80 protein-coding genes, 2 tRNA genes and 7 pseudogenes (1 of these 89 running past the window's edge) are annotated in these 81,096 nt (G+C 62.0%); 49 read left to right on the forward strand and 40 right to left on the reverse strand.

All coding sequences use genetic code 11. From position 1 onward, the window contains the following. On the reverse strand, window positions 1-776 hold the 5' portion of the coding sequence (locus X771_RS138285) for a VOC family protein (RefSeq protein WP_023690187.1). It extends 40 nt beyond the left edge of the window; the window shows 776 of its 816 coding nt (coding positions 1-776); its start codon is at window positions 774-776; its stop codon lies off the left edge, out of view. A gap of 194 nt (window positions 777-970) precedes the next feature. Here X771_RS138285 and X771_RS138280 point away from each other — a divergent pair, with 194 nt between their 5' ends. After that, the gene (locus tag X771_RS138280) at window positions 971-1,525 is read left to right on the forward strand and encodes an alpha/beta hydrolase (RefSeq protein WP_023690188.1); all 555 of its coding nucleotides are present in this window, start codon (window positions 971-973) and stop codon (window positions 1,523-1,525) included. Between the two features lie 19 nt (window positions 1,526-1,544). On the opposite strand, the gene X771_RS138275 is transcribed toward X771_RS138280, so the two are convergent. Then, on the reverse strand, window positions 1,545-2,318 hold the full coding sequence (locus X771_RS138275; RefSeq protein ID WP_023690189.1) for an HpcH/HpaI aldolase/citrate lyase family protein: 774 nt from the start codon (window positions 2,316-2,318) through the stop codon (window positions 1,545-1,547). Window positions 2,319-2,445: 127 nt separating this feature from the next. Beyond that, on the reverse strand, window positions 2,446-2,766 hold the full coding sequence (locus X771_RS138270; RefSeq protein ID WP_023669091.1) for a DUF1476 domain-containing protein: 321 nt from the start codon (window positions 2,764-2,766) through the stop codon (window positions 2,446-2,448). Between the two features lie 47 nt (window positions 2,767-2,813). Between X771_RS138270 and X771_RS1000000169825 the strand changes: the two genes are divergently transcribed. From X771_RS1000000169825 to X771_RS138245, 6 genes are all read left to right on the forward strand, one after another. Next, window positions 2,814-2,936 carry a hypothetical protein gene (locus X771_RS1000000169825; protein ID WP_280790911.1) on the forward strand — a complete coding sequence of 41 codons (123 nt, stop codon included), beginning with the start codon at window positions 2,814-2,816 and terminating at the stop codon, window positions 2,934-2,936. Window positions 2,937-3,041: 105 nt separating this feature from the next. Then, entirely contained in the window at window positions 3,042-3,836 is a 795-nt protein-coding gene (gene purC / locus X771_RS138265) for a phosphoribosylaminoimidazolesuccinocarboxamide synthase (RefSeq protein WP_013532127.1), read from the forward strand. An 88-nt stretch (window positions 3,837-3,924) separates the two neighbouring features. Further along, window positions 3,925-4,167 (forward strand): phosphoribosylformylglycinamidine synthase subunit PurS, encoded by a 243-nt coding sequence (gene purS / locus X771_RS138260; protein WP_023669092.1) that lies wholly within the window; start codon window positions 3,925-3,927, stop codon window positions 4,165-4,167. Window position 4,168: 1 nt separating this feature from the next. After that, window positions 4,169-4,837, forward strand: a complete 669-nt coding sequence (purQ, locus tag X771_RS138255) for a phosphoribosylformylglycinamidine synthase subunit PurQ (protein ID WP_023690190.1) — start codon at window positions 4,169-4,171, stop codon at window positions 4,835-4,837. 41 nt (window positions 4,838-4,878) lie between these two features. Next, on the forward strand, window positions 4,879-5,289 hold the full coding sequence (locus tag X771_RS138250; RefSeq protein WP_023690191.1) for a hypothetical protein: 411 nt from the start codon (window positions 4,879-4,881) through the stop codon (window positions 5,287-5,289). Window positions 5,290-5,293: 4 nt separating this feature from the next. Further along, window positions 5,294-5,938: a Pr6Pr family membrane protein gene (locus X771_RS138245; protein WP_023690192.1), complete on the forward strand. Its 645-nt coding sequence runs from the start codon at window positions 5,294-5,296 to the stop codon at window positions 5,936-5,938. 12 nt (window positions 5,939-5,950) lie between these two features. On the opposite strand, the gene X771_RS138240 is transcribed toward X771_RS138245, so the two are convergent. Beyond that, window positions 5,951-6,196, reverse strand: coding sequence for a DUF1127 domain-containing protein (locus X771_RS138240; protein WP_023690193.1), 246 nt, complete (start codon window positions 6,194-6,196; stop codon window positions 5,951-5,953). A gap of 93 nt (window positions 6,197-6,289) precedes the next feature. On the opposite strand from X771_RS138240, the gene X771_RS138235 reads away from it, so the two are divergent. Further along, window positions 6,290-7,699 carry a PLP-dependent aminotransferase family protein gene (locus X771_RS138235; RefSeq protein ID WP_023690194.1) on the forward strand — a complete coding sequence of 470 codons (1,410 nt, stop codon included), beginning with the start codon at window positions 6,290-6,292 and terminating at the stop codon, window positions 7,697-7,699. Window positions 7,700-7,728: 29 nt separating this feature from the next. Here X771_RS138235 and X771_RS1000000168935 read toward each other — a convergent pair whose 3' ends face one another. Continuing rightward, complete coding sequence (locus X771_RS1000000168935; protein WP_023669098.1) at window positions 7,729-7,893, reverse strand: hypothetical protein; 165 nt, start codon at window positions 7,891-7,893, stop codon at window positions 7,729-7,731. A 189-nt stretch (window positions 7,894-8,082) separates the two neighbouring features. Between X771_RS1000000168935 and purL the strand changes: the two genes are divergently transcribed. The 3 genes from purL to X771_RS138220 all read left to right on the forward strand — a co-directional run bounded on the left by purL (window position 8,083) and on the right by X771_RS138220 (window position 11,165). Continuing rightward, window positions 8,083-10,311: a phosphoribosylformylglycinamidine synthase subunit PurL gene (gene purL / locus X771_RS138230; protein ID WP_023690195.1), complete on the forward strand. Its 2,229-nt coding sequence runs from the start codon at window positions 8,083-8,085 to the stop codon at window positions 10,309-10,311. After that, window positions 10,308-10,832, forward strand: a complete 525-nt coding sequence (locus X771_RS138225; RefSeq protein WP_023690196.1) for a hypothetical protein — start codon at window positions 10,308-10,310, stop codon at window positions 10,830-10,832. Before purL ends, X771_RS138225 begins: the two co-directional genes overlap by 4 nt. Window positions 10,833-10,931: 99 nt before the next feature. After that, window positions 10,932-11,165, forward strand: coding sequence for a BolA family transcriptional regulator (locus tag X771_RS138220; RefSeq protein ID WP_010909092.1), 234 nt, complete (start codon window positions 10,932-10,934; stop codon window positions 11,163-11,165). Window positions 11,166-11,177: 12 nt separating this feature from the next. Here X771_RS138220 and X771_RS138215 read toward each other — a convergent pair whose 3' ends face one another. Continuing rightward, a complete protein-coding gene (locus X771_RS138215; protein ID WP_023690197.1) occupies window positions 11,178-12,011 on the reverse strand; it encodes a phosphodiester glycosidase family protein in 834 nt (277 codons plus the stop codon). A gap of 160 nt (window positions 12,012-12,171) precedes the next feature. Here X771_RS138215 and grxD point away from each other — a divergent pair, with 160 nt between their 5' ends. Continuing rightward, the gene (grxD, locus tag X771_RS138210) at window positions 12,172-12,507 is read left to right on the forward strand and encodes a Grx4 family monothiol glutaredoxin (protein WP_023669102.1); all 336 of its coding nucleotides are present in this window, start codon (window positions 12,172-12,174) and stop codon (window positions 12,505-12,507) included. 118 nt (window positions 12,508-12,625) lie between these two features. After that, entirely contained in the window at window positions 12,626-13,894 is a 1,269-nt protein-coding gene (locus tag X771_RS138205) for a multidrug effflux MFS transporter (RefSeq protein WP_023684881.1), read from the forward strand. A 63-nt stretch (window positions 13,895-13,957) separates the two neighbouring features. On the opposite strand, the gene X771_RS1000000169480 is transcribed toward X771_RS138205, so the two are convergent. From X771_RS1000000169480 to rpsD, 4 genes are all read right to left on the reverse strand, one after another. After that, window positions 13,958-14,191, reverse strand: a complete 234-nt coding sequence (locus X771_RS1000000169480; RefSeq protein ID WP_245259853.1) for a hypothetical protein — start codon at window positions 14,189-14,191, stop codon at window positions 13,958-13,960. Between the two features lie 261 nt (window positions 14,192-14,452). Next, window positions 14,453-15,280, reverse strand: coding sequence for an inositol monophosphatase family protein (locus X771_RS138195; RefSeq protein ID WP_023690198.1), 828 nt, complete (start codon window positions 15,278-15,280; stop codon window positions 14,453-14,455). Further along, window positions 15,270-16,157: a tRNA 2-thiocytidine(32) synthetase TtcA gene (ttcA, locus tag X771_RS138190; protein ID WP_023690199.1), complete on the reverse strand. Its 888-nt coding sequence runs from the start codon at window positions 16,155-16,157 to the stop codon at window positions 15,270-15,272. Before ttcA ends, X771_RS138195 begins: the two co-directional genes overlap by 11 nt. A 107-nt stretch (window positions 16,158-16,264) precedes the next feature. Then, entirely contained in the window at window positions 16,265-16,882 is a 618-nt protein-coding gene (gene rpsD / locus X771_RS138185; RefSeq protein ID WP_023669107.1) for a 30S ribosomal protein S4, read from the reverse strand. A gap of 386 nt (window positions 16,883-17,268) precedes the next feature. Between rpsD and X771_RS138180 the strand changes: the two genes are divergently transcribed. After that, a complete protein-coding gene (locus X771_RS138180) occupies window positions 17,269-17,469 on the forward strand; it encodes a hypothetical protein (protein WP_023690200.1) in 201 nt (66 codons plus the stop codon). An 83-nt stretch (window positions 17,470-17,552) separates the two neighbouring features. Here X771_RS138180 and X771_RS138175 read toward each other — a convergent pair whose 3' ends face one another. After that, the gene (locus X771_RS138175; RefSeq protein ID WP_023684876.1) at window positions 17,553-17,741 is read right to left on the reverse strand and encodes a DUF3008 family protein; all 189 of its coding nucleotides are present in this window, start codon (window positions 17,739-17,741) and stop codon (window positions 17,553-17,555) included. Window positions 17,742-17,901: 160 nt separating this feature from the next. On the opposite strand from X771_RS138175, the gene X771_RS01000000165475 reads away from it, so the two are divergent. Beyond that, the gene (locus X771_RS01000000165475) at window positions 17,902-19,200 is read left to right on the forward strand and encodes an RNB domain-containing ribonuclease (protein ID WP_245262779.1); all 1,299 of its coding nucleotides are present in this window, start codon (window positions 17,902-17,904) and stop codon (window positions 19,198-19,200) included. A 1,029-nt stretch (window positions 19,201-20,229) separates the two neighbouring features. On the opposite strand, the gene X771_RS138170 is transcribed toward X771_RS01000000165475, so the two are convergent. Both X771_RS138170 and X771_RS138165 read right to left on the reverse strand, forming a co-directional pair. Then, window positions 20,230-20,838: a DUF805 domain-containing protein gene (locus X771_RS138170; protein WP_023690201.1), complete on the reverse strand. Its 609-nt coding sequence runs from the start codon at window positions 20,836-20,838 to the stop codon at window positions 20,230-20,232. A gap of 81 nt (window positions 20,839-20,919) precedes the next feature. Further along, on the reverse strand, window positions 20,920-21,768 hold the full coding sequence (locus X771_RS138165) for an RNA methyltransferase (protein ID WP_023690202.1): 849 nt from the start codon (window positions 21,766-21,768) through the stop codon (window positions 20,920-20,922). Here X771_RS138165 and X771_RS1000000168380 point away from each other — a divergent pair. From X771_RS1000000168380 to X771_RS0135100, 4 genes are all read left to right on the forward strand, one after another. Further along, window positions 21,751-21,903 carry a hypothetical protein gene (locus tag X771_RS1000000168380; RefSeq protein WP_023756448.1) on the forward strand — a complete coding sequence of 51 codons (153 nt, stop codon included), beginning with the start codon at window positions 21,751-21,753 and terminating at the stop codon, window positions 21,901-21,903. The two genes, X771_RS138165 and X771_RS1000000168380, sit on opposite strands and share 18 nt — an antisense overlap. Window positions 21,904-21,984: 81 nt before the next feature. Next, window positions 21,985-23,196: an NADP-dependent isocitrate dehydrogenase gene (locus X771_RS138160; RefSeq protein ID WP_023669114.1), complete on the forward strand. Its 1,212-nt coding sequence runs from the start codon at window positions 21,985-21,987 to the stop codon at window positions 23,194-23,196. Between the two features lie 10 nt (window positions 23,197-23,206). Continuing rightward, the gene (locus X771_RS138155) at window positions 23,207-23,821 is read left to right on the forward strand and encodes a glutathione S-transferase family protein (protein ID WP_023690203.1); all 615 of its coding nucleotides are present in this window, start codon (window positions 23,207-23,209) and stop codon (window positions 23,819-23,821) included. 18 nt (window positions 23,822-23,839) lie between these two features. Next, window positions 23,840-24,418 (forward strand): demethoxyubiquinone hydroxylase family protein, encoded by a 579-nt coding sequence (locus X771_RS0135100; protein WP_050587497.1) that lies wholly within the window; start codon window positions 23,840-23,842, stop codon window positions 24,416-24,418. A gap of 115 nt (window positions 24,419-24,533) precedes the next feature. Here X771_RS0135100 and alaS read toward each other — a convergent pair. Beyond that, window positions 24,534-27,055: pseudogene (gene alaS / locus X771_RS01000000165485) on the reverse strand (alanine--tRNA ligase). A 271-nt stretch (window positions 27,056-27,326) separates the two neighbouring features. Next, window positions 27,327-28,430 carry a recombinase RecA gene (recA, locus tag X771_RS138150; RefSeq protein WP_023669117.1) on the reverse strand — a complete coding sequence of 368 codons (1,104 nt, stop codon included), beginning with the start codon at window positions 28,428-28,430 and terminating at the stop codon, window positions 27,327-27,329. A 282-nt stretch (window positions 28,431-28,712) separates the two neighbouring features. Here recA and X771_RS138145 point away from each other — a divergent pair, with 282 nt between their 5' ends. Both X771_RS138145 and X771_RS138140 read left to right on the forward strand, forming a co-directional pair. Further along, window positions 28,713-29,657: a carbohydrate kinase family protein gene (locus X771_RS138145; RefSeq protein ID WP_023690205.1), complete on the forward strand. Its 945-nt coding sequence runs from the start codon at window positions 28,713-28,715 to the stop codon at window positions 29,655-29,657. A gap of 70 nt (window positions 29,658-29,727) precedes the next feature. After that, the gene (locus X771_RS138140) at window positions 29,728-30,645 is read left to right on the forward strand and encodes a pseudouridine-5'-phosphate glycosidase (RefSeq protein WP_023690206.1); all 918 of its coding nucleotides are present in this window, start codon (window positions 29,728-29,730) and stop codon (window positions 30,643-30,645) included. A gap of 203 nt (window positions 30,646-30,848) precedes the next feature. Here X771_RS138140 and X771_RS138135 read toward each other — a convergent pair whose 3' ends face one another. Continuing rightward, a complete protein-coding gene (locus tag X771_RS138135) occupies window positions 30,849-31,172 on the reverse strand; it encodes a TfoX/Sxy family protein (RefSeq protein ID WP_023690207.1) in 324 nt (107 codons plus the stop codon). Between the two features lie 83 nt (window positions 31,173-31,255). On the opposite strand from X771_RS138135, the gene X771_RS138130 reads away from it, so the two are divergent. After that, window positions 31,256-31,753: a GFA family protein gene (locus X771_RS138130; RefSeq protein WP_023690208.1), complete on the forward strand. Its 498-nt coding sequence runs from the start codon at window positions 31,256-31,258 to the stop codon at window positions 31,751-31,753. A gap of 149 nt (window positions 31,754-31,902) precedes the next feature. On the opposite strand, the gene sufA is transcribed toward X771_RS138130, so the two are convergent. The 8 genes from sufA to X771_RS138090 form a co-directional block, all read right to left on the reverse strand. After that, entirely contained in the window at window positions 31,903-32,283 is a 381-nt protein-coding gene (sufA, locus tag X771_RS138125; RefSeq protein ID WP_013532156.1) for a Fe-S cluster assembly scaffold SufA, read from the reverse strand. Between the two features lie 105 nt (window positions 32,284-32,388). Then, window positions 32,389-32,784, reverse strand: coding sequence for an SUF system Fe-S cluster assembly protein (locus tag X771_RS138120; protein WP_023690209.1), 396 nt, complete (start codon window positions 32,782-32,784; stop codon window positions 32,389-32,391). A gap of 21 nt (window positions 32,785-32,805) precedes the next feature. Further along, on the reverse strand, window positions 32,806-34,047 hold the full coding sequence (locus tag X771_RS138115; RefSeq protein ID WP_023690210.1) for a cysteine desulfurase: 1,242 nt from the start codon (window positions 34,045-34,047) through the stop codon (window positions 32,806-32,808). A gap of 132 nt (window positions 34,048-34,179) precedes the next feature. Then, window positions 34,180-35,448 carry a Fe-S cluster assembly protein SufD gene (gene sufD / locus X771_RS138110; protein ID WP_023690211.1) on the reverse strand — a complete coding sequence of 423 codons (1,269 nt, stop codon included), beginning with the start codon at window positions 35,446-35,448 and terminating at the stop codon, window positions 34,180-34,182. Window positions 35,449-35,491: 43 nt separating this feature from the next. Continuing rightward, entirely contained in the window at window positions 35,492-36,247 is a 756-nt protein-coding gene (gene sufC / locus X771_RS138105; RefSeq protein WP_023684862.1) for a Fe-S cluster assembly ATPase SufC, read from the reverse strand. Continuing rightward, window positions 36,240-36,527 carry a hypothetical protein gene (locus X771_RS138100; RefSeq protein ID WP_155929798.1) on the reverse strand — a complete coding sequence of 96 codons (288 nt, stop codon included), beginning with the start codon at window positions 36,525-36,527 and terminating at the stop codon, window positions 36,240-36,242. The genes sufC and X771_RS138100 overlap by 8 nt, the downstream gene beginning before the upstream one ends. A 481-nt stretch (window positions 36,528-37,008) precedes the next feature. After that, window positions 37,009-38,526, reverse strand: coding sequence for a Fe-S cluster assembly protein SufB (gene sufB, locus X771_RS138095; RefSeq protein ID WP_023684859.1), 1,518 nt, complete (start codon window positions 38,524-38,526; stop codon window positions 37,009-37,011). A 187-nt stretch (window positions 38,527-38,713) separates the two neighbouring features. Further along, complete coding sequence (locus tag X771_RS138090; RefSeq protein WP_023690212.1) at window positions 38,714-39,877, reverse strand: cysteine desulfurase family protein; 1,164 nt, start codon at window positions 39,875-39,877, stop codon at window positions 38,714-38,716. Between the two features lie 255 nt (window positions 39,878-40,132). Here X771_RS138090 and X771_RS138085 point away from each other — a divergent pair, with 255 nt between their 5' ends. Both X771_RS138085 and X771_RS138080 read left to right on the forward strand, forming a co-directional pair. After that, complete coding sequence (locus X771_RS138085) at window positions 40,133-40,807, forward strand: alpha/beta hydrolase (protein WP_023690213.1); 675 nt, start codon at window positions 40,133-40,135, stop codon at window positions 40,805-40,807. 183 nt (window positions 40,808-40,990) lie between these two features. Next, window positions 40,991-41,638, forward strand: a complete 648-nt coding sequence (locus tag X771_RS138080; RefSeq protein ID WP_023690215.1) for an FMN-binding negative transcriptional regulator — start codon at window positions 40,991-40,993, stop codon at window positions 41,636-41,638. Window positions 41,639-41,668: 30 nt separating this feature from the next. Here X771_RS138080 and X771_RS138075 read toward each other — a convergent pair whose 3' ends face one another. The 4 genes from X771_RS138075 to X771_RS138065 all read right to left on the reverse strand — a co-directional run bounded on the left by X771_RS138075 (window position 41,669) and on the right by X771_RS138065 (window position 45,366). Further along, the gene (locus tag X771_RS138075; protein ID WP_245262790.1) at window positions 41,669-42,421 is read right to left on the reverse strand and encodes a phosphatase PAP2 family protein; all 753 of its coding nucleotides are present in this window, start codon (window positions 42,419-42,421) and stop codon (window positions 41,669-41,671) included. 400 nt (window positions 42,422-42,821) lie between these two features. Next, the gene (locus tag X771_RS1000000166030; protein ID WP_245262792.1) at window positions 42,822-44,267 is read right to left on the reverse strand and encodes a glycosyltransferase family 39 protein; all 1,446 of its coding nucleotides are present in this window, start codon (window positions 44,265-44,267) and stop codon (window positions 42,822-42,824) included. A 39-nt stretch (window positions 44,268-44,306) separates the two neighbouring features. Then, on the reverse strand, window positions 44,307-44,639 hold the full coding sequence (locus tag X771_RS138070; RefSeq protein ID WP_023669132.1) for a lipid-A-disaccharide synthase N-terminal domain-containing protein: 333 nt from the start codon (window positions 44,637-44,639) through the stop codon (window positions 44,307-44,309). Then, window positions 44,632-45,366, reverse strand: a complete 735-nt coding sequence (locus tag X771_RS138065) for a glycosyltransferase family 2 protein (protein ID WP_023690217.1) — start codon at window positions 45,364-45,366, stop codon at window positions 44,632-44,634. The genes X771_RS138070 and X771_RS138065 overlap by 8 nt, the downstream gene beginning before the upstream one ends. 254 nt (window positions 45,367-45,620) lie before the next feature. Here X771_RS138065 and tyrS point away from each other — a divergent pair, with 254 nt between their 5' ends. Beyond that, window positions 45,621-46,874 carry a tyrosine--tRNA ligase gene (gene tyrS / locus X771_RS138060; protein WP_023690219.1) on the forward strand — a complete coding sequence of 418 codons (1,254 nt, stop codon included), beginning with the start codon at window positions 45,621-45,623 and terminating at the stop codon, window positions 46,872-46,874. Between the two features lie 17 nt (window positions 46,875-46,891). Here the strand turns inward: tyrS and X771_RS138055 are convergent, their stop codons facing one another. Continuing rightward, window positions 46,892-50,278, reverse strand: coding sequence for a DUF3971 domain-containing protein (locus X771_RS138055; RefSeq protein ID WP_023690220.1), 3,387 nt, complete (start codon window positions 50,276-50,278; stop codon window positions 46,892-46,894). Between the two features lie 184 nt (window positions 50,279-50,462). Here X771_RS138055 and X771_RS138050 point away from each other — a divergent pair, with 184 nt between their 5' ends. The 3 genes and pseudogenes from X771_RS138050 to X771_RS138040 form a co-directional block, all read left to right on the forward strand. After that, a complete protein-coding gene (locus X771_RS138050) occupies window positions 50,463-50,930 on the forward strand; it encodes a peroxiredoxin (protein ID WP_023669136.1) in 468 nt (155 codons plus the stop codon). A 156-nt stretch (window positions 50,931-51,086) separates the two neighbouring features. After that, complete coding sequence (locus X771_RS138045) at window positions 51,087-52,370, forward strand: M23 family metallopeptidase (protein WP_023690221.1); 1,284 nt, start codon at window positions 51,087-51,089, stop codon at window positions 52,368-52,370. Window positions 52,371-52,532: 162 nt separating this feature from the next. Next, window positions 52,533-52,793: pseudogene (locus tag X771_RS138040) on the forward strand (ABC transporter permease subunit); the annotation flags it as partial. Window positions 52,794-52,840: 47 nt separating this feature from the next. On the opposite strand, the gene X771_RS138035 reads toward X771_RS138040, so the two are convergent. After that, on the reverse strand, window positions 52,841-54,022 hold the full coding sequence (locus X771_RS138035) for a M24 family metallopeptidase (protein ID WP_023690222.1): 1,182 nt from the start codon (window positions 54,020-54,022) through the stop codon (window positions 52,841-52,843). A gap of 212 nt (window positions 54,023-54,234) precedes the next feature. Here X771_RS138035 and X771_RS138030 point away from each other — a divergent pair, with 212 nt between their 5' ends. The 5 genes from X771_RS138030 (at window position 54,235) to X771_RS138010 (ending at window position 59,184) form a co-directional block, all read left to right on the forward strand. Further along, a complete protein-coding gene (locus X771_RS138030) occupies window positions 54,235-55,401 on the forward strand; it encodes an ROK family transcriptional regulator (RefSeq protein WP_023690224.1) in 1,167 nt (388 codons plus the stop codon). Next, on the forward strand, window positions 55,398-56,162 hold the full coding sequence (locus X771_RS138025; protein WP_023690225.1) for an ATP-binding cassette domain-containing protein: 765 nt from the start codon (window positions 55,398-55,400) through the stop codon (window positions 56,160-56,162). The genes X771_RS138030 and X771_RS138025 overlap by 4 nt, the downstream gene beginning before the upstream one ends. Window positions 56,163-56,203: 41 nt before the next feature. Beyond that, complete coding sequence (locus X771_RS138020; RefSeq protein WP_023684845.1) at window positions 56,204-57,244, forward strand: sugar ABC transporter substrate-binding protein; 1,041 nt, start codon at window positions 56,204-56,206, stop codon at window positions 57,242-57,244. 160 nt (window positions 57,245-57,404) lie between these two features. Then, window positions 57,405-58,400, forward strand: a complete 996-nt coding sequence (locus X771_RS138015; RefSeq protein ID WP_023690226.1) for an ABC transporter permease — start codon at window positions 57,405-57,407, stop codon at window positions 58,398-58,400. 13 nt (window positions 58,401-58,413) lie between these two features. After that, window positions 58,414-59,184 carry an SDR family oxidoreductase gene (locus X771_RS138010; protein ID WP_023690227.1) on the forward strand — a complete coding sequence of 257 codons (771 nt, stop codon included), beginning with the start codon at window positions 58,414-58,416 and terminating at the stop codon, window positions 59,182-59,184. On the opposite strand, the gene X771_RS138005 is transcribed toward X771_RS138010, so the two are convergent. Continuing rightward, window positions 59,185-60,006 carry a M15 family metallopeptidase gene (locus X771_RS138005; protein WP_198025862.1) on the reverse strand — a complete coding sequence of 274 codons (822 nt, stop codon included), beginning with the start codon at window positions 60,004-60,006 and terminating at the stop codon, window positions 59,185-59,187. Window positions 60,007-60,093: 87 nt separating this feature from the next. Between X771_RS138005 and X771_RS138000 the strand changes: the two genes are divergently transcribed. Together X771_RS138000 and X771_RS1000000166035 are read left to right on the forward strand one after the other, a co-directional pair. After that, window positions 60,094-60,657, forward strand: coding sequence for a hypothetical protein (locus tag X771_RS138000; protein WP_031203220.1), 564 nt, complete (start codon window positions 60,094-60,096; stop codon window positions 60,655-60,657). A 530-nt stretch (window positions 60,658-61,187) separates the two neighbouring features. Further along, window positions 61,188-62,054 carry a toll/interleukin-1 receptor domain-containing protein gene (locus tag X771_RS1000000166035; RefSeq protein WP_023690230.1) on the forward strand — a complete coding sequence of 289 codons (867 nt, stop codon included), beginning with the start codon at window positions 61,188-61,190 and terminating at the stop codon, window positions 62,052-62,054. Between the two features lie 42 nt (window positions 62,055-62,096). On the opposite strand, the gene X771_RS137995 is transcribed toward X771_RS1000000166035, so the two are convergent. Then, window positions 62,097-62,172 (reverse strand) — tRNA-Val (locus X771_RS137995). A 218-nt stretch (window positions 62,173-62,390) separates the two neighbouring features. On the opposite strand from X771_RS137995, the gene X771_RS137990 reads away from it, so the two are divergent. Then, a tRNA-Asp gene (locus tag X771_RS137990) sits at window positions 62,391-62,467 on the forward strand. A 45-nt stretch (window positions 62,468-62,512) separates the two neighbouring features. On the opposite strand, the gene X771_RS137985 is transcribed toward X771_RS137990, so the two are convergent. The 3 genes and pseudogenes from X771_RS137985 to X771_RS137980 all read right to left on the reverse strand — a co-directional run. Continuing rightward, entirely contained in the window at window positions 62,513-63,700 is a 1,188-nt protein-coding gene (locus X771_RS137985; RefSeq protein WP_050587499.1) for a hypothetical protein, read from the reverse strand. Then, window positions 63,693-63,983: a hypothetical protein gene (locus X771_RS0135140; protein ID WP_023690232.1), complete on the reverse strand. Its 291-nt coding sequence runs from the start codon at window positions 63,981-63,983 to the stop codon at window positions 63,693-63,695. The genes X771_RS137985 and X771_RS0135140 overlap by 8 nt, the downstream gene beginning before the upstream one ends. 276 nt (window positions 63,984-64,259) lie before the next feature. Continuing rightward, window positions 64,260-64,466 (reverse strand): annotated as a pseudogene (locus tag X771_RS137980) (adenylate/guanylate cyclase domain-containing protein); the annotation flags it as partial. A 608-nt stretch (window positions 64,467-65,074) separates the two neighbouring features. Between X771_RS137980 and X771_RS1000000169490 the strand changes: the two are divergent. The 4 genes and pseudogenes from X771_RS1000000169490 to X771_RS1000000167480 form a co-directional block, all read left to right on the forward strand. Then, window positions 65,075-65,311, forward strand: a pseudogene (locus tag X771_RS1000000169490) (hypothetical protein); the annotation flags it as partial. 378 nt (window positions 65,312-65,689) lie between these two features. Further along, the gene (locus tag X771_RS1000000169830) at window positions 65,690-65,815 is read left to right on the forward strand and encodes a hypothetical protein (protein WP_023690236.1); all 126 of its coding nucleotides are present in this window, start codon (window positions 65,690-65,692) and stop codon (window positions 65,813-65,815) included. 1,301 nt (window positions 65,816-67,116) lie between these two features. Next, a complete protein-coding gene (locus tag X771_RS137965) occupies window positions 67,117-67,416 on the forward strand; it encodes a DUF1236 domain-containing protein (protein ID WP_023669226.1) in 300 nt (99 codons plus the stop codon). Window positions 67,417-67,739: 323 nt separating this feature from the next. Next, window positions 67,740-68,033: a helix-turn-helix transcriptional regulator gene (locus X771_RS1000000167480; RefSeq protein ID WP_084566836.1), complete on the forward strand. Its 294-nt coding sequence runs from the start codon at window positions 67,740-67,742 to the stop codon at window positions 68,031-68,033. Between the two features lie 1,499 nt (window positions 68,034-69,532). Here the strand turns inward: X771_RS1000000167480 and X771_RS01000000165495 are convergent. The 5 genes and pseudogenes from X771_RS01000000165495 to X771_RS137945 all read right to left on the reverse strand — a co-directional run bounded on the left by X771_RS01000000165495 (window position 69,533) and on the right by X771_RS137945 (window position 73,809). Next, a complete protein-coding gene (locus X771_RS01000000165495; RefSeq protein WP_023699951.1) occupies window positions 69,533-69,721 on the reverse strand; it encodes a hypothetical protein in 189 nt (62 codons plus the stop codon). Between the two features lie 134 nt (window positions 69,722-69,855). After that, on the reverse strand, window positions 69,856-70,569 hold the full coding sequence (locus X771_RS137960; protein ID WP_023690239.1) for an ABC transporter permease: 714 nt from the start codon (window positions 70,567-70,569) through the stop codon (window positions 69,856-69,858). A 105-nt stretch (window positions 70,570-70,674) separates the two neighbouring features. Then, window positions 70,675-71,631, reverse strand: a pseudogene (locus tag X771_RS137955) (cation diffusion facilitator family transporter); the annotation flags it as partial. 5 nt (window positions 71,632-71,636) lie between these two features. Further along, window positions 71,637-71,897, reverse strand: coding sequence for a metal-sensing transcriptional repressor (locus tag X771_RS137950; RefSeq protein WP_023684828.1), 261 nt, complete (start codon window positions 71,895-71,897; stop codon window positions 71,637-71,639). A 973-nt stretch (window positions 71,898-72,870) separates the two neighbouring features. Then, entirely contained in the window at window positions 72,871-73,809 is a 939-nt protein-coding gene (locus X771_RS137945) for a LysR family transcriptional regulator (protein ID WP_023690241.1), read from the reverse strand. 269 nt (window positions 73,810-74,078) lie between these two features. Here X771_RS137945 and X771_RS137940 point away from each other — a divergent pair, with 269 nt between their 5' ends. The 9 genes and pseudogenes from X771_RS137940 to X771_RS1000000168385 form a co-directional block, all read left to right on the forward strand. Then, window positions 74,079-74,738 carry an ABC transporter permease subunit gene (locus X771_RS137940; RefSeq protein ID WP_023683618.1) on the forward strand — a complete coding sequence of 220 codons (660 nt, stop codon included), beginning with the start codon at window positions 74,079-74,081 and terminating at the stop codon, window positions 74,736-74,738. Window positions 74,739-74,750: 12 nt separating this feature from the next. Beyond that, window positions 74,751-75,503 carry an ABC transporter permease subunit gene (locus X771_RS137935; RefSeq protein ID WP_023690242.1) on the forward strand — a complete coding sequence of 251 codons (753 nt, stop codon included), beginning with the start codon at window positions 74,751-74,753 and terminating at the stop codon, window positions 75,501-75,503. A 50-nt stretch (window positions 75,504-75,553) separates the two neighbouring features. After that, window positions 75,554-76,402, forward strand: coding sequence for a transporter substrate-binding domain-containing protein (locus tag X771_RS137930; RefSeq protein ID WP_023690243.1), 849 nt, complete (start codon window positions 75,554-75,556; stop codon window positions 76,400-76,402). 73 nt (window positions 76,403-76,475) lie between these two features. Next, entirely contained in the window at window positions 76,476-77,729 is a 1,254-nt protein-coding gene (locus X771_RS137925; protein ID WP_023690244.1) for a CapA family protein, read from the forward strand. A 586-nt stretch (window positions 77,730-78,315) separates the two neighbouring features. Then, a complete protein-coding gene (locus tag X771_RS137915; protein WP_348524314.1) occupies window positions 78,316-78,588 on the forward strand; it encodes a helix-turn-helix domain-containing protein in 273 nt (90 codons plus the stop codon). Window positions 78,589-78,863: 275 nt separating this feature from the next. Continuing rightward, the gene (locus X771_RS1000000169500; RefSeq protein WP_023804518.1) at window positions 78,864-79,109 is read left to right on the forward strand and encodes a hypothetical protein; all 246 of its coding nucleotides are present in this window, start codon (window positions 78,864-78,866) and stop codon (window positions 79,107-79,109) included. 262 nt (window positions 79,110-79,371) lie between these two features. Further along, window positions 79,372-79,545 (forward strand): annotated as a pseudogene (locus X771_RS1000000167495) (IS110 family transposase); the annotation flags it as partial. 77 nt (window positions 79,546-79,622) lie between these two features. After that, window positions 79,623-80,486, forward strand: coding sequence for an alpha/beta hydrolase (locus tag X771_RS137905; RefSeq protein WP_348524315.1), 864 nt, complete (start codon window positions 79,623-79,625; stop codon window positions 80,484-80,486). A 461-nt stretch (window positions 80,487-80,947) separates the two neighbouring features. Further along, a pseudogene (locus X771_RS1000000168385) lies at window positions 80,948-81,096 on the forward strand (IS256 family transposase); the annotation flags it as partial.

Genomic DNA, 81,096 nt, shown 5'->3' on the forward strand with positions numbered 1-81,096 from the left:
CACGGATCTTCACGGCTCGTTTCCTCGGTTGCCTTGTCCGAGCGCATCTCGACCCAGGCCAGCCCTGAGCGGGACGGATCGCGGCGCCCGGCGCCGGCGCTGTGCCACGAATTGCCACCGATATGATGGTGGTAGCCTCCCGACGACAGGAACACCGCCTGCCCTCCATACTTAGCGACCGTGTCGAAGCCAAATTCGTCGTGCCACCAGGCCTCGGCATCTTCCGGCCGGCCGACGCGCAGATGGACATGGCCGACAATGCTGTTTTGCGGCGCGCCCTGCCAGCCGGCGTCACCGGCCGGCACGCTGCCAACCACGGCAGCCAGGTTCAGCCGCTCGGTCGCCATGGCGATCTTGTCGCCGTTCCACTTCCACTCCTGCGGCAGACGGTCCCTATAGATTTCAATGCCGTTGCCTTCGGGGTCGGTCAGGTAGAGAGCCTCGCTGACCAGATGGTCGGAGGCGCCCTCGATGCGGATCTTGTTGGCGGCGGCGTGGTTTATCCAGCGGCCGAGATCGGCGCGGCTGGGCAGCAGGAAAGCGGTGTGGAACAGGCCGGCGCTGCGCGGATCGTCGGGCTTGGCCGCTGCGTCAGGCTCGATCACCAGCAGCGGGCGCTCGGCAGCGCCCAGCGTGATGGCGCCCTCGGCGCGGCTCAATTCCTGCAGGCCGACAACAGCCCGGTAGTAATCGGCAAGTCCTTCGGCGTCGCGCGCCTTCAGGCCCACGCGTGACACGCTGACGGGGGTCGTCGCCGCAAAAGGCAGTTCGCTCATAAAACTCTCCGTTCAGCGCGTTATCCCAGGCCGCGCCACCAGTCTATTCTGTCGTCCATCTCTTCCTGCCTCAAATCGTCGATCCTGATCGTTCACACAAGATGGAAAGAATCGAACAGGTTGTTCACAATTGTGATGCACCGCATGCGTCAGCGCGGGTTGCAGGAGACACGGCCGCTCGCTATCTCAGCGCCATGAAAGTCAAAGACGCAGATATTCTGATCGTGCCGGGCTACACCAATTCCGGCCCTGAACACTGGCAGACACGCTGGCAGTCGAAACTGTCGACAGCGCGTCGGGTCGAACAGGCGGAGTGGTCGAAGCCGGTGCGCGAGGACTGGACGACGAGCGTGGCGAACGCTGTCAACGAGGCCGAGCGGCCGGTGGTGATCGTTGCCCATTCGCTCGGTGTGGCGGCCGCGGTGCAGGCAATTCCGCAGTTCAGGAAGCCGGTCGCCGGCGCGTTTTTTGTCGCGCCGCCCGACGTCGCCAACCCGGAGATAAGGCCGCGTCACCTGATGACCTTTGGTCCCTATGCGCGCGAACCGCTGCCCTTCCCGTCCATCGTCATCGCCAGCCGCAACGATCCGTTCTGCGCCTTCGAGGTTGCCGAGGACATTGCCGCTGCCTGGGGTTCGCTGTTCATCGATGCCGGCGAAACCGGTCACCTCAATGAGGATGCCGGCTTCGGCCCGTGGCCGGAAGGGTCGATGACCTTCGCCAAGTTCCTGACCGACCTCAAGGCCTGACCGGGCAAGGCACCACGCCTCAGCCCTTGATCGAATCGTTCATGCTTTTGATGAGTGTCTTTGCGCCGAGCGAAATCAGCGCATGGTCCGAGCCCATCGCCAGCAGCCGGTAGCCCATCGCCACGACGCGGCCGGCAATCGCCGGCTCAACGACGTAGATTGCCGCATGCTTGCCCGCCTTGCGCGTCCGCTCGGCGATGGAGGTGACGGTTTCCATCATGCTTTCCAGCGTCGAATTGACGGTGGCGCCATTCGACCAGGCGATGGAGAAATCCGATGGGCCGAGGAAGATGCCGTCAATGCCCGGCGTGTCGAGGATGCCGTCCAGCGCATCGAGTGCGGCGCGCGTTTCGACCATAGCAAAGGCCATGGTGCGTTGATTGGTGTCGCGCAGCCATTCGGCGTGGTCGCCTTTGCCATGGCGCGGAAAAGCATAGGTCGGGCCCCAGGAGCGCTCGCCCATCGGCGGATATTTCATCGCCGCGGCAAAGAGTTTTGCATCGGCCACCGAATTCACCATCGGTGCAATCACCGCCTCGGCACCGAAATCGAGGGCGCGGCTGGCCATGTCGAAGCGGCCGACCGGAATGCGCACCAGCGCCGGCTTGTTGGCGGCCAGCACCGGCACCAGGCCGCGCAAGACCGAGTCTTCGTGGTGTCCGCCATGCTGCATATCGAGGGTGACGGCGTCAAAACCCTGCTTGGCGATGATTTCGACCGTCAAAGCGTCCGGAACGCCGGACCAGGCGGTGAACAGCGTTTCATCCGCCGCCAGGCGTGACTTCAGGGACATGGGTGCTTTCCTCGTTGGGTAGAGCCTTGTAACAGGCCTACGCACAGTTTCAGCCGGAAAAGGCTGAAAAGGCAAAGAAAAACCGCCCGGCTGGACCGGGCGGTCGATTGGTCCAGCGCTACTCGCTCTAGGTGTTCTTGATCTGCTCGATCGCCTGCGCCATCAGTTCGTCCATGGTGCGGCGGATCTGGTGATCCGACTGGTCGACGCCGGCGGCGTCGAAATCCTTGCGGATCTTGCGGAATACGTCGTGATCGCCGGCTTCCTCGATATCGGAAACCACAACTTCCTTGGCATAGGCGTCGGCGTCAGTGCCGGATTTGCCCAGCTTTTCGGCGGCCCACAGACCGAGCGCCTTGTTGCGGCGTGCGGAAGCCTTGAAGCGAAGTTCTTCGTCGAAGGCGAATTTGCGCTCAAAACCCTCTTCGCGGTCTTTCATGCTGCTCATGGCTTCCCTCCGATGAAATCGATTCGCGTTGGCGATGGATATGTGTGTTGCCGCAGCACAAACCAAAAGGGCGCGGGCCGGTCAATATGCTACATCACTTGCTGCGCTGCGGCATTTCATTCCTGAAAGCGGTCGATGGAAAGGATTTGCCGATTGAGCAAACGCTGTGATTGGGATAGACCCGGCATTGAACCCCACCCGTCGCCGCACCAATTTAGGCAGACGGACAGGAACTGGTCGCTTGCCGCCTGCCCGCAAATCCAGAGAAAAATCAGATGAAAAATCGCCGCCGCATTTATGAAGGCAAGGCCAAGATCCTCTATGAAGGACCGGAACCGGGCACACTTATCCAGTTCTTCAAGGATGATGCGACCGCATTCAACAAGAAGAAACATGAGGTCATCGACGGCAAGGGTGTGCTCAACAACCGCATTTCCGAGTACATCTTCAACCATCTGAACCGCATGGGCATTCCGACCCACTTCATCCGCCGGCTCAACATGCGCGAGCAGCTGATCAAGGAAGTCGAGATCATTCCGCTCGAAGTGGTGGTGCGCAATGTCGCCGCCGGCTCGCTGTCCAAGCGCCTCGGCATCGAGGAAGGCACGGTTTTGCCGCGCTCGATCATCGAATTCTATTACAAGGCCGACGCGCTCGACGATCCGATGGTGTCGGAAGAGCATATCACCGCTTTCGGCTGGGCCTCCCCGCAGGAGATCGACGACGTCATGGCGCTGGCCATCCGCGTCAACGACTTCCTCTCCGGCCTGTTCATGGGTGTCGGCATCCAGCTCGTCGATTTCAAGATCGAATGCGGCCGCCTGTTCGAGGGCGACATGATGCGCATCGTCGTTGCCGACGAGATCTCGCCGGATTCGTGCCGGCTGTGGGATGTGGCGACGCAGGACAAGCTCGACAAGGACCGTTTCCGCCGCGACATGGGCGGCCTCGTCGAAGCCTATCAGGAAGTTGCCCGCCGCCTCGGCATCATGAACGAGAACGAGCCGCCGCGCCCGACCGGCCCGGTGCTCGTCGCCTCGACCGATGGCCTCAAAGGCAAGCCGCACTAAGTCTTCATTTCTTGACGCAATTCCGGACGGAAAGCCGCTTCACACATTTCCTGGAATTGCTAAGTCTTCGAACAGGAACCTGTCCAGCATGATCAAGGCCCGCATCACCGTCACCCTCAAGAACGGCGTGCTCGACCCGCAGGGAAAAGCCATAGAGCACGCTCTGTCCGGACTGGGGTTCGGCGGCGTCGGCCAGGTGCGGCAGGGCAAGGTCTTCGACCTCGAGCTCTCAGAGACCGACAAGGCCAAGGCTGAAGCCGATCTGAAAGCCATGTGCGACAAGCTGCTGGCGAATACGGTGATCGAGAATTACGCGGTGGAGATCGCTTGATATGAAATCAGCTGTCGTTCTTCTCCCCGGCCTCAACCGCGACCGCGACATGATTGCGGCGCTGACCAAGATTTCCGGGCAGGCGCCGGCGACCGTCTGGCAGACCGACACCGAAATCCCCGATGTCGACCTGATCGCCATTCCCGGCGGCTTCTCCTTCGGCGATTATCTGCGCTGCGGCGCGATTGCCGCGCGGATGCCGGTGATGCGGGCAGTCGCTGAAAAGGCCGCCAAGGGCGTCATGGTCATTGGCGTCTGCAACGGGTTCCAGATTCTGGTCGAGGCCGGCCTGCTGCCCGGCGCGCTGATGCGCAATGCTTCGCTGAAATTCGTTTGCCGTGAGGTGAAGCTGCAGATCGCCAACGCCAACACCATGTTCACCCGCCGCTATCAGCCGGGCCAAATCATCCGCACGCCGGTTGCGCATCATGACGGCAATTATTTCGCCGACACCGACACGCTTGCCCGTCTCGAAGGCGAAGGACAGGTGGTGTTTCGCTATGCCGAGGGCACCAATCCTAATGGCTCGATGAACGACATTGCCGGTATCGTCAGCGAGAAGGGCAATGTGCTCGGCCTGATGCCGCATCCGGAAAACCTGATCGAGGCCGCGCATGGCGGCAGTGACGGCCGGGCGCTGTTCGAAGGCGCACTCGGCATCGCCGCCTGATATCTCTTCGAATTCCTTTAAAAACGCGGGGGCGGTTGACCATGAGACTGACGACTGTTCGCCTAGGTCCCCTGGCTGCTGCCGGCTTGGCGTTGGCGTCCTGCCAGTCCAGCCCGAAGAGCGCGCCGGTCCCCACGGGCAAGAGCGCTTCGCTGCTGGCCATGGAGCAGGTGGCGATATCGGCCCACAAATGCTGGATCGCCAGCAAGGATCCCGCCTTCAAATCCTATCAGATGGCCAATGAGCTGAATTCGTTCAGCGGCACGCCCCGCTTCCTGCTGGTGCCGGCCAAGCATTATGGCGGCAAGCCGCTGCTGGTCGTCCAGGCGCAAGGCAATTCCAGCCGCGTCGACGTGTTCGGTCCGCTGATGGACGATCCGCTCGGCGCGCGCATCGGATCCGACATTGCGCGCTGGCAAACGGGCAACCCCTCCTGCAACGCGGCCGCCTGACGCCATGGGCCGCTTCCTGCAGTTTGCGGGATTGGTCATAGGTCTGGCCGGGCTTGTCCTGCAAGCGTGCATCACCATCCCGGCATCGATGGAGGCCGGCCGCAGTTTTCTCGGCTCCATCGTCTTTCTGTTCAGCTTCTTCACCATCCTGACCAACATCGGTGCGGTGCTGGTCCATGTCTCGCTGCTGTCGCCTTCGGGCTACGCCTGGCTGCCCGCCTTTGCCGGACCGCGGATGCGGGCCGGCGTCGCCGTGTCCATCGCGCTTGTCTTCATCGTCTATGCGACGGTTCTGGCGCAGCTCTGGCAGCCGCAGGGGCTGTTCCTGCTCTGCAACGTGCTGCTGCACTATGTGACGCCGGTTCTGTTCGTGCTGTGGTGGCTGATAGCAGGTGCCGACGGCAGAGCGAGATGGAGCGACATTTCCTGGTGGATGGCCTATCCGATCGCCTATCTCGCCTATGCGCTTGTACGCGCACCAATCGCAGACGAAGTGCCCTACCCGTTCCTCGACGTTGCGAAAAACGGCACGACCAACGTCGCGCTTGCGGCGCTGGCCGTCACCGGGGTTTTCCTGGTGCTGTGCATCCTCGCTGTGCTTGCCGACAAGGGCGTCTCACGCATAAGAACATCCGGCGCGCGCCGCTGACCGGGCTCCGGGTCAGTCCCAGAATCGCCTGATGCCTTCGCGGTGGGCGTCGTCACGCGACACACCGATGTCCCTGAGTTGCTCGTCGGTCATTTCGAGCAAAGCCAGGCGGCCGCGACGGCGCTCGATCAGCACGTCGATCCATCGCGCCAGCGATCTGACCACATTCACGATCCGGCCGACAAAGCCTCGCCGGCTGGACGGGCGCGGCCCGACCAATTCAATGCCCGCGCAGCGGATTGTCTCGATTGTATCCATTGTCTTTCTGCCAACCTTGCAAATTGTACCCATCTTGGTACGGTTCTGATATGCATTGACACACGATCTGGTGCAATATACAGAATTGTCACCATGACAAATTGGCTCCCTGACCTCACCATCGGTTCCGGCCCGCTTTACCAGCGCCTTGCCGACAGCATCGAGTCGGACATCGACAAGGGCGTCATCGATGCCGGGGCAAAATTGCCGCCGCAGCGCGATCTCGCCTATGATATCGGCACGACGGTCGGCACGATCGGCCGAGCCTATCAGCTGCTGCGCGAGCGCGGCCTGGTGAGCGGCGAAGTCGGACGCGGGACCTATGTGCTGGCGCAGCAATCGGAAGCGTCACCCGAATTCGCCGAGCCTGCCGTGCAAGGCACGCGCTATGTCGATGCGCCGCCCGGCAAGCTGCGTTTCGACAGCACTGCCGCGCCCGACATCGGCCAGGGCGCCATTGTCGCCGACATGCTCTCGCGCACGGTGCAGGATCACCCGCACGAAATATCGAGCTACACCAGGGATTTTCCGGAGCGCTGGTTCGAGGCCGGCGCCCGCTGGCTGTCGCGCAATTCGTTCCGTCCGGCTGCTGAAACCATCGTTCCCACGCTTGGCACACATGCCGCGGTGATGGCGGCGATCGCGGCGCTGACCACGCCGGGCGACTATGTCGCCTTCGAGCACCTCACCTATTCGCAGATCGCCCGCAGCGCCGGGCTGATCGGGCGGCGCATTGCACTTGTCGCATCGGACGAGGAAGGTCTCGATCCCGAGGATTTCGAACGCGTCTGCGCGCAAAAGCACCCGAAGATGATTTTCCTGATGCCGACGGTGCAGAACCCGACGCTGGCGATCCTGTCGGTTTCGCGCCGCGAGGCGATCGCTCGCGTCGCGCGCGCGTACAATGTCATCGTCATCGAGGACGATCTCTATGGCGGCCTGACCGAAGATCCGACGCCGCTCATCGCCGAATATGCACCCGAGCGCACCATTGTCGCCGGCGGTCTGTCGAAATCGGTCGCGGCAGGTGTTCGCGGCGGCTGGCTCTCCTGCCCGCCCGCCTATCGCCATCGCATCCGCGTCGCCCACAAGATGATGACCGGCGGGATGCCGTTCCTGCTGGCGGAGGTGAACGCGCGGCTGGTGCTGTCTGGGCAGGCTGGCGATATCCGCAAACGCAGCATTGCCGAAATTGCCGCCCGCATCGCCATCGTGCGCGAGACACTGGCGGGTTTCGCCTTCAAGTCACACGGCAGCGTGCCCTTCGTCTGGCTGACGCTGCCCGATCCCTGGCTGTCCGGCACGTTCAGGAGCGCATGCCTCGAAAATGGCGTGCTCCTCGACGACGAGGACGAGTTCAAGGCGGGGCGTTCCGAGCAGGTTTTTCACGGCGTGCGTTTCGGCGTCTCGCAGCCAAGGCGGCGCGAGGACATCACCGGCGGCGTCGCGGTGATCCGGCGGCTGCTGGAGGAAGGCCGCGCCGGCTACGACAGTTCGTCCTGACTCGGTCCTCCTGTATCCCGATCTCAGGTTCAGCCCTCTGCCTTGAAGTTTTTGGCTTCCTTTGCGCCCTTGTCCTTGCCGTGCTTCTCGGCCAGGTCCTTGGCCTGCTTGGGCGAAACGTCGGTGGTCTCGGCAATATGCATGGCCTCCTTGTCGGAGAGGCGATTGTCTTTCTTGCCTTGCTTGGTGGCCATGTCGAAATCTCCTGATTGGTTTGAGGCCTAACGGCCGGGATGCCATAGCGTTCCCCAGCGGCTCCCCGCTACCATCGTCGCCCTGTGGTTTTCCGGCGTTTTTCGTCATCCAATGGGGTGTATCACGCCAAAGCTTGCGATATGAGGGGGACTCAAATTCCCCTCTCCCATGGACATCAATCGCCGCCCATGACCATTTCCAATTCCGTGCCGATCACCCCGGAACTCATCGCCGCGCATGGGCTGAAGCCCGACGAATACCAGCGCATCCTCGACCTGGTCGGGCGCGAACCGAGCTTTACCGAACTCGGCATCTTCTCGGCGATGTGGAATGAGCACTGCTCCTACAAATCCTCGAAGAAATGGCTGCGCACGCTACCGACCACCGGGCCTCAGGTCATCCAGGGTCCGGGCGAGAATGCCGGTGTGGTCGATATCGGCGATGGCGACTGCGTCGTCTTCAAGATGGAGAGCCACAACCATCCCTCCTACATCGAGCCCTACCAGGGTGCGGCGACCGGCGTCGGCGGCATATTGCGCGATGTCTTCACCATGGGCGCGCGGCCGATTGCGGCGATGAACGCTTTGCGCTTCGGCGCACCGGACCATCCCAAGACCAGGCACCTGGTCAGCGGCGTGGTTTCCGGCGTCGGCGGCTACGGCAATGCGTTCGGCGTGCCGACGGTCGGCGGCGAGGTCAATTTCGACGCCCGCTACAACGGCAATATCCTGGTCAACGCCTTTGCCGCGGGCCTCGCCAAGACCGATGCGATCTTCCTGTCGGAAGCCAAGGGCGTCGGCCTGCCGGTCGTCTATCTCGGCGCCAAGACCGGGCGCGACGGCGTCGGCGGCGCCACGATGGCCTCGGCCGAGTTCGACGACAAGATCGACGAGAAGCGCCCGACCGTGCAGGTCGGCGATCCCTTCACCGAAAAATGCCTGCTCGAAGCCTGTCTTGAGCTGATGGCGTCTGGCGCCGTTATCGCCATCCAGGACATGGGGGCGGCCGGCCTCACCTGTTCGGCGGTCGAGATGGGCGCCAAGGGCGACCTCGGCATCGAGCTTCACCTCGACCAGGTGCCGGTGCGCGAAGAGCGCATGAGCGCCTATGAGATGATGCTGTCGGAGAGTCAGGAGCGCATGCTGATGGTGCTGCGCCCCGAGAAGGAAAAGGAAGCCGAGGCGATCTTCCACAAATGGGGCCTCGACTTCGCTATCGTCGGCAAGACCACCGACGATCTGCGTTTCCGCGTCATCCATCAGGGCGACGAGGTCGCCAATTTGCCGATCAAGGACCTTGGCGACAAGGCGCCGGAATATGAACGCCCCTGGGTCGAGCCGAAGAAGCCGGCGGCGCTCGCAGCCGGCGATGCGCCGAAGGCCGACGTTGCCGATGCGCTGTTGAAACTGCTCGGCGGGCCGAACCTGTCGTCGCGCCGCTGGGTGTGGGAGCAGTACGACACGCTGATCCAGGGCAATTCGCTGCAGCTTCCCGGCGGCGACGCCGGCGTGGTGCGCGTCGAAGGCCATCCGACCAAGGCGCTCGCCTTCTCCTCCGACGTCACGCCGCGCTATTGCGAGGCCGACCCGTACGAAGGCGGCAAGCAGGCGGTGGCCGAATGCTGGCGCAACCTCACCGCCACCGGCGCGCTGCCGCTGGCGGCCACCGACAACCTCAATTTCGGCAATCCGGAACGGCCTGAGATCATGGGCCAACTGGTCGGCGCGGTGAAAGGCATTGGCGATGCCTGCCGGGCGCTCGGCTTCCCGATCGTGTCGGGCAATGTCTCGCTCTACAACGAAACCAATGGCCAAGGCATCCTGCCGACGCCGACCATCGGCGGCGTCGGGCTGATTGCCGACTGGTCGAAGATGACCCGTATCGGCTTTGCCGCCGAGGGCCAGATGATCCTGCTGGTCGGCGCGCCCGCAAGCTGGGGCAGCCATCTCGGCCAGTCCGCCTATTTCAGGGACATCCATGGCCGCGCCGACGGGCCGCCGCCATCCGTTGACCTCGCGCATGAAAAGCGCGTCGGCGACCACGTGCGCGCGCTGATCGCGTCGGGCGTCGTGACCGCGGCGCATGACCTTTCCGATGGCGGCTTGGCGATAGCCCTGGCCGAAATGGCGATGGCGTCCGGCATCGGCGCCACCATTCCGGGGCTCGCCGGCGACCCGATCCCGGTCTGGTTCGGCGAAGACCAGGGCCGTTACGTCCTGACGCTGTCCGTCGATCCGCAGAGCAAGGAATGGGACGCCATCCGCGAGGAACAGAGCAAGCTCGGCATCTTTGCGCCATGGATCGGCTCGACCGGTGGAAACGAACTGAAGCTCGGCGATGCCAGGGCGATCCCGGTCAGCGAATTGACCGCCGCCCACGAAGGCTGGTTCCCGAACTTCATGGACAAGTCCAGTTGACCAGCCTGGCAGCCCGGACGCTGATCGCAGTCGTCTTCTGGCCGTCGCTGTTCTTCTTCTGGTTCCTCGGGCCGTTCGTCTTTTTCCTGCTGTCGACGACCTCGAGCGAGGTCTGTCCGCTGCTGGAAAGGCGTGACCAGTTCCTTGAGGCGGCCAATGGCACACTGCAGATGCTGGCCTTGCAAAGTCTGATCTATGCGATCCCCATCGTCTGCCTGGTGGTGTGGAGCCGCCTTTTGCCGAACCCGGCGCGCGCAAGGCATGTCGCCACCTGCATCAAGCTCTTTGCCATTGCGGTCATTACCGGCGCGCTGTGGGAATACGGGTCATCGCTGATCTGCGACGGCTATGGCCAACCATTCTTTTCGCCCTTGTGGCAGATGACCAGCTATCTCCCGATTATCAACCTGGCGCTCAACATCCCGCTCTATGTCCTGGTGTTCAGCCTTGGCCGGGGGTTCTCGACCCGCGACGACATTACCGAAGATGGTGTGGTTCACCCGCGGCAGGATGGCCCTTAGACACTGCGTCGCCGACAGAACGGCTTCAACCCGGACCAGAAAGGCTTTAGGCTGCCGTGCGAGTCACTCGTGCCTAGCCGCCCAGAACAGGATTTTGCCATGGCAATGGATGCCCACGACATCGAAAAACTGATCAAGGACGGCATTCCGGACGCCAAGGTGACGATCCGCGACCTCGCCGGCGACGGCGATCACTATGCAGCCGAAGTGGTGGCCGAGAGCTTCCGCGGAAAGAGCCGCGTCCAGCAGCACCAAATGGTCTATGATGCGCTGAAGGGCAATATGGGCGGCGTGCTGCACGCGCTGGCCCTGCAGACCAGCGTGCCGGACTGAAGCCAGACTGGCCTACTGTTTCTGCGGCTGCTTCGCCGACACTGACGTGATCGGCTTCGCCGACACTGAGATGATCGGGCCCGCCGGGTATTTTCCGCCGACGATCATTCTTTTCCCATCCGACAGCGCGGAGACCGCGCCGTCGAGGAACAGCGCGTTGCGGCATTGTAGCGCGTCGCGAAACAGCCGCGCAAAGCTGCCGAAACTGACCTCAGACCGCGAGATCGCCAGCAAAACGGTGTTTTCATCGCGCACGCCGACGCCGTTGCGGATGTAGCGCGAGGTTCCGTTCGGCTCGAAGCGTGGGTGAATCTTGCCATCGATCACCAGCATCGGGCCGGACTGCGTGGCGAAGGCAACATCGCGTTTGGTAACCGCATAGGCGTTGCTTTCCATGACAGCCGCCTTGCCGTCATTGCCCACCAGAAAGACGCCGTTCGGTTTCAGGAAGAAATTGCCTTCGCCGTCGGCAAGGTTGAGCGGCGACTTCTCGCTGCCGTTCTCGACCAGCAGGCCGACCGGCGACAAATCCTCGTGATACATGCCGCCATTCATGGCGAGCAGCACCGGCCTCCCCTCGCCCGCAACCGCCTTGCCGAAGGCCTCCAGCGAGCCGAAGGGCTTGCCGTCGGCACCGACGTGAAAGACAGCGAGGTTGTAGGTCCGCAGGTCGACCGTGCAGACGACATAGGTCACCGCCTCGAAGGCGACATTCCGGCAAGGCGCGGGCAGGTCACCGCCAATGACCAGCGGCGGCGGCTCCGGGCGTCTCGGCCACCAGACAACGGCAATCGCCGCCAGCAGGATGGCGATCGGAAGGGCGGCGCCATATCGTCTTTTCATCATGTTCCGAAGGCTGCAATCGGCTCGGATGCTTGGCCCAAGACAGGCGATCCTTTGCGCCATTTCCGCGACGGCGGCGCAAACATCTTGTTTCGGCCCATCTATGGGTTTATTTGATGGCTATGCTTCGAGCCTGACTCCCACAGGCGTGAAAGGATATCTCATGAGCGGCATCAACGACTACATCGACAGCGAAGTGAAGGGCAACGACGTCGTCCTTTTCATGAAGGGCACGCCCGGTTTTCCGCAGTGCGGCTTTTCCGGCCAGGTCGTCCAGATCCTCGATTACATCGGAGCCGACTATAAGGGCGTCGACGTGCTGACCTCGGCCGAACTGCGCCAAGGCATCAAGGAATATTCGAACTGGCCGACGATCCCGCAGCTTTACGTCAAGGGCGAATTCGTCGGCGGCTGCGACATCATCCGCGAAATGTTCCAGGCAGGCGAGTTGCAGACGTTGCTCGTCGACAAGGGCGTCAGCGTCAAAGCGACAGCCTGATTCTGAGTTGAGACGGGGCAGCCCCGCCCCGGCAAAATGTTACCTCCCCCTATCGGAGTGAGGACGAACTTATGCGCCGGCATGCCGGCGCATATTCGTTTTGAAGATCGGACCCGCCGTGGACCAGCCAGCAAAAGCGCCGCAACAGGCACGCAAATTGCCTATTCCGCGCTGGGAATTCATCGCGCTGTGCGCGGCACTGATGGCGTTGAACTCGCTGGCCATCGACATCATGCTGCCGGCGCTACAGCAGATCGGCGCCACGCTCGGCGTCGAAAATGAAAACCACCGCCAATATGTGATCACCGCCTATATATTGGGCTTCGGTGGCGGACAGCTTTTCTTCGGACCGATCTCGGACCGGTTCGGGCGCCGCGCGCCGCTCGTTGCCGGGCTGGCGATTTATGTCGTGGCGGCGGCAGCTGCCGCCATCGCCCCGTCATTCGCCGTCCTGCTGCTGTGCCGGCTGGTGCAAGGCATCGGTGCGGCGGCGACCCGCGTCATCGCCGTCTCGATCGTGCGCGACACGTTCGACGGTCGGCGCATGGCCGAGGTGATGTCTCTGATCTTCATGGTGTTCATGGCCATCCCGGTGATCGCGCCTGGGATCGGCCAGTTCATCATGCTGTTCGCAACATGGCACTGGATCTTCGTCACCATGGCCGTCGGAGCGCTGATCGTGTCGGCGTGGTCGCTGCTGCGGCTGCCGGAGACGCTGCATCCGGAGTACCGCCGGCCGCTGACAGTCTCATCCGTCGTCGGTGGCTTCCGCATCGTGCTCACCAACCGAATGGCGCTTTGCTACGCCTTTGCCAGCACCTTCATTTTCGCCGCCATGTTCGGCTTCATCGCCTCCGCACAGCAGATCTATGTCGACATTTTTCATGTCGGCGAATTGTTTCCTGTCATCTTCGCGGGTGTCGCCGGCGTTCTCGCTTTTTCGAACTACCTCAACTCGCGCCTGGTCGGCCGCATCGGCATGCGCCGCCTGTCGCAGAGCGCACTGCTGTTGTTCCTGGTGATCAGCCTTGCCTGGCTCACCGTTTCGCTTCAAATGAAGATGCCACTCTGGCTGTTCATCACCTTCTTCGCCAGTGCGATGCTCCCGTTCGGCGCGCTCGGCGCCAATTTCAACGCGCTCGCGATGGAGCCGCTCGGCCAACTGGCGGGCACCGCGTCGTCCATCCTGGGCTTCATGCAGACTTTTCTCGGCGGCATCCTCGGCACGCTGATCGGCCAGGCCTTCAACGGCACGGTGACGCCGCTTGCCGCCGGCTTCTGCAGCGTCTCGGTCGCGGCCCTGCTGATGATCCTGATCGCCGAGCGCGGCAAGATGTTCCAGCCGCACAACCCACCCATTTCAGGGCACGTCACCGACCTGCATTGAGCAACTGTTCTGCGCTACGAGTTTTATTTGTCTCAGACCGCAGCCACCTTCAAGCGACGCGTTTCAGGATGCGCCGCCAATCACTGCCGTGAAACGAGGGAACAGCGGGCGCCCTGCGATGGCGCCACCCATGCTGTCCGAAAGAGGCATCGGCAGAGCCTTGTCGAGAGCTTCGAGCACGGATGACACAAAGACCCGGTTGAGCGAGGCATCATCTCCCATATGGGAGAAAGTGGCGCGCGGTTTGCCCATCAGCGTGCCGTTTTTGCGAATTGAGAAACTCAGCGTCAGGGTCATGCCAGCACTTCCAGGCGGCGGCTGCCAACAGGCAAAGATCGCGGAAAACATCTCGTCTATGGTATCGACGGGATCGCGACTGCCGCACGCGCGTTCCTGCGATCTTGCCTCAGTGGCGCCAGCGGCGGCCAAGGCAAGTGCAAGCGCCGTTGCAACAATTGCGGACCGATGTTTCATTTCGCAGCTTCCGACTTCGCGAGAGATTGGACACTATAACAGAGCCAATATACTTGACGAAAGCCTCACCAGCAGTTGGACCGATTATTGCGCCCAGAGTTCCCTGCGCAACTCCTGCCAGCTTTCCTTGTCCGGGGCGACAAGAATGCCGCCGTCGATATGCGAGGGCAGATAGGCGCTGCCGTCGATCCGCGCGGTGTAGCCGCCGGCCTCGGCGTGGATCAGCACACCGACCAGATGGTCCCACGGCATCAGTTTGTTGTAGACGACGAAATGGGCATGGCCGCTGGCCAGAAGACGGTATTCATGTGCCGCGCAGCGATAGCCGAACTGCGACAGGGTCTTGGTCTGGTTGCGCGCCAGGAGCGAGCGTTGCGGTTCCGCCAGATATTGCCAGGAGACGGAGCCGGTCATCTGCGAGATCGGCACGGCATCGGCGACATGCACCGTCTCCAGCGCGCCATGCGCATGGCGGATATGGCTGCCGGCGCCCTTGGCGCCGATCAGCCAGTCCCGGCCTACGGGGTCATGGATGATACCGGCGACGGTTTCGCCCTTGACGACGACGCTCAGCATGACGCCGAAGAGCGGCACGCCGGAGGCGAAGTTGAAGGTGCCGTCGACCGGGTCGACGACGAAGGCGAGGTCGGCATCGCCGAGCCCCTGAAGCAGCGCCGGACTGTCGGAACAGGCTTCCTCGCCGACGATCATCGCCGTGGGATAGCGCTCGCGCAGCCTGGCCGTGATCAGCCGCTCAGCGTTGATGTCGGCCTCGGTCACCAGGTCGGCGGCCGAGGTTTTCTGCCTGATGTCACCCTCGCCCAGCCGGCGGAAGCGCGGCATGATTTCGGCCCTGGCTGCATCGGCGAGAAGCTCGGCCAGCCAGTCGATCGCTTGGTCGTCAAATATCATCGGAAACGTCTTGTCCTGTGCTGAGGCTGCCATTGAGGGCGGCAAAGTCGAACAGCTTTCTGTCAAGCAGATGCGACGGCCTGGTGTTGGACAGCGCGCGCAGCATCGTGTCCTTGCGGCCCGGCATGCGCTTTTCCATGTCGTCCAGCATCGCCTTCATGGCGTTGCGCTGCAGGCCTTCCTGGCTGCCGCAGAGATCGCAGGGAATGATCGGGAATTTCATAGCGGCCGCGAATTTTTCCAGATCGACCTCGGCGCAGTAGCTCAGCGGCCGCAGCACCATGACGTCGCCGTCGTCATTGAGCAGCTTTGGCGGCATGGCGGCAAGGCGGCCGCCATGGATTAGATTCATGAAGAAGGTTTCGAGAATGTCCTCGCGGTGGTGGCCGAGCACCAGCGCCGAACAGCCCTCCTCGCGCGCGATGCGATAGAGATGGCCGCGCCGCAGCCGCGAGCACAGCGAACAATAGGTGCTGCCCTGAGGCAGCTTGTCGGTGACCACCGAATAGGTGTCCTGATACTCGATGCGATGGGGAATGCGATGCGCATCGAGGTAATCGGGCAAAATGTGCTTCGGGAAATTCGGCTGGCCCTGGTCGAGATTGCAGGCCAGCAGCTCGACCGGCAGCAGCCCGCGCCATTTGAGATCGAGCAGCACGGCCAGCAGCCCGTAGGAATCCTTGCCGCCGGACAAGGCCACCAGCCAGCGGTCGCCGGGCCTCGCCATGGCGAAATCATCGACCGCCTGACGGGTCAACCGCAACAGCCGCTTGCGCAGTTTGTTGAACTCGACGGAAGACGGCACGTCGGCAAACAGCGGATGGAAGCCGCCTTCAGCAATCGGTTCAACTGTTTCGATGTCTGCCAGCATGTTCATGGCTTGTCGCTTTCCATAGCCGAGAGTGCCGGATTAGCGGACATGGCCGACAAAGAAAAGGCCGCCTCGACGGGCGGCCCTTTCCAGTATCGCAGAAAAGCGATCGCTTAGCGCGAATAGAATTCGACGACCAGGTTCGGCTCCATCTGCACGGCGAACGGAACATCGGCCAGGCCGGGGATGCGCGAGAAGGTCGCGACCATCTTGTTGTGATCGACTTCGATATAGTCCGGCACGTCGCGCTCGGCGAGGCCGACCGCTTCCAGCACGATGACCAGCTGCTTCGACTTTTCGCGCACTTCGACGACATCGCCCGGCTTGCAACGGTACGAGCCGATGTTGACGCGCTTGCCGTTGACGTTGACGTGGCCGTGGTTGACGAACTGGCGAGCCGCGAAAATGGTGGGCACGAACTTGGAGCGGTAGACGACCGCGTCGAGACGCGACTCGAGCAGGCCGATCAGGTTCTCGGAGGTGTCGCCCTTGCGGCGATCAGCCTCTTCATAGACTTTGCGGAACTGCTTTTCGGAGACATCACCATAGTGACCCTTCAGCTTCTGCTTGGCGCGCAGCTGCAGGCCGAAATCGGAAAGCTTGCCCTTGCGGCGCTGGCCGTGCTGGCCGGGGCCGTATTCACGCTTGTTGACCGGGGACTTCGGGCGGCCCCAGATGTTTTCGCCGAGACGGCGGTCGATCTTGTACTTCGCGGATTCGCGCTTGCTCATCGCATTCCCTTTCAAAACAAACCACCCGGAGCCTCATGGTCCGGGTGAAGGAAACGCGCCCTCCTCTGGCCTCCGTTTTCGAGGCCTGACAGGGTTTTCCCACGCAACGCGGCGGAAAACCCACGGGACACGTCAGTCTAGACAAAACCCAGGAAACGATAAACCTGCTTTCCCGGGCTTGCCATGCAAAAGAAACAACCGGGCATTGCGGCCCGGTGTTGGTGCGCTCGTTAAACGGAGATTTGAGCAGAGTCAAGCGCGTCGCTGGCGCTGGGCCCGGCAACCATATCACGTCTTTGGCGTTGAGTGCCGTGCCGGATGCGGCGGGAGGTTGTTGCGCCGACGGCATTTAGGAAGGGACTGGAGCCAAAGGAGCCCGAAGTCGCATGAAGAAGTTTTTCCTCTCGTTGGTCGGTGCGGCCGTCCTGGCCGGGACGATGTCGATCGCCGTGCCCGAGCCAGCGATGGCCAAGCATTGGCAGGGCCACAAGCATCGTCAGACCTGCCATGTCGTGGTGAAGAAGAAGGTCATCTGGCGGCATGGCCACAAGAAGGTCATCCGCTACAAGGTGAAGCGCTGCTGGTGACGTCAGGGGTTTCGGGCTTGGCCTGAACCGAAGAAGCCCGTGGTTTCGGCCACGGGCTTTGTTTATCGACTCGGTTCAAGGTTTCAGTCTGCCGATTTCTTCTCCGGCAGGCCTTTGCGCTTGGTCTCTGCGAATTCCTCGAGCTGTTTTTCGCTCATCGAATTGTACATCGACTTCGACGCGCCTTGAAGTTCGCTCTTCCTGGTCTCGCCGCGCTTGGCCGACAGGGCTGCGCCAGCGGCCTTTTGCTGTGCTTTTGAGGTTGCAGGCATATCGGCACCTCCTTTGCTGACAGAGGAAGAAACGTTGCGCTCCGGCGACGGTTCCAGCGCTGGCGGTCAACTTCCGTTCCGCGCTCATGTCTGCCCATGGTCGGCCAACTGCCGGCAAAACCACCTTCCCGTGCCCGCAACGCCGGTGTAGGACGGCGCCATGAAATCGTTGAACGATCCCTCGCAGGCACTCGCTACCGGCCTCGCGAAAATCCGCACCGAGTTCCATGTGCCGGAGGGATTTCCCCCTGATGTAATGGCCATGGCACAGACGGCGGCCAGGCGCGTGCCCGACCAGCATGCCGACCGCACGGCGATGCCCTTCGTGACGCTCGATCCCGCGGCTTCCACCGATCTTGACCAAGCGTTTTCGATCGAAGCGAGCGGTAGCGACCTTCTGTTGCACTATGCGATTGCCGACGTAGCCTGGTTCGTCGCGGACGGCGACGCGGTGGATCGCGAAGCCTGGGCGCGAGGCGAAACCCTGTATTTGCCGGACGGCAAGGCCGGGCTCTATCCCCGGGTGCTTGCCGAGGGCGCCGCGAGCTTGCTGCCCAGCGGTCCGCGTCCGGCTGTCATCTTCACGGTCCGGATCGTCGACGACGGAGCGGTAAGGCTGGATGGCGCGGAGCGGGCAATCATTCAAAGCCGCGCCAAGCTCGCCTATGACAGCGTGCAGGCCGCCGACGTCCCAGTCGGCTTCGCCGAAATCGCGCGGCGCATGGCGGCGGCCGAAGACCGTCGCGGCGCTTCGCGCGTCGACCCGCCCGAGCAGGAGGTGGAACAGCTTGCCGATGGCACGTTCCAGCTTGCGTTCAGACCGCTGCTGCAATCCGAGCAAGACAACGCAGCACTTTCGCTGGCCGCCAACATGGCGATTGCCGACGCCATGCTGGCACACCGGACCGGCTTGTTCCGGGTGATGGCGCCGCCCGATGCTTCCAAAGTGCAAAGACTGCGCAGCGCGGCACGGGCCTTAGGCCTGTCCTGGCCTCCTTCGACCAGCCTGCCCGACTATCAGCGAACCCTCGATCCTGCCAACATGCAACAGGCAGCGCTGATGCTGGAAATCCGCCGCGCCGGCTCCGGTGCGTCCTACCAGCCCTATGAGGAAGGCGTTGTCCCCTGGCACGAGGCGATGGCCGCGACCTATGCCCACGCCACCGCACCCCTGAGGCGGCTGGCCGATCGCTATGTCGTGCGCTGCGTGCTGGCCATCGTCAACGGCCAGCCGGTGCCGCAAGTCGTTAACGAGGCGTTTTCCAGACTGCCGAAGGTGATGGGCCGCGCAGGCGCCCGCGCCTCGCAGATCAACCACGCGGCCATCGACCTTGCCGAGGCGGTGATGCTGAGGGGGCGTGTGGGTGAAACATTCAAGGCCGTCGTCACCGACGTCGGTGATCAGCGTGCGCGCGTTCAGCTCTCGGACATGCCTGTCGTTGCGAATGTGAAGGCCTGAGGGTTCAGGCAGGGCGATGGCCTGACGCTAAGGCTTGTTTCGGCCGATCCGGATCGGCGCGTCATTGTCTTCGAACCTGTCTAAAGCGCGTCGGCGACGCGCTTTAGTTTTTTTGTTTTTATGCATGTCCTTGTCCCAAAACCGCTGCGCACTTTTGGGCGACATGCATTAGCGTGCGCTCAATCCAAAACCCTGCATCAGCCGGCTGATGGCGAAGTCCGCCTTTCCCGAGGTAAAGACGGCGATGTCGGGCTCGCTTTGCGGCAATGGCCCGTCGACAGCCGGAAGCAGCGACAGAGCGCGCCGCGCAATCGCCTCGGCCGGGTCGATCCAGTCGACCGGCCAGGGCGCGGTCTTGCGCATGCGATTGGCCAGGAACGGAAGATCGGAAGAGCGTCGTGTAGGGAANCCTCGCGCATGTAGGCCTCGGCCAGTCCGGCGAGATTGTTGCTGCCGACCAGCCGGACATGGCATTTCTGCGCCCATTTGCCGATCAGGTCGCGCGTGTACTGGCGCTTCACCGTGCCCGGCGTCGCCAGCACCGAGACCAGCCCGGACCGGGTGCGCTCGGCAGCCGGCTTGATTGCCGGCACCGTGCCGACAAAGGGATGGCCAGGGAATTTTTCCCGCAAGGCATCGATCACCAGCGTCGAAGCGGTATTGCAGGCGACGACCGAAATTTCCGGATCAAAACGGTCGAGCAGCTTGGCGAAGAGCTCGACTATATGGGCCTGCAGCGCCGGCTCTTCCCACGCGCCGTAGGGAAAGGCCTTGTCATCGGCGACGTAGACGAAGCGCCGGTCGGGCATCAGCACGCGCGCTTCGCGCAGCACGGTCAATCCGCCAACGCCGGAATCGAACATCAGGATCGGACGGTGGCTCATTGATATCGGACCATGAAAGAGGCTGGATCAGAAGGCTTGGCGGTCATTGGCCAATGCCGTTCTTCTATCTGCAACCATCATGGTCTTGAAGTGGCGAATGTCAGCAAGTTCTATGCAAAGCCGGCGAAGACGACCTTGCCTCGGTCTAGAGCCCGCGCTTGCCGAAGCCGGCGGGCCTCGGGCGGCCCATAGGCTGGGCGGACGGCACCGAGCGCGTGGCCGGTGTGGCGTTGCGCATGGAAGACTGTGCCGTGCTGCTGGCCATCCGACCGGATCCCGCAGGCATGGGCGTATCGCCATCGAAATCGAAAACCGATGTCAGTTCGTCGATATTGATGCCCGCCACCGGCTTAGCCACCAGGATCGTGCACCAAAGGCCAAAGATCGACAGCGCCAGCAGGTTCAAACCGCTGGACGTGCTTTCCGGGTTCTTGAAATCGATGACCAGCAGCGTGCCTGCCTGCAGAAAGGCGTAGATGGCGCAGAACACGATGTAGGACCACAGGATCCAGGCTTTGCCGTTGGCGTCGCGGCTGCGTCGCCAGGCGATGTTGGCACGCATGACCACGGCCAGGAGGGAAACGACCAGAACCGCGCCTGCCATGCCTTGCCGCGATGGACCGGGCGCCGAGTTGACCAGCCCCTCAAAGCCGATCGTGCCAACGATGCACAGCACAGCAAGAACGGCCTCGAGCAGGGCTACGCCGAGCGAATAGAAGAAGAAGCGCATACGGCCGATTTTGGACGTGAACATTTGCCACCCCACCGTTTTGACAACAATGGACGAGAGGCAAATAAAATTCGGTTACTTCAGCCGTTCGAAGCTTAGCGATTTCTAATCTTCTTTGTCTGCCTGGCGTTTTCGCGCAGCGGCCGGCAAACGCCTTGGATCGTCTCCCGGCGAGCCGTCACCGCGCGGCATGGCCGGCGAAAACCGGTCGAGCGACGAGATGATGCCACGCAGCACTTTCAGTTCCGGCTCGGCGAAACCGGCGCGCGTCAAGACGGCGCGCAGATTGTCGACCATCTTGGGTTTCTTGGGCGCCGGGCGGAAATAGCCGCGCGCTTCGAGCGCGCCTTCGAGATAGGCAAACAGCCCGTGCAACTCTTCCTTGCTTGCCGGCTTCATTTCAGGGCTGGAGAAATTGGTCGCCGTCTCGTCTTCCAGGCCCGACTTCATCCATTCATAGGACATCAACAGCACGGCCTGGGCGATGTTGAGCGACGAAAAGCCGGGATCCACCGGGAAGGTGACGATCTCGTCGGCCAGCCCGACCTCGTCATTGTAGAGCCCAAAACGCTCGCGGCCGAACAAGATGCCGGTGCGCAGGCCGGCCATCTGACGCGCCCTCAGCGCCCTGCCCGCTTCGACCGGACCACGCACGGGTTTGAAGCCGTCGCGCTCCCGCGCCGTGGTGGCGAAGACGAAGTTGAGGTCGGCGACGGCGGACGCCAGGTCGCCGAACACTGTTACGGCATCGATGACATGGTCGGCGCGGCTGGCGGCGGCGCGCGCCTTCTCGCTCGGCCAGCCGTCACGCGGGTTGACCAGTCTCAGTTCGGCAAGGCCGAAATTAGCCATGGCGCGCGCAACCATACCGATATTCTCGCCGAGCTGCGGCTCGACCAGGATGATCGCCGGCCCGGCGGCGGATGCGTTTTCAGGATGATCGACGGCGGACATGATCTCAATGAACTGCTGTTTGCGGCATTTCAGCGTTCCCTGCCACATCCGCTCGGCAAAATGAAGCTTTTGCAAACACCGGTCGCGGCACAGACGACCCATTCTGCACGGATGGTCGTTTGCGCGGCCAAATAGGCTTTGATATACGCTCCGCATACCCGGCCGAAGCCATGCGGGCGAGGCCGTTTTGTTCCCCAAAAGCGAGGCATTCTTTTCATGGCGAAGATCAAGGTGGCGAACCCGGTCGTCGAGCTCGACGGCGACGAGATGACCCGCATCATCTGGCAGTTCATCAAGGACAAGCTGATCCACCCTTATCTCGACCTGAAGCTCGAATATTACGACCTCGGCGTCGAGCACCGCGACGCCACCAACGACCAGGTGACCATCGATTCGGCCAATGCCATCAAGAAATGGGGCGTCGGCGTGAAATGCGCGACGATCACGCCCGACGAGCAGCGCGTCGAGGAATTCAAGCTGAAGAAGATGTGGAAGTCGCCGAACGGCACCATCCGTAACATTCTCGGCGGCACCATTTTCCGCGAACCCATCATCATGAAGAACGTGCCGCGTCTGGTGCCGGGATGGACCAAGCCGATCATCGTCGGCCGTCATGCTTTCGGCGACCAGTATCGCGCCACCGACTTCCGCTTCCCCGGCAAGGGCAAGCTGACCATCAAGTTCGTCGGCGAGGACGGCAAGGTGATCGAGCACGACGTATACGACGCACCCGGCGCCGGTGTTGCCATGGCGATGTACAATCTCGACGACTCCATCCGCGAATTCGCCCGCGCCTCGCTGAATTACGGCCTGCTGCGCAATTATCCGGTTTATCTCTCGACCAAGAACACCATCCTCAAAGCCTATGACGGCCGCTTCAAGGACATTTTCCAGGAGGTCTACGAGGCTGAATTCGAGGCCGAGTTCAAGGCGAAGAAGCTGTGGTACGAGCACCGGCTGATCGACGACATGGTGGCCTCCGCCCTGAAATGGTCTGGCGGCTATGTCTGGGCCTGCAAGAATTATGACGGCGACGTCCAGTCCGACACGGTGGCGCAAGGTTTTGGCTCGCTCGGCCTGATGACCTCCGTGCTGATGACGCCGGACGGCAAGACGGTGGAGGCGGAGGCCGCGCACGGCACAGTGACGCGCCACTATCGCCAGCACCAGAAGGGCGAGGAAACCTCGACCAATTCGATCGCCTCGATCTTCGCCTGGACGCGCGGCCTCGCCCACCGCGCCAAGCTCGACGATAATGCCGAGTTGAAGCGATTTGCCGACACGCTGGAGAAGGTCTGCATCCAGACGGTTGAGAGCGGCTTCATGACCAAGGACCTGTCGCTCTTGATCGGTCCCGACCAACCATGGCTGTCGACCACCGGCTTCCTCGACAAGATCGACGAGAATTTGCAGAAGGCGATGGCGTAAGCCGGCAGCCATGGCCAAGCCGGTCGTCTACGGGGCGGACTACAGCGTCTATGTGCGCATCGTCCGCCTCGTGCTGGCGGAAAAAGGCATCGACTACGACCTTGTGCCGGTCGATGTCTTTGCCGCCGAGGGCACTCCCGCCTGGTACTTCGAGCATCACCCTTTCGGCCGCATTCCGGCCGTCGAGCATGACGGGTTTCGCCTGTTCGAAACCAGCGCAATCGCCCGCTATGTCGACGAGGCGTTCGACGGCCCGGCACTGCAGCCAAAAGACGCCCGCACCCGCGCAACGATGAACCAGATCATCGGCATGCTCGACGCCTATGCCTACAGATCGATGGTCTGGGACGTCGCCGTCGAGCGGCTTGAGAAGGAAGCGCCAGACGAGGCACTGGTCGCCAACGGGCTGCGCCAGGCGGAAACGGTGCTGCGGGTGCTCACCGCACTCAAGCCTCCCGGGCCGTGGCTGCTCGGCGACCAGCTGACGCTGGTCGACCTGCATGCGGCATCCATCATCGCCTATTTCGTCAAGGTCGCCGACGGGCAAAAGCTGCTTGCGGCGTTCGCCGACATCCAGGCCTGGTGGGACGGCATCGCAAAACGTCCGAGCCTGGCGGCGGGCTGATATGGGTTCGGGCCATGGCTGACCCATCTCGCCAGGACGCGCTCACCATCGCCAAGAATTGTCAGGGTCAACCACGCCGGTGAGTTCGGTGCGATCAGGATCTATTCGGCGCAGATTCTTGTCGCCAGGCGCTTCTGGCCGGATTGCGTGCCATCCTTGTCGGAGATGCTCGGGCACGAGCGCACTCATTGCGCCGCCTTCCGTGCCGCCATGCCGGCGCGGAAGGCGCGACCGTGCCGGGTGATGCAATTCTGGAGCTGGGGTGGCTGGCTGCTGGGTTTTGTGACCGCCCTGATTGGTCCGCAAGGCATCTGGGCCTGCACGGCGGCGGTTGAAGCGGCGGTGCATCGCCATCTGGACGATCAGCTGTTTTTCCTCGCCAATCGCGACCACGACTTGCACGGCATCATCCTGGCGATCCGCGAGGAAGAGCTCGCCCATCTCCATCACGCCGAAGAGCAGCTGAAATCGTCCGGCCCGGCGCTGAACTTTTTACGGTCGCTGATTTCGATCGCCACGGACGTGCTGATCTGGCTGTCCACCTGGGGCGATTCCAGCAGAATGACGCGCGCCCTGAAGGCGGCGAAAAAGAACTAGCTAGACGGACCGTCTAAGAGCTGATGCCGGCTTGCCACTATCAGCCACAGAATGGCTAGCACGGCGGCGAAGGCCGGAAAGCCGCACACAAACCAGATACGGCATAGGGTGGCTTTCAGGCTGCCTCCAGCGCCGCCCTCACCGCGGCGATCGCATCATTGGCCTTCGAGGCGTCCGGGCCGCCGGCTTGCGCCATGTCGGGCCGTCCGCCGCCGCCCTGCCCGCCCAATGCGGCCGAGGCAACGCGCACCAGATCGACAGCGCTGAAGCGGCCGACGAGATCGTCCGTCACGGCGACCACGACNACCGGCGACGGTTTCGGTGGTGGCCGGAGCATCGGCCGCGGCACCACCGCCCAGCGCCAGTTTCTTGCGCGCTTCGCTCAGCTCCTTCTCGAGCTTCTTGCGCTCCTCGAGCAGCGTCTCGACACGCGCCGGCACGTCGGCCGGCGAGATCTTCAGCACAGCGGCCGTCGCCTTCAGGCGTCTGTCCTGCTCGTCGAGATATTTTCGTGCGGCTTCGCCGGTCAGCGCCTCGATGCGGCGCACGCCGGCGGCGACTGCGCTGTCGGAGACGACACGGACCAGGCCGATATCGCCGGTCGCCCGGACATGGGTGCCGCCACAAAGTTCGACGGAATAGGGTCTATTGGCCTTGGCGCCATGCACGCCGGTGCCCATCGAGACGACACGCACCTCGTCGCCGTATTTTTCGCCGAACAGCGCCATGGCGCCTTCGGCGATGGCGTCGTCGACCGACATCAGCCGCGTCGTCACCGGGCTGTTCTGGACGACGATTTCGTTGGCCATGCGCTCGACCTCTTCGAGATCTTCGGCCGAGATCGGCTTGTTGTGCGAGATGTCGAAGCGCAGGCGCTCGGGCGCGACCAGCGAACCTTTCTGCGCGACATGGGTGCCCAGCACCTCGCGCAGCGCCTCATGGATCAGATGCGTTGCCGAATGATTGGCGCGCAGCCGGGTGCGGCGCGCATGGTCAACCTTCAGCTCGACGGCTGCACCTGGCTTGACCGTGCCGTTCGTCACCTTGCCCAGGTGCACGAACAGGCCGTCGGCCTTTTTCTGCGTGTCGGAAACCTCGATCGAGAAACCTTCGCCGGAGATGATACCGGTGTCGCCCATCTGGCCGCCGGACTCGCCATAGAACGGCGTCTGGTTGACGACCACCGCCACCGCGTCGCCCTTGATCGCGCTGTCGACGGTCTTGCCGTCCTTGACCAGCGCCTGGATGAGGCCTTCCGCCTGTTCGGTCTCGTAGCCNGCCGGCCTTCTCGCGTACAGAAAACCAGATGGTCTCGGTGGCCGCGTCGCCGGAGCCAGCCCAATGCTTGCGCGCTTCGGCCTTCTGCTGCTCCATCGCATGGGTGAATCCGGCAAGGTCGACCGAGATGTTGCGCTGGCGCAGTGCGTCCTGCGTCAGATCGAGCGGGAAGCCGTACGTGTCATAGAGCTTGAACGCGGTCTCGCCATCCAGCATATCGCCGGCGTGCAGCGTATCCGTCGCCTCCGAGAGCAGGCCGAGGCCGCGCACCAGCGTCTTGCGGAACCTGGTCTCCTCGAGCTTCAGCGTCTCGGTGATCAGCTGTTCGCCGCGCAGCAGTTCGGGATAGGCCTGGCCCATCTCGCGCACCAGCGCCGGCACCAGTTTCCACATCAACGGCTCCTTGGCGCCGAGCAACTGCGCATGGCGCATGGCGCGGCGCATGATGCGGCGCAGCACATAGCCGCGGCCTTCGTTCGACGGCAGCACGCCATCGGCCACCAGGAAAGAGGACGAGCGCAGATGGTCGGCAATGACGCGGAAGGAGGCGACTGTCTCCTTGTCGGGGCCCTGCCCGAGCGCTGACGACGCCGCATCGATCAGGTGGCGGAACAGGTCGGTCTCGAAGACGCTCTCCACCCCTTGCAGGATGGAGGCCATGCGCTCCAGGCCCATGCCGGTGTCGATCGACGGCCGCGGCAGGTCGATGCGCTCATCCTTGGTGACCTGCTCATATTGCATGAACACCAGGTTCCAGAATTCAAGGAAGCGGTCGCCGTCCTCCTCCGGGCTGCCGGGAGGGCCGCCCCAGATGTGCTCGCCACGGTCGATGAAGATTTCCGAGCACGGCCCGCACGGTCCGGTGTCGCCCATCGCCCAGAAATTGTCGGAACTCGGGATGCGGATGATGCGGTCATCGGAGAAACCGGCGATCTTCTTCCAGAAGCCGGCCGCCTCGTCATCGGTGTGATAGACGGTGACCAGCAGCTTGTCCTTGTTCAGCCCGAACTCCTTGGTAATCAGGTTCCAGGCCAGTTCGATGGCGCGCTCCTTGAAATAGTCGCCGAAGGAGAAATTGCCGAGCATTTCGAAAAAAGTCAGGTGGCGCGCGGTGTAGCCGACATTGTCGAGGTCGTTGTGCTTGCCGCCGGCGCGCACGCTCTTCTGAGCGGTCGTGGCGCGCGAATAGGACCGCTTCTCCAGGCCGGTGAAGACGTTCTTGAACTGCACCATGCCGGCATTGGTGAACATCAGCGTCGGGTCGTTGCGCGGCACCAGCGGGCTCGAAGCCACGACCTCGTGACCCTCCTTGCGGAAATAGTCGAGGAATGTCGACCGGATCTCGTTCACGCCACTCATGACTGCTGCCTTTTCGCGAAAACCGCCGGCGCGGCCGGCGGACACTGGTCTCTGCTTTTTAGAAGATCGACTTGGCCTTTTAGCGGGCACGCCCCACCCTGTCCAGAAACACGGAATTGGGCCAATCCGGCAACTGCCAAGCCGGCTTCACGCTGCCCAAAAACGAAAACCGCCAGCGCGAAGGCCAGCGGTTTGAAACGCAATACTAAAGAACTCGGTTACTTAAGCATCGGATAATAGACTGGATTTATGGCCGAACTCTGGCCCTGCCCTACATGGCGCCGGATTCTTCCTCGAAGCCGTCGTCGCTTTCGCCGCGCTCGGGGCCGCCATTTTCGAGAAACTTCTCGGCAATCAGCCCGGCATTCTGCCGCAGTGCCAGTTCGATCTCGCGCGCCGTGTCGGGATTGTCGCGCAGGAACAGTTTGGCGTTTTCGCGACCCTGGCCGAGACGCTGCGAATTGTAGGAGAACCAGGCGCCCGACTTCTCGACCACGCCGGCCTTGACGCCGAGATCGACCAGTTCGCCGGTCTTGGAGACGCCCTCGCCATACATGATGTCGAACTCGACCACCTTGAAGGGCGGCGCCAGCTTGTTCTTGACCACCTTGACGCGGGTCTGGTTGCCGACGACCTCGTCGCGGTCCTTGACCGAGCCGATGCGGCGGATGTCGAGGCGCACCGAAGCGTAGAATTTCAGCGCGTTGCCGCCGGTCGTGGTTTCCGGCGAACCGAACATGACGCCGATCTTCATGCGGATCTGGTTGATGAAGATGACCATGGTGTTGGAGCGCGAGATCGAGGCGGTCAGCTTGCGCAGCGCCTGGCTCATCAGACGAGCCTGGAGACCGGGCAGCGAATCGCCCATCTCGCCCTCGATTTCGGCGCGCGGCGTCAGGGCGGCCACCGAATCGACGACCAGCACGTCGATGGCGCCTGAACGCACCAGCGTGTCGCAGATTTCCAGCGCCTGCTCGCCGGTGTCCGGCTGCGAGATCAAGAGGTTTTCCAGATCGACGCCGAGCTTGCGGGCATAGACCGGATCGAGTGCGTGCTCGGCATCGACGAAGGCGCAGATACCGCCTTTCTTCTGGGCTTCCGCCACCGTGTGCAGCGCCAGTGTCGTCTTGCCCGAGCTTTCCGGCCCGTAGATCTCGACGATGCGGCCGCGCGGCAGGCCGCCGACGCCAAGCGCGATATCGAGGCCCAGCGATCCGGTCGGCACGGTTTCGATCTCGACGACCTGCTCGTTGGCGCCAAGCCGCATGATCGAGCCCTTGCCGAAGGCGCGCTCGATTTGCGACAGCGCCGCGTCCAGAGCCTTTGATTTGTCCACCGCTTTGTCCTCTACAAGCCGCAAAGAATTCTGAGCCATGATACATCACCCCTTGGTCGTCAATGAAGGCCGGACAATCCGTAATCCCTGCCCATTTTGTACTACTTTTGTTCTCGTTTGGCAAGAGGGGTCAAATATCTGAAAAGCACTCTTTATCCGGATTTGTTCTTTTTTTGTCTCATGGTTTCGTTTCCGGATGTATCCACCATTGGGCCAGACGCTCCGGCTGTTTCGATCGGCCGAATCGCCGGCTCGCCTGCGAAGCTCCGTCGCACAGCCTAGCGCTTGTCCGGTTCGAAAAACAAAGGTCATATCGCCGGCATGGTGAAATCAGCAAAGATACTGGCGGTGGGCGGCGCCCATATCGACCGGCGCGGTCAGGTGTCCGGTGCTTACGTGCCGGCGGCGTCCAACCCCGGCACGATGCGCGAGGATGTCGGCGGCGGCGTCTTCAACGCGCTGCGCAGCCTGGTGCGGCGCGGCGTCTCGGCCTCGCTTTTGTCGGTGCGCGGCGGCGATGCCTCGGCCGAGACGGTTGCGCGCGCCATCGCCGAGGCCGGCATTGCCGATCTGTCGGCGGTTTTCCTCGACCGTACGACGCCGAGCTACACCGCGCTGATCGACAGGGATGGCGAGCTGATCACCGGCTTTGCCGACATGGCGCTCTACGATTTGGCGTTCCCCAAGCAGATCCGCCGCTCCAAGGTGCGCGAGGTGGTCGCCGAGGCCGATGCGGTGCTCTGCGACGCCAATCTGCCATCAACGGCGCTGGAGCGGCTGGTGGGGGTCGCCGCCGGCAAGCCGGTGTTCGCCATTGCCATTTCGCCGGCCAAGGTGGTGCGGCTGATACCGGTGCTGAAGGAACTCGCGCAGGTCTTCATGAACCGGCGCGAGGCCATGGTGCTCGCCGGCGTCGATGCCAATGCCACCGAGCGCGAGACCGTCGACGGACTGCGCTGCAGCGGCCTCACCAGTGGCGTGGTGACGGCGGGCGACGGCCCGGTGCTGGGATTCGACGAAGCCGGCGCCTTCTCTATCCTGCCGCCGGCGCCGAGAAAAGTCGCCGACGTCACCGGCGCCGGCGACGCGCTGGCCGGCGCCACCATCGCTGCCCTGCTGCGCGGCCTGGCATTGCGCCAGGCCCTCCGCGAAGGCGTTGCCGCGGCGACGCTCGCCATCGAAAGTTCGGATGCCGTGCCGGCCTTCACCGCCACGACCTTCACCGAGGCACTGGCTCTTGTGCCCGACGCGCAGGAAATGGCATGAGGGCGGCCAATTGCCATTGCCGGAGCGCGGCGTCCAAGCGGACGCGCGGATCTCCGGATCGGAGACCATCATGACACCGCAAAGCGCCCGCCCCTTCATCGACCTCCACGCGCCCGTGGCCGAGGCGCTCGCCGCTGGCCGCCCCGTCGTGGCGCTGGAAAGCACCATCATCACCCATGGCATGCCTTACCCCGACAATGGCGCCATGGCCGCCAATGTCGAAAAGATAATCCTGGACAATGGCGCGGTGCCAGCGACGATCGCCGTGGTCGCCGGCCGCATCAAGATCGGACTGTCCGACGGCGAGCGCGAGTCGCTGGCCATGACCGGCGATGCCATGAAGCTGTCGCGCGCCGACCTCGGCTTTGCGGTCTCGCAAGGCCGCACCGGCGGCACCACGGTCGCCGCCACCATGATCGCCGCTGACATGGTCGGGATAAAGGTGTTCGCCACCGGCGGCATTGGCGGCGTCCACAAGGGCGCGGAAAAGAGCTTCGACATCTCGGCCGATCTCGACGAGTTGGCGCGCACGCCGGTCATCGTCGTCTCGGCCGGCGCCAAGGCGATCCTCGACATCGAAAAGACGCTTGAAGTGCTGGAGACGCGCGGCGTGCCGGTGATTGGCCATGGCTGCGAGACGATGCCGGCCTTCTGGTCGCGGCATTCGCCGTTCCGCGCGCCGCTGACCCTGCACAGACCGGAAGAGATCGCGCATTTCTACAAGACCAGGGCGGCACTTGGCCTGGTCGGCGGCATGCTGATCGCCAACCCGGTGCCGCAGGACGATGAAATTCCGGCCGACGAGATGGCCGGCTATATCGAGGCCGCGCAGAAGGCGGCGGAAGTGCAGAATGTGACCGGAAAGGCGGTGACGCCGTTCCTGTTGGGCAAAATCCTCGAACTGACCGGCGGCCGGAGCTTGAAGACCAACATCGCGCTGGTCGAGAACAATGCGCGTTTGGCGGCGAGGATTGCGACGGCGCTGTAGGATCGCCTACGTCGGCGGGACAGCACCCCCCTCTGGCCTGCCGGCCATCTCCCCCGCAAGGAGGGAGATTAACAGCTTAGCCGCAGGCTCCCATTTTCAACGTTGGTGATTGGCGAAGGCCAATGTGACAACTGATCTCCCCCCTTGCGGGGGAGATGTCCGGCAGGACAGAGGGGGGTGGGAAGAAACGCGGCGGTCCCGGTTCACTTCCCCGCCCTTCGTCCCGCCTCATACGCCCGGCGCGCCCACACCCTCATCTCGTCAGGATCATCAAACGGGTCGTCGGGAATGCTCCAGTACGGCATCGCGACCAGCTTGCCGTGGCGGGTGCCGGTATAGGTCCATTGCTTGCAGCCGGCGGCTTCGAAGTCGGGCGCGCTTTGCTCGTCAGCCTTGAGCAGCAATTCGCCGCGCAGCACGATAGCGACGATGACGCCGTCGAAATAGATACCCTTGCCGCCGAACAGTTTTCGGATACTGACCGGGCCGAGGCCTTCGAACAGCTCTTCGATGCGTTCATTGTCCATGCCGCAATCATGTCACCGGGCTTGCCATGGCTGCAACCAAAAACCATGCTGGCAAGTTGAGAGCCATCCGTCGGAGTTCTGTCATGCCGCTGCTGCTCAAGGGATCCTGCCGCTGCGATGCCGTCCATTTCGAGGTGGAGAGCAACACGCCGGTGCCGTTCATGCTGTGCTACTGCTCGATCTGCCGCAAGCAGCAGGGCGGCGGCGGCTTCGCCATCAATCTCGGCGCCGATTACAAGACGCTGAAAATCAAGGGCAAGCGCAATCTCGGCGTCTACCAGGCCGAGATCGCGGACGACGAGCATCCAAAGTGTGAGATTTCGACGGGCGAGCGCAATTTCTGCAAGAAGTGCGGTTCGGCGCTCTGGCTCTACGATCCGACATGGCCGGACCTGGTCCACCCCTTCGCCTCGGCAATCGACAGCGAGTTGCCGAAGCCGTCGGAGAAGGTGCATCTGATGTTGAAATACAAGGCGAGTTGGGTCGAGCCGGTGATCGGCAAGAAGGACAAGGTCTTCGACGTCTATCCCGAGGAATCGATCGCCGACTGGCACAAGCGGACGAAGATGTGGGTGAAGTAAGCAGGGAGGCGCGGAGCGCGACTTCCGATGGTCAGCGCTGCCCCTCATCCGGCCCTTCGGGCCGTTCGTCATTCGAAAAGCCAAGCAATTGGCTTTTCGCCCGCTGCGTGGACCATTCCTCACCTCCCCGTGAACGGGGAGAAGGAAGATCAGGCCGAAGCGCGCGCCTCAGCCAGCGCCTTCAGGTCGGCGGGCTTCAGTTCGACGGATTCGCCGCAGCCGCAGGCCGAACTCTGGTTCGGGTTGTGGAAGGTGAAGCCGGTGCGCAGCGTCGTCTGCTCGAAATCCATCTCGGTGCCGAACAGGAAAAGGGCAGCCTCGGGCGCGACATAGACATGCGCGCCGTCGCGTTCGATATGGTCGTCCTTGGTATTGGGCTCGGTCACCAGGTCGACCGTGTATTCCATGCCGGCGCAGCCGCCCTTCTTGATGCCGAGGCGAATGCCATGCGCATTGTCGCGCGTGGCGACGATCTCGCGCACCCGGTCGGCGGCCTTTTCGGTCATCGTGATGACGGCGAAGCGTCCCATTCTTTTTCCTCTTCCATTCCATGCAGGTTCAAGGCCTGCCGAATGATTCCTCACCTAAAATGGTGAAGTTTTACCACTGGTGCAAGTGCACCAACCTCAGTCAACCTAGTACCAGCCCACCGCCACCTGCGCCTCTTCCGACATGCGGTCGGGCGACCAGGGCGGGTCGAAGGTCATGTTGACCTCGACGCCGGAGACGCCTTCGACGGCGCCGACGGCGTTTTCCACCCAGCCGGGCATTTCGCCGGCCACCGGACAGCCGGGCGCGGTCAGCGTCATGTCGATCTTGACCGCGCGGTTGTCCTCGATGTCGATCTTGTAGATGAGGCCGAGCTCATAGATGTCGGCCGGTATTTCCGGGTCATAGACCGTCTTCAGCGCCGAGACGANCGAGACGATGTCGTCGGTCAGCCGCGCCAGCTCGTCGGCGGGAATTGCCGAGGCGGAAACCACCGGATTGACGGCCGCTTCCGGCGCGGTGGTGTGGCTCGCATCATCCATGGTCGTCATCCAAAGAACCTGTCACCCGAAGAACTTGCGCGCTTTTTCCAGCGCATCGGCCAAAGCGTCGACTTCGGCCCTGGTATTATACATGCCGAACGATGCCCTGCATGTGGAGGTTACGCCAAAGCGTTTCAACAGCGGCTGGGCGCAATGGGTGCCCGCGCGGACGGCAACACCTTGCCTGTCTATCACCATCGACACGTCATGGGCATGAATGCCCTGCAATTCGAAGGAAATGATGGCGCCCTTGTCCGGCGCGTCGCCGAAGATGCGCAGCGAGTTGATGGCGCGCAGCCGCTCGTGCGCGTAGGTCTTGAGGTCGGCCTCGTGCGCGGCGATGCGCTCGCGGCCGATCTTTTCCATGTATTCCAATGCTGTACCCAGCCCGATCGCCTGGACGATCGGCGGCGTGCCGGCCTCGAAGCGGTGCGGCGGCTCGTTGTAGGTGACGATGTCTTCAGTCACCTCCTCGATCATTTCGCCGCCGCCCATGAAGGGGCGCATGCCCTGCAGAATGTCCTTCTTGCCGTAGAGCACGCCGATGCCGGAGGGCCCGTAGACCTTGTGGCCGGTGAAGACGAAGAAATCGCAATCGAGGTCCTGGACGTCGATCGGCATGTGCACGGCGCTCTGGCTGCCGTCGACAAGTACGGGAATTCCACGCGAATGCGCGATGCGCACGATCTCCTTGATCGGCGTCACCGTGCCCAGCGCGTTCGACATATGCGTGATGGCGACGAGCTTGGTCTTGTCGGTCAGCCGCTTTTCGAATTCCTCGATGTGGAAGATGCCGAGATCGTCGACCGGCACCCAGACCAGCTTGGCGCCCTGCCGCTCCCGGATGAAATGCCACGGCACGATGTTGGAGTGGTGCTCCATGATCGACAGCACGATCTCGTCGCCCGCGCCGATATTGGGCATGCCATAGCCGTAAGCCACGGTGTTGATCGCCGCGGTCGTGTTCGAGGTGAAGACGATGTTGTCGGTGCTTGGCGCATTGAGGAAACGGCGCACCGTCTCGCGTGCCTTCTCATAAGCGTCGGTTGCGGCATTCGACAGGAAATGCAGGCCGCGATGCACGTTGGCGTATTCCTGGGAATAGGCGTGCTGGATCGTATCCAGCACCACCTGCGGCTTCTGCGCCGAGGCGCCATTGTCGAGATAGACCAGCGGTTTGCCGTAGACTTCGCGCGACAGGATCGGGAAGTCGCGGCGGATCGCCTCGACGTCGTATGGGGTTGTTTCGATCTTCTGGTCCATTACAAGCTCTCTTGAGGCACCGCCTCACTTCGTCACGCACCCCTCACCCGACCGAGCTTCGCTCGGCCACCGCCCGGGGCGTGTCACTTGCCTCGCCCGTCCTTCGGACCCACAAGGGGAGAAGGGGAGGCGCTACCCATGCGCCACGAACCAGTCGTCCAGCCTTGTTTCCAGGGCCTCGACGATGGTTTCGTCGTCCAGTTCCTCGATCACTTCGGCGACGAACGCCTTGACCAGCAGGCCACGGGCGCTCTTCTCGTCGATGCCGCGAGCCATCAGGTAGAACAGATGGTTGTGGTCGATCTCGGTAACGGTCGCGCCGTGGCCGCAGATGACGTCGTCGGCGAAGATTTCCAGCTCCGGCTTGGTCGAGAACTCGCCATCATCCGACAAAAGCAGCGTGTTGCAGGCCATCTTGGCGTTGGTCTTCTGCGCGTATTGGTGGACGTTGATGCGGCCCTGGAAGACGCCGCGCGCCTTGCCGGTCACGACATTGCGGATCACTTCCGTCGATGTCGTATGCGGCACGGCATGGTCGAGCACCATGGTCACGTCGGTGTGGGTGTCGCCGGCGAGCAGGTTGATGCCGCGCAGTTTGAAGTCGGCGCCTTCGCCCGTGGTCTTCACCACGATCTCCTGGCGCACAAGCTTGCCGCCGGCATTCATGAAGAACAGCGTCAGCTTCGAATTCTTGCCGAGATGCGCCTTGAACTGCGCCAGATGGGTGGCCGTTTCCGGCTGTTCCTGGATGATCAGCCAGGTCACCTCGGCGCCCTCGCCCAACACCAGCTGGCTGACGGAGCTGGCCAGAGCCGCGCCCTCGCCCGCCTGACGCTCGACGATCGCAGCCTTGGCGCCGGCGCCGACACGCACGGGAAAGCGCACATGGGTCTGTCCGCCGGCTTGCAGGTTCTGCAATTCGATCGGCTTCTCCAGTGCTGCGCCATCGGCGATGTCGACGAAATAGCCGTCGGCGACGAAAGCAGTGTTCAGCGCGCCGATGGCGTCATCGCTGCCATAGGGGTCGAGGCCGGGCACAATCGAGCCGTCGGTCAGCTTTTCCGACAGGCGCTGGACGGTCACGCCTTCGATGGCAGGGAATTTCGCACTCGAGACGCCGTTTAGAACTGCCAGCACGGCGGAACCTTCGACGATGGGCGCCAGCCCCTTAGCGGCGGCCGTCGGATCGAACGCCGGCACCGCAGTCAACAGCCGGCGCAGGTCAGTGTAATGCCAGGATTCGATGCGCCGCGTCGGCAGCCCGTGCTTGATTGCCTCAATGGCGTCGTCGCGCTTCAGCATCACCGCGCCGTCACCCGGCAGCAACGACAGACGCTCGCCAAAGGCGTCGATCAGCGCCGTTTCGGCCTGCGTGCGCTGGGGTTGTGTATGCATATTCATCAGTTTTGCCCCGCCTTTCAGCATAAAATGGCCTTCTGGCGTCTCACGCGGCTTCGCCGATCACGCCGGCATAGCCATTGGCTTCGAGATCGAGCGCCAGCGACTTGTCGCCGGACTTGATCACCTGGCCCTTGTATAGGACGTGCACGCTATCGGGCACGATGTGCTCGAGCAGGCGCTGGTAGTGGGTGATGACGATGATGGCACGGTCGGGCGAACGCAGCGCGTTGACGCCGTCCGAGACGATCTTCAGCGCATCGATGTCTAGGCCTGAATCGGTCTCGTCGAGCACGCAGAGCTTTGGCTCCAGCAGCTTCATCTGCAGGATCTCGGCCCGCTTCTTCTCGCCGCCGGAAAAGCCGACATTGAGCGGCCGCTTCAGCATCGCCATGTCCATCGAGAGCGAGGCTGCCGCCTCTTTCACCCGCTTCAAAAATTCCGGAATTTTTAGCGGCTCCTCGCCGCGCGCCTTGCGCTGCTCGTTCATCGCCACCTTCAGGAACTCCATGGTCGCGACACCAGGTATCTCCATCGGATACTGGAAGGCGAGGAAGATGCCCGCGGTGGCGCGCTCGGCCGGATCCATTTCGAGGATCGACTGGCCATTATAGAGGATATCGCCTTCGGTGACCTCATAGTCCTCGCGGCCGGCGAGGATATAGGACAGCGTCGATTTGCCCGAGCCGTTCGGGCCCATGATGGCGGCGACCTCGCCGTTTTTCACCGTCAGGTTCAGGCCGCGGATGATCTCGGTGCCGTCATCGACGATGCGGGCATGCAGGTTCTTGATCTCAAGCATTGTTCTTTTCTCTGAAATAATCGTCGTAGGTGACTGTGTAATCGGTGTGCCGGCGCTGCAGGGTTTTGAACCGCCAGAAGGACAGGCCGAACCCCACCGCGAAAACCGCAAGGCCGACCATCGGATGGACGAACGCCGCCAAAACGGCGCCTACCAGGGCCGAGGCTACTGCGGCCGCGGCGTATTTCATCGTGGCGATGTTGCCCTCGCGACGAACCGCCCACAGCCGCCGCCAGCGAACCGCAAACCAGATCTCGTCGCGAGACAGCGTCATGGTCATCTCTTCAGCCATCAACCAAGTGGCGCAGAAACGGCAGTATAATTGCCGAGACNCGAGACCAGCCCGGTCACGGCGCCCGCCGCCATCCGGCGCGGCGTCGACTGGATAGAGGGCGCGACAGCGCAGAGCGCGCCGCACACCAAAGCGTAAAAAACGATCGGAACCGTATCCATCATTTCAACTTCCTTTCAAACGTCAGTTTCAATCCCATGCCTTGTGCACGGTCCTGAACGCTTGGCGGGTCGCTATCCTTCCAGTGTCCATCGCATTGCCTATCCGAGCGCCTACGCCCGGTTATTCTACATCTGCGTCAGGGCTTGCCAAAGTCCTCGCCAAAAGCCATCCGGCGAGTAGGCCGCGCCGAGCAGCACTATCCCCATCGCGCAAAACCAGAACGCAAGGCCCAGGCCCGCTTCCCAGTTATCCACTCGATCCCGCAGATAGACATGTTTTTCCACGGATTCGCGTTTGCGCGCCCTTGTCACCCCACGCTACCCTCAAGGCTGATGCCGATAAGCTTCTGCGCTTCGACCGCGAACTCCATCGGCAGCTGCTGGATAACATCCTTGACGAAGCCGTTGACGATCAGCGCGATCGCCTCTTCCTCGGGAATGCCGCGCTGCATGACGTAGAATTTCTGGTCCTCGGAAATCTTCGACGTCGTCGCTTCGTGCTCGAACTGCGCCGTCGAATTCTTGGCTTCCATGTAGGGCACGGTGTGGGCGCCGCACTGGTCGCCGATCAGGAGACTATCGCAATTGGTGAAGTTGCGGGCGTTGGTCGCCTTGCGGTGCGCCGAAACCTGGCCGCGATAGGTGTTCTGCGAGAAGCCGGCGGCGATGCCCTTGGAGATGATGCGGCTCGACGTGTTCTTGCCGAGATGGATCATCTTGGTGCCGCTGTCGACCTGCTGGTAGCCGTTCGACACGGCGATCGAATAGAACTCGCCGGAGGAATCGTCGCCGCGCAGGATGCAGCTGGGATATTTCCAGGTGATCGCTGAACCGGTCTCGACCTGCGTCCACGAGATCTTCGAACGGTCGCCGCGGCAGTCGCCGCGCTTGGTGACGAAATTGTAGATGCCGCCCTTGCCCTCGGCATCGCCGGGGTACCAGTTCTGCACCGTCGAATATTTGATCTCGGCATCGTCGAGCGCCACCAGTTCGACGACGGCGGCATGCAGCTGGTTCTCGTCGCGCTGCGGCGCCGTGCAGCCTTCGAGATAGGAGACGTAAGCCCCCTCCTCGGCGATGATCAGCGTGCGCTCGAACTGGCCGGTGTTCTTCTCGTTCATGCGGAAATAGGTCGACAGCTCCATCGGGCAGCGCACGCCCTTGGGCACGAAGACGAACGAGCCGTCGGTGAAGACAGCCGAATTCAGCGTGGCGTAGAAATTGTCGGAGGTCGGCACGACCGAGCCGAGATATTTCTGCACCAGCTCCGGATGCTCGCGGATGGCTTCCGAGATCGAGCAGAAGATGACGCCGGCCTGCGCCAGCTCCTTCTTGAACGTGGTGACGACGGAAACGGAATCGAACACCGCGTCGACCGCGACACGGCCCGATTTGTAGACATTGTCGCTGGGCTCCTCGAGATCGGAGACGTCGGTCTTCTGCACGCCAGCGAGGATTTCTTGTTCCCGCAGCGGAATGCCGAGCTTCTCGTAGACCTTCAACAACTCGGGATCGACGTCGCTCAGCGAGGTCGGGCCGGGCGTGCTCTTGGGCGCCGCGTAGTAATAGAGGTCCTGAAAGTCGATCTTCGGATAATGGACGCGCGCCCAGGTCGGCTCTTCCAGCGTCAGCCAGCGCCGATAGGCTTCCAGACGCCATTCCAGCATCCAGGACGGTTCATCCTTCTTGGCCGAGATAAAGCGAATAATGTCTTCGCTCAGGCCCTTGGGGGCCTTGTCCATCGCGATCTCTGTCTGGAATCCGTATTTGTACTGGTCGACGTCGATCTTTCGGACCCGATCGATCGTGTCCTGCACAGCAGGCATAAGCGTTCTCCATCCACGCCGGGGTCAAGGCCCGACAGTTTTCAAACTATGGCATCGCCGAGGGCTGCCCATGAGGCGCCGAAGGCGGCGTAAGTTTCATATAGTGCGTCTCGGCCGGGAATTCACCCGGCCACTTGCAAACGCACGGCTCTACCAGGCCGCGAGGCCTGAATTCTTTGTCGCCGCCTCAGGCGGCTTGTTCCCTGCCCGCCCGGCGCTGGGCAATACCGGCCAGCGCAGCACGGAACAGTTCGATATCCCCGGCACTCGTTGCGTGGCCGATGGACACGCGCAAAGCGCCCAGGCTGTCGCCGTAACCCATGGCTTTCAGCACATGGCTCGGCCCGACCTTGCCCGACGAACAGGCCGATCCCGCCGACAGCGCAACGCCAGCCAGATCGAACGCGATCTGCGCCGTCTCGGCCTTGATGCCGGGAATAGCGAAGAATGTCGTATTGGCAAGCCTTGGCGCGCCGGTTCCGAAGATTTCTGCGTCCGGCACCAGCGTTTTGAGTGTTTTCTCGACCTCGCCGCGGCGTTGCGCGATCGCTTCGACGTCTTTCAGTCCAGCCAAAGCCTGCCGCGCCGCGGCGCCAAAGCCGGCGATGGCCGCCAGGTTTTCGGTGCCGCCGCGATGGCCCTTTTCCTGGCCGCCGCCATTGATCAGCGGCTTCGGCATCATCAGATCGGCTGCCGCAACGACGGCGCCGACACCCTTGGGGCCGCCTATCTTGTGCGAAGACAGAATCAAATAGTCGGCGTAAGCCGCTGACATATCGATGGGAACACGGCCCGCAGCCTGCACCGCGTCGACCACCAGAATGCCGCCCGCCGCCTTGACGATCGCGGCGATGGCTTCAATGGGCTGGATGACGCCGGTCTCGTTGTTGGCCGCATGGATCGCGACCAACGGCAGGCCTTCGGCCTTGTCATGCGCGGCCAGAGCGGCTGTCAGATGAGCGAGCACAGCGATACCATCGGCGTCGACGCCGATCCGCGAAACCTGTGTTGCCGGGAAGCGGCCGCCGTTCAACAGGCAAGGGTGGTCGGCCTCGCAGACATAGAGCTGGCTCATGCGCACCGTGCCACGGCCCATCCGCCAATCCGGCGTCAGCAGCGTCGATGCGGCTTCCGTCGCGCCCGAGGTGAAGACGACATGCTCGGCCTTGGCGCCGACAAGTGCTGCCACATCGCGCCGGGCAGTGTCGATCAGGCGCCGCGCCGCGCGCCCCTCGGCATGCACCGACGACGGATTGGCGACGAGATCGAGCGCGGCAATCATCGCCTCGCGCGCCTCGGCAATGAGCGGCGCGCTGGCATTGTAGTCGAGATAGGCGCGTGCTGCGGCCATTTTCACCCAATCGATCCCGTCAAGACCCTTTCCGCAAGGATAGCGCGTTATTTCCTTGAAATTGCAAGGCAAGACGTCCTATTTACGCGGCTTGCGGCGAGGATGGCCGGGCCGTCACGGCTGGCTATCCAGTTTTGAACAATTCTAAACTAGCTTCTAAGAAGACGCTTGCCCTGCGTCAAGGCCAGGAAGGGCTGGGGCTGGAGTAAGAATTGTTCCGGGCGCCGCGCATTCGTATGCCATTTGGAGTATTTCATGCCTGAGGTCATTTTCACCGGTCCGGCCGGCCGCCTGGAGGGCCGCTACCAGCCTTCCAAGGAGAAGAGCGCGCCGATTGCCATCGTGTTGCATCCGCATCCGCAATTCGGCGGCACGATGAACAACAAGATCGTCTATGACCTCTTCTACATGTTCCAGAAGCGCGATTTCACCACGCTTCGCTTCAACTTCCGCGGCATCGGCCGCAGCCAGGGCGAATTCGACCACGGCACCGGCGAATTGTCGGATGCCGCCGCAGCGCTCGACTGGGTGCAGTCGCTGCATCCGGATTCCAAGAGCTGCTGGGTGGCCGGTTATTCCTTCGGCTCCTGGATCGGCATGCAGCTTCTGATGCGCCGGCCCGAGATCGAGGGCTTCATCTCGATCGCGCCGCAGCCCAACACCTATGATTTCTCGTTCCTGGCGCCCTGCCCGTCATCGGGTCTGATCATCCATGGCGATGCCGACAAGGTGGCGCCGCCCAAGGATGTGCAGGGCCTGGTCGACAAGCTGCACACGCAAAAGGGCATCACCATCACGCAGAAGACCTTGCCAGGCGCCAACCACTTCTTCGCCAACGGCGCCGATCTGCTGCTCGAGGAATGCGCCGACTATCTCGACCGACGGCTGGCCGGCGAATTGTCCGATCCGCGGCCGAAGCGGCTGCGCTAAGAGCAATTCCAGGAAAAGTGTAAACGGGTTTTCCGTCCGGAATTGCGTCAAAACAAAAACTCCCGGTCCGATGCCGTCACAGTCGTGCCCATCATGGGCGCGACAATGCCATTTCGGCTGATCCAAACGGTGAAGCCCGCCTGACATGTGGCGCGGCTCGGCTGAACGGTGCACAATNCGATCATGTACCAGCCTCCCCATTTCCAGGAAACGCGGCCGGACGTCCTGCACGGGCTGATCCGGACGCATCCGCTGGGGTTGCTGATCTCCAACGGCACCGATGGCCCGGTCGCCAATGCCATTCCCTTCCTGCTTGATGCAGAGGTTGGGCCGAATGGCCGGCTGCGCGCCCATCTGGCCAGGGCCAACCCGCAATGGCGTCAGCTGGCCGACAATCCGACATCGCCGGTGCTGGTCGTCTTCCAGGGCGCCGACGCCTATGTGACGCCGTCCTGGTACGAGACCAAGCGCGAGACGGGCAAGGTCGTGCCGACCTGGAACTACGCCATTGTCCAGGTGCGAGGAACCGTCAGAGTGATCGAGGATTCCGCCTGGATCGCACAGCAGATCACCGAGCTGACGCTGTCGCAGGAAGGCGCCCGCGAGGCACCCTGGGCGGTGACCGATGCGCCGCCGACCTTCATCCAGTCGCAAATCAAGGGCATTGTCGGACTTGAGATCGAGATCGCCGAAATCAGCGGCAAGTGGAAAGTCAGCCAGAACCGGCCTGTCGCCGACCGCGTCGGTGTCGCCGAAGGGCTGGAGAAGGAAGCCGCCAGCGCGCCTGACATGGCTCGGCTGGTGCGGAGCTGGGGTGGCATCGACAGCTAGCTGGGGTGGTCTTAGATGGTTCCAAAGGCGTCAGCAATTCAGTTGCTTGCCGGCGCTGCTCCAATGCGGAAATTCGTCTTGTCTCGGCGCATCGTTTTGGTTTGGTTTGCGAGCCCGACGGAATAGGCGGAACGTAGTTTTTGCCACCGGCAACCCCGACGCCGTGTAGCGGAAGATACATCCCAGCCGGCCAAGCACCATCGCGCAGACGATGGCAACAGCACAGCCAAGGCCGAATCCGGCGACAGTGTCGCTCGGATAGTGCGCGCCGATAAAGATTCGGGTCGATGCGACCGACAAGGTTGCAGCCAGCAGCACCCATCTGCGCTGGGGCAACAACAGCAGCGCAATGCCGAAAATGACACCCATGGTCGTGGCATGGCCGGATGGGAAGCTGGCAAAGCGCGCCTCCATGGAAAAAGGATGCAGCGACAGATCGCCGAGCTTGTCGAAATTCATTGGCCTGGCTCTGCCCACGCCATATTTCAGCACGTTGACGACCATGGCCGAGAGTGCGATCGAACCCAGCACCATGAAAGCAAAGCAGGTCCAGTTGTAGAAGGTCATCCGCGCGCGCCGGGAAAGGCTGCGCCAATCCGTCAGATTCGCAGCAATCAGCACCAGTACCGACGGGACAAGATACCAGCCGCCTAGGCCGAAGAAGGTAAAAAACTCGGCGATGCGGAAGACATTGGTCGAGCCTGAAGCCCACTGCCTCGCCATGGTGCCCGCAAGATGGTCGAACCGGAGCGACACCGCGATCGTCAGCAAAAGCCAGGCCACGACCCAGACCGACCACAGGATTTTCGGGTAGCGCGCCGGGCGCGTCGCCAGGCGATGCCGTACAATCCCGAAAGTATCGCGGAAATTATCGACAGACTGCCGGAGCATGGCAGGCATAGCGGCACGCGCCGGTGATGGCGACTTCGTCAACATGCGGAGCTCGAAGCGATCATCGAAGAGATATCAGTTCGCCACACGGTACAGGCCGAGCGACAATTTATCACCTGACGAATAGTTGATGCCGTCGATTTCAGCGACGCGGCTGGCCTTCTTAGATCGGAAGAGCACACGTCTNGACGTGTGCTCTTCCGATCTATCGACATCGGTCAGTACCGTCTTTGTGCCCACCAGAAATACCAGGCTCGGTTCGTGATATTGCGCGGAGGCGAGCACGCTCATCTCACAGGGACGATCGGCGCGAACCGCAGCCTCGATTTCCCGGCTCATCCAAATCGGTTTCAGTGACGGCACGATGACACCGAACAGCAGGGCGTAGGTTATACCGGCGCAAACCGCAGCCCCGCCGATGCGGACCAGCGGCACCAGCTTCTGGCGCGAAACAGCGAGGTAGCCGGCGCCCAATGCTGCCGCGGCGGCCGGAACGCTCCACCATAAAAATGTCTTCATGAGATAGATCGGCGCACCGACGCAAAGCACGGCGANCCGCGGCGGCCGGAACGCTCCACCATAAAAATGTCTTCATGAGATAGATCGGCGCACCGACGCAAAGCACGGCGAGACCGACTGTCACCAGGACGGTGCCGAATGCGGTCGCCCACCACAGCCATGTCTGCCAGCGCCTGAGCGGCGCATTTGCCTCTTGCGGTGTCAGCGTCACAAGCCAGCCGATGAGCAGGGCCATGCCGGGATAGGCCGGCAGCACATAATGCGGCAGTTTCGTCGGGATCAATTCGAAGACTAGCCAGAACGGAATGTACCAGGCGAGGCAGAAACGCAGGCGCGGATCGTCGCGCAATCGGTTGAGCGCCTGCAGTCCGGCGCCGAGCGCCACAAGGCCGAACGGCCACATGAACAGGCAATAGGTCAGCACGTAGAAGCCCGGCGGAACGCCGTGCGACTCCTCGCCTTGCGCGACCTTGCCGAGCATATCCTTGCCGACGGCCTGCTGCAGGAAGGCGCCGTTGCTCTTCCAGGTGATAAGGGCGAGCCAGGGCAGCACGATGAGCAGAACCAGAGCCAGCCCTCGCGCCGCTTTCAGCTTTGCCAGCCAGCACCAATCGCGCTCGAAGGCAACCAGCGTGAGCACCGTCAGCGCCGACAGCAGCGGTGCAATCGGCCCCTTGATGAGGATCGCCGCCCCCTGCGCCGCCCAGAAAATCCACGGCAGATGGCCGGCGACCGGCTCGTCGCGGCGCGATGCCAGATAAATCTGCGCCAGCGCGCCTTGCGCCAGAACGCAGCAGGCAAGCAGCATCGCGTCGGTCTTGGCGTCGCGGCCTTCGAAGGCGGTGGCGAAAATCGCCGCCATGACCAGGCCGGCGGCAAGACCGGCATTGGCGCCGAACAGATTGGCCCCGGTCCAGGCGATTGCGACGACGGCGATGGCGATGCCCAGCGCCGAGACCAGCCGGTAAATCCAGATCGGCGCCTGTGCCCCCTGGCCGCTCAGCGTCACCGCCGCCGATTGCAGCCAGTAGATGCCGATCGGCTTTTGGTAGCGCGACGCGTCCTGGAAGCGGATGTCGACATAGTCGCCGGTCTCCGTCATCTGCTTGGTCGCCTGGACGAAGCGCGGCTCGTCGCGGTCGAGCGGCGGCAAAGAGGCCAGTCCCGACGCCGTCATCATCAGGCTGAACAGGAAGAGAAAGATGTAGTTCCTGCTCATTTCGACACCGGACAGACTGAATTTGGCGGGACTGGTGGCTCAGTCGACCTTGGTCATCGCCGCCTTGCGCTCATTGGCGATGAGCCATAAATTTCTGACATAGATCACCATGCCCATGGCCTGGCCGGCGATGAACACCGGATCCTCACGCTGGATGGCGTAGACGAGCAGCAGCCCGCCGCCGAACAGCGAGAAGAACCAGAAAGCGATCGGCACGACGCTGCGCTTGGCCTTTTCCGAAGCGATCCACTGCACCAGGAAGCGCATGGTGAAGAAGAACTGGGCAACGAAGCCGAGCAGAACCCAGGCGTCGAACTGCTTGACGAAAACCTGGTGCAGCCAGGTCGCCAATTCCTGAAACACGTTAGCCATGCGTGATTTCCTCTACCTTTGGCATTCTGCGGCGCCGGCGCCGAAGCCACCAGACGCCGGCGAGATCGAGCGCGCCCTGCAGGCCGCGATCGAAGATGCCGTAATTCGACTTGCCGTGGCGGCGCGAGCGGTCGACGACGTCGCAATGGACGACGCGGTAGCCTTCCTGGATGACCAGGGCCGGAACGAAACGATGCGTGCCGTCGAAGAAGGGCAGTTTGCGCAGGATATCGGTGTGGATCGCCTTCAGGCCGCAGCCGGTGTCGCGGGTGTCGTCATGCAGGATCGCGCCGCGCAGCCAGTTGGCGAAACGCGATGCCAATTGCTTGATCTTGCTGTCGCGGCGCTTCAACCGCTGCCCCTGCGCGGCGCCGAAATCGGGCCCTGCCCGACGCAGCGCATCGACCAGCACGGGGATATATTGCGGGTCGTTCTGGCCGTCGCCGTCGATGGTGGCGATTATCGAGCCGCGCGCCGCCCAGGCGCCCGAGCGCACCGAAAGCGACTGGCCGGCGGATTTTTCGTGCCGAAGCTGCCGAAGCGGAAACGGACGTTTGGCGGCTTCAGCGGCAAGCACCGAAGCGGTGTCGTCAGTCGAACCGTCATTGACAACGATGATTTCGAAGTCGCGCCCGGTCATCGCCGCCTCGATCTCGTCGATCAGCAGCGGCAGGTTCGCCGCCTCGTTGCGGCAGGGAATGACGATGGATATCAATGCGTCCGGCATATCGCGTCGGGCTCTGTCACAAGATATGGCATTCGGTGGATGCCGTGCGGTGCCGTTCCAGCGGATCGAACCCGTTGGCGCGGCGCCTCATTACGCCAGCCGACAGGATGAAGCAAGCATGCGCGGCAGTGCAGAATAGGCTGTCCATGCCGGCGCAAAATCGGAAACCACTTTTGCTTGACGCGCTTGGATGCTAAACGCCCGCGTTCAGGCCATGCCGGGCCGTTCGGACCCGGCGCTTTCAGGAAGAAACAATGCCCGCCTTCAAGTCCGAATTCCTGCGCGTCATGAGCGAGCGCGGCTTCATCCACCAGATTTCGGATGAGACCGGGCTGGATCAACTTTTCGCGAAGGAAACCGTGACTGCCTATGTCGGCTACGACGCCACGGCGACCAGCCTGCACATCGGCAATCTGATATCGGCGACCATGCTCTACTGGATGCAGGAGACCGGCCACCGGCCGATCGCACTGATGGGCGGCGGCACCTCGATGATCGGCGACCCGTCCTTCCGTGACGACCAGCGCAGCCTTTTGACGCCCGAGGCGATCGCCACCAACATCGAGGGCATCAAGCGAATTTTTGGCCGCATCCTGCGCTTCGGCGACACTGGCAACGACGCCATCATGGTCAACAATGCCGACTGGCTGATGAAGCTCAACTATGTCGAGTTCCTGCGCGATGTCGGCCGCCACTTTTCGGTCAACCGGATGCTGACCTTCGACAGCGTCAGGCTGCGGCTCGAGCGCGAACAGTCGCTGTCCTTCCTCGAATTCAACTACATGATCCTGCAAGGCTATGATTTCGTCGAGCTCAGCCGCCGCCACGACTGCCGGCTGCAGATGGGCGGTTCGGACCAGTGGGGCAACATCATCAACGGCGTCGATCTCGGCCACCGCATGGGCACGCCGCAGCTTTATGCGCTGACCACGCCGCTGCTGACGACATCGTCGGGCGCCAAGATGGGCAAATCGGCCAAGGGCGCGGTGTGGCTGAACGGCGACCTCTTCTCGCCCTATGATTTCTGGCAATACTGGCGCAACACCGAGGATGCCGACGTCGAGCGCTTCCTGAAGATCTTCACCCGGCTGCCGCTTTCGGAGATCGCGCGGTTGGCCGCCCTTGGCGGCTCGGAGATCAACGAGGCCAAGAAGGTGCTGGCCACAGAAACCACGGCCATCGTGCACGGCCGCGAGGCGGCGCTCGCGGCCGAGGAAACCGCGCGCAAGACGTTCGAGGAAGGCGTGACGGCCGAAACCCTGCCGAGCGTCGAGGTGGATGGCGCAGCGCTGGAAGCTGGCATCGGCATCCTGTCGCTGCTGGTCACCGCGGGCCTTGCCGGGTCGAACGGCGAGGCGCGCCGGCATATCCAGGGCGGCGCCGTGCGCCTCAACGACCAGCCGGTGGCGGACGACCGGCGGATGGTGACGCCTCAGGATTTGAGTCCGGAAAACGTCGCAAAGCTTTCAGTGGGCAAGAAAAAGCACGTGCTTGTGCGGCCTGCCTGAGCCGTCTTCTGGGATCCTCAGCGATACTCGAAGATCGACCGGAAAATGCCCGGCGCGATTACCGATAGCGGGTTGATGTCCAGCACCGGCTTGTTGGCGTTGCCCTTAAGCCGGTAGGTGACGCCGATCAGGCCTCGGTCGCGGCCGTTGCCGAGCAGAACGCCGACCAACGGCAACTCGCCGAAGATGCGGTTGAGGCCATAGGCCGGCATGAAGGTTCCGGTCATGTCCATATTGTTGTTCTGGTCGTAGAGCGTGCCTTGGAAGGTGGTGCCGATGCGCGGGCCGCGCAGCACGCCATTCGCCAATTTCAAATAGCCCGACCCCTTGTCGATCTCGGTAAAGCCGCGCTCGAACTTTACCCGCGAAGTGTCGATCTTGCCCTTGACCGCTTCGTTCAGGCTGCGGCTGTCGCCGGCTGGCGTAGTCGATACGATGGACGCAAGCTTCGGTTCATTGACGATGAAGAAGTTGCTCGAATCGACCTGTCCCCGCATCGGGCCGTCGGCTGCGCCGCTGAGCGCCAGCGTGATCGATCCGCCTTCCATATGCTCGTAGATGTTGAGGAAGCGCAATATGGCGCCTGCGTCGGCCGACTTCATGGTGAGCGCGCGAGCACCATTGCCTGCCGTATTGCTGATGGTGATGGCGGCGCCGGAACTTGCCGCGGCGCTGACCTTGAGCCTGTTCACCCTGGAGCCGGCGGCACTGTAGTCGAGCTTCAAATTGGACAGGACCTCGTCATGGAACCCGCTTAGCGAATTGACGTCGGCGCTAACCGAAACCGCGTCCGTGCCGGTGGTTTTGGTGGCGGTATCGACATCGGAGGTGAACTGCTTGATCAGCGAGCGGGCATCGAGCGCGTTGCCGCTGACATCGACTGCGAAGCCCTTGCCCGACCGCTTCACCGTCACGGCGACATCGTCGCCCCGGTTCAAGGCGACTTTGCTGAAGCGGGCCGAAGACAGCGCGCCCTTGACCAGGACGACATCGCCTTCGACCGAAAAGCTCTTTCCGTCGAGGTCGAAGTCAGACAGCGTCGTGGTATCGCCGGACTTGCTCATGGTAAAAGTGGCATTGGCGGCAATGCCCGGCCCCTTGCTCCAGCCTGCCCAGGGAATGTCCAGCCTGGCGCTCGTCAGGTCAACGTCGACGTTCTGGCTGCCGCCTTCGCCGCTCTTGTCGATTGCCACCTTGATGGTGCCGGAAATCAGCGGCGACAGGCCAGGCATGGCGATGGCGCGCGTCTTGTCGTCGAGCACAAGCGCCACCTTGCGGCTGCGCGGCGGCCCGCCATCCCTGAGCGGCTCAACCAGATCGAGCTCGGCTGGAATGCCGTTCAGCCGCGCCTTGGCAGAGATCACCGCCTTGCCGGGCCCGACTTCGATCGAGCCGTCGGCATCGGTCACCATCTGGCCTTCGAACGGCTTGGCGAGCGACAGGTCCTTGTAGTCGAGCGATACCAGCCAATCGAGCTTCGACGTGTCGACGCCGGATTGCAACGGAATGTCGGCCTTGACGTGGCCGGTCACCGTGCCCGACAGGTCGTCCGGCAAGATGCCGACATGGCGCATGGCGTTGATCGGTTCGTAGGAGGCAAGTTCGGCGATGGCCGGCGCCTCGCCGGCGACGTCGATGTCGAGCGCGCCGATCACCGGCGGGTGGTTTGCCGCCTTTACCGACAGTGTGCCATTGCTTGCCGCCACGGTGCGGCCGCTCGGCATATAGACGCTGCCCGACGACAGCGCGACGTCGACATCGTTGCCGTGGAAGGAAACGACGCCGACGGCATCGCGTATCGGCGGGATGCGGCCGGCGGTGTCGAAACGCGAGCCCTCGACCTGGAAGCGGCCGAACACCTCGTCGGCCGAAAGCGGCACGCCGTTGCCGAGACGCCCCGGCACGACCTGGAACTGCAGGCTGGCATCGACGACGCGGCCGCCAAACAGGTTCTGCAGCACCCACAGCCGCGCGTTCTTGGCCGAGAACCAGGGCCACAATTGCTTGACGTGCGAGACCGCCATGTCGTGGACGTTGAGCGACACCGAGATACCCGGCGGTCCGTTGTCGATGAAGGAAACCGCAGCGGTTCCCAGCACTTCGCTCCCCGATCCCGACCTGATGCCGATCTGGTCGGCGACAAGCTTGCGGCTCTTGATCTGATAGACGCCGGCGATGCGGGCGAAGAAATTCAGCGCCGGCTCGGGCGATTCCGAAGGCGCCAGCGTCGAGCCGTCGCTGGTCAGGTCGTAACGATAGGAAGGCTCCTCGCCGGCCGCGCCGGTCGACGGCTTTGGCCCGATCGAGCCGGCGAAATTGAACGCCGAGCGCCCGGTCTTTAGAACCAGCCTGCCGACATCGATCTTGTTGGAGCCGGAGACAAGGGCGGCGTCGACATCGACATCGGCCGGCAACAGCCCGCGTGTGCCGAGGTCGAGCACCGAGCCGGTTAGCGACAGCGAGCCCGTCAGCCGCGAATCGGTCTCGCCCGAGCCTTCGGATCCCGTGAGCTTCAAAGCCATCGCGCCGGTTCGCCCGCCGGCCGCCGGCGTTGTCTCCGCGACATCCGCCATGTCGATGGCGGCGTTCAAGGCGGTAACGCGCATCGAGCTCGTATCGCGGGTGGCGGTGGCCGTGACGGTGAGCGCGCGGCCATCGACATCCGCCTCGGACGAGAACTCCATGCTGCCGGGGCCTGACTGCAGCACCGTGGCGTTGGCGATCGTGACCAGCTTGACCGATCCGGCCTCGGGCAGCTCGAACGCGACATTTTTGAGATCGATGCGGCGCATCGAATCCTCGCGCACGGCATCGAGTGCACGATTGACGTCACTGAAGACGACGGCGGCCAGTTTTTCCGGATCGATGAGACCGTCTTGATTGCGCAGGCGCGCTATCCAGTCACCACCCGACGGCATTGCCGCGGTGACGATATGGGCGTCGGAAATCCTGGCGCTGGTCAGCCGAACCTCGCCCGAAAGCAGCGGGACCAGCCGGATGCCGAAGCGGACGCGCCCGGCATCGGCCATCGGCTTGCCGTCGGCCGTCTCGACGCTGACATCCTTGACCTGCAGCGCAATGAAGCTCGATCCGTCAAGTGTCAGGCTGGCAGGACCGACGGCGACTTTGACGTCGAAACCGGCCAGTTTCTCGATCGCCGTTTCGGCTTCCAACCGCAGCCGTTCGCTGCCGATGCCGGTGGCGCCGATGACGTAGACGGCGGCCGCCGCCAGCAGCACAAGGGCTCCAATGCCGGCAAACAGCCGGGCAAGGATGCGAAAGCCGCGGCCGATCCGTGCCTTGCCGAGCGGCGGCACGCGGCAAGCGGACGGGAAAGCCCCCAGGTCGGTGATCTCGTCACGCCTGAACCGGATTTTCTCGTGCTGCGGTTCTTCCTGATCCACGCAATTTTCCGTTGTGCGAATTCGATCGTGGACGAATCCCCGCCCGACACTATAACGACGCAGGCTAGAGCATGATGCCGAAAAGTGTGAGGCGGTTTTCTCGGACAAACGGTTTCCGTTTGTCCAGACATCATGCTCTGTCTCTTTGATTTAGGGCCGCGTAACCTCAAACAAGGGCATCGATATGGCTGATCTCGACGTTGGCGACGTTGCGCCGCAATTCGATCTTCCGCGCGACGGCGGCGGCTCGATCAGCCTTGCCTCGATGCGGGGGAAGCCCGTTGTACTTTATTTCTATCCGCAGGACGACACCACAAGTTGTACCAATGAGGCGATCAGCTTTTCGCAGCTGAAGCCGGAGTTCGAAAAGGCCGGCGCCGTGGTGATCGGCCTGTCGCCGGACAGCGTGAAGAAGCACGACAAGTTCAAAACCAAATACGATCTCACCGTCGGCCTGGTTGCCGACGAGGAGCGCAAGGTGATCGAGGCTTACAATCTGTGGGTCGAAAAGACGATGTATGGCCGCAACTATATGGGCGTCGAGCGGGCGACGTTCCTGATCGGCAAGGACGGGCGGATCGCCGGGATCTGGCGCAAGGTCCGGGTGAAAGGCCATGCCGAAGCAGTGCTGGAGGCGGTCCGCGCGCTCTGAGGCGCCACCGATCTGGCCAACGCCGCGCAGTGCATTGGGGCATAAGACATATGCGGGTGGCTGACCGTTGGTCACTAGCGCGCCCGCGACGGCAAAACTTTGTTAACCCTAATAATGTGTAATCGGGCTTCGTTGGTGTAACGAAAGCTTGGTCCCGTGAACCTAACCGGTCAGTCAGCGGTCTTCGGCAGGCGCAAGGAGCCGCATACGGTCATCATTGCGCGGGGCAATGAAATACGGCATTTCACCATCCGGCCGTGGCTCGTCGCCTTTCTCGGCTCGGCACTGGCGGCGATCGCCATCGGCTATCTCTTGGCGACCTCCTATCTCGTACTGCGCGACGATCTGATCGGCGCCACCACGGCCCGGCAGGCGCGCATGCAGCAGGCCTATGAAGATCGCATTTCCGCATTGCGCGCGCAGGTCGACCGCATCACCAGCCGCCAGCTTCTCGACCAAAAACTGATGGAAACCAAGGTCAGCGAATTGATCGAGCGGCAGAGCCAGCTCAGCCAGCGCCATGGCCGCCTCGGCCCGATTCTCGAGCGGGCCGAAAACGAAGTCGGGACGCCGCCAACCGCTGATGCCGCAGCGACAACAAAACCCGACGAACATGCCGAACTGACTGGCGGCGAGCCACTCGCCTATTCGGTCGCCAGCCTTGGTTCGGGCGACACCAGGCCATTCTCGCTGTGGTCGACACGTTCCGATCCGCTGCCCAGCGAAACGGCTGCGGACCGCGCCGACAAATTGTTCGTCTCGATCAATGATTCACTGAAGGCTATCGAGAGCCAGCAACTCACCCGCATCGAAACCCTGGCCGACAACGCCTACAAGAACGCCGATGCCATCACCCAGGCGCTGGAAGCGGCCGGTCTGCCGGTCGACAGCGATTTCGGCAAAAACGAAAGCGATGTCGGCGGACCGCTGATCCCGCTTGACAGCTCGATGATGTTCGACAGCAAGGTCAAGGAACTGGACGAGGCGCTGGATACGCTCGACCAGTTGAAGAAAGAGGCGCGGCGGCTGCCGCTCGCCAACCCGGCGCCGGGCCACTCCGTCACCAGCCCGTTCGGCGTACGCACTGACCCCATCCTCGGCACCGCTGCCCTGCACTCGGGCATGGATTTCCGCGCGCCGGTCGGCATGGCAGCCAAGGTCACGGCGGCCGGAATCGTTACCAAGGCCGGCTGGAACGGCGGCTATGGCCGCATGGTCGAGGTCGATCACGGCAACGGCTTTGCCACGCGCTACGGCCATCTGAGCGAGATCGACGTTGCCGTCGGCCAAAAACTCGCAGCCGGCGACATCATTGGCAAAACCGGCAGCAGCGGCCGTTCGACCGGCCCGCACCTGCACTACGAGGTCCGCCACAATGGCGAGGCCATCGACCCGCTGCGCTTCCTGACCGTCGGCAAGAAGGTCGAGCAGTATCTGTAGGGTCAAGCCAGGCGGCTGGTTGCACGCCCCCGCCTCCTTCACCCGTTGTACCATCCTGTTGTTTGGCAATCCGACATCGCGTGCTCCGGCGTCGTGATCGTTGACTCACGCCCTGCGGCGTGAAGTTTCTGCAAGCTGGAAACCCTCTGAGGCACGCGCCCAGAAGTGTTTTGGAGCCTGCGGCTGCCGCGCGCTTTGCCGATGCTGTTCTCATCGCTGAGGATTGCCTCGGCCACCGCCGTGATCGGCGCCATTGTCGGCGAATGGATCGGCTCCGACCAAGGACTTGGCGTGCTGATCATCCAGGCGTCCTTCAACTACCAGTCGGACCGCCTCTACGCGGCGATCGTGCTGTCATCGGGCCTGTCGATCGTCCTGTTTTGTCTTGTGGTGCTGATCGAGCGCCGGACGATCCAATATTGAGCAGATGCGTCAGGCGGGTCGCGGTGGCGTCCGTCGTGGCTGACCGGTCAGGATTTGACATGGATGTCTCGCGGGAATTTGGTTAGCGTCTCATGGCCGGTCTCGGTCACCAGAATGGTCTCGCTGATCTCGATGCCCCAGCCATCCATCCACATGCCAAGAATGGAGTGCACGACATTGCCGGGTTGCAGCGCGGTCTTGTCGCCGGGCCGCAGGCTGATCGTGTGCTCGCCCCAATCCGGGGGATAGGCGGCGCCAATGGAGTAGCCGATGCGCGATTCCTTCTTCAGCCCGTAGCGCTGGATAACCTTGCGCCATGCGGCCTCGACCGCTTCGGCTGTGGTCCCCGGCCTGACCGCGTCGAGCACCGCATCCATGCCTTCGATCACCGCCTTTGCGGTGTCGGCGACACGGGCCGGCGTCTTGCCGAGCTGCATCGTTCGGGCTAGGCCGGCGGCATAGCGGCGGCAGACACCGGCAAGTTCGAGCGCAATCGTTTCGTCCTTGCCGAAGCGCCGATCGCTCCACATGATGTGCGGAGCCGATGCATTCTCGCCGCCGAGGATGGTCGGCGGCAGTGCCGTGATGTCGCCGGCGAAGTCTGGACTGCCGGCAATCTGCGCCGCCTGGATCGCGGCAATCGCATCGCATTCGCGCACGCCTGGCGCGATGACTTCGAAGGCCCGCGAAACCGCCGATTCGGCAAGTGTCGACGCCTTGCGCAGATAAGCAATTTCGGGCGCGGATTTGACGGCGCGGATCCAGTTCACCAGCAGATCGGCGTCGTGCCATTTCGCATTGGGCAGGCCGGCGACGAGCCGGGCATGCGCCTTCGGCGAGAAATAATAGGCTTCGAGCTCGATGCCGATATGTCTCGCGCCCCAGCCCTTGGCGACGATGCAGGCCGCTATCCAGTCCATCGGATGGCGATCGGCGCGCTGCACGTGGTCCTCGGGGAAGCCGACCACATTCTCCGGCTTCATCCAGGCCGTCAGCAAGCCGCCTGCCGCATCCATGGCGCGGCCGATCCAGACCGGCTCGGCCTCGTTTTCGATCGGGACAAGCACGATCTGCGGCGTGTAGAACGACCAGCCGTCATAGCCGGTGATGTAATGCTGGTTGGCGACATCGTTGACGACCAGCAGTTCCAGCCCACGCGCCGCCATCTCGGCGCGGATCTTCTTGAGCCGCCGCTGGTACTCATCGCGCGCAAAAGGCAATTCGATCATCGGTTTTCCTGCTGGATCACTGGTCGGGCGAGCCCCGCGCCCGCCTGACGTCATTCACCATTGCGGTGGTTTCAGCCCGGCTGCAATCGGCCAGCGCGGCGCATGGGACAGGTCCTGCACCGCGTCTGGGAACCATTCCGAATTATTTTTGAATTCCATTTGACTGAATAAATTGCCTGTGCAAGTCTTAGCCTTCCTAAAGGGCGCGGGACATGGCACTGCGGGGAACCAATCAGGAGTTCGGGCGGCCCTACAACCGGCGCATCGTGCTGGAGTCCATCCGCCTGCACGGCCCCATCGCCCGCGGCGACATTGCCAGCCGGGTCGGCCTCACCGTCCAGACCGTATCGACCATCGTTCGCGAGCTCGAAGAGCATGGCTATCTGTTGTCGCTGCGCGAAGAGCCGCGCGGCCGCGGATTGCCGCCGGCGACGCTCAGGATCAACCCCGAGGGCGGCTATGCCGTCGGGGTCCACCTCACCCCGATGGGCATCGACGCGGCGCTGATCAACCTCAGCGGCGATGTCATCGAGAGCACACACCGCGAGGCGCCGCATGCCACGCCCGACCATGCCTTCGAGCTGATCGGCGCGATGGTGCCGGAATTGACCGCGCTGCGGCCCGGCGGCCGCGTGCTTGGCATCGGCATGGCACTGCCCGGGCCGTTCGGCGTGGAATCGATGAGCTTCGTCGGCCCGACGACCATGGCCGGCTGGAAGGATGTCGCGCTGCCGGAACGGCTGGCGGCGTCGACCGGGCTGCCGGCCTTCTTCGAGACCGACATGGCGGCGGCGGCCATGGGCGAACGGCTTTACGGTCTCGGCTCCGGTTATTCCGAATACTACTACCTCTATTTCGGCGTCGGCCTCGGCGGCGTCATCGTCCATGACGGCGCGGTGATGCGCGGCGCCTGGGGCAATGCCGGCGAAATCGGACACATCCCTGCCGTTCCCGGCGGCGAACCTTGTCCATGCGGCAACAGCGGCTGCCTCGAACGGTATCTCTCGCTCGAAGCACGTCGCCGCCGCAACGTCAGCGACGCCGCCTGGGTGGCCGAGATCGCGCCGATCTTCCGCAACGCCATCGTCACCATCGAGAATGTGTTCGACCCCGAAACCGTCATCCTCGGCGGGCTTGCGCCCACCGAGCTGCTGGAAAAGCTGGTCGGCGCGGCGGGACAGCTTCCCAATTCGGTCTCGGCGCGGCGCGACCGCAAGACACCGCGCGTGACCGTGGCGACCGGCGGCAAGCATTCGGTGCTGCGGGGCGCTGCTGCATTGGCCGTTTCGGGCGTGCTGTCGCCGCGCTTCGGCCAGATGTTCATTGCCGAGCGCGAGCGCCGGTCAGACCTCATGCACAGCAAGGGAGTGGCGGCATGACCGAACCGCTGCTGGTACTCGAAAACGTCACCAAGAATTACGGCGCCATTCATGCGCTGAAGGGCATCAGCTTCTCGATCGGCAAGGGCGAAGTCGTGGCGCTGCTCGGCGACAACGGCGCCGGCAAGTCGACACTGGTCAAGATCATCGCCGGCGGCCTCGAGCCGAGCTCCGGCCGCATGCTGTTCGAGGGCAAGGAATTCCTGGCGAAAACGCCGGCCGAGGCCAAGGCTGCCGGCATCGAGACCGTCTACCAGGACCTGTCGCTCTGCACCAATGTCGACGTCGTCGCCAATTTCTTCATGGGCCGCGAAATCACCCGCAAGGTTCTCGGTGTCCCCATCCTCGACGAGCGCGCCATGGAGGCCGTGGTCGGCAAGGCGCTGGCAAGTGCCGGCACCCGCATCCCGTCGCTGCGCACCAATGTCGAGCATCTCTCGGGCGGCCAACGCCAGGCCATCGAGCTCAACCGCTTCGTGCACTGGGGCGGCAAGCTGGTGCTGCTTGACGAGCCGTTCGCGGCACTCGGCGTCGAGCAGACCAGGCGCGGTCTCGAGATGATCCGCCAGGTGGCCAACCAGGGCATCGGCGTCGTCATCATCACCCACATCATGCAACAGGCTTTCCAGGTCGCCGACCGGATCGTGGTGATCCGGCAAGGCGTCGTGGCCGGCGATGTCGCACGCAACAAAACAAGTCCCGATGCGGTGATCAACATGATCACCGGTGAGACGCTTGCCGGTGCCGGACCGGCAGGTTGAGGGACAAAAGAGGGGTCCGGTATAAAAGAGGAGCGAACGACATGAAGCGAATACTGGTTCTTGTCTTCGGTATCCTGGCACTGGCTCTTGCCTCGCTCACGCCGGCAATGTCCCAGACCAAGGGCACCGTCTATTACATGGTCCCGACCCTGCTCGATGAATTCCAGACCGGCTCGGTGAGCGCGCTGGAGCTGTTCCTCAAGCAGGTCGGCTATGAGGTGAAAACACTCAACGCCGACAACAAGACCGACGCGCAGCAATCGCAGATGAACGACGTCATTGCGCTGAAGCCGGCGGCGATCATCCTGGCCGCCGTCGATTTCAACGCGCTGAAGCCGTCCATCGAAGCGGCGCGTGCGGCCGGCATCCCGGTGGTCGAGTTCGACCGCCAGATCACCTCGACCCCGTCCGATTTTACCTCGGTGGCGGGCACGGTCGAGATCGGCTACGTCGCCGCCGAGCAGGCGCAAAAGCTTCTGACCGCCAAGAACGGTTCTGTGAAGGGCAAGATCCTGCAGGTGCTCGGCGATCCCGGCGATCCCTACACGCTCGACATCCAGAAGGGTTTCGAGGAGAAGTTGAAGGCGTTTCCTGACGTCAAGATCATCTCGCTGCCGGCCATGCAATGGGAAGCCAGCAACGCCGGCACGATCGTTGCCGACCAGATGCTCGCCAACCCCGACATCGACCTGATCTTCAGCCATGCCGCGCACCTGTCGGTCGCAGCCGTCGCCTCGCTCGAGGCCGCCGGCAAGAAGCCGGGCGACGTCATGCTGATGAGCTCGAACGGCGCTCCGGTCGGTCTCGACCTGATCCGCAAGGGCTGGCTCAATGTCGAAGTCGAGCAGCCGCTCTACGCGCAGGCCGCGGCCGTAGCGATGTTCATGGACAAGATCGCCGGCAAGCAGGAAATCAAGCCTGGCGAGTATGACGTGCTCGGCTTGAAGTCGACCGTGACCAAGGAGAGCTGGGGCCCCAACATCAAGATCCCGGGCGCCGCCATCACCAAGGAAAACGTCGACAATCCGGCCTTCTGGGGCAACCAGAAGCCGCCGACGGACACGATCAAGTCTGTCGAATAGTCGCCTAGCGAAGCGCTCCGGGCCATTGCGGCCCGGAGCCTGCCCATTCACGACGCCGCGTCCCAGGACACCGTGGCGAACCTAAACCCGCGCCTGAACCCGACGAAATCGAGTTGATTTCTCAGCCTGATTTTCTCGGGGGCGCCAACCGGATCAGCCCATGAACCCGCGCAGCCGCAAAGCCCTGGAGTTCGTCCTCGACAACCTCGTCTGGTTCATGCTGATCTTTGTGCTGGTTGTCTTTTCCGTCTTCGTCCCCAACTACTTCCAGCTCGGCATCTTCGCCAACATCATCGAGGCCTCGAGCGTTCTCGGCGTGATGTCGATCGGCCTGTCGCTGGTCATCATTGCCGGCCATATGGACCTGTCGGTGGAATCGGTGGCCGCACTCAGCGCCATGGCGGTCGGCATCCTGTTCTGCTCATCGGGCATCGGCATGGGCATACAGCTCAATCCGCAATGGCTGATGGTTCCGGTTTCGCTGCTGGTTGCGCTGGCCGTCGGCGGCCTCATCGGCGCCTTCAACGGCTATCTCGTGGTCAAGGTGAAGATGAGCGCCTTTATCATTACGCTGGCGTCCTACATCTGGGTGCGCGGCCTGGTGCTGGTGATTTCCGGCGGCCGCTCGGCACAGGATCTGGCGCCGGCCATCCGCTGGTTCGGCATCCAGCGAATGGCCGGCCTGCCGCTGACCGCCTGGATCGCCGTCGCCTGTTTCGTCCTGTTCTCGCTGATCATGGCCAAGACGCCGTTCGGCCGCCACCTCGTGATGATCGGCGGCAACGAGACCGCGACCTTCCGCGCCGGCATTCGCGTCAACCGCAATCTGATCATCGCCTTCGTACTTGCCGGCGCCATTGCCGGCCTCGCCGGCTGGCTGCTCGCCATCCGCACCTCGGGCGCCACCGCCAATCTCGGCACCGGGCTGTTGTTCAACGCCTTTGCCGCGGTCGTCATCGGCGGCGTCAGCCTGAAAGGCGGTGTCGGCACCTTGCCCGGCGTCTATGCCGGCGTGCTGCTGCTCTCCTCCATCAACACGGCAATCAACCTGATGGGCCTGCCGGCCAATTTCACCCAGGTGATCCATGGCCTGCTGGTGCTCGCCGCCGTGCTGCTCGACGCCTTCAAGCAAACCATTCGCCAAAGACTCGCATGACAGGACAGCTCACATGACCGGACGGCTGCAAGACAAGGTCGCGCTTATCGTCGGCAGCGCGCGCGGCATCGGCAAGGGCATTGCGCTGCGCTTTGCCGAGGAAGGCGCAAGGCTGGTCCTGGCCGACAGCGAGGCCGAAGCCGGCCAGGCGACCGCGGACGAGCTCGGCGCGGATTTCATTCGCACCGACATCTCGCAAATGGCCGATGCAGAAGCTGCGGTGGCGCTGGCGCTGAGCCGCCATGGCCGCCTCGACATCGTCGTGCAGAATGCCGGCATCTATCCCTGGCAGCTGATCGAAAACACCAGCCCGGACGACTGGGACCGGGTGATGGCGGTCAATCTGCGCGGCACGTTCAACGCCACGCTGGCGGCGCTGGCGCCGATGAAGGTGCAAGGTTACGGGCGCATGCTCTACACCTCGTCGATCACCGGTCCGCACGTCACCAGCCCCGGCCACGGCCACTATGCCGCCAGCAAGGCCGGCATCAACGGCTTCATCCGCTCGGCGGCGCTGGAATTTTCGGGCTACGGCATCACCGTCAACGGCGTCGAGCCCGGCAACATCCTGACCGAAGCGATCGAGCTGCATCGCGGCGCCGCCTACATCAAGAACATGGAGGATTCGATCCCGCTCGGACGCCTCGGCAGTCCGCGCGACGTCGCCAACGCCTTCCTGTTCCTCGCCTCCGACGATGCCAGCTACATCACCGGCACCACCATCGTCGTCGACGGCGGCCAGTTGCTCCCCGAAGGCAAGGATTTCCGGCTGCTGCCGCCGTGATCAGCCGGATTTCTTGTACAGCAGCAACTCAGGCCGGTACTCGAAGTGCATGGTGTCGTAGTGATACCAGCGCCCGCCCCAGATGAAGCCGTTTTTCTCGAACAATTCCACGATTTCCAGCGGAATCCGGTTCTTGAAGGGAATGTGGGCCTTCGGGTTGGTTTTGTTCCTGTTGTTGTACCAATAGTCGGAGAAGCCGACATTGATATCGAAGGCCGCTCCGAACGAGTGAACGCTCAACCGGTCGGTGCCGGCGATCGGCCGCCAGACAAAGCCGCCGCCGGGCTTGAGCCCGTAACGGCTCAGCTCCGCGGGCATCGCCTCAAGCGCAGCGGAGACCTTGCCCAGCTGGTCGTTGATGCCGAAAATCCTGGTGACCTGCACGGTCTTCTTGCCGAGCTTCGGCAACCATTTGACGTTGGCGATGTGCTTGCCCACCTCGGCGGCACTTGCCCCGTAGAGCTTCTCGAAGAAAGGTTCATTGCGGATACGGCCGGGATCGAAATCCTCCGCCGGGACAAGCGCGCCCTCGGCTGCTCTGGGATAGACGTAGCGAAACATGTCTTCGATGTCGGGGCTCTCAAGCAGCGCGTCGGCGTCGCGCTGCTTGCCGTCGTTCCACACCATGGTGGTGCCGTCGGTCCAGGTCAGGACATTGCCCGAAATGGTGAAAAGGCCGGGATAGGCCTTGAGCAAGGCTGCCTTGGCGGCGGGCTGGTCGACGCCGTCGCCCACATTCCCCGCATAGGCGAAGCGCCCAATACCAGAGATTGCCAATGCCAATAGCAGCTGTAACATCAGCCGCCGTGGATGGTCGATCATTGTGCTGCCTCCGCGAGGGCTTTCATTCATCGTGCATTTAACAAGGCAGCTGTACCATGCTGGTCGAATCGAACGGGAGACAAAATCATGTCAAAAACCTTCACTGCTTTGATCCGGATGACGTTTACATTCATTTGCCTGGTCGGCCTGGCCTCGTCAGTTTCTATCCTTTTCCCCGCCACCGCGTCGGCCCAGCGCATGCAGAAATGCGCCGATGAAGGCGGCACGTGCCGCCTGCCCTACCCCTCGGAAGTGGTCTACGGCGCGCGCGGCCAGACCACCTCCCGCTTCTTCGATCGTCGTTCCGTGCCTTGCTCGAATCGCGTCTTCGGCGACCCGGCGCCCGGGCGCGACAAGGCCTGCTATATTGCGAGGCGCGATAGCGGTAATGATTATGGTGACAACGACGACGACAATTACGGCAATGATGACAATTACGGCGATAATGATTACGGCCAGGGCCGCGGCAGATGGGTGGCCTGCGCCTCGGAGGGGCGGTTCTGCGAGTTCCGTGGCCGCAAAGTGGTGAGATACGGGGCGCGTGGCCAGTACGTCCAGGGCGTATTCAGGAACGGCGTCACATGCAGCGTCGACGCCTTTGGCGAGGATCCCATCCGCCGCGTGAAGAAGAACTGCTACGTCAAGCGATAGACTAGCGCGCCAGGAAAGAACGGCGGGTGCGGCTCATTGCGGCCGCGCCTGGCATTCGGGATATGCGGGCCGGATATGGTGGGCGATGACGGGCTCGAACCGCAAACATCTTCGCTGAGAACGCTATCGTCAACTCGACCGCTGTGAACCCTTATCGCGGCACGGTGACACGGCACCTACGCCGATATCGAAGCCGTATGCGAACAACGTCGACAAGTACACGCTTGCCCGCATCTGCGAGCCGAAACAGGAAGAAGTGGCGGAGCCGATCGTCGCGGGCGTGGGTCGAACTTGCTCTGCAGCTGCCATCCAGACGGAAGACATTTGTGTATATTCCGCTTTGGCGACGCGCCGTAATGGCCTCTTGTACTTAGTCCACCGTGCGACGCGAAGGGCCGGTGCATGTGTCCTCTGGCGAGACATGAAACGGACTGCACCCGCAGTAATGGCCAGTCCATCGCCAGACTAGCTGCGAGGTCACCGCTCATGCTATTTTGGGGCCTTCTCGTTGATGTGGGAAGAGGCAGGCCTTGCTTGGCGACGTATTCATCAACTACCGACGGCAGACCGATTCCGGCGTGGCGGGCCGCGTCTACGATAATCTGAACCGCGCGCTTCCTGATGCGTCCATCTTCATGGACGTCGACAAGCTCAACCCCGGCGATGACTTTGAGGTGGCGCTTGCCCGCAGTTTGGCCAGCTGCAAAATCATGCTGGCGATCGTGGGGCCGCAGTGGGCCGCGCTTACCGATGAGCAGGGCCAGGTTCGGCTGGAGTCCCCCGACGACTTCGTGCGCAAGGAGATCCGTACGGCACTCCAGGCTGGGGTGCGCGTCATCCCCGTGCTCGTCAACGGCGCCAGCATGCCAAAGAAAAGCGCCTTGCCACCCGATCTGCAGGACCTGACCAAGCGTCAAGCCATGGAGGTCCGCCACGAGCGCTTCAACGACGATATGGCGGCGATTGCGTCGGCGATAGCGAAGCCAGCGGCGCGGCGGCCGAGGCTCTGGCTGCTGCACGGGCTGGTCGCGATGATCGCGCTCGGCATCGGCGGGACAACGGTGGCGTTGTGGCCGAGGCCCTCCCCTTTGCCTTTGCCGTCGCCTATCGAGCCCGCAGCGATCGAGGCCAAAGGGTGCAAGGAAGGATTCGTCTGGCGATCGGCGATCTTCGGCGACAGCGTGTGCGTGAGTCCTGCCGACTACGGCGAGGTGCAGGCGCAGAATGCCAATGCCCGCAACAATCGTTCGCCGACCGGCGGACCTTACGGCGACAGCACCTGCCGCGACGGCTACGTCTGGCGTGAAGCGTTCGAGAGCGACTTGGTCTGCGTCACCCCTTTCGAACGCGACAAGGCCAGGAAGCAGAATGCCGACAACGCATACAACCGGATATGAGACCGTAACTCCGGGCAAGCACCGATTTATCAAGAAATTGAGTGGTGGGCGATGACGGGCTCGAACCGCCGACATCTTCGGTGTAAACGAAGCGCTCTACCAACTGAGCTAATCGCCCGCTCCGGCCGGACCTTTAAGCGGTCGCAACCGGCTTCGCAAGGCCAAATGAACAGCTGCGAGCTTAGCCGCACAGTGGTTTTCGCGGGCAAAGTGCCGCCCGTCAAAAAACCTTCTCCTGTTTGCGTTTATGCTGTCCAGCTGCGCTTGACACCCGGTGGCGAACCCCTTATCCACCGCCCCAACGACGAACACGGCTGACACGTGCTCGTCCAATGCGCGGGTGTAGCTCAGTTGGTTAGAGTGCCGGCCTGTCACGCCGGAGGTCGCGGGTTCGAGCCCCGTCACTCGCGCCATTAATTTCAAGGGGTTAGCTACCGCCCCTTGAAAAGTTTCAACTCTCATTCTCCGGAGAGTTTCAACTTTCTGTATTCGTTCCGTTCCAGGCCAAGCAGCGTTCTGCCCTTGCGGCGGCTGGCGTCAGCTGAGCGGACGGCGGCCAGATTGACCGGCATATAGGTCTTCTGCAGCGCCTTGTTCCCGTCGATCGAATTGCCCATCTTGGCCGAGATTGCCTCGACCGACGCGCCTCCGGCATTTGCCTCGACCGCGCCGGAACGCCGCATGTCCATCAGCCGCCGCTTCTCTGATGTCCCGAACACCAGCGTGCGCAGATCGGCAAAGTCGTCGACCAGAGAATCCTTGGTGTAAGGCACGCCGGCGCGCGGCCGGCCGCCCTTCGGGCCCGGCGCGAAACCGCGCGAGCGAAAGATCGGCGCATCGTCAAGCAGGGTGACGCCTAGTGATTCGACATAGGCCAGCACCAGGCGCTGCGTGCGTGACGACAGCGTGCCGAAAGCCGCCTCGCCACTCTTGCTGCGTGCAATCAGAAAACCCCATTCCTGTGCTGTCTGCATTGCCTGCGCCGGTGTGAGCGTGCGCACGTCGACGGGTGAGAAGCTCGTGTCCCACGCAACGGCGATGACGCAGGCCAGTCCGCGGTAGCCGGCGCGCCAGGCGCCCTTGACCATGCGCACCGCCTCGCCTGCCGTCCAGGTCTGGTGGCGCGGTGGTGGCGTCTGGCGGCGGATCGCCTGCGATGGGTCGGAGCCGGGCGGGCATAGCTTCATGCCGGCCATGACATTATAGAGCGAACGCCACGTCTTTACGGCACGGTAGGCGATGTCGACACCTTTGACCCGGAGCAGACGGCCATACCAGTCGTCGAGCAGCTCGAGGGTGATGTCGGCTGGCGGCAGGTCGGCGAAGTACGGCTCGATGAAGGTCCAGCCGCGTTCCCAATCCTCGCGGGTGCGCGGTGGCTTGCGCTTCCATGCATCCATGCGGCGATAGCGTGCAAAGGCGTCTCCGATGGAATCCTTTGGCCATACATGCAGGCGCGACGGCTCCCTGCCCTTGCGGAGTTCCTGCCAGCGGTCTTCCCACTCCCTGGCTATCGTCCAAGCCTCAGGCCCGTCGATTCCACAGGAAATGCATCTGAAGCCAGCTTCGACCATCTTCGGCGTCGGCAGCCAGTAGCCGTACCTGCCCTTACGGATGACGTAGTGCTTCAACTTGATCTTACCCAAGGGTCGCCAGCCTCGCTCTTGCAATGTCAATGCTAGACTGCCCGCCGGATCCCGATCCTGCAAGACCCGAGCGTCGATCGAGCCAGGAGTCGATCGCAACCATGTCGTAGTTGCCGGTGATTGGGCAGGCCTTGGGAAAGCCTTGATCCTGCAACGCGGGCAGCAATTCCATGAATTCCCGCAGCGTCAGGTGGAGATAACGCGCCGCCTTGACCGCCGGCACGAGCCGCGGCTGTACCGGGAAGCGGATAGATGACGGTTGTAATGTGTGGGTTTGGCTCATGGCACCAAAACTCTATCCACCGTCCATCGGGACAGCGGATGGGCGCTTGTCGTTGAGCGGGTGTGAATTTCGCCCGTGTCAGCACCTCCGCCGCACAGCATGCGATTTTCCTACTCCGTGATCTCGTTATTCCTGCATCGAGGGTGAATGAGGCTTAGAATAACGGCCTTTTTCCCCCATGCCTATTCGTCCAATCCTTAATTCGCAGAATCGGCGGCCACAGGGCGAGAATACTTGTAATCGGCGGCTTCAAAGCCGCTACGCCCGGGCAACCCGGATACCCTCGGCGATGTTGACGCCACTACCCATCAGGTCGCCATCGTGCTCCTGCACGACGTCACCCAGATGAATGCCAATCCGGAACTCAATGCGACGATCATCGGGCACCCCGGCATTGTGCTTAGCAATAGCGTTTTGACGCGCGCAGCGGACTGCTTCCACAACGCTGCTGAACTCGACGAGGCTCCCATCGCCGCGATAGACAGACGCGAGTGTTGCCTGCCGGTCGCCTGGACTGCCCCCCGCGCTCCCGCCCCACACAGGATGCCGGCAAGCAGACGCTGAGCCAGGCGCCTCCTCTCGGCTCGGGTGGAAATTGGCTACAGTGACAGGACACAAAGCCTGCTCCGCCACTTACTCGACGCTGCTGAGGAAGGCAGCTTTGCCGCTGTCGCACGAGACTGCGAAGTTGTTTCCCCCTTCGTCGCCCGACGCGTCGCTGCTCTCATAATATCCGAATTCTTGAAAGGCCCCGATATTCCCGAACTGGACGGCCGATGTTGCGGGCCAAAGAGCGTTAAAAAAACGAGGCGCCCGGACCAATCACATTGCCGAGACAGAAATTGCGCTGTCCGGGAATAAAACGCCGCTTGCCGTGGTCCTCCATGCATAAGCTGCTGATTGACCTTGAAGGAACACCACACTGCAAACCTACACATTGACGAGCACGACGGGGTCGGTCGGCGCATTCCAGGACCTCTGGAAGGCGAGAGGTCGGCCGCCTGCGGCCGGCTGACTCACCTGTCTACCGCAAGGTGCTGCCCCGGTCGGGATCAAGAAACCTCATGCGCTGCGGATGCGATATGGTCGTGAAATTGCTGCATTTCGAAAAGGATCTCGCCAAAGCGGGCGGCATGTTCGTCCTGGCCGTAGCCGGCGCCGGCGCGATATCTCTCGACAGGGTGCTGAACGGCCTCGTGAAGCGCCGGCAACAGGACAGAGAGACGGTTGCGGCGCTCATAGCGGCCGGTAGGCCTCTCTCGGTCGGCNCTCGTGAAGCGCCGGCAACAGGACAGAGAGACGGTTGCGGCGCTCATAGCGGCCGGTAGGCCTCTCTCGGTCGGCGAAATCAAGCTTCCATTCTAAACCGGCCAATACGCCGGGCATCATACAACCCGCCCGCCCAATCGGCACCCAGCACACTGCCTTGTGACGTCACCTCAGGGCATACCTTGATGTTATCAGCGATTACCCGTCGGCCAAGGCACCGGTTTTGAAATTCGCTTGATGGCGTCCCTGCCCTTGCCGTTCGACTCCGTCGAGTCCTTGTGTGTCAATTTGTTGCGACGAGAGCTAGTCCCTGTCGTGCTGGTCCGTCTCGTCTCATCCCGTGGCTCTGCAAAAACCGTAGCAGCATGTTCGCAACCTGTTCACCCATGTTGATTTCACGAGTTTCCGACTGTCGGCATATAAGAGGGAGAGGTCCGATGGATTTCATGTTGATGGTGAACATTGCCGGCGGCATCCTTCTGGCCATCGCAATCCTCTCGGTGTGTCTCGTCGGATGGCTGTTTTACCGTTCGGGATCGACAATTGAGAGGCGAAAGCTGTGACAATGAAAAGTCCGCCACCGTGAGCCAGACCAGAAAACTCATATTTTAGCACCTGCGAAACAAAGCTCGCTATTCCGCGTTGAGGCTCGTCGAACAACGGAGCTTCACGAATGGATCCGGCAACTGCAGCTGTGATGATTTTGCTTTCTTGCAGTCCCGCCCAGGGAGTCTGCAAGCCACTCGATACATCACCGTCCATGTTCGGATCCCTTGAGACATGCCAGTTAGCGTTAGCCGTGAGGCTCGAGGGCGCTCCCAACGGGGAGATCGTGGGGCGATGCAGTTCGATTGATCCCTCCGCTACAGGTTCCCTTCCAGCCGGGTATAGCACGATTGTCGTCACGCGGGGCACAGGGGCGGGTGCGGTGAGCAGTCGCTACATCGTGCCACACAAAAACTGAAGCCAGCCACCGTGAGGCAGCACCGGCCCGTTCTCAGCACGTCAGCCGGAACGGGCCATGAGCAGAAGCAGCCGACTAGCTAAAATCGCAAGACGACCGAAGGACCACGTCGGCGATAGCACCGGACCCGACGGCGCCCGTGTCGCCAGTAACTACGGCAGACTCTTCTCCAGCCGCGCCGGCGGCGGCGGCGCCGGTGGTAGTAATCTGGGTCGTAGTCTGGGTCGTAATCTTGGTCGTAGTAGCGCCGATGGTTGACCGGCTCCACTTCCGCGTGAGTACCTTCGTTGTCGAAGGCGTCTGGCGCGTCGAGTTCTTCGAGAATGCCGCTTTTTGCCGCTGGAACACCGGCCAATGCGTTGATAGGCCGGACCGCGCTTGCAAAGGCTGCTGCCCCTGCAACGCCAAATATCGCTGTCAAAAAGGATCGCCGATCCATAGTAAACCTCCCAAGTTACATGAGCTGAACGAAGCGCCCCGCCTGCTGAAGGAGCAGGCCCAGCGCACGGTAAAATAGAGGATTTGCCAGCCGCTCAAGCAACTCGCGAATCCTATCAGCGCAGGAAGGGACCTGGCTGCGCCGATCCAAGACATGTCAGCTAAGGACGACCGCCATTACCAGAAAGGTAACGGCTGTTGCAAAAATCGGTGCGAGCAACCATCGCGCCTGGCCAACACTTTGATCCATTTGTTCTCTCCCGTTGTGGAGAAACAACAAGCTGAAGCCCTAATCCGTTCCGCCTAGTCCAAAGGTAAGACCATTGCGTTGTACGGTCGGACTTTAGACCAATCGGATTAGACAAAGGTGCGTAGGCGGGAACGTTTACCCCGGTTCAAAGTTGGTTGCCGGGCAGTGCGGGACGATGGTCGTCGTGTGCCGGTCCTTGCAGGAGAGAAGATATGAAGATGCACTTTGTGAACACCGCCGCAGCCATGTTGCTCTTGGCGGGGATCGGCTCCGCCGCCGCTGACGACATTATCATCCAGCCGGAACAGGACACGGTCATCCGTGAGTATGTTAAGAAGCAGCCCTTGGCTTCGGTGAACCTTCCCGGCGTGGAATTGAACGTCGGGACAGCTCTGCCGGAAACTGTGGAGATCCACGAGGTCCCGAACGTCAAATACCGTTACGTGGTGGTCGACAACCGCACGGTCCTGGTCGATCCGGGTACCCGCAAGATCGTGAAAGTTTACGACTGAGATTTCGAACGAACCCACGCTCGCCACCCTTGGGTGGCGAGTGTGTGCATTCAAACGATACTCAGCCGGACAAATCGAATTGCCACTCAGCTGGACAATGAACATGACGAACCCTGAACTCGAGAGGACGCAAGCCCTGGTTGCCCGCTTGGCTGATCTCCAAGCAAGAATGCAGGCAGCACGTCTTGTTGGTGCCGAGGTAACAACCGTCCGAAAGGTTGCAGCCACAATCGATGACGGCTTGCGACAGGCCGGCCTCACACCGTTAGAAATCGCAGAAGGTCAAGGGGAACAGTTTAGCGATACTAAATGTTCGACTGGCTATGGACAGCCGAACCGTACTCTCAGCAGATCAAGTCAGAGCAGCACGAGCCCTACTGAACTGGCCGCGTGTGCGACTTGCCGCCAAGGCCAATCTTAGCGAGATGGTGATCAGCGCTTTTGAGAACGGATACAGGAAACCGCGTCCCCACAACATCGCCGCCATCCGCAAAGCGTTTGAGGATGCCGGAATCGTTTTCACCGTCCAAGGCACTCCATCGCTAGCCCGCTCAGAAGGTGATAGCGGCCTAGCCGCCGATGATAGACGGTGGCGGGGCCGGGAGAAAAAAGGATAGCGGGGAAAAGCCCGTGTACCCACTGCACCCGATCTCTAAAGCGGCCGCTAACAAGGGCGGTTGTTCACTGACTTTGTGCTGGCGCTCACCTTTCTAAGGTGCCGCTCGAATATGGCCAGCTTCTCTTCGTAGCCGATCCGCACTCTGGACCTGCAACTATCGCATTTGAAACCGGCAATCGTTTTCAGCCAGGATCCCCTTCTCACCATACGGCGTGAACAGGAGGGGCATTGGAATTCTAAAGGTACGTCGCGCAGTTCNCAGCCAGGATCCCCTTCTCACCATACGGCGTGAACAGGAGGGGCATTGGAATTCTAAAGGTACGTCGCGCAGTTCATCCAGTGGAATGGGACAGGACCGGCAAAGCCTCGCGACCGAACTTCTCGAGATTAGACGGATCCGTTGGCCTTCCGCAGAGGCCATGGCATAAGATTCGAGCTCGATCAGCTGTCTTCCTTGCCCTTCTCTATAACGCGGACCAGCCGTTCTCAGCAGGCTTCGGCCACTCCACACTGTCTGAGTTTGTGTTCTGAACTGTGCCGCCCATCGCAGTTCCCTCCACCTCCAACAGGCTAATTACGGATTATAAGACCTGGGGAATCGATCTTTCAAGGTGGAATCCGCATTAGCGCTGGATGTTGCATCGCGGCGCGGAGGGGTTTTATTAGCTCCCCCTCATCTTGACGCTGGCGCCGGCTGCTCCAAAGTCTTGGGCATGGCTCGGGGAACTATCAAAGTTGGCAACGAGGTCGCAGTCACGGCGATTGTGCGCGGCCGCGTGACGCCCGATCGCATAAGCGTGACGATCCCCTCCTACGACTTCCCGCATTCTGTTGTCGATTCGACTTCGAAGGCTGTAATTGGCCAGCATATGGAATTGATCGGCCCTGTCACACGCATCGACGGGGACAAGGTAACCGTCAGCCTCCGGCCATTGGTGACTGTCGACNATTGATCGGCCCTGTCACACGCATCGACGGGGACAAGGTAACCGTCAGCCTCCGGCCATTGGTGACTGTCGACGCCGAGCACGTGCGCCTGGTCGAAAGCCACGTGGCGCTTCCGCGAGCGCGAAAAAGGCCGCTCGTTGACAAAGTTTAACTTGCCTGCCCACCCAAGGAACGGCCAGTGAAACTTTACCCATCACATCGGCTCTGGTCGCCTCCCGCTAGCTGCCGGCGCGTTGCGATATCGGCGCAGTAGACGGGTTGGCATTTTCCGAACTTTCCGCCATGTCGTCGCGATGACGTTGGCGAAGGCGCTTCAGCAGATNATCGCCCTGCGCGATTGATCCATGTTCTGGCGAAACGTGGCGCGTTCCTCCATGGACTTCTGCCACTTCAGCAAGGTGGCCGTAGTCGCAGTAGCGGCTTGAGCGATTTCTATGGGCGTTGCAACCATCGCATCCTCCCAAAAAGGCAATGGTAAACGCAATCTCTATAGGCCCAACGAAGCCCTTTCTTCAATCAAAAACGACCATACAGCATACGGCAAAATGGCTATTCGGCGGGCCGCTCGACGGCGGCTTCGTCGACCTCGGCTTCCATCTCGTCTTTGACGGTCTTGGTCTTACCAAAACCAGCCATCGCCACACCGTCAAAGCCCTGCAGCCACGCATCGGCATGTTCCTGCCAGTAAGCTGGCGCCTCACGCTCCTTGCCATCCTTGCGCGCTTGGGCGCCGTACATCCAGGCGTAGGTGGCGCGCTATTTCTTAGGCACGGCCATTTCCATCATCCTCCCAGAATTCCAGCAGCCTTGCGTGCCGCAGCTTCTCATCGCCTTTTCCTAAGAAAGGAGAGGGTCTGTGGACAGCTGTGGCTCTATCCGGCTGTAAGTTGCCAGACCGCTACGCTGGCGAGGGCAAGGCCCGCTGCGCCTTCGATTGCTCGCGATATGGTATCGAACAGCCGTGGCCTGCTGTCGAAAAAATGCACCAGGTGCTCCCGAAACAAGATCGACAGTACCGCCACGCTGGACAGCGTTAGGGCCACGCCCACCATCATGGTGATTGCGAACAGAATTCCAGCTCCCGGCACCCCTCTGGAAATCGCGAAGGTCATGACAAAAAGGGTCAGCGGGCACGGAATCAAACCGGCCATGACTCCAACGGCCTCGCCCTCATGCTTGTGATGGTGGCCGTGGCTCACCGAACGCCAAAGCATCCAGACGCCGATCAGCCCGAGCAGACCGCGACTCACACCCTCAAGCAGTGGTGCGCGTCCAACGCTGCCCAATGCAATCGAGACGAGCGGCAGGGAGAATACGGCGATCAGCACCGCTGTCGCCACGTGAGTGAAGGACAGCGTAATCGACACCAGGAGGCCGCGCGAAACCTTCGCATCCGAACCTGCAAGGTAAGTCGCCAAGACAGCCTTACTGTGGCCGGGCGTCAGAGCATGTGCCGCACCGAACAGGAGGCCCATCGGCAGAAAGGCAAGGAACGCAAGCCAATCACCGCCAACTGACAGCAGCTTTATCTGATCTGCGAGCGCCAGGTATATGGAGCGCTGAAATTCGACAAGCGCCTGGAACATCAGCCGAGACCGGCAAAAGCGAGTGGTTTCCGGCAGTTGTCAGTGCTGGTGGCCGTGATGTTCGCCCTGATCATGAGAGTGCGGATGCTCGTGCTCACCTTGGTCGGTCGAAAACCGGATGTTGGCAGCTGCGAGCGCCGGCATGTGTTCGAACAGTTCGTTCTCCAGCGCCGCCGTGATCTTGTTTGCCTCTGAGAGAGGCAAGGTTCCGTCGGCTGCAATAGCGATGTCGGCATGCAACTTGTGGCCAATCCAGCGGGCCTTGGCGTCGACAACGCGAGCACCCTGCACATGCGCAGCGGCATGCTGAATTTCGGCCATCACGCCCGGCTCGACGCCGTCGAGCATGCGGGTGAGCACTGAGCGCGCCGATTGCCAGACGATACCGAATATAGCGACCGTGATGAGAAGCCCGATGATCGGATCGGCCAGTGGAAATCCGAGCCAGACGCCCATGGCGCCGATGACCACTGCAAGGCTGGTAAGCCCGTCGGTGCGGGCATGGTAGCCGTCGGCGACGAGCGCCGCACTGTTGATTTCCCTGCCGATACGGATGCGAAACACCGCGACGGCCTCATTCCCGAGGAAGCCGACAATGCCCGCCGCGGTCAGCCAACCGAGATGAGTCACTGCCTGCGGACTGACCAGGCGCTCGATAGCCTGGTACCCGGCGACGATGGCGCTGAACAGAATGATCAGCACGATAATGATACCGGCCAGATCCTCTACCCTGCCAAGGCCGTAGCTGAAGGTCCGTGACGGCTTGCGTCGTGCCAGCATGAATGCGATCCAGAGCGGAATGGCGGTTGTGGCGTCGCCTATGTTGTGGATCGTATCGGCCAACAGCGCCACGCTGCGTGACACCAACACCACGGCCATCTGCAATGCCGCCGTCATGGCCAAGATGACGAACGACCATTTGATGGCCCAGATGCCGCGGTCAGTGGTTGCAATCGTTGCGTCGATGACCCCGTGCGTATGGCCGTGCGAGCCATCGTCATGAGCATGCGCGTCATGATCATGTGACCCGAAGCCGAACCAATCCAAGACGCGTGCGCCGATACTGGTCATAGGTATTTCGCCAGTTGCTTGAGCTCTGCCAGCGAGTTGCCTCCCGCTTCCGTGTCGATCAGACAATGTTCGATATGATCGTGGATCAGTTCTCGCTTTGCGCTGCTGATGGCGCTCTCCACTGCATGGAGTTGCTGCGCCAGGTCCAGGCAGGATCGCTGCGCCTCGAACATGCCAAGCACGGATGCAAGATGCCCCTGTGCGCGCTTTAAGCGCTTCACGATAGCCGGATGAGAACTATGGATGCCTTCGGACATGCCCACCGGTATCCCCCCGGGGAGGATGCGTCAAGTATGATGTGAGCGCAGATCGGCTCTTGATCAGCCACCCCGCAGAGCGTGTATCCATGGCGCTGAATGGTTCCGGAAATTGGAATCTAGGCTTGAAAGGGCTGGCCCCTGTGCAATACAGGAACCAGCCATTAAACCTACCAACTCAATGAACCGTCCAACTTTATGGGGTCAGTTCACGACCGGGCCTTTCTTTGCGTGGTGAAACTGAAGAAGCCCGTCGGTCGGATCAGCGGGCTTTGTGATGGATGGCCCGCGCCTGCTTCCGAGGCTGCGCGGGCCGACCATGACGAGTGAGGGACGCATCTTGGTCACCGGCCGGACCGCTGAAGAACGAGCCGGGTGTGACCGAACTGCCTTGGAGCGGGAATGTTCCCGGCTGACGCAAAAAGCCCGCCAGCATGAGCCGGCGGGCAATCGATCTGGAGTAGCTGGACTCATCCAGCATAGTTCAACGACGGCGGAAGGTTCGGTAGCAACCCGCGCTCGTCGCTCCCCAAGGATCCAGGGAGCGGCGAGTTGTTGCCCAGCGAGCGCGACACAGAAACTTCGCCGCGCCATGAAAGGACGGCGTGGAGCGCGCAAGCTCTGCAACAAGCTGCCGGCGCTCTGGGAGGTCTGTCCGCTTTTCGGATTGCCAGTGCCAGTCCAGACGAGCACCCTGCCTGGTGAGAGTAATCCCGCAATTGCCTGCGCTTAAGGCGGCGTAGGGCCGCCCATTGGGCGAGACTGGACTTCTAGACTGGAAGCCACCAATTCCTGCACCGCTTCGGGAACGGCCAACGGCACCATCTGCGCCGGATAGGGGCCGTCGATCCAGCCGTTCGCGGAGCGCTCGCTATCAGTTTGGCCGTTCAGGCTAGCCATTCGCGCCACTTCGCAGAAAGCCTCCCGGTTGGGCCTTATGCGGCACGTCCCAACCGAAATAAACCATGGCCGGCTAGGACGACGTCTGGAGAAACTGTTGCTCTCTCGTCGGCGTCTTCGAAAACGCTGTGATTATCGCCTCGAGCGATACATTCAAGGCGTTGGAAAAGGTCCTGCCCCTCTGCCAAATCGCCACGTAGTGATAGAGCGCGGACGGTTCCACTGGCCTTACTCCCAACTGAAACGCCGCGTACTCACGTGCGATGATCTCGTTTGTGATCGAAATGCCCAGGCCAGCCGAAACGTATCCGGCTTCGTGACCGTTGCAATCGAATTCCACCAGTATGTCCGGCTCAACGCCGGCGAAGCGCAAGGCATTGAAGTTCATCTGGTGGGCGGCAAACTGGGGATCGATATCGACGATCGTTTCGCCTGCCAGGTCTTGCGCCTCGATGCAGGTCTGTTTTGAAAAGCGGTGGTCGGGATGAAAAATGCATACGTTTCGTGCCGACCCAAGCGGCGCCCATTCAAACAAGCCTGGATCCAGAGGCAGTCTCGAAATTCCAAGATCGGCGCGGCCGGCCAGGATGTGTTCGCCGATCTGCTCGTAGCTTCCAGAAATCGACCGGACATTCGAAGCGGTCTGTGAGCGGATAATCGCCACGACCTTGGGCAAGGTCACGAAACCGAAAACAGAGGGCGCGGCAATCGCAATCCGCTGCTTTTCCTCGTTCTTCATAGCGAAGATCGACGCGTCCAGGCGATCCAGCGACGTCAGGGCCAGTTCTACGTTTCGCAGGAGTTCCCAGGCTTCCTGCAAGGGGACGATGCGGTTGGCTGATCTCTTGAAGAGTGTGATGCCGAGCGTGGTCTCAAGCTGCTTCACATGTTGACTGACGGCCGGCTGGCTTATCCCGAGCGCAACCGCCGCCCGCCTAGTCGAACCGGCCCGCAACACTTCCCGGAAGACCTTCAGCTGACGGAGCTTGAGGTCGCTCTGCAACAACTCCATTCCCTGCGCGCCTTTCCCTGATAACCACCCGGCGGCAGACAACGCCAACCTGGGGAGCAACGAACTGCCTCAGTATATAACGACGCGTTATAGATAAAATAATAAAAGTTATAGATTGAGTGTGTAATTTCAAGCGTTAGAATTGGCCAGTATCTCAAATTAACTGCACATTAGAAATATAACAACTCGCAACCTTGGGTTATATGGCTTGGTCTCGGCAATAAAGACCGGCGTATCCTGCGGCAATTGCGGGCCGAGGAAAGCGCCCCATGGGTGGTTTTACTACTCAGTTTGTTGTCGCACTTACCGTGACCATAAGCCTGGCTCTTGTCAGCGGCTGCCTGGGTACGGCATTCGGGCTGTTTTTGGCGATTTCGAAGGGCACGGCAAAGCCGCGCCTCAACGCGGTCGTGGCCGCCTACACCACAGTCGTCCGTGGTGTACCAGAACTTCTCGTTATCCTGCTCATCTACTTCGGCGGAACCACGCTCGCCAGCAAGATCGCCGGCCGGTATGTCGAGGTGAACGCATTCACCGCAGGGGTTATCGCGCTCTCGGTCATTTTCAGCGGTTATGCGACCGAAGTGTTTCGCGGCGCGATTGCGGCAGTGCCAGCGGGCCAAACCGAAGCGGCAAAGTCGCTTGGGCTGAACGCCTGGCAGCGCTGGATGTTCGTCATCGGTCCGCAGATGCTGCGGCTGGCGCTGCCTGCCTATGGCAATCTCTGGATTTCGCTCTTCAAGGATACCGCACTGGTCTCGATCGTCGGCCTGACCGACATCATGCGCGTTGCGTATGTGGGGGCCGGATCCTTGCGCGCACCATTGACTTTCTACCTTGCGGCCTCCGCTCTCTATCTCTCGCTGACCACCGTCACGTTGCTGTCGATCCGGCTGACTGAGCGGCGCTATCCGGCTCTCGGCCGGTAGGAGGGAAGGCCCATGAACCTCGGCTTGATATTTGACGCAGTGGTTGTCTTGCCTTCGGGCGTTGGTCTCACTTTGACCCTGACGGTCTTGTCGCTGACGGCCGGATTTCTTCTTTCCGTGCCGCTGGCCTTCATCCGCGCGTTCGGACGTCCCGGCTTCTCGCTCGCGGTGCTCGCATACACCTATGTGATCCGCGGAACGCCGATGCTGGTTCAGCTCTTTCTGCTCTACTACGGCCTCGCTCAGATCGAGGCGGTGCGAACAAGCATCTTCTGGGTGATCCTGCGCGACCCCTTCTGGTGTGCCCTTCTGACATTTTCGCTGAACAGCGCGGCACACACCACCGAGATCCTGTGCCGTGGTCTCCAGTCCGTGCCTAAGGGTGTCACCGAGGCGGCCACTTCTCTCGGCTTGAAACGCTTCCAGATCGCTCGCCTGGTCACCTTCCCGATCGCTTTCAGGATATCGCTCCCGGCCTACGGCAACGAGATCGTCGGGATGATCAAGGGCTCGTCGCTCGCGAGCACCGTGACGCTGCTTGAGATCACCGGCATGGCGAGACAGATGGTGTCGACCACGTTCGCGCCGTACGAAATCTTCATCGTCGCCGGAGCGATCTACCTATCGCTCACCTCGATCGCGGTGAAAGCGATCCAGTTGCTGGAGCGATGGCTGTCGACCGACGGCCATCCGGTTCGCCGACGAAAGGCGCGATTGCGCCCCGCCCTACCTGACCCAGAGATCACGACGCCCCCCCTGCCCTGACGCCCAGGTTCTGGGCTCCCCTTTCCATCCAACCAACGAAGAGGTGCATCATGCGCATACCCCTGGCTATTGCTGTTTCTATCGTATCCCTGATGTCGGCAGTCCCGGCGAGCGCGCAAAGCGAGCGCGTCATATCGATTGCCGCTGAAGGCGCCTCGCCGCCCTGGGACGGCACCGACGCGAACGGTCAACTTTACGGTTACGATATCGATGTTGGACAGGAGCTGTGTCGTCGCATCGAGATCAAATGTACCTTTGTCCCGCAGGATTGGGACGGGATCATCCCGGCACTGCTTGTCGGCAAGTTCGACGTGATCATGTCTGGCATGGCGATCACGGAAAAACGCAAGCAGTCGATCGCGTTCTCGATCCCCTACGCCACCGGCTTCAACCAGTTCGTGGTGCGCAAGGACCTGGGTCTCGTCGCCGGCGACACCAAGGAAAAGGTCAACCTTTCGACCATCGGCGACAAGGAAAAGGCGACCATCGAACGCCTCAGATCGACACTCGCCGGCAGGGCGATCGGGGCCCTGCGCTCGTCGAATTCGGAAGCAGTCGTGAAGGAAATGCTGGGCGATGTCGTGACCATTCGAAGTTATGACAGCCAGGACAACATGAAGCTCGATCTTGCCGCGGGTCGCATCGACGGCGGCCTCGCCGACTATTTCACCTGGCGCGATTTTCTGGAGACGCCTTCCGGTTCGGATGTGGTGTTTTTCGGCCCTGAACTTAATGGCGGGCTCTGGGGGCCGGGCGTCGGCGCCGGCTTGCGCAAGGACGATACGGAGTTGCTCGCCAAGTTCAACGCCGCCATCGACGCGGCCACGAAGGATGGAACGATCAAGGCGCTGAGCCTGAAATGGTTCAAAAGCGATATCTCGCCAGCCATCTCGCAATAGAGGCAACCGACTTCGACATTGACGAGGTGCCGGCCGGAACGCCAGCGCCCTCCCCTCCTTCAAGGCGAGCTCCATGAAAGACCAGTTCTGCGCGGTCGTTACCGGCCAATCCCTGATCAAGCACGACATCCGTGACCTCAAAGACGAACGCTTCATCGCGGTTACGGATTTCCTGCGCCAAGGCGACGTCGTCTTTACCAACTTCGAGTCGACGATCCTGGGCAAGCACGGCGGGTGGCCGACCAAGGGCAAATACTTCGGATATTCCAGGGCTGAAGTGCTCGACGCATTGCAGGCCATCGGTTTCAACGCGCTTGCTCTGGCAAACAACCACGCCTTCGATCTCGGCGCCGGCGGTATCCTCTCGACCCTGGAGGAAGTGGAAGCACGCGGTTTCCTGCATGCCGGCATCGGAGCCGACGAGACTGACGCCAGGAAACCGGGTCGCCGCCGGCTGGGCGCGCGCGAGGTCGCGCTTCTTGCGATGGATGCAGGCCCCGGCCCGACCAACATGTATGCCGAAGACCGAACGGCCTTCCGGCCGGCTCGGCCCGGCGTCAATCGCCTGAACACCGTTCGCAAGATAGGGGTGCCTGACGGACATTTCCGGCGACTGGCAAGGCTGGGCGCTCATTTGCAAAGCTCCCCGTTTGAATTGGCCAACTATGCGCAACCGGAGGACCCGATGGAGGTGGCGGCCGGCAAGGAGATCAATTTCTACGGCACCGTGTTCACGCAAGCCGCCGATTTCGGCCGGCTGATCGAAGTCGATCAGTGGAGCGCGAGTGTCCATTTGTCCGCCATCCGGCACGCGGCGGCACAAGGCTATTTCGTCATTGCCTATCTGCACCACCATCATTGGGAACCAGGTTGGCAGGACGTGCCCCGCTGGGTGCAGACCTTTGCGCGGATGTGCATCGACGCCGGCGCGAACCTGCTCGTCAGCCACGGCGCTCCGGTGCTGCAGGCCGTGGAAATCTACAATGGCTCCCCGATCTTTTACGGCCTCGGAAACTTCCTATTCCACGTCCACCCCGACGAAACCGAATGGAACCCACCGGAAGTCTGGCAAAGCATCGTCGCCGCGTGCCGCTATGATGCGGGCGGAAACCTCGCAGGCATAGATCTCTTGCCCGTCGCGATCGGTTCGGACCCTCAGTCTCTCGGATCGGCAACAGGCAGACTGGTGCCCGTCGCCGTGACGGGAAGCGCGGCGAGAGAGGTCCTCGAGGGATTCGCGACCCGCTCGCGGGCGTTCGGGGTCGAAATCGAAGTGTCCTCGGCTTGCGGCCGCATCGCCGTGCCCGCTGCACGAAAATTCGGCTGACAAGCCGCCTGCCCTCAGGGCGTCTTTAATTCAGCCGGCGCGGATTCGCCGGCTGTCTCGCTATCCGCCTTTGTGTCCATCACGGCCAGTTCTTCTCCTAACGCTGTGATTAGGGACGAGACGCGACCGCGCACACGCGGCGGAAGTTTGACAAGCCCCTCGATCAGGCGCCGGCCCTCCGCGCTGGCAATGAAATCCAGGCGCTCATCGACCGGGAGGGGCCGCGCCTCGACGCGGGTCTCATCGTTTCCCGGCAGGCCTTCGAAGAAGCGGCTGACAGGAACGCCGAGCGAGCTGNACGCCTATGGATCGGGCAAGCTGGGCTTGCGATACGTCAGACTGGACGCGAACGGTCGCAATCTGCCTGCCGACATGCTGATCGGCGAGATGAGGGTCTCTGTCGATATTTGGCTTCGGCCCCGTCCGAAGGAGGACGGAGCGTTGCTGTTTCAACAAGGCCTTTCGATCCTCCACTAGTCAGCCGAACAGAGAGTCTGTCGCTACGCGCCGGGCTCTTCGCACCGATGTGATCTGCAGGTCGAATCGCCACTAAAAATACCTTATAGGGTTCAAAATTACCCTATTGGTGGCAAAGAAAAATCTGCCTGCCGATTGTGGACTTATGGTCAGTCCACGACAGATTCGAGCCGCACGGGCTTTGCTTGGTTGGTCGCAGCAGGAGCTTGCCGACAAGTCAATTGTGTCTTTGAATGCGTTGGTCCGGTTGGAAAACGGCACGGTAGATTCCCGGATCAGCACTTTGCAGGCCATTGAGGCGGCTCTGATAAAAGCAGGTGTCGAATTCTTGTCCGCTGGTCAAAAGGGTGAAGGTGTTCGGCTCTTAGATCCTCAGGTTTGAATGTCCCGTTGGCGGAAGGACAGGTCTCGTAGCTGCAACCGCCACAACTACCCCCCGGCGGGTGACGAGAGGCAAAGTCGTGATATTGTCGGAATCAGCCATGATCCGAGTTTCCTGAAGCTTGGTTGTGGTCAGGCTGGGATGCCCCCCGACGCACGTCCCTCAGCCGAGTCCAAATGTGAGCCCCTGCTCCTATGAAACTTTGGAAGCAGAAAAACTATGTGAGCGATTTCATATCACATGAGCCATAAGTGATCAACTTGAAATTAGATGATATGAAAGAAATTATGGGCGCCCAGATCAGAGGAGCGCGAGGATTAATACGTTGGAGTGCCGAAGATTTGGCCGATGCGGCGAGCGTGGGAGTAGCCACAGTTAGGCGCGCAGAAGCTGCGGATGGCGTCCCTCCAATCACAATAGCAAATCGGAATGCGATCCGTGGTGCCCTGGAAAGGGCGGGCATCGAGTTCATTTCGGAAAACGGCGGTGGCGCTGGCGTGCGCTTGGCGAAACGGCAATAGCGAACAAGGCGCAGCTTCGAGCGATCGTCTAAATCTCATCGCCGACGTCCGCTTGCTTTTTGCACTAGGTGCGGCCATCCGCACAGGTGACATTGAACGACTGAAAAGGGGCCGGAGAACGAACATGACGTAATCGCGGGAGCGGTGGCCACCTTCGATGTGGCGGCGATGTTCGAACCTCTAGCCGGCTGGCTGTCCCCCGATAGGATGAAGAACGGGCTCACGATCGACACCGGGCCCAGGCATCGAACGGAGGACAGCCATGGAACAGTATATCGGTCTCGACGTATCCATGAAAGAGACGGCAATATCGATCCGGCAGGGCGGCAAGAGGATTTGGCGGGGCAAGTGCGCGTCCGACCCGCAACTGCTCGCGGCGGTGATCCGCAAGCGCGCACCGTATGCCCGGCGGATCGTGTTCGAGACGGGGCCGCTGATGGGGCAATCCTCATTGGCACGTCCAAGGCGCGCCTGTCAGGCCCAATCCAAAAGTATAGGCTATACCAACGTGCAATGGCACTTCGTTCTTTGAACGGGCATCTGTCTGGGCATCATAAGCAAATGAAAAGGAGAGAGGTCATGATAAGGATTGCCATCTCAAAGCTTGGCATTCGGCGAGCAGGCATCGGGATGTTTGCAGCAGCCACGCTCCTGGCTGCCGCCGGCGGTTCGACACCGGGGCTGGCGCAGACTGCCCCGACAACAGTCGTTCTTGTCCATGGCGCATTCGCCGACGGCTCGTCTTGGGACAAAGTCATTCCACTGCTTCAGGCAAAGGGCCTGAACGTTGTCGCGGTTCAAAATCCGCTGACCTCGCTTGCCGACGACGTGGCCGCCACGCAGCGCGCCATCGCGCAGCAAAAAGGCCCTGTCATTCTGGTCGGCCATTCCTGGGCAGGGACCGTTATTACCCAGGCCGGCAATGACGACCACGTCAAGGCGTTGGTCTATGTCGCCGCTTTCTCTCCTGGCGATGGGCAGTCGACGTCCGATCTCAACAAAAATTACCCGACCCCGCCCGGATTGGCGCACCCGCAGGTTGATGCCGGGGGCTTTCTGACGCTGTCGCACGACGATATCGCCAAATACTTCGCTCCGGATGTTCCGAAGGCGGAGTCCAATCTGATCGCGGTCACACAAGGCCCAGTGCGCGGTGGGAACTTCGACGAGAAGGTGACGACGGCGGCTTGGAAGTCGAAACCGAGCTGGGCAGTGGTCACCAAGAATGACCAGATGATCGATCCCAAGCTGCTTGCAGACAGCGCGAAGACCATGAACGCCCATGTCAAAACCATTGCGTCCAGCCATGTCCCGATGCTGTCGCACCCAAAAGAAGTAGCCGCGGTCATTCTGGAAGCGGTCGAAGCCGCCAAATGACATCTGGCAGCGGGGGCAGGTAGGGCGCTTCCTCCCGGCCAACAGGAACCTGCCGAGGCGTCAGGCAGATCGTCGCGATCATAGCGCGACCTGGCATTGCAGAACTGAAAGCGCAGCGGGCGCCTCGACACCCGCTGCGCTGACGTCACGTCGCGAAACCGAATTCTAAAGGCCAGACATCTGCGCGCGGGGTGTGGCCCGGCTCCAGCGCCGACACCCGCACATTGCGTTTCGCAATCAGGCGTCGAACCAATCCAAAAGTATGACCGATACCTGGTGCAATAGCTGGTGACCGGCGCGCCGAAGCGCCGATCGCCCGCAACTGAAATGTGCGAGGCATTCGTCATGAACCCGGACAAGACTCGGTAGTGTGCTGAGAGTTCTGCAAATTCGCTGAGAGAGGGCGGTCATGGCAGGCTGGTGATGTTCAACGTCACCGATTCCCTGGAAGGAACGCCACCATGACCAAGACAGAAGGTAAATCGACCAGCGCTGCCGTCAAAGACATTCTGCTTTCGAACCCGGAGGGGCTGCACGAAGTGATCCGTGCGGTAATGCAGGAGGTTCTCGAGGCCGAGATGGAGGAGGCGCTGGGTGCTTCGAAGGGCGA

Source organism: Mesorhizobium sp. LSJC269B00 (assembly GCF_000502815.1).
Taxonomy (GTDB): Bacteria; Pseudomonadota; Alphaproteobacteria; order Rhizobiales; family Rhizobiaceae; genus Mesorhizobium.

Bases quoted from the DNA above. Each gene is read 5' to 3' on its own strand.
- X771_RS138270 (WP_023669091.1), bottom strand. From the start codon at position 2,766: ATGAGCAGCATGAAAGACCGCGAAGAGGGTTTTGAGCGCAAATTCGCC.
- X771_RS1000000167480 (WP_084566836.1), top strand. From the start codon at position 67,740: ATGGACAGCCGAACCGTACTCTCAGCAGATCAAGTCAGAGCAGCACGA.
- X771_RS138065 (WP_023690217.1), bottom strand. From the start codon at position 45,366: ATGCCGGACGCATTGATATCCATCGTCATTCCCTGCCGCAACGAGGCG.
- X771_RS138245 (WP_023690192.1), top strand. From the start codon at position 5,294: ATGGGCCGCTTCCTGCAGTTTGCGGGATTGGTCATAGGTCTGGCCGGG.
- X771_RS138100 (WP_155929798.1), bottom strand. From the start codon at position 36,527: ATGACCATGACGCTGTCTCGCGACGAGATCTGGTTTGCGGTTCGCTGG.
- X771_RS138275 (WP_023690189.1), bottom strand. From the start codon at position 2,318: ATGTCCCTGAAGTCACGCCTGGCGGCGGATGAAACGCTGTTCACCGCC.
- X771_RS138115 (WP_023690210.1), bottom strand. From the start codon at position 34,047: ATGGACCAGAAGATCGAAACAACCCCATACGACGTCGAGGCGATCCGC.
- X771_RS137950 (WP_023684828.1), bottom strand. From the start codon at position 71,897: ATGTCCGAAGGCATCCATAGTTCTCATCCGGCTATCGTGAAGCGCTTA.
- X771_RS138010 (WP_023690227.1), top strand. From the start codon at position 58,414: ATGACCGGACGGCTGCAAGACAAGGTCGCGCTTATCGTCGGCAGCGCG.
- X771_RS138250 (WP_023690191.1), top strand. From the start codon at position 4,879: ATGAGACTGACGACTGTTCGCCTAGGTCCCCTGGCTGCTGCCGGCTTG.
- X771_RS138220 (WP_010909092.1), top strand. From the start codon at position 10,932: ATGGCAATGGATGCCCACGACATCGAAAAACTGATCAAGGACGGCATT.
- X771_RS138195 (WP_023690198.1), bottom strand. From the start codon at position 15,280: ATGATATTTGACGACCAAGCGATCGACTGGCTGGCCGAGCTTCTCGCC.
- X771_RS138160 (WP_023669114.1), top strand. From the start codon at position 21,985: ATGGCGAAGATCAAGGTGGCGAACCCGGTCGTCGAGCTCGACGGCGAC.
- X771_RS138050 (WP_023669136.1), top strand. From the start codon at position 50,463: ATGGCTGATCTCGACGTTGGCGACGTTGCGCCGCAATTCGATCTTCCG.
- X771_RS137945 (WP_023690241.1), bottom strand. From the start codon at position 73,809: ATGGAGTTGTTGCAGAGCGACCTCAAGCTCCGTCAGCTGAAGGTCTTC.
- X771_RS0135140 (WP_023690232.1), bottom strand. From the start codon at position 63,983: ATGAGCCAAACCCACACATTACAACCGTCATCTATCCGCTTCCCGGTA.
- X771_RS137965 (WP_023669226.1), top strand. From the start codon at position 67,117: ATGAAGATGCACTTTGTGAACACCGCCGCAGCCATGTTGCTCTTGGCG.
- sufB (WP_023684859.1), bottom strand. From the start codon at position 38,526: ATGCCTGCTGTGCAGGACACGATCGATCGGGTCCGAAAGATCGACGTC.
- purC (WP_013532127.1), top strand. From the start codon at position 3,042: ATGAAAAATCGCCGCCGCATTTATGAAGGCAAGGCCAAGATCCTCTAT.
- X771_RS137935 (WP_023690242.1), top strand. From the start codon at position 74,751: ATGAACCTCGGCTTGATATTTGACGCAGTGGTTGTCTTGCCTTCGGGC.
- X771_RS138280 (WP_023690188.1), top strand. From the start codon at position 971: ATGAAAGTCAAAGACGCAGATATTCTGATCGTGCCGGGCTACACCAAT.
- X771_RS138005 (WP_198025862.1), bottom strand. From the start codon at position 60,006: ATGATCGACCATCCACGGCGGCTGATGTTACAGCTGCTATTGGCATTG.
- ttcA (WP_023690199.1), bottom strand. From the start codon at position 16,157: ATGAACATGCTGGCAGACATCGAAACAGTTGAACCGATTGCTGAAGGC.
- X771_RS138015 (WP_023690226.1), top strand. From the start codon at position 57,405: ATGAACCCGCGCAGCCGCAAAGCCCTGGAGTTCGTCCTCGACAACCTC.
- X771_RS1000000168935 (WP_023669098.1), bottom strand. From the start codon at position 7,893: ATGGCCACCAAGCAAGGCAAGAAAGACAATCGCCTCTCCGACAAGGAG.
- sufA (WP_013532156.1), bottom strand. From the start codon at position 32,283: ATGGGACGCTTCGCCGTCATCACGATGACCGAAAAGGCCGCCGACCGG.
- sufC (WP_023684862.1), bottom strand. From the start codon at position 36,247: ATGCTTGAGATCAAGAACCTGCATGCCCGCATCGTCGATGACGGCACC.
- X771_RS01000000165475 (WP_245262779.1), top strand. From the start codon at position 17,902: ATGAAATCGTTGAACGATCCCTCGCAGGCACTCGCTACCGGCCTCGCG.
- purL (WP_023690195.1), top strand. From the start codon at position 8,083: ATGACCATTTCCAATTCCGTGCCGATCACCCCGGAACTCATCGCCGCG.
- purQ (WP_023690190.1), top strand. From the start codon at position 4,169: ATGAAATCAGCTGTCGTTCTTCTCCCCGGCCTCAACCGCGACCGCGAC.
- X771_RS138070 (WP_023669132.1), bottom strand. From the start codon at position 44,639: ATGGCTAACGTGTTTCAGGAATTGGCGACCTGGCTGCACCAGGTTTTC.
- X771_RS1000000169480 (WP_245259853.1), bottom strand. From the start codon at position 14,191: ATGACCCTGACGCTGAGTTTCTCAATTCGCAAAAACGGCACGCTGATG.
- X771_RS138085 (WP_023690213.1), top strand. From the start codon at position 40,133: ATGCCTGAGGTCATTTTCACCGGTCCGGCCGGCCGCCTGGAGGGCCGC.
- X771_RS137960 (WP_023690239.1), bottom strand. From the start codon at position 70,569: ATGTTCCAGGCGCTTGTCGAATTTCAGCGCTCCATATACCTGGCGCTC.
- X771_RS01000000165495 (WP_023699951.1), bottom strand. From the start codon at position 69,721: ATGTACGGCGCCCAAGCGCGCAAGGATGGCAAGGAGCGTGAGGCGCCA.
- X771_RS138170 (WP_023690201.1), bottom strand. From the start codon at position 20,838: ATGTTCACGTCCAAAATCGGCCGTATGCGCTTCTTCTTCTATTCGCTC.
- X771_RS138215 (WP_023690197.1), bottom strand. From the start codon at position 12,011: ATGATGAAAAGACGATATGGCGCCGCCCTTCCGATCGCCATCCTGCTG.
- X771_RS138240 (WP_023690193.1), bottom strand. From the start codon at position 6,196: ATGGATACAATCGAGACAATCCGCTGCGCGGGCATTGAATTGGTCGGG.
- sufD (WP_023690211.1), bottom strand. From the start codon at position 35,448: ATGAATATGCATACACAACCCCAGCGCACGCAGGCCGAAACGGCGCTG.
- X771_RS138020 (WP_023684845.1), top strand. From the start codon at position 56,204: ATGAAGCGAATACTGGTTCTTGTCTTCGGTATCCTGGCACTGGCTCTT.
- X771_RS1000000168380 (WP_023756448.1), top strand. From the start codon at position 21,751: ATGATCGACGGCGGACATGATCTCAATGAACTGCTGTTTGCGGCATTT.
- X771_RS138135 (WP_023690207.1), bottom strand. From the start codon at position 31,172: ATGGACAATGAACGCATCGAAGAGCTGTTCGAAGGCCTCGGCCCGGTC.
- grxD (WP_023669102.1), top strand. From the start codon at position 12,172: ATGAGCGGCATCAACGACTACATCGACAGCGAAGTGAAGGGCAACGAC.
- rpsD (WP_023669107.1), bottom strand. From the start codon at position 16,882: ATGAGCAAGCGCGAATCCGCGAAGTACAAGATCGACCGCCGTCTCGGC.
- X771_RS138030 (WP_023690224.1), top strand. From the start codon at position 54,235: ATGGCACTGCGGGGAACCAATCAGGAGTTCGGGCGGCCCTACAACCGG.
- purS (WP_023669092.1), top strand. From the start codon at position 3,925: ATGATCAAGGCCCGCATCACCGTCACCCTCAAGAACGGCGTGCTCGAC.
- X771_RS138180 (WP_023690200.1), top strand. From the start codon at position 17,269: ATGAAGAAGTTTTTCCTCTCGTTGGTCGGTGCGGCCGTCCTGGCCGGG.
- X771_RS137905 (WP_348524315.1), top strand. From the start codon at position 79,623: ATGGCACTTCGTTCTTTGAACGGGCATCTGTCTGGGCATCATAAGCAA.
- X771_RS138035 (WP_023690222.1), bottom strand. From the start codon at position 54,022: ATGATCGAATTGCCTTTTGCGCGCGATGAGTACCAGCGGCGGCTCAAG.
- X771_RS137925 (WP_023690244.1), top strand. From the start codon at position 76,476: ATGAAAGACCAGTTCTGCGCGGTCGTTACCGGCCAATCCCTGATCAAG.
- X771_RS138025 (WP_023690225.1), top strand. From the start codon at position 55,398: ATGACCGAACCGCTGCTGGTACTCGAAAACGTCACCAAGAATTACGGC.
- X771_RS138080 (WP_023690215.1), top strand. From the start codon at position 40,991: ATGTACCAGCCTCCCCATTTCCAGGAAACGCGGCCGGACGTCCTGCAC.
- X771_RS138145 (WP_023690205.1), top strand. From the start codon at position 28,713: ATGGTGAAATCAGCAAAGATACTGGCGGTGGGCGGCGCCCATATCGAC.
- X771_RS1000000169500 (WP_023804518.1), top strand. From the start codon at position 78,864: ATGAAAGAAATTATGGGCGCCCAGATCAGAGGAGCGCGAGGATTAATA.
- X771_RS138130 (WP_023690208.1), top strand. From the start codon at position 31,256: ATGCCGCTGCTGCTCAAGGGATCCTGCCGCTGCGATGCCGTCCATTTC.
- tyrS (WP_023690219.1), top strand. From the start codon at position 45,621: ATGCCCGCCTTCAAGTCCGAATTCCTGCGCGTCATGAGCGAGCGCGGC.
- X771_RS138000 (WP_031203220.1), top strand. From the start codon at position 60,094: ATGTCAAAAACCTTCACTGCTTTGATCCGGATGACGTTTACATTCATT.
- recA (WP_023669117.1), bottom strand. From the start codon at position 28,430: ATGGCTCAGAATTCTTTGCGGCTTGTAGAGGACAAAGCGGTGGACAAA.
- X771_RS137930 (WP_023690243.1), top strand. From the start codon at position 75,554: ATGCGCATACCCCTGGCTATTGCTGTTTCTATCGTATCCCTGATGTCG.
- X771_RS138090 (WP_023690212.1), bottom strand. From the start codon at position 39,877: ATGGCCGCAGCACGCGCCTATCTCGACTACAATGCCAGCGCGCCGCTC.
- X771_RS138155 (WP_023690203.1), top strand. From the start codon at position 23,207: ATGGCCAAGCCGGTCGTCTACGGGGCGGACTACAGCGTCTATGTGCGC.
- X771_RS137940 (WP_023683618.1), top strand. From the start codon at position 74,079: ATGGGTGGTTTTACTACTCAGTTTGTTGTCGCACTTACCGTGACCATA.
- X771_RS138175 (WP_023684876.1), bottom strand. From the start codon at position 17,741: ATGCCTGCAACCTCAAAAGCACAGCAAAAGGCCGCTGGCGCAGCCCTG.
- X771_RS138235 (WP_023690194.1), top strand. From the start codon at position 6,290: ATGACAAATTGGCTCCCTGACCTCACCATCGGTTCCGGCCCGCTTTAC.
- X771_RS138140 (WP_023690206.1), top strand. From the start codon at position 29,728: ATGACACCGCAAAGCGCCCGCCCCTTCATCGACCTCCACGCGCCCGTG.
- X771_RS1000000169830 (WP_023690236.1), top strand. From the start codon at position 65,690: ATGGATTTCATGTTGATGGTGAACATTGCCGGCGGCATCCTTCTGGCC.
- X771_RS138165 (WP_023690202.1), bottom strand. From the start codon at position 21,768: ATGTCCGCCGTCGATCATCCTGAAAACGCATCCGCCGCCGGGCCGGCG.